We start from the raw sequence: 104,484 nt of genomic DNA on the forward strand, positions 1-104,484 counted from the left end.
ACGATGTGCTTGTTTTCCAACCCTCCCGATTCAAGATTTGTAACCACTTTTTTAAAACATCTACCTCCATTTGTAGACGCCGAATCTCCCGGTCCTGCTCCGTTTCAACCCGATGAGGATTTCCACGCCCGTCCTTGAATGATACCTCTCCACTTTCGCGATACTTCCTCATCCAAGTTCTGACGCGATATTTATCCTGGACCCCTAGGTGTTCGGCAATCTTTCTGTAGCTCCATCCCTCTTCCACGTGCAAGCGAACTGCTTCTACTTTGAGTGATTCTGGATAATGTTTAAATTTCTGTCCTTTCACTGCCATGACGAAAAGCACCCCCTAGAATTACATCGGATTTCCCTATGGGTTTTTCCAATGTCTATTCTAAGGGGTGCACTTCATTTTGCTGACAAAGGCTTTTCTTCCTATGCGCTGAGTCTTCGTGGACACGGTGAAAGTGACGGCTATGAAAATCTTCATTCCTACACACTTCAGGATTACACGGATGATGTTCTTGAAGTGATCGGGCGTCTAAAAAGTAAGCCAGTGCTGGTCGGACACTCCATGGGTGGAGGAATTGTGCAGAAGATCTTGCACAAGCATCCAGATATAATCTCAGGTACCGTTCTGGTTGCCTCGATTTCTCCACATGGCGGAATGGGTGACTTATTCCGATTGATGATCAAAAATTTTAAAGAAGCTATGCAATTATTTACATATAACGAGAAAAGAGATGCATCACTGCTTGCCAATGTCTTTTTTTCCAAGGAGCTGCCGATTGAAAAAAAGGATGAGTGGGTGAAGCTCTTGCAGCCTGAATCACTGAAAGCAAGAACCGAGATGAATGGAAAAATTGTTCCAAAAACCGTCCGTGCGAAAACTCCGATACTGGTTCTCGGCTCCAAGCAGGATCGGATGATTTCTGAGAAAACAACACGCCGAATTGGCAAAACATACGGAATCGAACCCGTTCTGTTCCAAAATATCAGTCATGATATGATGCTTGATCCTGAATGGGAAGCTGTTGCTGGCCACATTTTGACTTTTTTGAGCGAATCTATATCTGAATAGCGGAGGTTGGGAATAACATGGAAGGTTCTTATCAAATCGCAAACATTGCCACGAATGTTGAGGTAGAAATAGAACGTTTGAAATCGCAGGTGGAGTTGTTTTGGGATAAAGAGCTGAAGCATTATATCGAGTTTGGTCTGACAGATGGAATGTCAGTGATAGAGCTAGGCTCGGGACCAGGATTCGTAATGGAAAAGGTCATGCAGGAGTTTACAAATTGCAGAATGACGGGATTAGAGCTTGATCCGCTTCTCGTTGATTATTCAAGAAACTATTTGACACAAAAGCAATCGGATCGATTTGAAATAGTCGCGGGATCGATTATGGAAACTGGCTTACCTAGCGATTCCTATGATTTTGCGATTACCCGACTCGTATTGGAACATTTACCCGACCCAGTCGGTGCGGTTCGTGAAGTGGCGAGGTTATTAAAACCAGGCGGCAAAGCGGTATTTATCGACAATGATTTCGAGATGCACATCATGACCACCCCACATGTACCAGAATTGCGAGAGCTGTATGATGCCTATTGTGCGGCACGCTATGCGGAAGGCGGCAACCCGAAAATCGGTCGAGAACTGCCAACGGTCCTCAAGCAAGGCGGACTTGGAAATTTAGATTTCGAAGTCATATGCGCTCACAGTGAGCTACTCGGGTACGAAATGTTTCTAAAGTCGGAGGGTGTAGGCATTCCTGTGCAGTTGGTGCGTGACGGTTATTTATCTAGCAAGGCGTTGGGTAAGCTATCTGTGGCATGGCGAAACATGCTGAATACGGAAGGTCATTCTATTCTCAGACAGCTATACATGGCTGTTGGTGAGAAATCGGTGTAGAGATCGGGGGGAGTCGAGTATGAAGGTACTTTTTCATTCATTTCATGATGTGGAAACTATAGTGAAAGAAGTAATGACCGACTTATTAAAAGATACGACGAATCCCTTGGATTTCGATAAAAGCTTTGTGGAATTAGGTATCAGCTCGGTGTTGTCTGTAGAAATGGTAGAGATGATGAATAGGAAGCTAGGCATTGACTTAGGGATTGAGGTTGTTTTTGATCATGAGAATATCAAGCAACTAGCCACGCACATTTTCGAAAAATATCAGGAAATCGCTCAAGCAACAGATCGTATCCAGGCTGATCATGGCTCAACAACGATTGCGAGCAAGATAGGTAAAATCATGGCTCAACTATTGGATACACCTGTGGAAACTCTTAATTTCGATAAAAGTTTCATAGAGCTGGGCATTCATTCTGTGTTGGCGGTCGAATTAATAGAAGCAATCAATGCTGACTTGGGGCTTCATCTTGGCGTAGAAGTTATTTTTGATTATACAGAGGTGGGTGAGCTGGCTGAGTATATCTCTCTGCAATTTGCGTCAGAGATGGCAGCAGACGACAGCCAAATCCTGCCTACTGTTTTAGCAAATGAAATTCGCCACTCCGATATCGCGATCATCGGAATAGCAGGCAGATTTGCTGGCTCAGATTCGGTGGAAGAGCTTTGGAAGCATCTTGCGTCTGGCGACAGTTGTATCGAGGAAATATCGCGCAGTGGTTGGGAAGCAGATCAATATTACGGCGGGCTTCTCAAGGACATTGATCAATTTGATGCAACCTTTTTCAATATTTCGTCTGACGAAGCAAAAAGTATGGACCCTCAACAAAGGTTGTTCCTGCAAGAATCCTATAAAGCCTTTGAAGATAGCGGATACTCGGTTGAACAGTTATCCGGGAGAAAAGTAGGTGTGTTTGTCGGGGGACGCCATTCAGACTACAAAGAGAAATCTGTGTTGGCCGAAGGTGTCTCTTCCCAAACGATGCTAGGCAATGAAATGTCGATGTTAGGGGCAAGACTCTCCTACTTTTTAAATCTCAAGGGACCAAGTCTTGCTGTTGATACAGCTTGCTCCTCTGCTTTGGTAGCCATTCATTTAGCCTGCGACAGTCTGCGCAGGGGAGAAACCGAAATGGCTCTTGCAGGCGGAGTGGCGATTCACAGCTCCCCTGACTTTTTTGTGATGTCCTCCAAAATGGGCGTGGTCTCACCTGATGGAACATGCAACACCTTTGACAATCATGCGAATGGAATGGTGTTTGGAGAAGGAGTGGGAGCAGTCGTACTGAAGCCAGTTGCGAAAGCAATGGAAGATGGCGACCATATTTATGCGATCATCAAGGGCTCGACCGTGAATCAGACAGGAAAATCAAACGGTATTACAGCACCGAGCATGCTTGCCCAAAAAGAATTGATTGTGGATGTCTATGAAAATGCAGGGGTTGATCCGGAGACGATCAGTTATATCGAAACGCATGGGACAGGAACGCAACTGGGTGATCCTATTGAAGTGAAAGCATTGATGGAAGCATTTCGTTCGTTTACCGATAAAACACAATTTTGCGCGATTGGCTCACATAAGCCCAACATCGGTCATGCCACGATGACATCGGGACTGGCGAGTCTGTTTAAAGTGGTCATGGCGATGAAATATAAGAAGATCGCTCCGACGATCAGTATCAAGGAAGTCAATAAGCATATCAAATTGACGGGAAGTCCCTTTTTCATCAATACCGAGCTCATCGAATGGAATACCAGTGACGCGACTCCGCGAAGAGCAGGAGTGAGCGCTTTAGGATCGAACGGAACCAATTGTCATCTGATTCTGGAAGAAGCGCCGACGGTACAACTGCAATCAAGCAAGCAGCAAGCAGGGGCTTATTACTTGTTTCCGTTTTCAGCCAAGAGCGAGTCAGCTCTCACGAAAAAAGTGGATGAAATGTCCCATTGGTTAGCAAAAGAAGCGGGACGTTTTCACGAACAAGATATTTCCTATACCTTGTTCACTGGGAGAAGTCATTTTTCGCACCGTTGCATGTTTATTGCCAAGGACGTAGAGGAATTGCGGCAAAAAATCGCGGAAGTAAAAGAAACGGGAACAACTGCTGATTATTTTGTCCATAATGAATCGGATTTCGTGCAGCTAGAAAAGAGCTTGAAAGAGTTCGGAGAAAAATTAATTACAGAAGTAGTAGAGAACAGTTCGCTAACCACCCAAGCAAGGAAAGAGAAGCTGTCCACGCTTGCTGATTTATTTGTAAAAGGGTACAAGCTGGATTGGAGCTCCTTATATAAAAACGGCAAATATACCCGGGTGCCTTTGCCAGCCTATCCATTTAGAGGGGAACGCTATTGGCTGCCCAAAACAAAGAGACAGGATCGCTTGCCCAATACCCACCCCGAATTGTGGAAGGAGATGGACGAGCTTCTCTGCAAACTGTTATGGGGGCAAATGCAGTCCATCGGTTGGTTTACGGACAAGAGTGTGAATGTAGCCGACCTCAAGGCAAAAACAGGCTTCCAGCACCGTTATGAAAAATGGCTGGAAGAAACTATCGCGATGTTAGCTCGTCATGGCTATCTCGATGGCTTTGATGGAGAGCAATGCCTGGTGGTTGATCCGACTTTGATCGAGGTAGATGCTGTATGGGCAGAATGGGATCGACGTAAGGTAGCATGGCGTAAGGATGCCAATTTAGAAGTGCGGATCAGATTGCTGGAAGCAACGATGAAATCTCTGCCGCACATTGTAACAGGCAAGCGACTTGCTACGGATGTCATGTTTCCAGGCTCTTCTATGGAATTGGTACAACATATTTATAAAAATAACCCGGTGGCAGATCACTACAATGAAGTGCTAGCGGAAACAGTTGCCACCTATGTGGAAGAACGGATGAAACAAGATCAGTCTGCAAAAATTCGCATCATAGAGATTGGTGCGGGGACAGGCGGAACGAGCACGTTTGTATTTGAAAAGCTGAAGCCTTATCAGCAGTTTATGGAAGAATATTGCTATACCGACATCTCCAAAGCATTTTTGATGTTCGCACAAAAGGAATATGGACCGCACGTTCCGTATCTGACCTATCAAATTTTTAATGTGGAAGCGCCTTTTGCTGAGCAAGGCGTTCGAGAGGGCTATTACGATCTGGTGATTGCAGCTAATGTGTTGCACGCCACCAAAGATATTCGCAAAACCTTGCGCCATACCAAAGCTGTTTTACGAGAAAACGGTTTGGTTCTTTTAAATGAGATTAGCAGTAATTCCTTGTTCCTTCATCTGACCTTTGGTCTTTTGGAGGGATGGTGGCTGTCTGAAGATACGGATGTACGTATTCCAGGTTCTCCTGCCTTAACTCCGGCAGATTGGGAAACAGTACTGGAAAAGGAAGGATTTCACGCGATCTCTTTTCCAGCTCAGGAAGCTCATGATCTGGGACAACAGATTGTCCTTGGAAAAAGCGATGGCGTCCTCCACCCTGATGTTTGTGTCGGTACGACTGCTTCACCTATCGCGCGAGAGACTGTCCATCAGTCAAAAGCAGAAGGGAGAGTCTCTTCGCAGCCAGCACCTCAAAACATTCCAAGCCAGTCTGGGGTGACCGAGCAGACGGTGACGGATTATGTGAAGGATATGATTATTGAAAAGCTGGTCACCGCATTGGAAGTCGATGTCGATTCGATCGATGTGGATGAACCTTTTAGAGATTATGGATTGGATTCCATTCTCGGGGTTCGTTTGGTTCAAGAGATCAATCAAGCGATGATCATTGAAATAGAGACGACCATTCTTTTTGATTACAGTACAGTCAATCAACTTGCCAGCTATATTTTGTCTGAGTACAAAGAGGTCATTTCTCATGCGTTAGGACAGAAAGTCAGTCTATCCGAGCAGAGGGAAGATTCCGTCTCTGCTATTCAGACTGAGCCATTCATTCAAGCAGCTCCTATGCTTTCAGCGGAAAAAGGGCGCGCATCAGAAAAAGCTGCGTTCCTCGCTGAACCCATTGCGATTATTGGAATGAGCGGTACGTTTGCCTCATCTGATAACGCTGACGACTTATGGGATCACTTGGTGAACGGTTCGGATTTGCTTACGAAAGTGACTCGTTGGGATTTATCAGCGTACGGACTGGACGAGGCAGAAGGCTATCAATACGGCGGGCTTGTAGAAAATATTGACTTGTTTGATCCGCTTTTTTTCAACATCTCCGGTTTGGAAGCTGACTATATGGACCCGCAGCAACGATTCTTTTTAGAGGAATCCTGGAAAGCGTTGGAGGATGCTGGCTATGCGGGTCAAGGCGTGCAAGGAATCCAATGCGGTGTCTACGCAGGATGTGCCAAAGGTGATTACGATCGTCTCGTGGGAGAGAATCCTCCTGCCCAAGCCTTCTGGGGAAATATGGAGTCCATTGTGCCTGCTCGGGTTGCTTATCATCTGGACTTGCAGGGACCTGCCGTCACGATTGATACGGCTTGCTCCAGTTCCTTGGTGGCGATTCATATGGCATGCCAAGCCTTGCGTACAGGTGAGGTCGACATGGCATTGGCAGGTGGTGTCTTCATTCAATCTACGCCAGGATTTTATTTGTCTGCCAAGCGAGCAGGTATGCTGTCACCGACAGGACGCTGCCATACGTTTGATGAGCGGGCCGATGGCTTTGCGACGGGAGAAGGCGCTGGTGTCGTTGTACTGAAACGTCTCTCGGAAGCGATCGCTTGCGGTGACCATATTTACGGTGTCATTCGAGGCTCGGGAATCAATCAGGATGGGACGACGAATGGGATTACTGCGCCGAGTGCGAAATCTCAGGAGCGATTGGAACGCAATGTCTACAATACATTCGACATCAATCCTGAGCAAATTACGATGGTCGAGGCTCATGGAACGGGAACCAAGCTGGGAGATCCGATTGAGTATCAAGCGCTAACTCGCGCTTTTCGGACATATACGGATAAAAAAGAATTTTGTGCGATTGGATCGATCAAGACGAATATTGGTCATACCCAGATCGCAGCAGGCGTTGCAGGGGTCATCAAAATCCTTTTGTCATTGAAGCACAAACAAATAGCGCCATCGCTGCATTTTGAAGCAGGGAACGAAAACATTACGTTTGCAGATAGCCCGTTTTATGTCAATACAAGCCTGAAGGAATGGTCAGTGGAGCCGCAAGCCAAACGTTGTGCGGCGATCAGTTCCTTTGGAGCCAGCGGTACAAATGCGCATATGGTCATCGAAGAGGCGCCTCAGGTAGAGCGGAATCATGCGAAAAAGCCGGGCTATTTGATTGTGTTGTCGGCTCGCACTTTTGAACAGCTACGCCAGCAGGTTGCCCAATTGCTTTCGTTTTGTGAAAAAGCACCGGAGACGGATTGTGGAAATATCAGCTATACGCTGTTAGTAGGCAGAAAGCATTTCCATCACCGCTTCTCTTGCATGGTTCAGCATACAGCTGAGCTTGTCCAGCTTTTGAAAAAGTGGCTGGAAACAGGAAAAGTATCTCAGGCTTTTGTTTCCGAGTTAAATGAAAAAGATCATCGTGAACAAACCGCATTGAAACGTTACGGTAATCAAAGCATCGAGAATTTGCATGGGACGAGTCAGTCGAGCGAATATTTGGAACAGTTGTCTGTGATCGCAGAATTGTTTGTGCAGGGATATGGATTGGACTATGACAAGCTGTTTGCGGACGATTCGTATTCTCGTATTTCTCTTCCCACGTATCCTTTTGCCAAGGAACGCCATTGGGTACTTGAGAGTGAAACAAAAGCAAATGCAAGGGTAGCAGCAAAAAACGCCACAGCCTCCGTGATCCATCCCATGCTGCATCAGAACACTTCTACTTTCTCCGAGCAACGGTTTAGCTCCATCTTCACGGGAGAAGAGTTTTTCTTGGCGGATCACGTAGTCAAAGGGCAGCGGGTGTTACCGGGAGTTGCCTATCTGGAGATGGCAAGAACCGCGATGGAGCACGCTGTAGGAGAGAGAGTCCATGGGGATACGGCGATGAAACTACAAAATGTCGTATGGGCTCGTCCGATCGTTGTAGGCGATCAGCCTGTTAAGGTACATACGGGTCTCGTTCTCGAAGAAGATGGTGAGGTGTCCTACCAAATCTATAGCGAGGCAGAGGGCAGTGATGCTGAGATCGTGGTACACAGTCAAGGAAATGCTGTGCTTAGTCCGCTTTCGGAGTTGCAAATGCTTGATTTGCCAGTTTTGCAAGCGCAGTGCAGCGAGCGTGTGATTTCATCCGAGGAATTCTATAAGTTCTTTAGAGCGATTGAGATTGATTATGGATTCGGACATAAAGGAATAGACAAGGTATATGTCGGGCCAGGACAAGTCTTGGCAAAGCTGGTTTTACCATTATCGGTCACCGGCTCAGAGGATCAGTTTGTCTTGCATCCTAGCTTGATGGATTCAGCTTTGCAGGCCTCTGTGGAGTTAACACTCTCTTCCCGTCACGTGATGTCGTCGGATAGTATGGCAAAACGCAAGCCAGTGATGCCTTTTGCCCTGGAGGAGATTGAAATCATCAGCCCGTGCACCCCTGAGATGTGGGCATACGTGCGATACAGCGACGGAAGCCAAGCGGGGGATAAGGTAGAAAAATACGATATGGATCTATGTGACGACACAGGAACGGTTTGTGTACGAATGAAGGGATTCACATCTCGGATACTGGAAAGAGAGATCCAAACAGATCGGACAGCAACAAAAACGCCAGTTGAGACCTCTAGCGAATCGCTGATTGGAACGATGCTGCTCAGTCCTGTATGGGAAGAGGTTGTGATGGACCGTGGTTCGGAAACGCCACTTGCAAGTGATCGTATTCTGATTGTTTGTGCAGATGATGGGAACCGAAGCCTTGTTCAACAACGCTATCCTCAGGCAGCTGTTATGGAGATTACACCCGCAGAGAGTATAGATGAAATAGCGGTGAAGCTTGCGCAAGTTGGTTCGATTGATCATATCATCTGGATTGCGCCATGGATTGATTTAGAATATCTGGCAGAAGAGGCACTCATCATCGAGCAGGAGCGCGGTGTATTTCATGTGTTTCGCTTGCTAAAAGCGCTGCTCAAGCTGGGCTACGATACAAGGGAGCTAGGATGGAGTCTCGTAACCTTCCAGACCCAACCCATTCATCAAAACGATGTGGTCAACCCTATTCATGCCAGTCTTTACGGATTAGTCGGTTCGATGGCAAAAGAATACACAAACTGGCGTATCCGACTTGTTGATCTGGAAGCTGGTCGTGCTTGGCCAATGGAAGAGGTTTTCACCCTTCCGCCAGATGCCGAGGGAAATGCAACGGTTTATCGCGGAGGGAAATGGTATCGTCAGGAATTGATTCCATTACGTCAACCGCGATGGGAACAGGCTTCCTACAGGCAGGGGGGAGTCTATGTTGTGATTGGAGGTGCTGGCGGTATTGGCGAAGTCTGGAGCGAATACATGATCAGCACGTATCAAGCGCAAATCATCTGGATTGGACGCCGAGAAAAGAATGCAGAAATCCAAGCCAAAGTGGATCGACTTGCGAAGCTCGGACCTGCTCCTGTCTATATGGCGGCGGATGCGACGAATCGCAAGTCCTTGTATTTTGCCTATGAAGAGATCAAAAAGCGATACAAGCAAGTGAACGGAGTCATTCATTCCGCGATTGTCCTGCTAGATAAAAGCCTCGCGAATATGGACGAAGAGCGCTTCCGTGCCGGACTTTCGGCAAAGGTAGATGTAAGCGTGCGGATTGCGCAAGTATTTGATCGGGAGCCGTTGGATTTTGTCATGTTCTTCTCATCGATCAACTCATTTACCAAGTCGCCTGGACAAAGCAATTATGCGTCAGGTTGTACGTTTAAAGATATATTCGCGCACCAGCTTTCGTTGCATAGCCTCAGTGCAGTGAAGGTGATGAATTGGGGATACTGGGCGAACGTAGGCATTGTTGCCACCAAGGATTACCAGGAGAGGATGGCACAGGCAGGATTAGGCTCCATTGAACCTAGCGAAGCGATGATGGCCTTGGAAAACCTGCTTGCTGGACCGATGAATCAAGTCGCGTTGGTGAAAACAACGAAATCACAGGCCATGCTTACGATAAATTCGGATAAATCGATTCACATCTATCCAGAAAAACTGGTATCACACATCGAAAGTGTAAAGAATGATATGCCCAAACTAGAGTTTTCGTCTCAACGCAGACAATCTGAAATGGAGGCTTATAAATGAACACAATGGATAAGCTTCTCAGTGAACTACTCTTTGGTCAATTACAGTCAATCGGGCTGTTCACGGTAAAAAAACAGACAATAGCAGAACTCAAAGCCAAATTGCATGACAGGTACGGCAAATGGCTGGAAGAAAGCATAGCCGTTCTCGTGCAAAACCATTATCTTGCGTACGACGGAGAGTCACTCATCGCAAACGATATCACCCCTATTGATCTTGATACAGCATGGAAAAAATGGGAGGAAGAAAAAACAGCATGGCTCAACGACCCGAATAGTAAAGCTCAGGTGATTCTGGTAGAGGGAACTATGCGAGTATTGCCAGAGATTTTACTAGGAAAGATTCCAGCTACAGAAATCATGTTTCCTAATTCCTCGATGGAATTGGTGGAAGGGATTTATAAACATAACGTGGTTGCAGATTACTTTAACGAAGTGCTAGCCAATACAATTGTTACTTATGTGAAGCAGCGTACGGAGCAAGATGCTTCTGCACGGATTCGAATTTTGGAAATCGGGGCAGGTACAGGTGGAACCAGTGCGATCGTACTGCCAAGGCTAAAACCCTTTCAGAAGCATATCGAGGAATATTGTTATACCGATGTTTCGCAAGCCTTTTTACTTCACGCCGAAAAAGAGTACGGAGCCGAAAATCCATATCTTACGTATCGGATATTTAACGTGGAAAAGCCTGTTGAGGATCAGGGGATCGCTGCGGACACCTATGAACTGGTGATTGCCACAAACGTGCTGCATGCAACGAAAAATATTAGCCAAACCTTGCTCCATGCTAAAACAGCTTTACAGAAAAATGGCTTACTGATTCTGAATGAGTTGACGAGCAATACCTTGTTTGCTCATTTGACTTTTGGCTTGCTGGATGGTTGGTGGGGCTATGATGATCCAGAATGGCGTATTCCTGGATGCCCTTTGTTAACGGTTGAAACATGGCAAAAGATGCTGAAGAAGGCAGGATACCGATCTGTTTTCTTGCCAGCGGAAGAGCATTTGGATTTATGCCAGCAGATTATTGTTGCAGAAAGCGATGGGGTTATACGCCGTAGCAGTCAGCCGAGGCAGTCGGCGGTAACAGTTGCGTATTCGCCTATAAAAAAGCAAGCCACAAAGTTGAAGGCGAAACCACTTAAAAAACAAGTGCCTGTACGCACAACACCAGCGAAAAAATCAGGCAGAGTCACTGAGGAAGTTCTTCGCGAAAAAAGTACGATTTATATGAAAAGACTGATTGGTGAAACGCTTAGAATTCCGACCCATCAGATTCAATCATCAGCCCCATTAGAGCAATATGGGATTGATTCGATTTTGGTTGTGCAATTGACCAATTCTCTTCGCAAAGATTTTGCGAATATGAGCAGTACGATATTTTTTGAGTATCAAACGATTGATGCCTTGATAGAGTATCTCATCGAGACGCAAAAGGAAGTGTTGATCAAGGTAATAGGTTTAGAAGCACAGGAAGCAATTGACGAAACATACCAGAGCGAGATAGAGAATGAAGAGATGAACGTCTCTGCTTCAACGGCGTACACCAAGCTTCCTGTGAGAAAAACGAGACGCTTTTTATCCGTTCGAGAACAAGAAAGCAAGGAATCCATTTCGCCTTCATCTGTGGTGCGGGATGTGGCGATCATCGGTCTTTCCGGGCGTTATCCGCAGGCGAAAAATGTGGATGAATTCTGGAACCGTTTAAAAGAGGGCAAAAACTGCATTTCTGAAATCCCTAAGGATCGCTGGGATTGGAAGAATTATTTTGACGAAGAAAAAGGTAAAAAGGAATCTATGTATTCAAAATGGGGCGGATTTATCGATGATATGGATAAATTCGATCCCTTATTTTTTCAAATCTCTCCAAAAGATGCCGAAGAAATGGACCCGCAGGAACGGTTATTTTTACAAGAAGCCTATGCGAGTATCGAGGATGCTGGATATACGCCTACCACTCTGTGTGAAAGCAGAAAAGTAGGCGTTTTTGTCGGCGTGATGAATGGAAATTATCCGACGGGAGCCACTTATTGGTCGATCGCGAATCGACTCTCCTATCTCTTAAACTTTCAAGGTCCAAGTGTTGCGGTGGATACCGCATGCTCCGCTTCTCTTACAGCGATTCATTTCGCCTTGGAAAGCTTGTACAGCGGTACAAGCGAGTGTGCAATCGCAGGGGGAGTCAATCTCATTGTCGATCCTGTGCACTATATGAAATTGTCAGCTTTGACGATGCTCTCTCCTTCGGATCAATGCAAGTCCTTCGGCGATCAAGCGGACGGTTTTGTGGATGGAGAGGGTGTGGGCGCAATCGTCTTGAAGCCTTTGGATAAGGCGATAGCCGATGGCGACCATATTTACGGAGTCTTCAAAGGAAGTATGATGAATGCCGGTGGGAAAACGAATGGCTATACCGTCCCTAATCCGCAGGCGCAGGCGCAGTTAGTGGCAGATGCCTTACAACGTGCCAAGGTACATGCAAGAACGGTCAGTTATCTGGAAGCACACGGAACAGGGACGGAGCTGGGAGACCCGATCGAGGTTGCTGGACTTACTCGCGCCTTTGAAAAAGACACCCAGGACAAACAGTTTTGTGCATTGGGATCAGCGAAGTCGAATATTGGACATTGTGAAAGTGCGGCAGGGATTGCTGGCGTAACGAAAATATTATTGCAGCTGAAGCACGCGCAATTAGTGCCATCCTTACATTCCAGCACACTCAATCCCAATATTGATTTCACCAAGACTCCGTTTGTGGTTCAGCAAGAGTTGGCGGAATGGAAACGCCCAATCGTTGAAATCAATGGCACAACCAATGAATATCCACGAATTGCAGGGATTTCCTCGTTTGGTGCGGGGGGAAGCAATGCCCATGTGATTATTGAAGAATATATTCCGGAAGAGCAACAGCCATCCAGTATAAAAATCACACCTCAGAACCCGGCTATTCTTGTTTTGTCAGCAAAGAATGCGGAGAGGTTGTATGAGAAAGCTCAGCAGTTGTTAGCCTTTATCCAAGAACACTCCTTATCTGATGCGAACTTAGCCGACATGGCGTACACGCTTCAGGTAGGACGTGTCGCCATGGAAGAGCGTCTTGCTGTCCTTACTGGCTCTGTGAAGGAGTTGCAACAAAAACTAACAGCTTATGTAGAAGGACAAGAGCATATTGCTGATTTGTATCGGGGTCAGGTAAACCGAAATCAGGAAATGCTGGATATTTTGACGTCCGATGATGAATGGGAAGAAACGATTGCGAGATGGATGGAACGAGGCAAATACAGCAAGCTTCTCGACCTGTGGGTGAAGGGCTTACCTATTGATTGGAACAAGCTTTATCAGGAAGAGCAACCGAGTCGTATCAGTTTGCCGACGTATCCTTTTGCCAAGGAAGCATATTGGATCGAAGCCAAGCCTGTTAGCAGTAGCGCAGGGGTAGGTTCGATTCATCCTTTGTTACACAAAAATACATCCGACTTCATGGAGCAGCGGTTTAGCTCCACGTTTACGGGACAGGAGTTTTTCCTGAGTGACCATGTCATCAAGGGTCAACGTGTCTTGCCAAGTGCGGCTTATCTGGAGATGGCACGGGCAGCAATACAATTGGCGACGGGAGGTCTGGGTTCGGAGCAAGAACAGGAAGGACTTCGTTTCAAAAATGTGGTCTGGACTCAACCTTTGGTTGTCGGGTCAGAGCCCGTTCAGGCTCATATCGAACTCTATCCTGAGGCGAATGGTGAGATTGTTTTTGAAATTTACAGCGATAGCAGGCAAGACCAGGAGCAAAGAGCGGAGATTGTACACAGTCAGGGAAGTGCCGTGTTGTGCTCCATTCCAGATATTCTACCTTTCGATCTCACCGCATTGCGGGAACAGTGTAACCTAAGCAAACTCAGCGCGGAACAATGCTATGAAGCTTTCAAAAAGATGGGAGTCGACTATGGGCTTGCACATCGTGGGATAGAGCAAATTTTGATCGGTCAGGGGCAGGTGCTGGCGAAGCTGTCTCTGCCTTCGTCCGTGATGAAGACCCAAGGACAATTTGGTCTGCATCCGAGTTTGCTCGACGCAGCCCTACAGTCGTCGCTTGGCTTGATGATGGCAACCAGTGATTTTTCGCTGATTCTTCCCTTTGCTCTTGAGGAATTGGAGATCGTAGGTACTTGCTCCGCTTCCATGTGGGCACTCATTCGTTATAGTGAGGGCAGTAAAGCTGGAGATATAGTGGAGAAGTTTGATATCGACTTGTGTGACGAGAACGGAAATATCCAGCTGCGGATGAAGGGCTTTTCTACGCGCAAGATCGCAAATGAATCGGTTGGATCAGGAGTAGAAGCGTCAAAAGCTTCAGTTTCTTTCGAAGAGGAGAATGCCTTGGATTCCTCCTCACTAATGGAACAGGCAACCCATTATTTAAAAAAGCTGCTTTCCTCCGTCATCAAATTACCAGCAACGAAAATGGAAGCAGACGCCTCGTTGGAAACATACGGTGTCGATTCCATTGTGGCCATGCAGATGACCAAGGAGTTGGAAAAGCGATTTGGCTCGTTACCAAAAACGCTATTTTTTGAATACCAAACGATTAAAGAATTAACAGGTTATTTCGTTGAAAACTACCGTGAAAATCTGATGCACATCCTGGGGATGGGGGAAAATGCGGAAGCTCCCCTCACGCAAGAGCCAAAAACAACGATTGTGGATGAGAGGACAGCACAGACAGAGCGCAGGAGCAAAAAACGCAAGTCTCAGCGTTTCGCGTCCCTGCGCATGGAAACCCAACGATCAAAAGGAGCGTTGGACATTGCCATTATTGGTATTTCTGGACGCTATCCGCAAGCTTGGAACATACATGACTATTGGAAAAATCTGCGTGACGGCAAAGATTGTATTACCGAAATCCCAAAAGACCGTTGGGATCACAGTCTGTACTTTGATGAAGTAAAGAACAAGGGCGGTAAGTCGTATTCCAAATGGGGCGGCTTTATAGACGGTGTCGATCAATTTGATCCGCTGTTCTTCCATATTTCCCCGCGGGAAGCAGAGCTGATGGACCCACAGGAGCGGTTATTTTTACAGTGTGTCTATGAAACGATAGAGGATGCAGGGTATACGCGCGATGCTCTTGGCAAGCACGATGGCTTGGGAGGCAATGTAGGGGTTTACGTAGGGGTTATGTACGAGGAATATCAGCTCTATGCGTCCGCTGAACAGGCGTTGGGCAGAGCGCTTACGATTGCGGGAAGTCCAGCTTCCATCGCTAACCGCGTCTCCTATTTTTGCAATTTCCACGGTCCGAGCATGGCGGTCGATACGATGTGTTCTTCATCGTTGACGGGAATTCATTTAGCGTGTCACAGCCTACAGCGCGGTGAATGTGAGGTTGCGATCGCAGGTGGTGTGAATGTTTCTATTCATCCAAACAAATATTTGTATTTGTCGCAGGGCAAATTCGCTTCCAGCAAAGGACGATGCGAAAGCTTTGGGGAAGGCGGAGACGGATATGTACCTGGCGAAGGAGTCGGAGCGGTATTGCTCAAACCTCTGGCGAGAGCAATCGCTGATGGAGACCACATCTATGGTGTGATCAAAGGAAGCGCCATTAATCATGGTGGAAAAACGAACGGCTATACGGTTCCCAATCCTCATTCTCAATCAAGAGTGATTCGCCGTGCTTTCGAAGAGGCTGGAATTCACCCGCGAACGGTCAGCTACATAGAGGCACACGGTACAGGGACTTCATTGGGGGACCCGATTGAAATTGCCGGATTGACGAAGACCTTTCAGGAATACACGAAGGAGAATCAGTTCTGCGCGATTGGTTCGGCCAAGTCAAATATCGGGCATGCTGAGAGTGCGGCAGGGATAGCAGGGTTGACCAAGATATTGCTGCAAATGAAATACAAGAGGCTAGTTCCGTCCCTTCACTCCCGCACACTGAATCCGAATATTGATTTCAGCAAGACTCCATTTGTCGTGCAGCAAGAGCTGGCGGAATGGAAGCGACCGGTGATTGAAATCAATGGGGTAACGAGAGAATATGCAAGGATTGCGGGGATATCCTCCTTTGGGGCGGGAGGGGCAAATGCTCATCTCGTCATGGAAGAATACATCGAAGAGGAACACCGCCCACAATTCAGCATCTCGGCAAAAAATCCAGCTGTTATCGTATTGTCAGCCAAGAATAAAGACCGTCTCCTAGAGCAGATGCAGCGGATGTTATCTGCTATTCGGGAGCAAGTGCTGACGGACAACGATCTAGCAGACATTGCTTACACGCTACAGGTAGGACGTGAGGCGATGGAAGAGCGGTTCGCTGTGATCGTCAAGTCGATCTCTGAGCTGGAAGCAAAGCTAACGGGTTATCTGGAAGAGGAGGATGACATACAAGACCTGTTCATGGGTCAGGTAAAGCGGAATAAAGAAACGATGGATGTTTTCGCCGCAGATGAAGATTTACAACAGGCAATCGATACATGGATCGCAAAAGGGAAATACGCAAAGATTTTGCAGATGTGGGTACAGGGACTGATTTTTGACTGGAACAAACTCTACGGGGATACGAAGCCTCGTCGAATCAGCTTACCTGCTTATCCTTTTGCAAGAGAGCACTATTGGCTGCCAAAGGTGGATTCACAAGCAGCTGGTTTTACCGCAGGAGCGCTGGCTACCCTACATCCCATGCTGCATCAAAATACGTCGACACTTTCGGAACAACGGCATAGTTCTACTTTTACAGGGCAGGAGTTTTTCCTTAACGATCATGTCGTGAAGGGGCAAAAGGTCTTACCTGGGGTAGCTTATCTGGAGATGGCACGAGTGGCTGTGGATTTGGCAGCAGGTGTCCGATCTGATAACCAGTCGGCGATTCAATTGAAAAATATCGTGTGGGCGAAACCAGTTATTGTGGAAGATGTACCCATCCAAGTACACACGGGACTATACCCGGAAGAGAATGGTGAAATTACTTTTGAAATCTACAGCCAGCCAAGGGAAGCCGAGGAGAATCTAGTAGTACATAGCCAGGGAAGAGCAGTACTACGATCAGCTATGGAAGCGCCAACGCTCGACCTTTCTGCCATTCAAGCACAGTGCACAAAGAGTAGTTATCGCTTTAGCCAATGCTACGAAACGTTTCATGGGATAGGACTGGCATACGGTCCATCACACCAAGGGATTGAGAAGCTGTTTGTCGGGTCAGACCAAGTGCTGGCGAAGCTGATCTTGCCTTCCTCTGTTACGGATACAGCAGGAAAATTTGTCCTCCATCCGAGTATCATGGACGCCGCATTACAGGCATCGCTTGGTTTCGTAATGGGCACTACCGACCTTCAGCCGTCCTTGCCTTTTGCCTTGGAGCAATTGAATATTTACAGTTCTTCTACAGCTGCGGTATGGGCGTTGGTTCGATACAGTGACGGCAATGCAGCTACCCAAAAAGTGCAAAAGCTCGACATTGATTTGTGTGATGCGCAAGGCAAGGTTTGTGTAAGTATGAAGGGGTTCACAACGAGGAGCCTCGCAGGTGAAAAAGCTGCCGGAGTTGTACAAGGGAGCAAAGGTGCAGGGGAGTCAGATAAAATCACGAGTACGCTGATGCTTCAGCCTGCTTGGATCGAAAAAGCCATTCCTATGGAAGCCAAAGCTCCTGAATATGAACAGCATGTAGTGATGCTCTGCGAACCAGAGAAGATCTCTTGGGAAAGCATGTCCTCTCAGATAAACGGTGTGAGATTCCTTTTGTTGCAATCCAATCAGCAAGGCATGGCGGAACGATTCGAAGCGAATGCTGTTCAGGTTTTCGAAGAAATCAAAGCCCTTCTTCAAGCAAAACCAAAGGGGAAGGTGCTGATTCAGATCGTTGCTCCTCTCCGATCAGAACAACGACTGTTTGCTGGAATTGCTGGCCTATTAAAAACGGCACAGATCGAGAACCCGAAAGTAATCGGACAGTTGATCGAAATCGATTCAACAGAAGATTCAGCGGGATTGGCAGAGAAGCTGAGAGCAAACAGCTTGTGCCCAACAGATAGCCAGATTCGCTATCAATTAGGGAAACGATATATGGCGGGATGGAGTGAAGTGGCAGCTCCACAGCATGAAGCAAGCATGCCGTGGAAAGACAACGGAATTTATCTGATTACGGGCGGAGCAGGTGGTTTGGGACTTATTTTTGCCGAAGAAATGGCGGAGAAAGCCCGTGGCATCACCTTGATTCTGACGGGACGCTCTGCGCTGACTGATGAGAAGCAAGCAAAGCTTCGTATGCTTGCGAACACCGGGACAAAAGTCGAGTATCGCCAAGTGGATGTCACGCAGAAACAGGCAGTAGAGGATTTGGTCCAAAGCATTCGATCAGAGTTTGGCGATCTTCACGGCATCATTCACAGTGCGGGTGTGACTCGCGACAATTTTATCCTGAAGAAAACCAAAGAAGAAGTACAAGCAGTTCTCGCGCCAAAAGTTGCAGGACTCGTTCATTTAGACGAAGCGACTAAGGGGCTGAATCTGGATTTCTTTGTGCTCTTTTCTTCAGCGGCTGGAAGCTTGGGCAATATGGGACAAGCAGATTATGCGACTGCCAACGCCTTTATGGATACCTACTCCGCATACCGTAACGAACAGATCGCGTTAGGTGAACGGCAGGGTCAGACGATCTCCATCAATTGGCCTCTGTGGAAAGAGGGCGGAATGCAGGTAGACGAAGAGACAGAAAAGAGATTGTGGGACGACCTTGGCATGGTTGCTATGCAGACGGCTTCGGGTATCAACTGCTTGTACCGGGGGTTAGCTTCGGGACAAGATCAGTTGATGGTAATGGAAGGCGATCTTGTACGAATGAAGCAAAGGCTGATGGGGGTCTCTGTGACCTCGTCGACACTAACAGCTCATTCGAACAGCTTGCAAAGTGAAGTTCAAGCGTCTTTGCTGAAAATAGTTGCTGATTTGCTCAAGGTTGATAGAGAGGATATTGAAATCCACGCTGAGCTCCATGAGTACGGCTTTGACCAGATGAAGCTGACCGAATTGACAAACAAGCTGAATCAATTCTATGAGCTTGAACTTACGCCAACTGTATTGGTAGAGTACCCGACGCTTTTTGCTGTCTCGCAACACTTGATGGATGCCTACCAGGATCGGTTCATCCAACAGTTCCAACCAATAGAGAGCGCAAATATCTCTGCAAAAACGGATAACGCACATCTTGTTTCTGTTGGGCAACAAGATGTGCTTCGGGCAAAAGTAAGGGAGTATCTGAAAAAGGAAATTTCTGCTGTTATCAAGCTCCCAGCTTATAAAATCGATGAGGATGCTCCGTTGGAGAAATACGGGATCGACTCGGTTATGGCGATGCAATTGACGAATCAATTGGAAAAAGCATTCGGTTCGCTGTCAAAAACGCTGCTCTATGAATACCAAAACATAGAGGATTTGACAGGCTATCTTTTGGCGCATCATGGAGACAAAATCATCGCGATTATGGGAGCCGGGAAAACAGCAGAGACAAGCACAGTAGAGAATATTGCTAACGTGCTTGCCCCTACTGACTCCATAACAGAGCATCGTCGTCGTTTCTCACGGTTTGTTGCGCGTGAGCATGCAAATAATCAAACCACATCTGACCTGGACATTGCCATTATTGGTATTTCGGGTCGCTATCCGCAGGCTGCCAATGTACAAGAGTTCTGGAACAATTTGCGGGATGGCAAGGATTGTATTACAGAGATTCCGCAAGAGCGCTGGGATCACAGCTTGTACTTTGACGAGGCTCGGAACAGACAAGGAAAAGCATACAGCAAATGGGGCGGCTTCATAGACGGTGTCGATCAATTTGATCCGCTGTTCTTCCATATTTCTCCGAGAGAAGCGGAAATGATGGACCCTCAAGAACGCCTTTTCCTGGAAACCGTGTGGAATCTGCTCGAAGACACAGGACACACGCGAGAGGTGTTACAACGTCAATATGATAATAGAGTCGGCGTCTATGTAGGGGCGATGTATCAGCCGTATCACGCATTTGATACGGATATGGAAAAGGGCTCTATCATTTCCCTCTCTTCCTACCATTCGATTGCCAACCGAGTCTCTTACTTCTTTAATCTGCAAGGTCCGAGCATGGCGATTGATACAGCGTGCTCTTCATCTGCCATTGCCATTTATCATGCCTGCGAAAGCTTGATAAAGGGAGAAAGCACGCTTGCTATCGCAGGGGGCGTGAATGTTTCGATCCATCCTAAGAAATACCTAGGATTAAGTCAGGCTCAAATGATTGGAAGCCACGCAGACAGCAGAAGCTTTGGAGATGGAGACGGATATTTACCAGCAGAAGGCGTAGGGGCTGTACTATTGAAGCCTTTAGCCAAAGCGATGGAAGATGGGGATTCCATCTTAGCCGTCATCAAATCAGCTGCGACCAATCATGGCGGACGTACCAATGGATTTTCGGTGCCGAATCCCCATGCACAAGCACAGTTGATGGAAGATAATTTTGCTAGAGCGGGCATAGATCCACGGACGATCAGTTATGTGGAAGCCGCTGCTAATGGTTCGCTGCTGGGAGATCCGATTGAGTTGAAGGCGTTAACAAATGCTTTTTCGAAGCAGACGGATGATGTTCAGTTTTGTGCAATTGGGTCGGTCAAATCGAATATCGGTCACGCCGAAGCAGCTTCAGGTATTTCTCAGCTGACAAAGGTGATCTTGCAGCTACAGCATCAGGAGTTGGTTCCATCTATAAAAGCGGAGCCGTTGAACCCGCATGTCAATTTTGCAGAAACGCCTTTTTATCTGCAAAAAGATCGACAAAAGTGGGAGCGACCACTGGTAAGCATCAATGGAGAAGATCGAGAGGTTCCACGCCGGGCTACGATCAGTTCGTTTGGAGCAGGCGGGTCAAATGCTCATTTGATTCTCGAAGAATATATTGCGCCGCAGACAGAGATGAAATCCATTTCTTCTGCCACTTCACCCCAGATCGTGGTTTTCTCGGCAAAAAATGCAGAGCGATTGCGTGCCGTTGCCCAGCAGATGCTTGCATTTGCCAAGCAGCAAGCGTTTTCCTTGGCGGATTTTGCCTATACGCTTCAAGTGAAACGAGAGGCCATGGAATGCAGGTTGGCTATGCTGGTTCAAAATCGAGAGGAATTGATTCAAGGATTACAGGCGTATTTGGAAGCGGTCGAACAAGGCAGCGAGCCAACGGCATTGATTCCTATCTATACAGGAGATCTCGAAGAAGACCAGGCAGGAGTGCGAAATCTTCTTTCAGGCAAGGTAGGAGATACGGTGTTGCAGGTTCTTTTAGCAGAAAATAATCTGGAAAAGCTTGCCCTTCATTGGACGCAGGGAGGTAAAATTCCTTGGGAATCCTTGTATCCACAAGAGCGGCGCACGCTCTCTCTGCCTACCTATCCTTTTGCCAGAAAACGCTATTGGCTCTCCGCTTCCGAGGGTGAGGGGGAGCAGCTTGGGAATGACACGATTCGTCAACCTATGGAAAAAGCGACGTTCGCGATTGATATCAACCCTGACAGCCCAACAGAGGAAAACATTCAGCGGGATATGGCACAATTTCTCTCTCGGGAGTTACATCTTTCGGAAGGGCAAATTAAGATAAACAAATATTTCTTGGACTATGGCATGGATTCGATCATGGTTACCAAACTGATTCGTCATTTAGAGCAGCGCTGGAATATCAAAATCAAAGGGCGGGAAGTGCTGGAGAACCCGACGATGAAGTCTTTAGCTCATCTACTTGCATTAAAAATAAGAGAGTTGAGTCATAAAGAGATTGCTTCCACTACAGATTTAGAAGCAACGTCTCAGATTCGCAGTGAACGGACAGAGAATCTGTTGCAAAAATTCAAAGAAGGCCTGCTAAGTTTAGAAGAGATCGAACAGGTAATCGACAAAGGAGGGATGATATGATGCGACGGGAAATCCTCATGGCTTACAAAGAAGGTAAGCTGTCTGCTGCGGAAGTACAAGAGAAGCTTCTGGAGCTGGAAAACCCATCGTTTACAAGTCCTCTGTCCGTCGGGCAGCAAGGATTGTGGATGTTGCAAAAAATGTCTCCTACGATGAGTGCTTATAATGTTCCGTTATGCTTTTGCATCCTTCAGAAATGGGACGTTGCCTTATTTAAACAGGCTTGCCACCTTGTTTTCAAACAGCATCCGATTTTACAGAGTTCGATTATGGAAAAGAATGGTGTTCCGTATCTACTTCAACGCCTGGAGCAATCGCTTCCCATTGAGCAGGAGGACATCTCAAGCTTAACGTCTCAGGATGTATTGTCGCATCTCAGGCAAAAAGTAAAAGAGCCCTTTTCATTGGAAAAGGGTTCTTTGCTTCGCATTCATCTATTGTCGCGCTCGGAAGAAGAGCATTTTGTCCTGATTACGATTCATCATATGATATTTGACGGACATTCCTCCTTGTTATTACTACAAGCATTGGTCCATACCTATATCGAGCTGGTTGAAGGAAAGCAGCCAAAAGTAACACCGAATTCAACCAGTTACGCTGACTTCGTAAAGTGGGAACAGGACATGATGGCGAGCGGGGAAGGTAGGGAACATCGTTCTTACTGGCTGGAGCAATTGTCCGGGACGCTTCCACAACTGGAGCTTCCTGCCGATCGCCCGCGTTCTGCTGCACCAAGCTTTGAGGGGCAGGTTTTTACGCACGTATTTTCACGAGAGTTGAGTCAGCAGGTGAAGAAGCTCTCCAAGCATTACCGTATGAACGCATCTGTTCTCTTGTTAGGGATTTTTAAAGCCTTATTATATCGGTATACAGGTCAAACAGATGTGATTGTCGGCATGCCAACGATGGGACGTCCAGAAGAAAGATTCGATTCTCTGATCGGTTATTTTGTCAATATGATCCCCATTCGCAGTCAGGTAACGGGGGAAAAGTCTTTCTCCCAGTTCATTCGGGAATTGCAGCTTACGCTGATTGACGGGATGGATCACGCTGTCTATCCTTTTCCAACGATGGTACGAGAGGCAAATATTCCTCGACTTCACGGGAATTCACCCGTATTCGATATCATCTTTACGTACCAAAATTTTCTACAATCGCAAAACTTGCAGCGATTTTATGATGAATGTCAAAACAAGCTTGCCATCGAATTGATGGAGGGTGTTCATCAAGAGGGTGAGTATGAATTTGAGTTAGAGGTGTTTGAGCAGGAAGCCGAGTTTGTATTGAATCTGAAATACAATCCTCATGTATTTGACCAAGCGACGATACAGCGGATGGCAGAGCATTATCACAATATCGCAAACGAAGTCATCCAAAATCCTGACATCGCTTTGGATGAGATACGCCTTATTTCTGTGGAAGAACGAAACATGCTGCTCGCTGAGTGGAATGCGACTGAAGCGGCATTCCCACAGGCTTTATGCATCCATGATTTGTTCGAGAAGCGAGTCCAACAAACACCAGATGCTGTGGCTGTTGTTTATGACAATCAATCGTTGACCTACCGTGAACTGGATGAACAAATGACCAAGCTGGCTATCTATTTGCAGGCCGAGGGAGCAGGTCCTGAAGCTACAGTGGGGATTTGTGTCGAACGCTCTTTGGAAATGGTCATCGGCATTTTCGGTATTCTGAAAGCTGGCGCAGCTTATGTTCCATTGGACCCAACCTATTCCACAGAGCGGTTGGCATACATGGTGGAAGACAGTAAGAGCCGTTTGGTGCTTACCCAAGCTCGCCTTTTGGACAAAGTATTTTCAGCGGCAGGAGGAAATACGAAATGCATCGTGTTAGACAGGGATTGGGAAGAGGTTGAGCAGACAGCCCAGCGACAAAAAACGCTCAACCGGGTAGTAAACCCAACCAATCTAGCCTATGTGATTTATACATCTGGAAGCACAGGGAAACCCAAAGGGGTCATGGTGAGTCATGAAAGTATCATCAATACCCTCTTTTTCCTTGAATCCCGTTATCCCGTTATGGAGAACGACGTTTATCTGCTCAAAACCAACTATGTGTTTGATGTTTCTTTGTCCGAGCTGTTTGGTTGGTTCATTGGTAGAGGACGTCTGGTCATTCTTCCGCCACATGGGGAGAAGTCTCCAGAAATGTTAGCCGAATCTATCGTGAAGCATCGCGTGACTCATATCAATTTTGTTCCGGCGATGCTGAATGTCTTCGTGAACGGCGTTGGAGAGAATCAGCCATTCCTGCAGCATTGTCCGCTAAAATATGTGATGGTTGCGGGTGAAGCCTTTCCAAAAGAGTTGGTGAAAAAGACGGTTGCCACTTTTCAAAAGGCGAAGATTGAAAACATTTACGGACCAACAGAAGCGTCTATTTATGCGGCATGGTTCTCCTGCTCTGAAAATGAACTGGTTAGCAACAATACACCGATTGGTAGACCTGTCGCAAATACACAACTCTACATCGTTGATCGCCATATGAATCCCGTCCCAGTTGGTGTTCCAGGGGAGCTTTGTATTGCAGGAAAAGGCTTGGCTCGCGGCTATTTGAATCGCCCAGAGCTTACCGCAGAGAAGTTTGTAGATAACCCGTTTACACCGGGAACCAAGTTGTACAAAACAGGGGATTTAACGCGTTGGCTCCCTGATGGAACGATTGAGTATTTAGGCCGAATTGATCATCAAGTAAAAATTCGTGGTTTTCGAATTGAATTGGGTGAGATCGAGAGCCAACTAATGGCTCATCCACAGATTCAAAGCGTTGTGGTGTTGGTGAAAGAAGAGGGAGATCATAAGCGGTTGGTTGCTTATTATGTTCCGAAAGCAGGTGCGAACCATGAACTTCTTGAGCCCTCAAAATTACGGGATTATTTGAGAATGAATTTGCCAGAGTATATGCTTCCGGCATTTTTTGTTTCTATGGATAAAATCCCGTTAACCGCTAATGGAAAAGTGGATCGCACAGAGCTGCTAAATCAAAAGCTTGTGGTAACACAGGCGAAGAAGCAGAGTCTGCCTCAATCTGATATTGAGCAAAGGAATTTGAAAATTTGGCAGGATGTCCTGAATGTAGAGGGGATCAGTACAGAAGATGGCTTTTTCGATGTGGGTGGAGACTCCATTCTCGCTACCATGGTTGTAGCCAAAATGACGGAAGAGTTTCAGTGCGATCTAAATGTGACCACGTTGTTTAAGTACGTCAATATTAGAGAAATTAGCGAATATATCGCAACAAGGAAAGAGAATGAATCAGATGAGCAAGCGGATTTTGTCAATCCGAACCAGGCAATGGCGTATAGCGAAGGACAAGTGGAGGAGACTTATCCTGCATACTATGAGGATAGCATCGCGATTATTGGAATCTCCTGCCACTTCCCGGGAGCGAAAAATCATAGAGAGTTTTGGGAGAATTTACGGAACGGCGTAGAAAGTGTACGTTTCTTCTCTGATGAGGAGATCGATCAATTACACCTGCCTGATGAATACTTACAGAATCCGAACTTTATTCCGGTGCAGTCCACCATCGAAGGAAAAGATCACTTCGATCCAGGATTCTTTCACCTTTCAGCTAGAGACGCAGAATTTATGGACCCGCAGTTTCGTCTGTTATTAACCCATTCATGGAAAGCATTGGAGGATGCAGGGTATACACCTAAACAGGTTCCGCAGACGGGTGTTTTTATGTCGGCGAGCAATAGCTATTATCAAGCACTCTTGCCGCATTTCACCAAGGAATCACCGAATGTCATGAAGGACCCGAATGAATATGTCTCGTGGGTTTTGGCGCAAGGTGGAACCATACCGACGATGATTTCTCATAAAATGGGGCTGAAGGGACCGAGCTTTGCCGTCCATTCCAATTGTTCTTCCTCGCTGGTTGGTTTGCATCTGGCTTATCGCAGCCTGCAAGCGGGAGAATCAAAGGTAGCTTTGGTAGGGGGCGCGACGATTTTCCCTACGACTTATACAGGGTATGTCTATCAAGCGGGATTGAACTTTTCCAGTGATGGTCACTGCAAGACATTCGACGCGTCAGCAGACGGCATGATCGGTGGAGAAGGAGTCGGCTTAGTTGTCCTCAAAAAAGCTTCCGATGCGATCAAGGACGGCGATCATATTTATGCCCTCATGAGAGGAATTCGCATCAACAATGATGGGGCAGATAAAGTCGGATTTTATGCACCAAGTATAAAAGGTCAGGCTGAGGTGATTCAGCAAGTATTAGATGACACCAAGGTTCATCCTGAAACAGTTAGCTATATCGAAGCGCATGGAACGGGCACTTATTTGGGAGATCCGATAGAATTTGCGGCGCTCAATGAAGTGTATACAAAATACACAACCAATAAACAGTACTGCGGACTTGGATCGGTGAAGACCAATATTGGACATCTCGATACAGCCGCAGGGTTAGCGGGTTGCATTAAAGTAGCATTAAGCTTATACCATAATGAAATTCCTCCATCACTAAACTATGAAAAGCCGAATCCGAATATCAATTTGGATCAATCACCTTTTTATGTAGTTGATACGCTCAAAAAATGGGAGGATGCGCCTGTTCCCCATAGAGCGGCGTTAAGTTCATTTGGACTTGGCGGGACGAATGCTCATGCGATTTTTGAACAATGGAAGAATGGGACAGAAACTAAGCGTGTCAGCGTAAGCGATGATAACAACCAGCACGTTTATTTCGTGCCGTTATCCGCCAAAAACGATGATCGTGTTCTCGCGTATGCCCAGCAACTCGTTGATTTCCTTAGCGGGAATCATGAACAAGTCCATATTGCAGATTTGGCCTATACACTCCAAGTGGGAAGAGAAGCGATGGAGAGCAGGGCTATTTTTATTGTCAAAGATACAGCGGAACTCATTCAAAAGCTGAGTGACTTTTTGAGTGGAGAGGAACAAGCAGCAGGTAGCTTTAGCGGAAACGTAAAACAAGCAAACCATGAAGTCTCCCTATTGAAAAAGAATGAGACGAATCGTGAGTTGATTTCCAAGCTGTTTGCAGAAGGCAAAGGAGAAAAAGCAGCCGAATTGTGGAGCAAGGGTCTGGATATCGAGTGGGAAGTCCTGTATAAAGACGCAAAACCTCGTCGCATCAGTCTTCCTACCTATCCTTTTGCGGAGGAGTCCTATGGGGTTCCCGAGATGGATACGAAAACGAACATGAATGTGCGCACGGAGGCGGGACCGGCTTCTGTACAGATTTCGCCAATCTCTTCAGCAACTCCAACGACAGAAACGCTGCTTGTCCAACCGTGCTGGAACGAACAGGAGATCAGCCAAAAAGCTGGTTCGCCTGCTTTTGCAGAGCATCTCGTGATCCTTTGTGAATGGGCAGAGGAATTCAGAGAGCGTATCGAATCCGAAATGAACGGAGTGCGCTGCCTGGTCTTACAACCACAATCACAGCAGGAAAGTATCGCAGAACGGTTCCATGCCTACACCGTCCAGGTATTCACGGAAATCCAGCGAATCCTTGCCAATAAACCAAAGGGAAAAGTTCTAGTTCAGCTTGTTGTACCTGACAAAGAGGAACAGCAATGCTTCTCCGCTCTCTCTGGTTTACTGAAAACGGCTCAATTGGAGAATCCAAAGCTGATTGGACAGCTTATTGAAGTGATGGTAGAGGTGAATCCAGCAGATTTGGTCCAGAAGCTGAAACAAAACAGCAATGATGAGAAAAGTAAGCACATTCGTTATCAGGATGGTAAGCGCTGGGTGAGCGGCTGGACAGAAATGAATTCTTCTGGCCAAGCGGAGCATGTATGGAAAGAAGATGGGGTTTATCTGATTACGGGTGGTGCAGGCGGATTAGGCTTGATTTTTGCCAAGGAAATCGCCGAGCGAACGAAGGGAGCGACTGTGATTATCACGGGTCGTTCTTCCTTGGATGAAGATAAGAAAGCCAAATGCAAGGAATGGAAAGCACTAGGAGCCAATATTCAATATCGTCAGGCTGATATCACACAAAAGCAGGCGGTAGAAGACTTGTTCCAATCTATCAAGCAAGAGTTTGGTAGCCTCACTGGCATCATTCATGGTGCGGGAGTCATTCGTGACAGTTTCATCATTAGAAAAACAACGGATGAACTGGAACAAGTGTTGGCGCCAAAAGTTTCTGGACTTGTGCATCTCGATGAGGCAAGCAAGGATATGGCGCTCGATTTCTTTATTCTCTTCTCCTCTGGGGTGGGGTGCTTCGGGAATGCGGGGCAAGCCGATTATGCAGCTGCCAATGCCTTTATGGATCAATACGCCAAGTATCGTCGTGGATTGATGAAAGCAGGCGAACGACAGGGCCAAACACTCTCTATCAATTGGCCGTTGTGGAAAGATGGCGGTATGCGTGTTGATGAAGCGACAGAGAAGATCATGGAGGCAAGAGGCATGGTAGCGATGCCGACTGCAAGTGGCATTCAGGCACTGTATCAAGGGGTGGCTTCTGGCTCTGTGCAAATGTTGGTTATCGAAGGCAATTTGCCAACACTAAAGGAACACTTGCTAGGTAATCCTGTCGTGTCACAACTCGATTCGACACCGATGCAGGATGCGAAGCTATCGGTCGATGCAGGTGTGTTAAAAGATAAAACGCTCTATCAGCTAAAAGTGATGTTCGGTCAAGAGACGAGGCATGGGGCAGGTAAAATCGCTGTCGACGAACCGTTCGAAACATACGGAATCGATTCGATTATGGTGATCCAGCTGAATAAAAAGCTAGGTGATATCTTTAGCGAATTGTCCAAGACCATCCTGTATGAATATCAGACTCTTAACACCCTTGCAGATTATCTCGTCGCTGATCATCATCAGGAATGCATGAAGTGGACGGGGCTTGATCGTCAGGGTGCGGTCAATCATGGAACTCCAGCACCACGGGCGCATAACGAACGTGATACAGCCAACCATGAACTGACTGGCAGTGTAGCCGTGCAATCAGGAAATCAGATAGCGCGGGAGCCGATTGCCATTATCGGCATGAGCGGACGTTATCCAAAAGCGCGATCGTTGAACGAGTATTGGGAGAATCTGAAATCTGGCAAGGATTGCATTACAGAAATTCCAGAGGAACGCTGGTCATTGGATGGCTTTTTCGAACCTGACCCAGACAAAGCTGTGGCAGAAGGAAAAAGCTATGGCAAATGGGGCGGCTTTGTAGACGGATTCGCTGACTTTGACCCTCTCTTTTTCAATATGTCCCCGTGGGAAGCGATGCATTTCGATCCGCAGGAACGGTTGTTTATGGAGTCGTGCTGGGAAGTGCTGGAGGACGCAGGTTATACGAGACAACTGCTTGCAGAAAAGCACAATCGACGAGTCGGAGTGTTTGGAGGGATCACAAAAACAGGGTACAGCTTGTACGGACCTGATTTATGGAAGCAGGGTGAATTGATTTACCCGCACACTTCGTTTAGCTCACTGACGAATCGTGTTTCTTATTTCCTCAATCTCCAAGGTCCGAGTATGCCGATTGATACGATGTGCTCCGCTTCGCTCACAGCGATTCATGAGGCGTGCGAGCATCTGTATAACGGGGATTGTGAACTGGCGATTGCCGGCGGAGTCAACCTGTATCTGCATCCTTCTAGCTATGTCTTTTTGTCAGCGTTGCATATGCTTTCCGTAGATGGACAATGCAAAAGCTTTGGGCAAGGCGGAAACGGTTTTGTACCGGGAGAAGGCGTAGGTACAGTACTGCTCAAACCACTGTCGAAAGCAATGGCAGATGGCGACCATATTTATGGATTGATTCGTGGAACCAGTGTGAATCACGGTGGAAAAACCAATGGCTATACCGTACCGAATCCAACTGCTCAGGGAGAGCTGATTCGCCAAGCATTGGATAAGGCAGGCGTTCATGCCAAAACCGTAAGCTATATAGAAGCGCACGGAACAGGCACGGAGCTAGGTGATCCAATTGAAATTACGGGTCTCATTCAGGCCTTCCGCAAGGATACGCAGGATACGAGATATTGTGCGATTGGTTCCGTTAAATCCAATATTGGTCACTTGGAAGCGGCGGCTGGAATAGCAGGAGTGGCAAAAATTTTGCTGCAAATGAAGCATCAACAGCTGGTCCCAAGCCTGCATGCGCAAGAGTTGAATCCGAATATTCCTTTTTCGAAAACGCCTTTTGTCGTTCAGCAGGACTTGGCTGAATGGAAACGACCGATCATGGAAGTGGATGGAGAAAGGAGAGAATTCCCGAGAATTGCCGGGATTTCTTCTTTTGGTGCAGGAGGGTCCAATGCACATGTCGTGATTGAGGAATATATTCCTCAGGTCAAGGAACGGCCTTCGATTACGATCAGTCCGCAAAATCCGGCGATCATCGTCCTGTCGGCAAAGAATAAGGAGCGTCTCGTCGAACAGGCTCAAAGACTGTTAGCGTCGATTGAGGAGCAATCCTTTACAGATGTGGATCTAGCAGATATTGCGTATACGCTTCAAGTGGGACGCGAGGCAATGGAAGAACGCCTGGCCCTGATGACTAGCTCGCTTACAGAGTTGGTAGAGAAGTTGCGTAGCTTTCTTGCAGGTAATGAAAGCATTGTCGACCTCTATCGGGGTCAGGTAAAACGCGGTAAAGAAACAGCAGACATCTTCGCAGGCGATGAGGAATTGCAAGAAGCGATTGAAAAATGGATGCAACGCAAAAAATTCTCGAAGCTTCTCGATTTCTGGGTGAAGGGTTTGCATTTCGATTGGAATAAACTTTATGACGATGAAAAGCCTCGTCGGATTAGCTTGCCAGCGTATCCTTTTGCCAGAGAGCATTACTGGCTGCCAGAACCAAAGACACAACCGTCAACTAATACAAAAGGTACGCGTGGTCTGACTGCTTCCCTACATCCTTTGCTGCACCAAAATACTTCGGATCTTAGTGAGCAAAGATTCAGCTCTACTTTTGATGGTCAGGAATTCTTTTTATCGGATCATGTTGTAAAAGGAAAGAGAATCCTGCCAGGGGTCGCTTATCTTGAGATGGCTCGTGCTGCTACGGAGCTGGCAGCGGGAGTGCTGGAAGAAGAGCAATTCACGATAGAGCTTAAAAATGTAGGGTGGGCGCAACCAATTGTGGTGGAAGACAAGCCTGTTCAGGTGCACATCGGCATTTATCCTGGGGATAACGGAGACCTTCGTTATGAAATATACAGCGAACCGAAGAACGAACAGGCTGAATCGGTAGTACACAGTCAAGGAAGTATGGTGTTTGCAGCGATTACTGCTGCTCCGACGCATAATCTCGATGGGATCAAAGCCCAATGCAGCTATCGCACGCTTCATGCAAGTGAGTGTTATGAAGCCTTTCAAACAATGGGACTTGTCTATGGGCAAGCCCAGCAAGGAATCGAGCAAGTGTACGTGGGAGAAGGACAAGTATTGGCCAAGTTAGCCATGCCTACCAAGGTTGCCGAGACGCAAGGAGAATACGTCTTGCATCCGAGCATGCTGGATTCGGCCTTACAATCCTCTATCGGATTATTACTTGGCACAGGCGATACAGCGATTCTGAAGCCACTCCTGCCTTTTGCACTGGAGAAGCTGAGCATTTTTAGCCAGACTACCTCCCAGATGTGGGTATGGATTCGACAGGCTGATGGCAGTAGGACGGGAGACAAGGTACAGAAAGTAGACATTGATTTGTGTGACGACCAAGGAACGGTTTGCGTGCGTATGCAGGGATTCTCCGCACGAGTGCTGGAAGGCGAAGTAGAGACGGTGGATTCCAAAGGGAAACTCGGAACACTGCTGGTTCATCCTGAGTGGAAGGAACAAGCGGTTGTGAGCAACGCCGAAGCCGCTGACTATACACAGCGAGTCGTGATGATGGTTGAACCTGATCGCGTTTCTTGGAACAATCTACAAGCCTACTTGAATGGAGTCCGTTGCATTCCTTTGCGTTCCTCACAAGAAGGCATTTCCGAGCGTTTTATTGATTATACGACGCAGGTATTTGAGGAAATTCAAGAGATTTTCAAGCAAAAAGTACGCGGCAAGGTATTGGTTCAGCTTGTCGTTCCCTTGCGAGCAGAACAGCCGTTTTTCACTGCGTTCTCTGGGTTGCTGAAAACGGCAAAATTGGAGAATCCCAACTTGATTGGACAGGTAATAGAGGTAGAATCGGGCGACAGCGAATTCGAGATTGTTGAAAAAATAAAGGAGAATGTACGCCGCCCATTGGATGTTCAGATTCGATATCAATCTGGAAAGAGATATGTATCTGAGTGGGTAGAACTGGATGCTCCACAAGAGGCGAGTATTCCGTGGAAAGACGGTGGGGTTTATCTCATCACTGGCGGGGCAGGCGGACTGGGTTATCTTTTTGCCAACGAAATTGTACAAAAGGTTCAACATGCGAACCTGATTCTGACTGGACGTTCCCCATTGGATGAAGAGAAGCAAGGGAAACTCCAGACATGGAGAAGATCGGGAGCAAGAGTTGAATACCGCCAAGTTGATGTGACGCACAAACAGGAAATGGCAGAATTGATCCGCACGATTCAACAGGACTATGGGCGTCTTCATGGCATTATTCATAGTGCTGGCGTGCTTCGTGACAGCTATATCCTCAAGAAAAACAGGAAGGAAGTCCAATCGGTTCTGGGTCCGAAGGTTACGGGTCTCATCAATCTGGATGAAGCCACCAAAGAGGTAGAACTGGATTTCCTGGTGCTGTTTTCCTCGGTGGCAGGCAGCTTGGGGAATATCGGACAAGCTGACTATGCTTGCGCCAACGCCTTTATGGACAGATTCGCTCACTATCGCAATGGATTGGTTGTATTACAGCAACGTCATGGACAGACATTGTCCATGAATTGGCCATTGTGGAAAGAGGGCGGAATGCAGGCAGACGTAGAGGCTGGTGACATGTTGAAGCAAAGCATGGGAGTAGTTGCTATGCAGACTTCGACGGGTATTGAAGCGATGTACCAAGGCTTAGCCTCCGGAAAAGCTCAGGTCATGGTGATGGAAGGTGATCTGGCAAAGCTCAAGCAAACACTACTTTTGCAAACACCAGTCAGCAGTTCTCAATCGAAGCATGCTCTTGCCCGATCCGAAGCTTCGGTCACGGTGGATACCAGCAGTCTGTTGCAAAAAGTGGAACTTGCTTTGATGCACATCGTGTCGGAGCTGCTTCAGGTTCAACCCATAGATATCGATGTCAAAGTGGAGCTGTCTGAACTCGGATTTAATCAGGTACTACTGACTGAATTCGCCAACAAGCTAAATCAGCACTATCACATTGGGCTGATTCCGACTGTATTCGTAGAGTGTCCGACGCTACAGCAGCTTGCCTCCTATTTACTTGAAGAATTTGAAGAGATGCTGGTCAAACAGATGCAGCCAGTGGTATCGATCAAACCAACGAAGGTAGAGCCAAATGAAAAACAAACGATCACCACTGTGGAACCAAATGTCCTTCAAGAGAAAGCAACTCATTTTGTTAAAAAGGAATTTGCCGAGGTTCTGCAACTGCCTGTGAATCGAATCGAAGAAGATGTCGCGATGGAGACATACGGAATTGATTCGATTCTATCCATGAAATTAACCAACCAATTAGAGAAAAGCTTTGGCTCGCTGCCGAAAACGTTATTTTTTGAATATCAAACGATTCAAGAATTGATTGGATATTTCTTGGACACCTATCGAGACAAATTCATGGAAATCTTGGGTCTTACGGAACAGCAGGAAACCGTTGTTATCCAAGAAACAGCATCCGTGACAAAAGAAGAAAACACGTCGAAAAGGCAAAGGAACAGCCATCGCGGGAGAAGTCGCAAAGGCTCGCGGTTCATTACGACACAGAAGGAAACCCAACCAGCCAAAGGAGCTTTGGACATTGCGATCATTGGGGTTTCTGGACGTTATCCGAAAGCTCGGAATACACAAGAGTTCTGGAACAATCTGCGCGATGGCAAGGATTGCATTACGGAGATCCCCAAAGAGCGCTGGAACCACAGCCTGTATTTTGATGAGGATAAGAACAAACGAGGGAAAACCTACAGCAAATGGGGCGGATTCATAGACGGTGTTGACCAATTCGATCCGCTTTTCTTCAACATCTCGCCTCTGGAAGCAGAAATCATGGACCCGCAGGAACGTTTATTCCTGGAGTGTGTGTATGAAACCTTAGAGGATGCAGGTTATACTCGCGAATCTCTTGGCTCGTCTCAAGGCTTCGGACTTGGCGGTAATGTCGGTGTTTATGTAGGCATTATGTATGAAGAGTATCAACTGTATGGTGCACAAGAAACCATGATGGGTAGACCGATGGCCCTTGGCGGAAGCTTCTCATCGGTAGCGAACCGTGTTTCTTATTTCTTTCATTTCCATGGTCCTAGCGTTGCTGTAGACACCATGTGTTCCTCGTCTCTAACCGGCATCCATTTTGCTTGCCAAAGCTTGCAGCGTGGTGAATGCGAGGTTGCGATTGCGGGTGGTGTCAATGTTTCCATTCACCCGAATAAATATTTGATGCTCGGACAGGGGAAATTTGCTTCCAGTAAGGGACGATGCGAAAGCTTTGGGCTTGGCGGTGACGGCTATGTACCTGGTGAGGGTGTCGGAGCGGTACTACTTAAACCTCTGGCGAAAGCAATCGCCGATGGAGATCAAATTTACGGTGTGATAAAAGGAAGTGCCATTAACCATGGCGGCAAAACAAATGGTTATACCGTACCTAATCCGAATGCACAAGCGAGTGTAATTGGACGTGCCTTGAAGGAGGCAGGAATTGATCCACGGACGATTAGTTATTTGGAAGCTCACGGCACAGGTACTTCTTTAGGGGATCCAATTGAGATCGCAGGATTGACAAAAGCCTTCCAAGCGTACACTACAGACAAGCAATTCTGCTCAATCGGATCAGCGAAGTCCAATATCGGGCATTGTGAGAGTGCAGCGGGAATTGCCGGGATAACGAAAATCCTTCTACAGCTCAAACATGGACAACTAGCACCATCCTTGCATGCGGAGGTGCTAAATCCGAATATTGATTTCAGCACGACTCCGTTTGTCGTACAGCAAGAGCTGGCAGAGTGGAAACGTCCTGTTATTGACGGTCAGGAAGTTCCAAGGCGCTCGGGGGTGAGCAGCTTTGGTGCGGGTGGCTCGAATGCTCATATCGTCATCGAAGAATTCATTCCAGAATATGAGCAACGTCCAGCTAGCCAAGTAAGTCACACGAATCCAGCGATCGTTCTCCTGTCAGCGAAGAATGAAAGACAGCTCCACGAACAGGCACAGCGTTTGTTAACTGTGATCCAGGATCAGTCCATTTCTGACCTGGATGTAGCGGATATTGCCTACACGCTTCAAATTGGACGAGAAGCCATGGAAGAGCGCCTGGCTGTGATGGCCAGCTCCATTCAAGAGCTTCAGGAAAAGCTGACCCAATTTGTAGATGGGCAGGAAGGCATCACAGATGTATTCCGGGGACAGGTGAAAGGCAACAAAAAGACGATTGCGGTGTTCGAAGCGGATGAAGATTTGAAACATGCAATCGATGCTTGGATAAGCAAAAGAAAATACGCCAAGCTGCTTGATCTGTGGGTAAGTGGAGGCGTGGTTGATTGGCACAAGCTCTACGGTGAGAAGAAACCTCGTCGCATTAGCATGCCTACGTATCCGTTTGCAAGAGAACGTTATTGGATTCCTCAGATGGATACGCCATTTGTGAGCGAAGTTGCAGCAGTATCAGAAGGGACGCTCTTCCTTCACCCATTGCTCCAGAAAAACACGTCTGAATTGTTGGAACAACGGTATAGTTCTACGTTCCGTGGACAGGAATTTTTCTTGGCCGATCATGTTGTGAATGGTCAGCAGCTCTTACCAGGTGTTGCTTATCTCGAAATGGCACGAGAGGCAATGGATCAATCAGCGGGAGCCTTGAGGGCGGGACAGAATGGCTTGACGCTCAAAAATATGGTGTGGGCCAAGCCGATTGCTGTCGATGATCAGCCTGTCGATGTTCACATTGGTCTTCAGCTGGAAGACAGTGGAGAGATTGGCTATCGAATCTACAGTGAGCATACAGGAAAGGAAGCAGAAGAGATTGTGCACAGTCAGGGAAGTGCCGTATTCCATACGGTTGCCGAGACGCCAACGCTTGATCTCGCTATGTTACAAGCCGCGTGCAGCCATGGCATCTTGAGTGGCAGCCAATGCTATGACGGTTATAAAGCAATGGGAATCCATTATGGTCCGGCGCTGCAAGGAATTGAACAAGTGTATAAGGGCACGGAGCAGGTGTTGGCAAAGCTGTCTTTACCTTTCGCTGTTTTGGGGACAGAAGAACAGTTTGTGCTGCATCCAAGTATGATGGATTCTGCTTTGCAGGCGGCGATTGGTTTATTTATGGAGGCAGATGACAGGGGCTTCTCTCACCAGCCTAATTCGCTAAAGCCAATCTTGCCTTTTGCGCTGGATGAGCTGGAAATCTTCAGTCCATGCACGACGAAGATGTGGGTGTATATTCGCTACAGTGATGGCAGCAACGCTTCTGATCCTGTGCAGAAGCTGGATATTGATTTATGTGACGAGCAAGGAAATGTTTGCGCCAGAATGAAGCGATTTTCATCTCGTAAGCTGGACGGCAAAGTGGAAGACTTCGAAACTACAGGGGCACAAGAGATGCTGATGGTTCATCCTTGCTGGAAGGAACAGGCAGGTGTTCAGGAAACGGAGACTCCTACCTATGCACAGCATATCGTGATGATGGCGGAAGGCTTTGAATCGTCGCTCGCAAGTATAGCAGCACAGATGGACGAAGTGCGCTTGATACCTTTGCAATCCCAACAGGATGGCATTGCGGACAAGTTCGAGACCTATGCTTCCCAAGTATTTTTGGAAATCCAAAGCATCTTTCAACAAAAGATACTTGGCAAAGTGTTATTGCAGGTCGTCGTTCCCGACGAAGCGGAGCAATCGTACGTAAGCGGACTTTCTGGCTTGCTGAAAACAGCTCAGCAGGAGAATCCAAATGTAGTCGGTCAATTCATGGAAATAAACCCAGGTGAACATGCGGCAGTAATCGTAAACAAGCTGCAAGAGAATGCCTGCCACCCTATGGACGACCGAATTCGCTATCAAGCGGGTAACCGCTATGTACTGGGCTGGTGCGAAACCAAGCTATTGCATGATGAAGTCACTATTCCATGGAGAGATCAAGGAACCTATCTGATTACGGGTGGTGCAGGTGGTTTAGGGTTGATTTTCGCAAGGGAAATCGCAAATCAAGCGAAACAGGCAACCTTAATACTCACAGGACGTTCTCCTCTTCTCGAAGATAAACAAGCGATGCTCCATGATTTGCAAAGGTCAGGGGCAAGTGTTATCTATCGTCAAGTTGATGTGACGGACAAGCAGGAAGTCGTCCAGCTCATCCAAAGTATTCAACAGGAATTCGGAGGTCTTCACGGCATTATCCATAGCGCGGGTGTCGTTCGAGATAACTTCATCCTCAAGAAAACGACAGAAGAATGGAACCAAGTAGTAGCCCCAAAAGTTGCCGGCCTTACGAATTTGGATGAGGCAAGTAAAGAGCAGCCTCTCGATTTCTTCGTCCTCTTTTCTTCGATAGCAGGAAGTATAGGAAATGTTGGTCAGGCAGACTATGCTTGCGCGAATGCCTTTATGGATGGCTATGCGAAATATCGGAATGAACGAGTGCAGGCAAAGCAACGTCAAGGTCAAACAGTCTCCATCAACTGGCCGCTCTGGAAAGAGGGCGGGATGCAAGTAGACGAAGCTGTTGAGGAGATGGTGAAACAAAGGGTTGGAATGATCGCTTTGCAGACCGCGACGGGTATTCGTGCATTTTATGAAGCCGTAGCTTCTCGAAAAGATCAGGTGATGGTAATGGAAGGAGACCTGCAACGCCTCCACGCAGCAGTGGTGGGAAGACCGAAGACAACAGAACAAGACGTCAAAGCTTCTACCGTCATACAACCAACAAGTCATCATTTGCCAAAGGAAAAAGCGATTTATTATTTCAAAAAGCTGGTCTCTTCCGTCATCAAGCTGCCAATAGACCGCATCGAAGCAGACGCCTTGTTGGAAAAGTACGGAATTGACTCGATTATGGTCATGCAATTAACCAATGAACTAGAAAAAACGTTTGGTTCGCTGTCGAAAACATTATTTTTCGAATATCAAACCATCGAAGAAATTGCGAAATACTTCCTAGCATCGCATCGAGAGCAAATGATGAGTATCTTTGGTATGGACGAGAAAGAAGCACCAACGGCATCCCCTGTTAAAAAGTCGAGCGTTGCACCAGCGATGGTTGCTGCAACGGCAAAACCGATCATCAACAACCGCAGGAGCAGAGGTAACGCATTGATAGAAATGGCGAGAGAAACCAAACCAGCAAACGACGCCTTAGACATTGCGATTATTGGGGTCTCCGGTCGTTATCCGAAAGCTGGAAACATGAATGAGTTCTGGCGTAACCTGCGTGACGGAAAAGATTGTGTCACAGAAATTCCTGAAGAGCGTTGGGATCACAGCTTGTTTTTTGATGCAGATAAGAAAAAGCAAGGAAAAACCTACAGCAAGTGGGGAGGCTTCCTGGACGGTGTAGATCAATTTGACCCGTTATTTTTCAATATCACACCAAGAGAGGCTGAGATCATGGACCCGCAAGAGCGCTTGTTCTTGGAATGCGTCTATGAAACGTTAGAGGATGCCGGGTATACTCGTGAATCTCTCGGCTCAACACCTGGCATGGGTCTAGGCGGTAATGTCGGGGTTTATGTCGGAGTCATGTACGAAGAATACCAGCTCTACGGAGCCCAGGAAATGATGCTCGGCAGACCGATGGCACTGGCAGGAAGTCCAGCCTCCATTGCGAATCGGGTTTCTTATTTCTGCAACTTCCATGGACCTAGCATGGCGGTAGATACGATGTGTTCCTCTTCCCTGACAACCATTCACTTGGCTTGCCAAAGTCTACAGCAAGGGGAATGTGAGGCTGCTATTGCAGGTGGTGTCAACGTTTCCATTCACCCGAATAAATACTTGATGCTTGGACAAGGAAAATTTGCATCGAGCAAGGGACGATGCGAAAGCTTTGGTATCGGCGGTGACGGGTATGTACCTGGCGAGGGTGTGGGAGCAGTCCTGCTCAAACCTCTGGCGAAAGCGATTGCCGATGGAGATCAAATTTATGGTGTGATAAAAGGAACAGCGGTTAACCATGGAGGAAAAACGAATGGATACAATGTACCTAGCCCGAATGCCCAAGCTCGGGTTATTGGACGTGCTTTCCAAAAAGCCGGAATCGATCCAAGGACGATCAGCTATCTGGAAGCACATGGTACGGGAACCTCTTTAGGCGATCCCATTGAAATTACGGGCTTAACGAAGGCTTTCGAAACGCATACAAATGACAAACAGTTTTGTGCCATTGGATCAGCGAAGTCCAACATCGGGCATTGTGAGAGTGCAGCGGGTATTGCTGGGGTGACAAAGGTCTTATTGCAGCTCAGGAATGGACAATTAGCACCATCTCTGCATGCTGAAGTACTCAATCCGAATATAGATTTCAGCTTGACGCCGTTTGTTGTTCAGCAAGAGCTGGCGGAGTGGAAACGCCCTGTCATTGACGGACGGGAAGTTCCACGACGTGCTGGTGTGAGCAGTTTTGGTGCGGGAGGATCGAATGCTCATGTGGTGATTGAAGAATATCTTCCCAAAATGCAAGAGCAGCCTACTGTACGAGTAAGTCCGCAAAATCCTGCTTTGATTGTCTTATCGGCCAAAAATGAAGAACAGCTTCATCAACGGGTACAACGACTGCTCGGAGCCATTGCGGAACAGGGATTGTCTGATGTGGATTTAGCTGAAATGGCATATACCCTTCAAGTGGGACGAGAAGCGATGGAAGAACGTTTGGCTGTGATCGCGGGCTCGATGATGGAACTTGAAGAGAAATTAAAGCAATTCATAGGAAGACAGAAGGACATTGAAGACCTGTACCACGGACAGGTAAAACGTCATAAAGAGACCTTGGCAATCTTTGCAGCAGATGATGATATGCCGCAAATGATTGATTCATGGATGAACAAAGGCAAATACGGAAAATTGCTGGACGTTTGGGTGAAAGGGCTGAACTTGGACTGGAGCAGCTTGTATGGGGAGAGGAAGCCTCGCCGGATCAGTCTTCCCACCTATCCCTTTAGCAGAGAAGCTTACTGGGTGCCTGGTGGATATTCGTCATTTACAGGTGCAACATCCCTATCCACATATGAGCAACATCCCGTTCACCCAGACATGCGCATTGTGAAAAAGCAATGGAAGGCTTGCCCAGTGATGCCAACCAAGGTAGCTCATCGGACGATATGTATTTTCACAACGGATGAAACGAAGCATTTGGCGATTCAACTGTCCAACCATTTCGCTAAGAGTGAAATCATGGAGCTGAACGAGCTCGAATCACGATTCCATCAGGATGGGATGGAGTGGAAAAACTATGATGGCATCGTAGATTTGATCGGTTGTGGACATCAGCAGCAGACCGATACGCTGGCTTGGATTCCATGGCTGCAACAACTCATTGAGAATGGTCATAAGGAAGGCTTGAAGCTATTGGGTGTGACAAAAGGCTTGGAGTCTTTCCAGAATGACTCGGTCAATTTGGCGGGTGCCTCACGTGTTGGTTTGTACCGCATGCTGCAAAGTGAATATAAGCATCTGCAATCACGCCATGTGGATTTAGATCCATTGGCTGATGGAGAAGAACTGGCGCAACAGATTGTAGCAGAGTTTCTCATCGATGATCAGGAAACAGAGGTTTGCTATCGATCAGGTGAGCGTTATAGCGCTTATCTGCAGGAAGAGATGGTATCAGAAAGTCAGGAGCCAGCGCTTGTTTTCCCTGAGAACCATGTTTTATTGATCACAGGAGGTACACGAGGGCTTGGATATTTATGTGCCAAGCATTTTGTAGAGGGTTATGGTGTCAAAAAACTGGTGCTCACAGGGCGAGAAAGTCTGCCGCCACGCGAGCAATGGGGAGCCTATCAGCAGCAAAGCAATTCTGTAGCAAAGAAAATTCAGGCGATACAAGCTTTGGAAGCACAAGGCGTGCAGGTTCGAGTCTTATCTGTATCTTTAACCGATGAAGAGGCTTGGCAACAGCATTTGCAGGATTTGAAACAGACGATGGGTCCGATTGGCGGGGTGATTCATTGCGCTGGTTTTAGCGATGATCAAAATCCTGCGTTTATTCGGAAATCGACGGAGGGAATTCAGCAGGTATTACAACCGAAAGTGGCTGGGCTGCATACGGTTTTCCATAACTGCAAGGACGAGCCTTTACAGTTCTTCGTTCTCTTTTCATCTGTTTCGGCAATCATTCCGTCCTTGGCTTCGGGCCAGAGTGATTATGCGTTAGCCAATGCCTATATGGATTATTTTGCAGAGGTACATGCAGATTCTTGCCCGATCATGAGCATTCAGTGGCCAAGTTGGAAGGAAACAGGAATCGGTGCAGTCACGACCAAAGCCTATCAACAAACAGGGCTGGAACACATCACTGACGAGCAAGGACTGCGATTGTTGGATCATATTCTATTGAAAAAGATGGGTCCCGTTGTTTTCCCGGCAGTCATTAACCAAGAGCTGTGGGAACCTCATCAGTTGATGCGACACAAAAAGCAAGAAGCTTCTGCTGTGAGCCTGTCTTCTCGTCGTCCAACAGCAGGCAAGCCGACGCAAAGCGTAGTGGATCTTGTGAAGACAGCACAAACAAGACTGATTGACCTGTTTGCGAAGGAACTGAAAATAGAGCCTGCCAGATTGGAGATAGATAAAGAGTTTCCAAACTATGGGATCGATTCAGTGTTACTGGCTCAAGTCATGAATGAGATCAGTAAATGGTTAGGCAAGGAATTGGACCCGACGATTTTATATGAATATCCCACTATAGAAACGCTTGCAGAATGGCTGTCTAGCAATCACGGCGCTTCCATCACTGACGATCAGACGCTGACTTCTCCTGAATGGAACGACGATCCGAAGAGTCAGCCCGTCCAGAGTGAGACTGTGAAAAGCCAGAGGGTGGGTAGTCAGGCTACTCCATATAGGGAGGCAAATCCATCTGACATTGCAGTAGTGGGGCTTTCGTGCCGTTTTCCGGGTGCTCGTAATGTGGAAGAATACTGGAATTTGTTAGCGGAGGGCCGTTCAGCCATTGGTGTTGTACCCAAGGAACGCTGGGGCTATGAAAATTCCTATCATGCAGGACTTCTGGACAACATTACTGCTTTTGATCCTTCTTTCTTCTTGATAGCAAAAGAAGATGCGAAGGCCATGGACCCGCAAGCCTTATTGGTATTGGAGGAAAGTCTTCATCTATGGCATCAGGCTGGATACACAACGAAGGACATCAAGGGAAAATCGGTAGGCGTCTACATCGGGGCAAGAAGTAATCATCGCCCAAGTGAAGATCGTCTTCATCAAACACAAAACCCGATTATGACCGTGGGACAAAACTATTTGGCTACAAATATTTCCCAGTACTTCGATCTTAGAGGTCCGAGTATGGTCATCGATACCGCATGCTCATCGGCGCTGGTCGGGATGAATATGGCGATTCATTCCCTTCGGAGTGGAGAGATTGAGGCTGCTATCGTCGGTGGGGTTAACGTGTTAAGCGGTGATGAAGCACATCGGATGTTCCACCAAAGAGGAATTTTAAGCCAAGAGCCAGCCTTCCATATTTTTGACAAACGTGCGGGCGGACTCGTATTGGGAGAAGGCGTAGGAATGGTTTTATTGAAGACCGTGGAGCAAGCACTGGCAGATGGTGATGAAATACATGCCGTCATCAAGGGAGTAGCGGTCAACAATGATGGACGAACGGCAGGTCCTGCCACCCCGAATTTGCAAGCCCAAAAAGAGGTTATGCAGTTGGCACTGACTAAAGCTGGTGTGGGGCCGGAACAAATCAGCTATATAGAAGCGAATGGCTCGGGTTCAGAGGTGACAGATTTACTTGAACTCAAAGCGATTCAGTCTGTGTACCGCTCATCTCATACGGCTGCTTGCGGATTAGGATCGATCAAGCCCAATATCGGTCATCCATTATGTGCAGAAGGGATTGCCAGTTTGATTAAAGTCGTGCTGATGCTCAAAAACCAACAATTGGTTCCGTTCCTGTCGGGGCAAGAGCCGATGACCCATTTCCATATGGAGTCAACGCCTTTTTATTTTCAGCGACAGCTTTCTGAATGGAACGATTCGCACAGAATAGCAGCGATGAATTGTTTTGCAGATGGGGGAACCAACGCCAACGTCGTTTTACAATCCTGGGAGGAGGCAGTCTCACGTCCGAACAAACGACAGTCGATTGCACCTCCGACGTTAAACCGATTTGACGTCTACCGTGAAGAGGCAGGTCGTTCAACAAAAACACTGACATATCTGAGCCAGAAACCAAACCATACGACCAGTATCTGGAAGCGACAAATAGTGGAGGGATAAAAGTGCATGATCAGTTTCTCATAACGATCAACCATCCAATCCTCAAAAATCATAAAGCGCACGGTCAGGAACTGTTGCCCGGATTAGCCCATATTGATCTGTTGTATCAAATGTTTCGAGAAAATGGTCATGATTACAGCGAGCTTGAGCTTCGTAATCTAACGATCTATCATCCGATCATGGTGGGACAAGATTATGATGTCATGCTGAGCATTTGGTGCACGCAAGGCAAAGCAGGACAGTGGCAGATTCGGATGGAGGGTCAGACACAGCGCAACGGCATGTTAGACTCGGAGAAAAAGCTATATGTCACTGCTGACATGCATCAAAGTGCTCCTGCGCAGTTCGATGAAACACTGGATCTTCCCATCCTAGAGCAAGCTGCAAACAAAAAAGTCAATCTGCATGACGTATATGAACAATGCTGTCGTCAGGAATTAGTGCATACAGGTTTTATGAAGGCAGAAGGAACGATATATGAAACAGATTCAGCGGCGGTAATGGATATATCTCTCGGTAAACATGCCCTTCCCAGTGCGGAAGGGTTCATGTTTCACCCGACGTTGATCGATGGGTCCGCTATCGGCTCGATGGTATTGTTCACCTCGGTAATCCAAGAAGAACAACGGCTATTTTTGCCGCTTTTTTATGAATCTTTTCGGGCCACAGCTCTTTTACAGCAACATTGCTTTGCCAGAGTACAAACTTCATCCATCCAGCGAAAACATGAACTGATGTATATGACGATGGAGTTCTTTGATCGATCAGGCAAAAAAATTGCGCATTTGCAAAATTTTGCGGGCAAGTTAGTTCGTGATCCTGGTCTGATCAATCCCAATAAAAACGAAGTACCTCAGCTTCGAGGGGATATCAAAGAACCCCTTCATGAATCGAATGAGCCACAGTCTGCCTTCGTGAGGAAAGCACAAACTTTTTTACAACAACTGCTGGCAGATCGATTACAAGTTCCAGCCGCGTCGATTGATACGCAGATTGGTTACTATGAAATGGGGCTTAATTCGCCGGGCTTGTTGGAAGTTGTGAAGGCTGTCGAAGCGAAAGTAGGAATGCCGCTGGCTCCTACTTTATTGTTTGAATATACGAATATCGCTGAGTTGGCCGCCTATCTTGCCGAGAATCATGCTTCCGTATTCAGTGGGCTTGATTTGATGAAACAGGAAGGTAGCCAAGAGTTGCCGCAACCTGCAACGGTCGTACATTCAACAGCACCCTCTGAGAATCATGCAGCGAATGCCAATGAAGAAATTGCGATCATCGGGATGGCAGGTCGTTATCCAGAGGCCAAAAATCTCCATGAATTCTGGATAAATTTAAAAGAGGGCAAAGACTGCATCAAAGAAGTCCCGAAATCTCGCTGGGATTGGCAGCAGTTTGGAGAACTCAAATCCCCTTCTGGAAAGCAGATGTCCAAATGGGGAGGGTTTATTGAAGACCATGATTGCTTTGATTCTCCATTTTTCAGAATATCCCCGCGGGAAGCAGAAACGATGGACCCCCAAGAGCGGTTGTTTTTGGAAACATGCTGGGAAGCAATGGAAGACGCGGGTTATACGCCGAAGACGATTGTTCCGCCTCGGGGGAGCAGTAACAGGCGGCAGGTTGGTGTCTTTGTTGGCGTGATGCACAAGGATTATTCCCTAATCGGAGCGGAAGCGATGTCTCGGGGAGAAATGTTCCCGTTATCGTTGAACTATGCACCGATTGCCAATCGCGTTTCCTATTTCTGCAATTTTCATGGTCCGAGCATGGCGATTGACACCGTATGCTCCTCCTCGCTGACGGCTGTTCATTTGGCGCTGGAGAGCATCAAGCGCGGAGAATGTGAGGTAGCATTGGCGGGTGGCGTCAATTTATCCTTGCATCCTGGAAAATACTTGTCCTATGGCATGATGGATATGCACGCTAGTGATGGCTATTGTCATACCTTTGGCAAGGATGGCGATGGATATGTTTCTGGAGAAGGCGTCGGTACCGTCGTGTTAAAGCCATTGCGCCAAGCGATTGAGGATGGAGATCATATTTATGCCGTGGTAAAAGGAAGTAGTGTGAATCACGTCGGATCGGTGAGCGGGCCTTCCGTACCAAGCCCTGTTGCTCAAGCAGAAGTGATTACAGCATGCCTGGAAAAGAGCGGTGTGGACGCGCGAACGATTCGGTATGTGGAAGCGCACGGGACCGGAACTTCTTTAGGTGATCCCATTGAAATTCAAGGATTGGTGAAAGCGTTCCGTCAATATACAGAGGATCAGCAGTTTTGCGCTATTGGCTCTGTGAAATCGAATATCGGACATGCAGAATCTGCTGCGGGTATCAGCGGTCTGCAAAAAGCTGTTCTTCAGCTCCACCATAAAACGCTCGTTGCTTCCTTACATGCCAAGGAAGTGAATCCGTTTATTGATTTTGCGCAATCTCCTTTTTATGTACAGCAACGGACAGAAGAATGGAAATCGGAGAGCATGAAAAACGGTCAAGAAGTCACCGTTCCGAGGCGATCAGGGGTAAGTTCGTTTGGAGCTTCGGGGTCCAATGCCCATATTATTTTGGAAGAATACATTCCAGCGGAAACAAAGCCGAAAGCGCGATCCATTGGCCATAAAAATCACTCAGTGATGATTCCGCTATCTGCCAAGAATAAGGAACGATTGCAAGCCTATGCGCAAAAAGTAGCGGAGTTTCTAAAAGGGGCATCATCAGACAATCACCCTCAACTACGCACGGAAGAGAAGCGAAATCAGCTTCAAGAAATGCTGGAGAAGAAGCTTCGGGGGATTTTATCCAGTATTATTCACGTGGGAGAAAACAGCATTGAGATGGAACAAGAGTGGCATGAATACGGAGTAGACCTCGTTCAAATCACACAGCTAACGCAAAAACTGCAAGAGGAGCTGCATATTCAGCTAGATATCAAGGAGTTCGATCAAAGCAGCTCCATTGCTTCCGTCATCGCTTCTCTCCTAGATAACCATCGAGACGATATAGAGGGAGAAGGTCAGTCTTTTGCTGATCCAGCAGCGCAAATCGATCTGGAAAATGTGGCGTATACTTTGCAAGTTGGACGAGAAGGGATGAGGGAACGAGTAGCCTTTGTTGTCGAGGATATACCTGAGTTGATCGGAAAATTGGAAGCTTATTCGAGAGGCGAGAATACGATCGATACTTGTTGGGAAGGGAGTTTGAAGCCTAACAACGAGTCATCCGGATTCCAAAGCTGGATTGCAGAAGGCAACATCAGAAAAATGGCTGAATGTTGGGTGACAGGCTATGAAGTGGATTGGGAACAGCTTTATCTGAATAACAAACCTAGACGTGTTCCCTTGCCGACGTACCCATTTGCGAAGAATCGTTATTGGATTCCAGAGAGCAAAATGAAATCTGTAAGCGGCAAGACAGCAGCTCCATTCACGAGTGAAACTGTGATTCATCCACTGCTGCAACGGAATACTTCTGATTTTTCTGAACAGAGGTTTAGCTCCACTTTTACAGGTCAGGAGTTTTTCCTATCGGATCATGTCGTGAAGAATCAGAGAATCGTGCCGGGAGTTGCCTATCTGGAGATGGCGAGAGCAGCAGCAGAGCAAGCAACGGCTGCCTTGACCGAAGAACCAGCCAAGATTCAACTCAAAAACGTGGTTTGGACACGACCAATTGTTGTGGGGGACCAACCTGTACAGATCCATATCGGTCTTGTTCCCGAAGAGAATGGTGAAATTAGTTTTGAAATCTATAGCGAGTCGGAGGCTATGGATGCAGAACCAGTCGTACACAGTCAGGGCAGCGTCATACTTCATTCCGTTGTTGAGAAACATGCCTTGAATCTGTCGTCCTTACAAGCGGAGTGCGGTCATCGTGAGTTTTCATCCGATCAATGCTACAGCATTTTTCATTCAATAGGAATGGATTATGGTTCGGCACATCAAGGAATTGACACCTTGTATGTAGGGGAGGGCAAAGTATTAGCCAAGCTAACCTTGCCTGCCTCCGTCTCCGAAATGGAGAACCCTTTTGTCCTGCATCCAAGCTTAATGGATTCTGCCTTGCAGGCATCTATAGGGCTTATGATGGGTGAGGAAGATATCCCATCAGCGGATGGCGATTCCAGTCGCAAGCCCTCCTTGCCTTTTGCCATGGAGGAAGTTGAAATTCACAACAAGTGCACATCCTCAATGTGGGCGTACGTTCGTTACAGTGCTAACAGCAGCGCAGATGACAAGGTACAGAAGCTAGATATTGATTTGTGCGATGACCAAGGAACCGTTTGTGTACGAATAAAGGGATATTCCATGCGAGTGCTGGAGGACGGGAAGCCAGCGAATCACGTTTCTTCGAGCAGCGCTTCTTCTGTACCCTCACTGGAGCCTCCGGTGGGGAATCTCATGCTGTCCGCTGTGTGGGATGTGACTCCCGTTGAGAAGGGGCAGCTTTTCCCTACTGCTGATGAACAGGTTGTCATTGTGGGGGGAAATGAAGAGAATGGGAGCGCGATTCAACCATACTATCCACGAGCAAAAGTGTTGTCCATTAAGGCTGAGAATACGATTGAGGAAATCGTACACCGACTAGAAGAGCTTGGTTCCATTGATCATATGGTGTGGATCGCTCCTTTTGATGCGATAGATTCCTTGGCGGATCATCGATTAATCGCGGGGCAGGATCAGGGAGTGATTCTATGCTTCCGAACGATTAAAGCCTTGCTTCGCTTGGGATACGGAAGTAAGGAGTTAGGGTGGAGTGTCATCACGGTTCAATCCCAGCCCATTCGGAATACAGATGTTGTGAATCCTTGTCACGCCAGTATTCACGGGTTAATTGGTTCGATGGCGAAGGAATATCCAAACTGGAAGATTCGACTCATGGATGTAGAGGCCGAATCTGAATGGCCGTTGGATGATATGTTGAGGCTGCCAAGAGATCGTCAGGGTCGTCCGTGGGTGTATCGTCAGGGAGAATGGTATCGCCAACAGTTGCTTACCATCGACCATCCTCCGATCGATCAGACACGGTTGAGGCAGGGTGGCATTTATTTGGTGATTGGCGGTGCTGGTGGCATCGGCGAAGCATGGACCGAATATATGATTCGTACCTATCAAGCCCAGATCATATGGATGGGTCGTCGTCAAAAAAATGAAGAGATTCAAGCGAAGATGGATAGACTTGCCGCTTTTGGACCAGCACCAGACTATATAACAGCGGATGCAACGCAGCAGAACGCTTTGCAACAAGCTTATGAACAAATAAAGCAAACGTATAGACGGATTGACGGAGTTGTTCATTCTGCCATGGTCTTGGTTGAGGAGAGCTTGGAGACTATGCAAGAGGAAGGTTTCCGAGCAGTGCTTTCATCTAAGGTTGATGTGAGTGTGAACATCGCGTTGGTGTTTGAGAAGGAACCTTTGGATTTCGTATTATTCTTCTCTTCGCTCATGGCAGTTACGAAAGCTCCGAAGCAAAGCAACTACGCTGCCGGATGTACCTTTAAGGATGCATATGCTCATCAATTGACCCAAGCATGGCCATGTGCGGTGAAACTGATCAATTGGGGATATTGGAGCAGTGGGCAAGTGGAAGAGTCTCATCAAGAGATGGTAGAAACCTATCGTCGTTTGGAGCAAATCGGCATTGGTCTTATTCAGCCTCCAGAAGCTATGCAAGCTGTAGAGACACTTCTCGCAGGAGCCATGAATCAAATTGCTTTCATGAAGATAACGAAGCCTATTGTCATTGAAGGGATGAAGGTAGAAGAGTGGGTGGATGTTCACCCTGAACTTTATCCATCCATGCTACAGTTGTCTGCCCATGAAAATGAAGGGCTTGCTGATGTAGCGGCTGCCTTTATCGAGGAGCGGTTGAAGCAGGAGCAATCTGCAAGAATTCGGATTCTCGAGATCGGAGCAGGTGCAGAATCTACCCGTTCCTTGATTTCACAGAAATTACATGCCTATCAAGAGCTTATGAGCTTCCAAGTTTTTGATCCAGAAGCAGCGTTAAGTGAACTAGGAATGCATGCTGGTGAATACGACCTGATTATCACAGCTGATAAACTGCACGCAGCTCAGCATATTCGCCAAGCCATGCGTAACTGCAAGTATCTCTTAAAAAGGAATGGTCTGCTTCTACTAGAACTTTCATTGCCTCTGGAAGCTTGGCAGAAAGTGTTGAAAGATGAGGGCTACCGAGTTGTCTCCTATCCACAGCTGATAATTGCTGAAAGTGACGGCGTTGTCCGCAAGTCCAAACAACAGCAGAAATCAATGGGGACCTCAGCTTCTACTCAGCCAAGTCCTCTAGCTACAGACAGAGGAACAAGCACGGAGGATATGCTTCATGAGAAAAGCATCGCTTATTTCAAGCAATTGGTCGGAGAAACACTGAAAATTCCATTTGACCAGATCGACTCTTCTGCCGCCCTGGAGGAGTATGGCATTGATTCGATTATGATTGTGCAAATGACGAATGTCTTACGGAAAAAATTGCATCAGATCAGCACGACCCTCTTTTTTGAATATCAAACGATTGATGCGCTGGTCGAGCATTTCATGACAACACAAACGGATGAATTACTAGCTTTAGTAGGAATAGATGAACAGCAGCCTGTTCAAAAGCAAGTAACCAACTCAGCAGCTACTGCAAAGCCAACCAGAGAGCAAGCTGGCTCGGTATTTCGAAAGGCAAAGTCTCGCCGTTTCCTGCAAGCTCTTGATACGGAAGCGGAAAAACCAGCAGCGCCATCCAGACAGGATGTGGCGATCATTGGTCTTTCAGGTCGTTATCCGCAAGCGGAAGATGTCTGGGAGTTTTGGTCTCGCCTGAAAGAAGGGAAGAATTGTATCACAGAAGTACCGGAGGATCGTTGGAGCTGGCAAGAATATTTCAGCGAAGAAAAAGGAAAAAGAGGATACATGTACACCAAATGGGGCGGTTTCATCGAGGATATGGATAAATTCGACCCGCTATTTTTCCAAATTTCTCCTAACGAAGCGGAGCAAATGGACCCTCAGGAGCGCTTATTTTTAGAAACGGCATACGCAAGTATGGAGGATGCGGGTTATACTCCTGCGACATTAGGAGAAAGCAGAAAAATTGGTGTGTTTGTTGGTGTCATGAATGGAAATTACCCAGCAGGAACGAGCTATTGGTCGATTGCCAATCGCCTTTCCTACTTGTTCAATTTCCAAGGACCAAGTCTAGCAGTGGATACGGCATGCTCCTCTTCTTTGACGGCGATCCATTTAGCCTTGGAAAGCCTGTACAGTGGTACAAGTGAATGTGCCATCGCAGGCGGGGTCAATTTAATTGTCGATCCGTTCCACTATATTCGACTGTCTGGAGCGACTATGCTTTCTGCTGGTGACTGCTGCAAGTCGTTTGGCGACCAAGCGGATGGCTTCGTAGATGGAGAAGGTGTGGGAGCTATCGTATTGAAGCCTCTGCAAAAGGCGATTGCCGACGGTGACCACATATACGGCGTAATCAAGGGAAGCATGCTCAATGCAGGCGGCAAAACAAATGGATATACGGTTCCCAACCCAATCGCGCAGTCGCAGGTAATCCACGAGGCATTGCAGCGGGCAGGAGTGGACGCTCGTGCCGTCAGCTATATCGAAGCACACGGTACAGGGACCGCTTTGGGAGATCCAATCGAGATTGCGGGACTGACTCGCGCATTTGGACAAGATACGAAAGACAAGCAATTCTGCGCCATCGGCTCGGCCAAGTCGAACATTGGGCATACGGAGAGCGCGGCAGGAATTGCGGGATTGACCAAAATATTGCTTCAGATGAAGTACGGTCAAATAGCACCATCCCTGCACGCTGAGGTAATGAATCCAAACATTGATTTCAGTCAAACGCCATTTATGGTTCAGCAACAGCTGACTGAATGGAAGCGACCCATCATGGAGATCAACGGAGTAACCAAGGAGTATCCGAGAATCGCTGGGCTATCGTCTTTTGGGGCGGGAGGAGCTAATGTCCATATTGTCATCGAAGAGTACCTCGAAAAAGATAGACAGCCCGAGAGTAGCATTCAGCCACAGCAACCAAACATGATCGTTCTCTCAGCGAAGAACGAAGAGAGACTGTTCGCTCAAGTGAATCGATTATTGAAGGCGATCAAAGAAGAAGCATTCACCAATGCCCAATTGACTGACGTCGCTTTTACGCTTCAAGTAGGGCGGGAAGCGCTGGAAGAACGCTTGGCTGTTATCGTCCGATCAGTGGGTGAGCTTGCGGAAAAACTAACGCAGTTTGCAGAAGGAGCAGAGAACATTGCCGAGCTGTATCGTGGGCGAGTGAAGCGCAATCATGACACGGTAGCTCTTTTTGCTGATGAGGATATGAAGCAAACAGTGGAGACATGGATTGCCAAGGGGAAATATGCTAAACTGCTGAATCTTTGGGTCAAGGGCGTCTCTTTTGACTGGAATAAGCTATATAGCGAAGATAAGCCGCGCCGCGTCAGTTTGCCTACCTATCCTTTTGCCAGGGAGCGTTATTGGATAGACGTTCAAAAACCAATGGCAACAAGTAGGACTAAAGCTTCTTCCGTTAACGGGGATATCCTCCATCCATTGCTTCATAAGAACACTTCTGACCTCTATGAGCTGAGATACAGTTCCAGCTTTACAGGGCAGGAGTCGTTCTTGGCAGATCATCTTGGAAACGGGCAGCGCCTCTTTCCACTCACTGCTTATCTGGAAATGGCACGGGCGGCAGTGAAACAGGCAGCAGGAGATCGAGAGGGGACTTTATCTGGAATCCGAATGACTCATGTTGCTACAGATGTTCCGCTATTGGTGGGCGATGATCTGGTTCAGGTACACCTGGTTATCTACCCAGAGGACACTGGAGTGCTTGCTTATGCAATCTACAGCGAATCGAAAGAAGAGGAGACCAGGTCTGTGGTACACAGCCAAGGTATGGTCGAATTCACTTCGCTCGTTGAAGCACCCATGTTGGATATACCTGCCTTGCAAGCCGAGAGCAGTGAGGTGCTTACTGCCCAAAAATGCTACGAGCTGTTTCAAGGGATTGACCAAGTATACAGGACACGAGGACAAGTATTGGTAAAACTCTCCTTGCCTTCGATTGCCATGGAGCCAGCAGGACAATTCGTTCTCCATCCTAGCCAGCTGGAGTCTCTGTTGCAGTCATCTCGTTATCTCATCACGGAGTCTACATCATCTGACAACATCAGCTCCATCCAACCAAATGGTACGTTTACCCTTGAAGAGATGGAGATCTTCGAAAATCATCCTGCTGTCATGTATGCTCTCATTCGATCCAGTGATGAATCGGAGAACAAGAAAATAGATATCGATATATGTGATGAGTCAGGCAGAATTGGCGTGAGGATAAAAGGTTTTGCAGTTGGAAGTGAAAAACGGGATGCGACGGAGAGAGAGACTCAAGAAACAGTGACTTCCGCTCCAGCGCTGATGGGAACCACGATGCTCACGCCAGTATGGAACGCCGTGTCTGTAGAAAAAGGGGAAGTCATTCCAGCAACAAGTGATCAAGTAGTCATCGTTTGCGCCGAAGAAAAGGACAGAAGTCTCCTTCAACGTCATTACCCTCAAGCTACTGTTTTACCGCTTCAGTCAGATGACTCTATTGAGGCTATCGCAAGTAAGCTGCAAGAGCGGGGTGTGATCGATCATATCATGTGGGTGGCTCCTAACAGCCCAGTGGAATCTGTAAAAGAGGAGTCCTTGATGATTGGGCAGGAGCGGGGCGTTATTCAAGTTTTCCGCTTGATCAAGGCTTTGCTTGCGTTGGAGTATCAGACGAGAGACTTGGGCTGGACGATCATTACTGTTCAGGCGCAGGCTATCTACAAAAAAGATACGGTTCATCCAACGCATGCCAGCATCCACGGGTTGATCGGATCGATGGCGAAGGAATATCCGAACTGGAAGGTAAGACTCGTCGATTTGGACGCGCATGCCGATTGGCCGCTACGCGATATTTTTGCTTTACCTGCCGACGCTCATGGAAACGCTTGGGCATATCGTGGACATGCGTGGTTTCGCCAGCAGCTAATGCCCGTGCAGAGTCCTTCCATTAACCAAACCGTCTACAAACAGCATGGAGTCTATGTTGTGATTGGAGGCGCGGGTGGTATTGGAAAAGCGTGGAGCGAATACATGATCCGCACCTATCAAGCACAAATCATTTGGATCGGTCGCCGCAAGAAAGATGAGCCGATTCAGAACAAAATAAATCAACTTGCTGCCCTAGGACCTGCACCGCTCTACATCGAAGCCGATGCTACGAATCGCGAGTCGCTGCAAGCTGCTTACGAAGAGAGCAAGAAACGATTTGGCAAGATTAACGGAGTGATTCATTCCGCTATTGTTCTCCTTGATAGAAGTCTGGCGAATATGGACGAGACAGCCTTCCGAGCCGGACTGGTACCAAAAGTAGAGGTAAGTGTGCGGATGAGTCAAGTATTTGGCGAGGAGCCATTGGATTTTGTCCTGTTTTTCTCCTCGATTAACTCGTTTACCAAATCGCCAGGACAAAGCAATTATGCTTCAGGCTGCGCCTTTAAAGATGCTTTCGCCCATCAGCTTGCCGAGGAATGGACGTGTGCGGTGAAAGTAATGAACTGGGGATACTGGGGCAGTGTTGGAATCGTTGCGTCCAAGGGCTATCAGGAACGAATGGAACAGATCGGCATTGGCTCGATTGAACCTTCAGAGGGGATGGAGGCATTGGAAGCTTTGCTATCAGGTCCGATGAATCAATTGGCGCTGATGAAAACAACCAAGCCACTCGATATGGAAGGAATCCATACAAGCGAATCTGTTACAGTCGTTTCAAACAAAATTTCCTCCAGCATGGCAAGCATTAAAAACAAGTTAAAAGTAAAAGAGATGCCCACAGCTGCCTATTTTGCGTCAGAAACAAATACGGACAGGAACAGCTTGTTTGATAACGTACTAGCAACGCTCATTCAACTCGCCTCTCTAATCCTGAAGGTAGAGAGCGAAGAAATAGATACGGATATTGAACTAAAGGAGTACGGTTTCGATCCAGTCAAGCTCACCGAATTTTCTACCAAAATCAATCAGACGTACATGCTTGAACTGACACCTGCTGTGATGATGGACTACCCAACGCTTAAGCACATCACTGAATTTCTAGTCAATACCACCCTGAAATCTCAATCAGAAAGAGAACAGGACAAACCGGTTCTATACGTGTAAGCCGAAGGAGTGCCTAGAATGAACAAAATGGACGAGCTTCTCTTAAAGTTACTGTGGGGTCAAATGCAGTCGCTTGGCTGCTTTACGGAAAAGAATCAAGCGCTCAGCGATCTCAAAAGAAAAAGCGGTCTGCTTGACTTATATGACCTGTGGCTCGAAGAAACGGCTTCTGTTTTGGCCCGGAATGATTATCTCGTTTACGATCGCGCGACATCTACCGTGATCGATACGGCTCCCATTTCTAGTGCCGCTGTCTGGCAAGAATGGGAGCAAGAAAAAGAAGTCTGGCTAAAAAATTCGGATACGAATGCGCAAGTCAAGCTAGTCGAGGCAACCCTGCGTGCTTTACCGCAAATTCTCACTGGAAAAGTGCGGGCCACAGAAGTCATCTTTCCCAATTCGACGATGGAATTAGTCGAGAAGGTATACAAAAATAACACGGTTTCTGACTACTTCAATGAAGTGCTCGCTGATACAGTGGTTGCTTTTGTTGAGGAACGGCTGAACCAAGATTCTACGGCCCGAATTCGCATTCTCGAGATTGGTGCAGGTACGGGAGGAACAAGTGCTGTTGTTTTCCAAAAACTAAAGGCGTATGAAAAGCATATCCAGGAATATTGCTACACAGACCTGTCCAAAGCCTTTTTCATGCATGCAGAAAAAGAGTATGGCCCAAGCAATCCTTATTTGACCTATCAGATTTTTAACGTAGAAGAGTCGGTGACGGGACAAGGAATGGATCTAGGCGGGTATGATATTGTCATTGCAGCCAATGTCCTGCACGCCACTAAAAATATTCGCCAAACGCTGCGTAATGCGAAAGCTGTTTTAAAAAAGAACGGCTTGCTACTGCTGAATGAAATGAGTAAAAACACCATCTTCCTCCATCTTACCTTTGGTTTGCTGGAGGGATGGTGGCTGTACGAAGACCCAGAGCTGCGCCTTTCAGGCTGCCCTGGGCTATCTTCGTCAAAGTGGCAGAGAGTATTGGAGGAAGAAGGATTTCAGTCGGTCTTTTTCCCAACAGAAGAGGCGCACGTGATGGGGCAGCAGATTATAGTTACCGAAAGCGACGGCGTGATTCGCCAACAGCAAAAACAACAGCCGAAACCTGCAACGAGCATAAATGCGGAACAACCAAAACCAAAGAGAGTGAACATACCTTCCGCTCCTGAAGGAAAGGCAATCGAGGAAGTCCTGCGCGAAAAAAGTACGGAATACATCAAACAGTTGATTGCTGAAACGCTGAAAATGCCGAGTAACCGAATGGATACTTCAGAGTCTTTAGAGGCATATGGGATGGATTCCATTTTATCTGTACAACTGATCAATCCATTTCGGAAAATTTTCGGAGAAACGATCAGCGGTACGTTGTTTTTTGAATATCAGACAGTAGATGACTTAGTCGAGCATTTACTAGAGACACAAAGGGAAGCGCTGATTTCACTCACAGGATTGGATGATCACAAGCAGGAGCCAAATCGAACGGAAGATCATGTTGAGTTTTCTCCATTGCCGAAAATCGAAGGGAAACGAAACCCAAGAAAAGCGAGAGCATTTGCGTCATCTGCTCATTCGCAAATGACGGCGTCCAAGCCTGCGTCCTCCGGTAAAATAGCGATTATTGGCATGAGTGGGCGCTTTGCTCAAGCTAACACCTTGGATGAGTTTTGGGAGAATTTAGTACAGGGTAAAAAGTCTATTTCAGAAATTCCAGCCGAGCGTTGGGATTGGACAGAGTATTATCATCCAAATCGAGAGGAAGCCACTTCCCACGGAAAAAGCTATAGCAAATGGGGGGCCTTCTTAGAAGAATTTGATCAGTTTGATCCGTTATTTTTCAATATGACTCCGCGAGAAGCAGAAAATATAGACCCTCAAGAGCGCCTCTATTTAGAAGAGTGTTGGAAGGCGTTAGAAGATGCAGGCTATGCCTCATCGAAGATGTCTACGGAGCTGCGAAAGCGAACAGGGGTATTTGGTGGCATTACGAAACAAGGATTTCATCTGTATAGCACGGAAACCACTCATCACTTTCCGACAACCTCATATTCATCGATGGTAAATCGGGCATCCTACTATCTAAACTTACAGGGTCCGAGTATGCCGATCGATACGATGTGTTCCTCAGCATTAGTAGCGATTCATGAAGCATGTGAATACATCCGAAATGGGAAGGGAAGCATGGCGATTGCTGGCGGGGTGAATCTGTACACCCATCCGCATACCTACTTTGGTCTGACAGTGGGACAGCTCATCTCCCATACATCTGACAGTGCTGCCTTTGGGAACGGCGGAATAGGTTTTGTGCCTGGTGAGGGAGTGGGTGCTGTTGTTCTCAAGGATTACGATCAGGCTGTACAGGATAGAGACCATATCTATGCCGTGATACGAGGAACCGCCGTCAACCATAAGGGCAAAGCCAATAGCTACATGACACCAAGCCCCAACCCAATTGCAGATGTGATGAAAGAAGCATTGGAAGAAGGCGGACTGGACCCTCGATCCATTAGTTATCTAGAAGCGTCTGCCTATGGATCAGACATCGTCGATGCCGTAGAAATGACAGCGGTGACGAAAGCTTTTCACAACCGTCAAGGAACAGAAGGGGACTATCGACTCGGTTCGGTCAAACCGAATATCGGGCATTGTGAATCAGCTTCCGGTATGTCGCAGCTGATGAAAGTGATTTTGTCGTTACAGCATCAGACGCTAGTTCCAACCCTGGTTCCTGCCGAATTGAATCCAAATATTCCTTTTGATCAACTCCCCTTTCAATTGCAGCGAGAGGTATCGGAATGGAAGCAGGTCACTGTAGATGGGCAGACAGTCCCCCGACGAGCAGGCATTACCAGCTTTGGCGGCGGTGGAGTGAATGCCCATCTTATCGTTGAGGAATACAACCAAAATTCACCAAGCAGAGTAAATGATTCAGAACCTCAACTGTTTGTTTTTTCGGCTAAGACGAAAGAGAGATTGCAAGCGTACATTCATCGCTGGATTGGTTATTTGCAAAAGCACCAACCTATCGATCTAGCGAATACAGCTTATACCCTTCAAATCGGAAGAGAAGAAATGCCTTGCCGTTTAGCTGTCATCACCAATAGTCAAACAGAACTTTACCAGAAATTAGAACGTTGGTTGGAACATCAAGCAGAGACGGATCATTGCTTTTTTGGGGATCTCAAGGAAAACAAAGAATGGATGCCAGACCGAGTTGCTCAGGCAATCGAACTAAGAGATGTAGGGGAACTGGCAAAATGGTGGGTTCTAGGCAATCCCATCCCTTGGCAGAAGCTGCATGAAGGGAAGGAGTTATCCCGAGTAGCTAAGCTCCCAACCTATCCATTTAAGAGGAGAACGTGCTGGATAGAACGCAATCAAACGAATCACTCTAGGAGGGAGACGAGCATGACATCCGCTCATCCAGAATTCGAAAACAAGGCCGTTGAGATTTACACCTATAGCGCCAACAGCAGCGAAGCGGAGTTTTCGGAGGATTACTTGACCGTATGTCCATTTGAAAGGAAGATTCCAGGCTTTTCAATGAGTCGCGTCATTTTGAATCCGGAAAAATATCCGTTGGAAAGAGAAATGGTAAGAGAGAAGCAAGTAGAGATGCGACAAGTACTTTTTTGCAAAGAAAATTTTTCGCGCTTGCAAAAAGTGTTGGACTTTGGATGCGGTCATGGGACAGATGTGATTCAAATAGCAGAGCTCTATCCGCATATGGAAACCCACGGATTTACGATTACCAAGGCGCAAGCAGAGCTTGGCAATCAACGAATCGCGCAGAAAAATCTGGGGGCTCGTGCGAAAATTTTCAACAAAGACAGCTCCAAGGATGCCTTTCCTGATCTCTACGACATGATTGTCGGGATTGAAGTGAGCTTCCATATTCGAAATAAACATGGATTATTTCAAAATATCTCTTCTTCTCTGAACGAAGAGGGAACCGTTCTGTTGATCGATTACATAGCGAATACGCGAGGACCAATCGTAGACCAGAACGTAGAAGTCAGCATTCCCACCGTGCAAGAATGGATTGAGCTTTTAGCGGAGCATCAGTTGGTGATTGATGAAATCATTGACGTATCGCCGCAGATTGCTAACGCCTTGCATGATCCTGATGTGGAACAATACATCAAGCATCTGCCTAAAGCTGTTCAAGATTTGTATATTAATACAGTCAATCAATCCATCTCTCTCGAACGAGGGTGGATCAGCTATTGCTTGTTTAAGCTGAAGAAGGCTCCGTATCTTGCGTACACGAAGCGTTGTGAATGGAATGCCAGCAAAATATCGAAGAAGAGACCTTACCCAGAAGCATTAGCGGAAATGGTAAACAGCGGTTCTATTCCTTATCCGAAAAAGCAAACGCGAACGCTCCCGAATCCAAATCAGCATGGTCACAGCTTTCATTGGAATAGGGAAACCATCAAAGAATCTTTGGTAGAGGCTTTTGCTGCCGTTTTAGGTCATCTACCAGGAGAGCTGGAAGAAGTAGAGACCTTGAAGGATATAGGAATTGGCTCTCTTAACGCCGTTGCCTTATCCGAAATGATTAATAGCAAATTCAATCTGAAACTACCGACCAGCGTTGTGTTCGAACATAATACGCTAGATGCATTGGCAAGCTATATAGCCAGCCATTTGCAGCAAGACGAGCCTAGCCAGCTTCATGCGAGTAAACCATTCGTGTCGGATGCTCAAAATCAATCATTTACATCTGAATATTCTGAACAAAAACGTGATTTTGCGGCAGATCAGTCCATTCCGGATCGGACAAAAATCAAAGCGAGCCTGATCCAGGTCTTTTCGACCGTTTTAGGCTTAAGACAAGAAGAGCTGGAAGAAGTGGAATCCCTAAAGGATTTGGGAATTGGCTCACTCAATGCCGTTCCATTATCCGAAGCCATCAATAGCAAGTTTCATCTGAAACTACCAACGAGTGTTGTGTTTGAGCATAATACGCTAGATGCATTGGCGAGCTACATCGCGACTCATCTACCAGAGCGCCTATCAGCGCAGGCAGAATCGTTTAACCAAAGTCATGGAAATCTTGACGAGAAGCCTGCTTATACAGAGAGAGTCTCGACGCGGAATATTGCCTACGAGCCGCCTAAAGCTGCTTCCGATGATATTGCGATCATCGGGATTTCCTGCCGCACAGCAGGTGCCCGGGGGCAAGATGAATTCTGGGAGCTCGTCAGTCAGGGCAAAGATTGCATCAGAGAAGTGACCAATCCAGACTGGCGTGCCTTTTTCAAAGAAAATGCATTCGTAGATATTCCGATGAAATACGGGGTGATGGAGGACATTGAATATTTTGATCCAGCGTTTTTCAAAATTTCTCCTACCGAAGCCCAATCAATGGATGTCACGCAGCGCATCCTTTTACAAGAGAGCTATAAAGCATTAGAGGACGCAGGTTATACCCCGTCCATGCTGAGAGGACAACCCGTTGGTACCGTCATTGGCGCAATGGCAGGAATGACAGTAGAACAAGATTTCTCTCATTTTGGCATGCTCGGATCGGATACGAGTATACTCGCCTCGCGCATCGCTTATTTCCTTGACCTGAAAGGACCCGCTCTGGCTGTGAACACAGCTTGCTCATCCTCTTTGGTTGCGATCGATATTGCTTGCCAAAAGCTGAAGACGGAAGAGGTCAATCTGGCCATCGCAGGAGGAATTACGATTTATTCCCATCCTGCCCCGTTTATTTCGATGAGTAACGCAAGGATGCTATCTCCTACAGGGGAGTGTCGTCCGTTTGACAATGGAGCCAATGGCATTGTCGTTGGGGATGGCGTTGGCGTTGTGATTTTAAAAAGATTGCAAGATGCATTACGAGATAACGATAGCATCTATGGTGTCATCCGTGGCAGTGGAACGAATCAGGATGGACGGACATTGGGCATTACTGTGCCTAGCTTCCAAGCGCAAAGCGACCTGCAAAAATCCATTTACGCGAAAAAACAGATGGATGTGGAAGACATTCAATATATCGAGGCACACGGAACCGCAACCAAATTAGGGGACCCTGTAGAGATTCATGCGCTGAGTGAATCCTTCCGCCAATTCACACCGAAGAAACGATTCTGCGCCATTGGTTCTTTGAAAGCCAACATCGGCCATACCACAGCGGCGGCTGGGGTGTTGAGTGTCATCAAGGTTTTACTCAGCATGAAAAACAAGAAGATGGCCCCTTCGATCCATTTTGTCAAAGAGAATGAACACATTGATTTTGAAAACAGCCCTGTTTATGTGAATACGAAGCTGCAAGATTGGCAGACCAATTCCAAAGGCTCTCGCTTGGCTGCGGTCAGCTCTTTTGGCTTCAGCGGCACCAATGCTCATCTGGTGATCGAAGAGTTTGATAGAAGCAAGGTAAGAGCCTCTGCTCCTGTTGTGGGTCAAGAGATAGCGACGGGAGTCTTCGTGCTGTCAGCAGAATCACGTGAACAATTGGTGGCTTATGCCATGAAAACAAAGGCATTTGTAGAGAATCATCATGATGTGAAACTGGCAGATTTCCTTTATACCTATCAGACTGCTAGGGAATCGATGTCTCATCGAGTAGCAATCGTGGTAGACAGTAAGGAACAGCTGATTGCGCAGTTAGAGCAATTCATACAAAGTAATGGGGCGAAAACGGCTGATCTGTTTATCGGAGAAATAAACAAAACGGGCGGAATCAAGATCGGCGATACGGAAGAGGGACGGGATTTTATCCGCAATCTCGCTCTGAACAAGAAGATCAAAAAACTGGCTGAGCTATGGGTTCATGGTAACGAAATAGAGTGGGGAGCTCTCTATCCAAAAGGAATGGTAAGCCGTCTATCAGGCCTGCCAAGCTATCCTTTTGCCAAGGAACGATACCGTTTACCCAAAGTTGTCGTAGGCAACCGAACCCATCCAGAAGCAGCCGCCACCTCCGAACGGACAGCAGAAAAACACGAACACAGACCAGCAGACATAGCCAACTCAACTGAGCTACCTCGTGTTCAGGTGGAAGAAGCAGATGTGAGCGAGACAGAAATCCAAAACTCGGTGATCCATCATGATGTCATACATGCTAACGATGATGATACACCACGTAACGAACTCGTGAGAAAAATTGCTGCTGCGTGGGAAGAGGTACTTGGCGTGAAAAAGGTTGACATCCACAAAAACTTCCAAGACCTTGGCGGCGATTCAATCATGGCCACTCAGATTATTTCCAGATTGAAGAATAGCTTCCCGGTTGATTTGGATTTAGACAATCTCTTTTCCGCGCCAACTGTTGCAGGAATGGCGGAGCTGATTGAAGAGGAACTGATTGCTGCTATTGATGAGCTTCCAGAAGAGGCAATTTTGGAGCTATTAAGCTGATGAATTCATCTATAAAAAAGGCAGCAGAATCACCATGTGGGAAGGAGCAATCCGATGATCAATGAGAAGGAATCAGCTAAATCAAGAGATGAGATACTTGCCGAGAGCAGATCGAAGCTTTCCGAGAAGAAACTGGCCTTGCTGGAGAAGCTGAAAGGCTCAAAACTGGAGACGAAAAAGACTGGGATTCCGCGGCGTTCAAGAGAGGGCTTCGTGCCCCTCTCTTTTGCCCAGCAGAGACTATGGTTTTTAGACCAGTTGGTACCTAACAGTCCTGCTTATAATGTGGTTGCCGCCTTCCATCTATCGGGTGAGCTTCACACAAACATCATGGAGCAGTGCGTTAATGAGATAGTGGAACGCCATGAAGCCCTGCGAACTACCTTTCAAGTCGCAAACGGAGAGCCGTATCAGCTAATTGCTCCTGCCTTGCAAATTCCATTTCCCATTGTCGACCTGACAGGACATCCCGAGGCGCAGAGGGAGGATGAGTTTCGCCGACTCGCGAAAGAGGAAAGCATGTATGTTTTCGATCTAACCAAAGGACCCTTGTTGCGTGTTACTTTATTCAAACTCGGCGAAGACTTGAATATTCTACTTTTGAACGTTCACCATATCATCATAGACGGATGGTCAGTCGGAGTTTTCTTCAGAGAAATGGTTCTACTTTATCAGGCATATCTTGCGGACAAGCCTTCACCATTGCCTGAGCTTCCGATCCAGTATGCTGATTTTTCAAGCTGGCAGCGGGAGTGGCTTCAAGGAGAAGTTCTGGAGAAACAGCTTTCTTACTGGAGAGAAACCCTTGGAAAAGAAAGCAGCGCGTTAGAGCTACCAGTAGACCGTACAAGACCTCCTATCCAAACGTTTCAAGGAGGGAGCCTAAAACTACAAATTCCCTCTTCCCTTTCACATGCCATGAAAGCGCTGAGCGAGCAAGAAAATGCCACGCTGTATATGGTTTTGATCACCGCGTTAAAGATATTGTTGCACCGTTACAGCGGGCAAAATGATATCCGGGTGGGAGTGCCCGTAGCGAATCGTAACCGAGTGGAAATGGAGAATCTGGTCGGCTTTTTTGTGAATACGTTGGTTCTCAAAACAGATGTTTCCGGCAATCAAAGCTTTAGAGAACTGTTGTCACGTGTGAGAGAAACAGCGAACAGCGCATACAGACATCAAGACGTACCATTTGAACGATTAGTGGACGAATTGCAGCCTGAGCGTAATATGAGTCAAAATCCACTGTTTGAAGTTTGCTTTGTGTTGCAGAACTTTCCTATGCCGAAAAAATCGGACATGTCTGCATTAGGCTTTTCCTTGGTCAAATTTGAAGAATTCCGTAACAACACATCCAAGTTTGACCTCTGGATTCAGGTTGTAGAAAAAGGCGATATCCTTGACCTGGACGTCGAGTTCAATTCCGATATTTTTAATGAATCGACAATTAGTCGCTTGTTAGAAAGCTTTACAATCGTGCTGGCAGGCATTGTCGCGAATCCGAACCAGCCGATTTCAGATTTGCCGATTTTGACCGCTGCGGAAGAGCAAAAGCTGTTGATTGAATGGAACGATACGAAGACGTACTACCCACAGCAAGATAGGTGCCTTCATGAAATGATCGAAGCGCAGGCTGCCAAAACACCAGATGCCCCAGCCGTTATTTTTGAAGAGGAGCAACTCACTTACCGTGAATTGGATCAACGGGCGAATCAGCTGGCTAACCATCTCGTAAAACAGGGTGTAAGCGCGGAAACGCTTGTGGGCATTTATATGGAGCGCTCATTTGAGATGGTCATTGGGCTGTTAGGTATCCTCAAAGCAGGTGGAGCCTACGTGCCCCTAGATCCAAGCTATCCGCAAGATCGGGTTGCCTTCATGATCACGGATGCGAATCCTTCTTTCCTCTTGACTGCGGAGGAGCTGAAGAACACGCTCCCTGAATACGGTGGACAACTCATTTGCCTCGATTCAGATTGGGAGACAATTAGCATGGAGAGCCATATGGCACCTGCAAGCGGAGTCAACAGCGACAATTTGGCGTACATGATTTACACCTCAGGTTCCACTGGTAAGCCAAAAGGTGCGATGAATGCTCATCGCGGTATCGTCAACCGGCTTTTATGGATGCAGGAACAATATCAACTGAATGAAACCGATCGGGTCATGCAAAAGACGCCTTTCAGCTTTGATGTGTCGGTTTGGGAATTTTTCTGGCCGTTAATGACGGGCGCTTGCATGGTAGTAGCTCGTCCAGAAGGTCATAAAGATACGACTTATTTGGCACGTTTGATCAAAAAAGAGAAAATCACTACCATGCACTTCGTTCCTTCCATGCTTCAGGTGTTCCTGGAGGAGAAAGAAATCAGCGGCTGCGATACGCTACGACAAGTCATTTGCAGTGGCGAAGCCTTATCTTATGCAACGCAGGAGCGCTTTTTCGAGTGTCTCGATGCGGAATTGCACAACCTCTATGGTCCTACAGAAGCGGCGATTGATGTCACGTACTGGGCATGTCAAAAAGGAAGCAAGCTTAGATCCGTGCCGATTGGACGTCCTGTGGCAAACACCCAAATCTACCTGTTAGACGAGCACCTGAATCCTGTTCCCGTGGGTGTTGCCGGCGAGCTGCACATCGGTGGTGTACAGCTGGCTCGCGGATACTATAACCGACCTGAGCTGACAGAAGAGAAATTCATCCCTGATCCATTCAGCAAGAAAGAGGGAGCACGCCTTTATAAAACAGGTGACTTGGCACGTTACATGCCGGATGGAACGATCGAGTATCTGGGCCGAATTGATTTTATGGTCAAATTAAGAGGGTTCCGTATCGAGCTGGGTGAGATTGAAGCTGTATTGGATGAACATCCACATGTACAAAAAGCGGCTGTGATCGTTCATGAATCCGAGCAGAGACCAGGGCAAAAGCAGTTGATATCTTATATCGTGCCAGATTCACAGACCAAGGAAAAACTGAAAAAGGCAACAGAAGAAGCACTTCCTGTGGAACAGGTATCAGAATGGCAGGATGTCTTTGATAAAGCCTATGATGATGTAAATAAATATGAGGCGGATTTCAACATTACCAGCTGGAACAGCAGCTATACGGGTCAACCCCTTTTAGCGGAAGAAATGCGTGAATGGGTCAATTCGACGGTTGATCGTATCCTTGCCTTGCAACCGAAAAGGGTACTCGAAATCGGGTGCGGTACAGGGCTGTTATTATCCCGGATAGCGCCTCATTGTGAGCAGTATTGGGGAACAGATTTTTCGTCAATGGCGTTGGATTATATTACGGCGAATCTGATCAACCAAAGAGAGGATTTATCCAATGTCACACTGCGTAAGAGCTATGCGGATGATTTTCATGGACTAAAGGGACAGAAGTTCGATGTGATCGTGCTCAACTCTGTGGTGCAGTATTTCCCGGATGCGAGCTACCTGTTGGATGTGCTGAAAAAGGCCATACACGCCATGAATGACAAAGGAGCAATCTTTGTCGGTGATGTTCGTAATCTTTCTTTACTGCAAACCTTCCTCACTGAGGTTGAGATGGAAAAGTCACCGGCGACGTTGACCATCGATCAATTGCAGCGCCGCGTGCAGAAGCGAATGAGACAAGAGCAGGAGCTGGTTATCGATCCTGCATTTTTCTATGCGCTTCAAGCGCAGCTGCATCAGATCAGCCATGTAGAAATCAAGTTGAAGCGAGGCAGTCATCATAACGAATTAACTCGCTATCGCTATGATGTGGTTCTTCATCTCGGCAAAAAAGTGCAGCCGATTGAGGACTTTTCCTGGCTGGATTGGCATGAGGAGGGATTCCAAAATATTGATGGACTTCGTCAAATCATGACCAAGTATAAACCGCAAATCTTAGGGCTTACGAATATCCCAAATTTGCGGTTGGACAGGGCGAATCGATACCAGTCATTGCTTGGTGACGGAGATGTTCTCAAAACGGTAGAAGAACTGAGAACAGATCAAAACGATCCTTACAGTGGAATTGACCCAGAGGAGCTTTGGCAGTTGGGCGCTGAGCTTCGATACAGCGTGGATATTGCTTGGATGGGTGATAGAGAGGATGGCAGCTATGAAGCTGTGCTCCGACCTGAGCATTTACTAGAAAAAAGACAGCGTAACACAGTGGTCACCGCTTGGCACCGTCCAGCGAAACACTACCAGCCGATCGAAACGTATGCGAATGATCCTTTGACAGACAGAGTTGCTCGCCAGTTCATTCCAGAGCTGCGCAGTTATTTACGGGATAAGCTGCCAGATTACATGGTTCCGTCTATCTTCGAGTTTATCAAGGAAATGCCAGTGAACATGAATGGAAAATTGGATCGCAAAGCGCTTCCTGCGCCGCTTATGGAAGTGCCAGAGATGGAGGGAGATTTTGTACCACCGACGACCGAGACGGAAAACATTCTTGCCAATGTCTGGGCTGAAATATTGGGCTTGGATAAGGTTGGCATACATAATAACTTCTTCGGATTGGGTGGCGACTCCATTCATACCATTCGAGTGGTTGCGAGAGCAAAACAATTCGGTTTGGAACTGACTCCACAGCAAATTTTCCAATTCCAGACGATAGCTGAACTAGCAGAGGTTGTAGGTGGGGCTTCCACCCAAAGCGCGAAGCGAACTCCAAACGCAGTAGAGCTACCAACACTGGATAAGCATCAGCTGGATCGGATAAAAGTAGATAACCCATACATGGAGGATGTTTATCCGCTGACGATCATGCAAGAAAATATGCTGCATCGATACAAACATCATCCAGAGCCTGGTTTGAATGTGGTTCATCATGCTTTTCGCATAGAGGGTGGCCCTTTCCATGTATCTGCTTTCGAGCAGGCATGGAAGCATCTCATCCAACAATTCCCTGCATTGCGAACCTCCTTCATCTGGGAAGAGCTGGATGAACCGATGCAGATCGTGCATGAGAAAGTGGATATCCACATCAAACAGGAAGATTGGCGTGGCGTTCCGGAAGATAATCAACATGAACAATTGCAATCCTACATTCAGCAGCTTAGACAACAAGGATTTGAGATGGGCCATGCACCACATGCACATCTTGCTCTGCTTCAAGTAGGAGAGGATGTCTACTACTTTATTTATGTCTTCAACCTGATGTTGCAGGATGGCTGGAGCTATACATTGATCGTTAAGAGACTATTCGAATATTATCAAGCGTTTTCCCAAGGGAAGCCGATTGATATTGTGCCTGTCTATCCTTATCGGGATTATGTTGCCCTACAAAAAGGGCAGGACTTAACGGATGCCGAGTTGTTTTGGAAGAAAAATCTGAAAGGAATGACCAGCTCCACTCTTGAATGGGCGCAGGCGAGCAGGAAGAATATCTCTGCCGATGAACCTCCCTATTCTCAAGAAAGGTTCATCGTATCGCCAGAAGTCTCCTCGGCGCTATTATCCGTGTCTAAGAAGTATCATCTGACGCCATATACATTGGTACAGGGGGCTTGGGCATTGCTGCTCCATCATTACAGCGGTAAGGAAGACGTTGTTTTTGGTACGATCTTCTCCGGCCGCAGCATAGCGATGATGGAGGTCGAGCATTCTGTCGGGCTTTTCTTCAATATTCTGCCCATTCGCGTAAGTATTGAGCAAAACATGAGGTTCTTGTCTTGGCTCCAAAACATGCAGTCCAAGGTAGTAGAGACGAGTCAGTACGAATACACGCCGCTGAAAAAAATATACGAGTGGTGCGATATCCCACGAGATCGGCTTTTGTTTGACAGTTATCTGGTAAGCGAACAGCTCCCCGATTTCTCTTCTGTGTTTAGAGGATTTAATGATGTCCTCGGCGCTACCATCTATGATTCTATCGCTCAGACGGAGCATCCGTTACGAGTGGAAATCCTTTTCTATGAACAAGTGCTAGTCCTGCATATCAACTACTATCGACGTTTCTTCAACGATAAGGAGATTAGCAGTATGCTGCAGCATTTGAATACTCTTTTAGAAGGATTGGTAGCGAACCCAGAGCAAAAGGTAAGCGAGTTAGTCCATGCGATAACGTATCATCCCCAACACTAAATTGGCGAACAAGAGGAGAGGTTACTATGTGTGGAATTGTGGGATGGCTTGATTGGGATGACAATTTGTCATCCCAGCATGCTATTTTGCACAAAATGGCTCAAGCGATCCAGCATCGCGGGCCAGACGAAGAGGGATATTGGTTGTCTCCTCGGGCAGCGATTGCGCATCGGCGCCTGATCGTGATCGACCCAGAAGGCGGCAAGCAGCCAATGATCTACCGAGAAGGAGATCAGACGTGTGTCCTATCGTTTAATGGCGAAATCTATAATTATTTGGAACTGCGCCGCCAGTTAGAGCTGCTCGGACACTCCTTTCAAACCAATTCTGACACGGAAGTATTACTGCACGCTTTTTTGGAGTGGAGAGAGGAATGTGTCCGTCATCTCAATGGAATTTTTGCATTCGCCATTTGGGACGAAAAAAATCATCGATTGTTTTTAGCGCGTGACCACTTAGGTGTGAAACCATTGTTTTATTGCCAACGAGGGAGCTCGTTCTTGTTCGGCTCCGAACTGAAAGCTTTGCTTGCCCATCCAAAAGTGAAGCCTGAAGTAGAAGCGGATGGGTTAGCAGATATTATCGGACTCGGTCCGGCGAGAACACCTGGATTTGGAATTTTCCGCAATGTCAATGAGGTTCGAGCTGGACATTGTGTAACAGTCACGAAGGATCAAATCAGAACAAGGGCCTATTGGAAACTGGAAAGTAACGTGCATACTGACGATATGGATACAACGACAGAAAGGATACGCGCTCTGTTACAAGACACGGTTCAACGTCAGTTAATCTCTGACCTGCCATTGGTTAGTATGCTGTCTGGCGGTTTGGACTCGAGTGGCTTAGTAGCTTTAGCCGCTGAAGAGCTTCGTAAAAAAGGGAAGACGTTGCACACCTATTCGGTTGATTTTGTTGACAATGATCAGCATTTTGAAGAAGGTTTGTTGCACATTAGCTTGGATGCACCATGGGCGAAATCAGTTTCAGAGCATGTACAAACGAAGCATCAAGAGATTACCTTCAACGCTCAAGATCTGATTACTCATTTTCATATGCCGTTAAGAGCGCGTGATCTCCCGGGATTAGGGGAGACGGATACGTCGCTCTATTTGTTTTGTCGTGAAATGAAGAAAAACGCGACCGTCTCGCTATCAGGTGAATCGGCAGACGAAGTGTTTAACGGGTATCCTTGGTTTCAGAAGGAGAAATTCTTGAATTCAGGCAAATTCCCTTGGATGGAGCATGACGGGTGGAGTTCATTTTTAAATGAAGAAGCCATCGAAAAAATCCGCCCACAAGAATATCTTCGCAGGCGGTATGAAGAAGGGATTGCAGAGGTACATCCTTTGGAAGGGGAGACAGCATTGGAAGCGCAACAGCGCAAAATGTCGTACCTCTTTATCACACGCTTTCTTCCGCTGCTATTGGATCGCAAGGATCGAATGAGCATGTATACGGGGTTTGAAGTACGTGTTCCTTATTGTGATTACCGTCTGGTTGAATATTTATGGAATGTCCCATGGAAAGTAAAAAATATTGATCAAATCGAAAAAGGCTTGCTTCGCAGAGCGTACAAAGGATATTTGCCGCAAGAAGTATTGTACCGCAACAAAAGCGCATATCCGATGACCTATCATCCAGAGTATTACCATGCGATTTTGGACCATATGAAACAAATTTTAGCGAACCCTAATTCACCTCTATTACCATTGATTAATAAATCTGTGATCCAATTTGTACTGGATGGAAAAGCACCTATGAATCTAGCTCAATCAACGAAGCTGATCGAATACCTCGTTCAAATAAATATGTGGTTAGAGGAATACAAGATTTCCATTCGATAGAAGCCCTTAGATTTGAAGATAAAAAGGACAGTCAGGATTTTTCCTGACTGTTTTTCTTTCCAAAATTTTAGTTTGAAGGGGTGTGTAGGAAATGAATGTCAGCGAGGTAAATCAGAATATGGCAATCCCACAGCGACTGCCTGCAAACGGAAGTGACAGATTTAATTACATGGTCAGCTATCTTTCCGATTGCCAACTTCAAATGGTGCTGGAAATGGACGGACATGTGAATCAGCAGCGATTGCTTCATGCGATGGAGGCAAGCACCATTGCTGAACCTATCATGGGTTGCCGCTTTATAAAAGATTCAGTCCGCCCCTATTGGGAGCGACGCAGCGATTTGGCGTCAAGCGGTTGGTGTTCCTTGCAACTTCTCAGTGAGTCCGATTCCGAAGAGAAAGCCGTACAGGAGTGGCTGTCGAGCCCAATAGACATCGATGCTGATGCGATGGTAAAAGTTCGCATTCTACGGACCTCGACCAAAGAAATCGTGTGCATCAAATTAAATCATCTATGCAGCGATGGTGCAGGGTTGATAGAGTATGTTCACCTGCTAGCTTCGTTATATAGTGAGCTCGCCCAAAAACCTCGCTACGTCCCCAAGTCAAACCCTGAGGGCAGGGATCAGAGCCGTTTGTTCAAGGAGATGGGTATCCCAAATGGCGGGATGCCGCAAGCTCCAGAACCGCAGGGACCAACACTTCCTTTTACGCCTGGAGAACCAGCGAAAAGGAGACAAGCCATTCGCAGAATACCGCGCGAAGAGTGGCTGGAGCTGGCGCAAGGATTTAAACAAAAAGGGTTCACGGTAAATGATGTGTTATTGGCTGCCTACATGCGCGCTTTATCTCAACAGATGGAGAACATTCCGGAAGAGCAAATCAAGGTCATGGTCACTGTTAATGTAAGAAAATTTTTACCCACAGGCAAGGCAGACGCCATTTACAACCTGTCTGGCGTTGTTCACGCCTCCATGAATCAAGCAACAGGGTCATTTGCAGATCAGGTGAAAGAAGTGGCCGAATTCATGAAAAATCAACGCGATAATAAAGAGATTCTGCATGATGCGGTAAACACTTTTGCCTTTGTGGAAAATTTAGAGTTCCATCACACATTGAAGATCATACAGGATGTAAGAAAACAAATTGTAGCAGATGGAAACAGCACACCAATATTATCAAATTTTGGTATGATTAGTACAAGTCAGATATCATTCGATGATGTGAAAGTCGCAGGTGCGTATATCGTCTCGCCAGCCTATTACGCACCAGGGCTGATGCTTGGAGTCAGTACGTATCAAGATTGCATAACCCTCAATATTTCCTTCTTTGAATCGAATACAGACATTGGGGTAATAGAGAAACTCCTGGATACCATGTTAGAGGAAATCAAGTCATATAAAGAGTAGCCGCTTGCAGCAATACCCTACCCATTTAGATAAGGAGTGAATGAAATGAATAAAATAGTATTCCCTAATGAAATATCAGGTGCCGAGAACCTGCAACAACAGTTTGAACCCTACGGCTGGTATGCAGAAATGAGAAAAAATAGCCCGGTACATTACGATGAAAAGCAACAGGTTTGGAACGTATTTCTGTATGCGGATGTAGAGCGTGTGCTGACCGATTATCACCTCTTTTCAAGCGATACAGGCAAACGAATCGCTGGTTCCCTCGCATTGAAAGAAAAGGGGATCACAGAGATGGACCCGCCTGATCATGGAAAAAGGAGAGCTCTCTATACAAAGGCATTTTCAACCAGAACACTCCAGGAGTGGGAACCGCGTATTCAAGAAATTTCACGTCATTTGCTAGAGGAAGTAAAAGAAAAGCAAAGCATCAGAATTTTAGGTGATCTGGCAACTCCGATGCCAGTGATTGTCATTGCCGATTTGCTCGGTGTACCGTCCAGTGATTGGATGCTGTTCAAACAATGGTCCGATGTGCTCATCTCTTCCGGAACCCGCGAAACGTATGAGGATATTAACCTCAAAAAGGAAGAAATCATGAAGGAAATGGCCGTTTATCTCTCTCCGATCATTCAAGAAAAAAGAGAGAATCCGGCAAAAGATTTTCTTTCCGATTTAACGCAAACAGAATACAAAGGACAAAAACTATCTGACCGCGAGATTATTGATATTGCAATCAGCTTGCTGCTTGCCGGAAATGTCACGACAAGTACGCTCTTGTTCAGTGTTTTCTACTGCTTTTTACTAGATCGACCAGGCGTCTATCGTGAATTAAGAGAGAATCCGCAGCTGGTAGATCAAGCGATCGAGGAAGTATTGCGCTTCCGTCCGCCAGCACAGGTATTGATGCGCAAGGTTCAAGAAGATACGGATATGTTCGGAAGTATGATGAAAAAAGGTGAAATCGTCATGGCATGGCTCGGTTCTGCCAATCGTGATGAAAATACCTTTGCGCAGGGAGACCAATTCGATATCCATCGACCTAATAGCAATAAGCATCTATCCTTTGGAAAAGGCTGCCACTTATGCTTGGGCGCACCACTATCCAGACTGGAAGCAAAGGTGATGCTAACAGAAATGATCAAGTGCTATTCTGACATCTCAATCGGTGGATTTGAAAACGATCTGATCCTCAATGTAACGAGAGGCTAATCCTATCGTTTGCCCGTTTTCGTTTCTAAAAAAGCAGTTGAGCAGGAAGGTTATCCCTGTTCAACTGCTTTTTTTATTTGGAGAGAAGGAAAAGAGAATTCCTTATTTTTCAATACTTATCTTTCCGAATCACCAAATAAACAATCAACCCAATAACCGGAAAAAACAAGGATGCAACAAGCCCGATGATAGCGAATTCCTTGCTATTCCCTCGTCTCCTTGCATCGCGGTATACCCAGATACTGATGACAATGTTAAGGATGTTTAAAAATAAGATTATTAGTAACGGGAGGAACACAATAAAGTTAGAGGGAGCATCGCTTACTTGAACCAAAGGATCACCTGCTTTAGAATTTTTTCAAGACTTTCCCAATTATATAAAAGGATATGGGAATTGTGAAATTTATTTATTCTATGAGTAGACTGGGTTATCTCGTAGAAGAATAGCCCAGTCTCTACAGCACCTACCAATCAACCAGTGGAAGAACAACAAAAAGAATCCCTGTCACCCTATCAAGTACTCAATAAAATCCGTGAAATAGAAAAAGTGAAAGGGGGAACATATCAGGGGGAGTGGAAAGAGGATGAATACACATTTCACCTACCCGACAAGGACGGGGATCGCCGAAACGCCCGCTACTTATCCACGGCCAACCTTGGAGACCGAAAGTATACAGGTGAATCCGGAAACATGGCAGCAAATGAACAAGATCGAGCAGAAGCTGTATACAAGCGAGGATACATTTCACGCCGAATGGTCGCCGAACTTTCAAGCAGTTGCCTATTATAAGGGGACTACCGAAGATGGTCAGGCATACATGTGGAAGGTTGGCAACGATTTACCCTCCCCAATAAAAGAGGCTGTCATCGACCGCTATTTCTTTACATGGTCTCCCGATTCTGAGTATCTCTTATTGGATACGGGAACGAGCAGACATCGCGGCGGACAAATCTATCAGGTAGCAAACGATAGAATGAGTGAGCCTTTCTCGTATATTTCCCAATTCCGATTCTCACCAGATTCGAAAAGGGCAGCATTTTCTCAATTAAGTGGGATAATCTCGAAAGAAAAATACGGGATGGAAGATGAAGAGACCGAAGACATTTGGTTGTATGAATGATCTACAGGGAAGCAGAAGAAGCTTCTTCAAGCCGATGATCATACAGACTACTTCCTACTCGAATGGAAGAGTGAAACAGAGCTCCTCTACTGGAAGCAAGATTATCAGAAGAATACGGAAGAAGAGTTAACGGTGACGATTCCTTAGAGGTAGTAACCCAATACCCTCTATGTGATGTAGAGGGTATTGGCTATGTTTTGGAAGGAAACTTCCCCCGAACCTCCTCTAAAAAAGCCTGCACCGCCGGGGCCAAATAACGATTTTTCAAATACGCTAAATAAACCGTCCGCTCCAACGCAGGCGAATCAAGCGTTTTCCGAACAAGCGAAGCATCTGTTGATCCAGACAAATAGTTCTCAGGAATGATCGTAACCCCCAAATTCTCCCTCACTAACGTTAACGCGGTTTCAAATCGCTCAATCTCAAATTTGATTTGCGGGTTGACTTGTTCAAACAAAAAGGCCGTTAAAATATCCTCCCGCGTCTGAAATCCCTCTGTACTAATGATGAATGGCTCATTAGCCAAGTCTTTCAATCGAATCAATTCCTTTTCCGCCAGAGGATGATCCTTGTGCAACACCAGCATTAAGCGCTCATCATACAAGGGAAAGGATTCGATATCTTCTTCATCGATGAATTGGTTGGTTATGAGTAAATGCGTATGATACTTCCGCAGTGATTCCTTGACAGCTTTCCCGCTCAGCACCTCGATTAGCTTGATGTTAATAGAGGGAAAACGCCTCTGATATTCGCGAATGACTTTTGGAATCCAATGCTTCACGGACTCAATGCTGCCGATGATGAGATCGCCGCTTCCGGTTAGCTTTACTTCTTCCATCTCTTTTTTCAGCATGTTCATTTGGGAAAGAAGCAGCAACGATTTCTGATACAAAATTTTACCAGCGTCCGTCATTTCCATTTTTCTCGTGTTTCTCTCGAGCAGTGGAGAGCCGACTTCTTGCTCCAGATTTTTGATCGCGTTACTTAAGGAAGGCTGTGAAATATGCAGTTTTTGTGCGGCTTTGGAGTAGCTCAACTGATCGCAAACTGTCACAAAATAGTGCAAATGTTTGATGTCCAACTGGATCGCCTACCCTCATTTATAGCTTTAAGCTATCAATTTATTTAAATTATATATTAGAAATAATAAGTTTGTCATTATATAATCAATAAACAAAAGGTTCAGAAAGGATGAATAGCTTGCCAAAGAATGTATCAGCAGATTTGTGGACCGGCCGGACTGACCATACGGAGAGAAGAAGCAGTTTTCGCTACCATCAGATTGTAGAAATAACGGACTTGGATACATTACAAGCGGCCAAGGATCGCACAGTCGCTATCATTGGGTTTGAATGTGAAGAGGGAGTGAGGCGCAATCAAGGACGATTAGGTGCCGCCAAAGCTCCAAACGCAATTCGGCAAGCGCTTGCAAGTCTTCCTTGGAAAGTGGAGGAAGGGAAACGGATTGTTGATGTGGGGAATGTTGCTTGTCCAAACGAAGAGCTAGAAGCTGCCCAGGAAGAATTGGGGAACGCCGTCTCAGTAATCTTTTCCAAAGCCATGACGCCCATTATTTTAGGTGGAGGCCATGAGACATTATATGGACATTACGTAGGTGTCCGAAAGCATATTGGTAAAGAGGCTTCTCTGGGCATTATCAATATTGACGCTCATTTCGATTTGCGTTCCTATGAAGTTCAGCCTTCATCTGGGACGATGTTTCGGCAAATACTAGAGCATGACAAAAATAGCAGCTATTTTGTGTTAGGGATTCAGCGTTTCGGAAATACGCAGGAGCTATTTGATAAAGCAGATGAGCTCGGTGTTCGTTATGTGTATGAAGAAGAGATGACAGACGCACGAATGGATGAAATTACTTTATCTGTAAGCGAATTCATCGGAAAACACGATCATGTCATGCTGACGCTATGTACAGATGTTTTAAACGCAGCTTTTGCACCGGGGGTAAGTGCTCCATCTCCTTTTGGCTTAACACCAATGGTTGTCCGCACTTTGATCCGTACCGTTGCCACTCATAAGAAAACGCTTTCTTTTGATGTTTGTGAAGTGAATCCGATATTAGATGAAAACGGAAGAACAGTAAAGTTAGGTGCTTACTTGACGAATGAAGCCATCATGGGATTACTAGAGAACAACTAAGGGGAGACAACTATGACGTTAGCACTTAATCAAGTAACGACGATTTTTCTCGCAGTAGCACTTCTTGTATTAGGTACATTCCTCGTAAAAAAGGCTAGTTTCTTGCAAAAGTTTTGTATCCCGGCACCAGTGGTTGGGGGCTTGTTGTTCGCTGTCGTTGCAACTGTTTTGAAAGCGACCGGAATTTTACAAATTACATTGGATACTTCCTTGCAAAGCTTGTTCATGCTCACGTTCTTTACTACCGTTGGATTGGGAGCGAGCTTTAAGCTGATCAAGCTTGGCGGTAAGTTGCTCGTTATTTACTGGATCGCCTGTGGATTTCTGGCTTTGGCACAAAACGTAATTGGCGTGTCTTTGGCTTCCGTGTTCGGCATTCATCCACTGATCGGGATGATGGCCGGAGCTGTTTCCATGGAAGGTGGACATGGAGCGGCTGGAGCTTTTGGACAAACACTTGAGGACATGGGCATTCAATCTGCTTTGGCGGTTGGCATCGCAGCAGCTACCTTTGGTCTCGTAGCAGGGGGCTTGGTTGGTGGACCGACTGTGAAATATTTGATTACGAAACACGATCTGAAGCCGACAGAAACGGAAGAAGTAGTAGAGACAGTAGAAGAAAAAGGACAAGCGATTACGTCGAATACCTTCTTCATCCAAGTGCTATTAATTACATTCTGTATGGCATTGGGAACGTATTTGGGAGAGCTGTTCTCGACTGCAACCGGATTTGTTCTGCCGGGTTATGTGGGAGCGATGTTTGTAGCGGTAATTGTCCGTAACATTGTAGACAAGCTTAATCCAAAGGCAATCGACATGAAGAGCATCAACCTGATCAGTGATGTGACGCTTGGAATCTTCCTGTCCATGGCACTGATGAGCATCAAGCTGTGGGAAGTTGCAGACCTTGCGCTTCCAATGCTCGTGATCGTATTTGTTCAAGTAGTATTCATCGTTTTGTTTGGGATTTTCGTCTTGTTCCGTTTGCTTGGCAAAAACTACGACGCCGCAGTCATGGTCGCAGGCTTTACAGGACATGGTCTGGGCGCTACACCAAACGCAATGGCGAATATGGCGGCAGTAACGGGAAGATTTGGTCCTTCGCGAAAAGCATACCTGGTCGTTCCAATCGTAGGTGCCTTCCTGATTGATGTGTTCGCGATGCCGATCATTATTACCACGATTAATTTGTTTAAATAAAGACGATTCAAAAATCCCTTCATGCTGGAGATAGTCTAGCTGGAGGGATTTTTTGTGCTTATATTCACTTTAGCCAACTCTCTATCGTTTGATTGATTACAAATAATAGAAAGAAAAGGAAATAATTTCTTGACTGTTCGCATCTTGTTTGTGTATATTTAATTAAGAACATATGTTCTTGTTTTTAGAGCCTTTGCAAAGACAATCTCTCCTAAAAACACAAGTTTTAGGGTGGAAAAGTGGAATTCTGGTTTGGTAAAAGACAGCAGGAAGGGGCTGGAAAGGGGCATCAACTCTTAGGCAAATTTGAGGCACTGATGCTGAGTCAAAGTTTGCACAAGCAGAAGCTAAAGGAAAAAATATTTAGTTTTTTCTGCGAAATTTGTAACCTATTGTCATTTTTTGCGTATTAATTGGCAGAAACAACCAAAAAGTAGAAAATGTGGAGGGGAAAAGAATGAGAGAACTTCATGCTGATGTGGTAATCATTGGGGGAGGTACTGGTGGCTGCGCAGCAGCACTGGCAGCAGCGAAATCAGGAAAATCAGTCATTATGACGGAAGAGACCGATTGGATTGGCGGTCAATTTACGAGCCAAGCGGTACCGCCAGACGAGCATCCATGGATTGAACAGTTTGGTTGCACGCGGAGCTATCGCACATTCCGTGACAGCGTGCGTGACTATTACCGCAACCATTATCCAATGACGGCAGAAGCACGCGTCATCCCGAATCTTGACCCTGGTAACGGTTCGGTAAGCCGCCTTTGCCACGAACCGAAAGTAGCACTAGCTGTGTTTTATCAGATGCTTGCTCCTTATATTAATAGTGGTAGACTTACTATTCTGACGAATCATAAGCTGCATGCCGTTCGCATGGCTGGCGATAACGTACTGTCGATCACAGTAGAAGATCAGAAGCATCATGATTTTCATGAACTGGTAGCACCGTATTTCTTGGACGCGACAGAATGTGGAGATGTACTCCCACAGGCTGGCGTAGAATACGTACTTGGCGCTGAATCAGTCGATCAAACGGGAGAGCCAAATGCTGTTGTCGGGCCGCCGCAGCCAAATGATATTCAGGCATTTACGTATTGCTTCGCGATGGATTATTTGGAGGGAGAAAATTATACGATTGCCAAGCCGGAAATGTATGACTTCTGGCGCAACTACAAAGCAGATTTCTGGCCGGACAAGCTGCTTAGCTGGACAGGCTCCAATCCGCGAAATACTGCTGAATCTGTACGATATGAGCTGTTCCCGGGAACTAAATATTTTCCGCTCTTCACGTATCGCCAGATTGCTGACCCGAAAAACTTCCAATCTGGATTGTACAAGAGTGGCGTAACAACCGTTAACTGGCCGCAAAATGATTACTGGCTCGGTTCGATCATTGATGTGCCAGAGGAAGAGCGTCAGCGTCACCTCTACGGCGGTAAACAACTGAGTCTCTCCCTTCTGTATTGGATGCAAACAGAGGCTCCTCGCCCAGATGGTGGACAAGGGTATCCAGGACTGCGATTGCGCAAGGATGTAATGGGAACAGAGGATGGACTAGCGATGTATCCTTATATTCGTGAATCCCGCCGGATCAAAGCCGAATTCACCGTTTTGGAGCAACATGTGAGTGCATTTGTCCGCAATACAGGCAAAGCAGAAGCCTTCCATGATTCCGTTGGGGTCGGCAGCTATCGAATTGACCTGCATCCGAGCACTGCGAACCGCAATTACGTAGATGTGTCTACCTATCCGTTCCAAATTCCGTTGGGCAGCTTAATCCCTGTGCGTGTAAATAACCTGCTGCCAGCGGGCAAAAACCTCGGGGTTACGCATATTACAAATGGTTGCTTCCGTCTCCACCCAGTAGAGTGGAACGTCGGTGAAGTTGCTGGCTATTTGACAGCTTATTGCTTGCAATATGGCCTGACTCCTCGCGCTGTCCGAAATACTCCTGATGAACTGAAAAAGTTCCAAGCGTTCTTGTACGCGGAAGGCGTAGAGTACTTCTGGCCAACGATGTACGCAGTGTGAGCAGTTAGACGATCTGGTTGCCTGAGTTCGGTATTTCATCGGACTTAGGTTTTTTCATGGAGAGCGGGAGATCAACCAACCGCAAGATTTCCTGGACAGTTTCCTGTGGTGTCTGCTCGGAAGAATCGATCCACATGCCGAGCTTTGGTGTTTCGGTCTGCAAGATTTGATTGAGGTGGGGAATCGTCCAAGCACCATACCCTGTTTTGGAACGGGATGCCTCTCTCTCTTCAATCACTTTTTCATTTGGCGTGAGTACGACAACATACAACGGACGGTTCCGAATCATTTCAACAAATTCGCTCAAAAGGGGGCCGATCACAACATCCTGTACAACGACATTAAATCCTTCTTCAAAAAAAGTGTCTGCCGTAGAGGCTGCTATTTTGTAGCGCAACTGCAACTGACGAATGGCTTCTTCTGACGGTTCAGGCATAAATTCCTCTCTGCCATTTACAATCATTCGTCGGAACGAATCACCTCGCAGATGAACGCCTCGATTTAGCTTTTCAGCAAGTAACTGAGCGACTGTTGATTTTCCAGAAGCCATAATCCCTGTGACGAGAAAAATACATCTGTCTGGAGTGTGAAGATTCGCATTCTCGTGCAGCATCATCATCCCACCTTACTCATACGATGTTATGTACGTCTATATATGGTAATCATTGGATAATCCTTATCTTTTAGAATCATAACATGGCGGTCATGAAAACGCGATTGAGGAAATGAGGCACAAATAGGATAATATTTCTACAGGTCCCATTTTTTTGCGTGGGGAATTGATAGAGAGATTTCGGGAGCATCTATTGAACATGCCTTATTATCAGATGATTCATCAAGGAATTAGCTGCGTTGACAACGAAAGGAAGAAGGTAAGCACGGATGATGTAAGTGAGATCATCAAGCATTTTGTACATGCTCGTTTCCCTATTGTTTGTTCTGCTGGGAGTAAAAGCACCATACCATTTTGGGACTATCATCTCGCCTTGCAATATGACGAGGATAAGAGAACAGCTATCATCTGCGAGCTACTCGTGCGTGAACCAAACCAGGATCATTGTAGAAAAGCGTTGCTTATGGCGTATTATTTATTAGTGAATCCGAAGATGGGCGTAGAAAGGATACAAGCCCCTATGAATCTGTCCCATTTGGCTGATTGCAAAGAATTTGAAGCGATCTTCATGGAGTGCGTTCCTCACCAAAACATCACATATTTGTCTTAGAAGAACAATAACAGATGGAGGTGCCAATGTATGGTGAACCTGATTAAAATCAGAGCGAGTGTATTTATCCCCCAGTCATGGACGGAGCCCAGAACGGATCCGCAAACAGGAAAAGTCATTCAATTTGAAGGCGATTCGCGCGAATTTACCCCCTATGCCGTAAATGCCATGCGTTCCAGAGTGGAGCAAGAGGTCGTCGTAGACTTCATGAAAAAAGAAATTTTTTCTTATCAGAACACGGGAATCACAACAGAGAAGATCACGAATCCTGATGGCTCGATTCAGCTGCGAAAAGGAAAAGCGAGTACAGAGGGCATTTTGTGCAGGAATATAGTATGGAAGTCGGATGAAGAAGTGAGCTTTGAAATGAGCGCAAGTGCGAGTAATCCCCTGAATGAGCATGCGCCTCCGGTGGACTACTTATTATTGGTGACTGCGAAAAGGGATGGTCTTGTACAGATCGAAGGAGCACATGATGGCTTCCCTTGCTTTGAATTTTATAAGCAAGCGGATTTTGGGCCGTTTGAAACGATTTATACCCATGATTTCCGCGAAACAGGTGATACTCCGGCAGCATTGGCTGGTGAGATGGACTATCAATTTCGTAAGACTCTGTAGTACGAACGCATGATGTACGTTAAAAAACCTTGGTAAATCAAGGTTTTTTCTTTTTGGTAGGCGTTGATCGAGGATACGGATCAAAAGTGGGAAATTCCTATTCAGATAGAAAAAGAGTAGGCCGCGTCGGTTTGCCTCATTTCCACAGGCAGCAAGAGGGAATGAGGCTTTTCATTGTTCATTTCACTCTGCTTTCCTTCCATCAGTAGAACAATGTTGTCACGACAGGCCAGAATTGACCAGGTATGCTGATGGGACGGAAAGGTTACAAAGAGTACAAACGAATCTATACATTGCTTCTGCTTCTTGTCCTTCCTATAATAAACCATATCATTCACTAGATGATGGAAGGGAGTAGGCATCAAAAATCTTCCATCCTACGTTTACAAGGAGGTTCTTATCATGAGTAACCCGACTATGTCCGATCAATTCCCTGTCATCGAAACAGACAGATTGATCCTTCGACAACCTAATCAACAAGACATTGAAGATATTTTTGAAGTGTTGTCACATGAAGATGTGGCGAGATATGTAGGGATAGCGAGGTTTCAATCAATAGCAGAGGCTGAAAATGAACTTCGATGGTACCGAGACTTATTTGAACAAAAACAGGGACTCAGGTGGGCGGTTACGGATCGTTCCACTGGAAAATTTCTTGGCAGCTGTGGCTACAAACATTATCATGCTGTACATAACAAAGCGGAGATTGGGTATGATCTGAATTTTTCGTGGTGGAATAAGGGGATCATGTCGGAAGCATTGCGGCCCATTATCGCGTACGGGTTTACGCATATGCATCTAAACAGAATAGAAGCAGAAGCAGATACGCGAAATGCGGCATCCGTCCATTTGCTCCAAAAATTTGGCTTTCAAGTAGAAGGAATCCATCGAGAAACGGAATTTGAAAATGGGATGTACATTGATCTTGTGAAACTGGCGTTGCTTCGAAAAGATTATGAATTGAATTCGTAAAAGAATCGATAAGCGGCGGGGGAATGTACGGAATTTTTCATCGTACAGACCCCCGCTCATTTTCTCCCCACTTCTACAGCCACGCGCAAAGCAGACTCAATCGCCCCTTGAATCCAACCGTGATGTTCATTCGAGGTGTGCTCCCCTGCAAAATAAATTCTTCCTTCAGGCGCACCAATGTAAGGAGTTAATTCCGTCTCCTGCAACGGTTTGAACAAGGCAAAGGCACCAGCAGCATGAGGCTGCAACGCCCAATTATGTGTGACCCCCGTAACGAAGGTATTGTACACCTGCTCCCCATGAATGTCAGCCAGATGCTGTACCGCTTGCATCACTTGTTTTTCTTTTGACATGCTGAGCCACGGAAGGTCGTCATCCTCCCATGTGTAACTGGCTAATACGACACCCCCAGGCTGATCAAAACCGTGGTTGGGAAAGTAGGAGAGGCGAATAGGCGAATCTGTTACGGTTTGTCCGCTCCTTATTCCCTGTGCTTCCCAGAATCGCTGCGAAAACTGGATGCCTATTTTTGATGAGGAAACGTAGTGGAGTTGACGAATAGCTTTCCATTTTTGATAGGAAAACAGATCGTACGGTTCAACCCGAACAAACTGCAAAACGGTAAAAGGGATGGTAATAATCGCGATATCACCGGTCATCTGAAACAGTTCGCCTGTGTCGGTACGCACGCCAGAAATCGTAATTTGATTCCCCGTTTCGACGATTCGCGTCATTTTATGCTGGAAGTAGATATTCTCCTGTAATTGGGGGAGAAATGCCTGTGGTAGCTGGTCAAATCCTCCTGCTATTTCGTAAAAGCGTGTAGAGGGATCGAACAGGATAAAGTCTCGTAAAATTTCGGGAAAGGCGAGCTCAGGGAATCCTTCGAAGCCAGTCATGACCTTGATCATATCGATAGCGGGGGCGGATAAGGAAGGGCCAACAGGATTGAAGCGCAAGAACTGATCCATGGAAAAGCGATCGTACTTTTGGACGACGATGGGCCAATTCTTCGCTGGATCGAGGTTGATGAAGTCGATGATAGGCTTAATGGCTTGCCCGGCCAATTCGTCGAACGTACGGCCTTTTTCATGTGGAGATACAGGGAAACGGAGGATGTCCGGATCGCGTTGATAGATCCAACGCCTTGTTTTGATACCATTTACGGAGATGATGTCGTTTGGAGAGCTGTTGATAAACGGATGAAGCGGAAGAGCGAATCTCGTCACGTATGCCAGGGTAAGTTCGTGCGTGTGAGGAATACGCATGGCTCCAGCTTCTAGATAATGACCATGGGTAAAAGGAGAGCGCAATGTAAAAACTCGGCCGCCTATCCGGTCCGCTGCTTCCAAAATCGTTACGTTGTGTCCCGCTGTTTTTAGCAACGAGGCAGAAACAAGACCAGCCATTCCAGCCCCGACGATGATGATATTGCGTGGGGAGTGCGTTCGTGGGAGTCCATTGCGAATAATGGACAGCATGTCAGGTTGTGTTAAGGAGAAGGAGGGATTATCCATCGATTGTCTCCTTTCCATTCTTTTCCGGTACTATGATCCTATTCCATGGATGACTTAGGTATGCGTTGTGTAAGCCGATGCTACAGGACTCTACCATTTTCATCCAAGAAATGATAGGATGGAGAAAAGGGGAACAAATGATCGGAGGAGCTTGAATGTTACCAACGAATGTTATCTGGAAACCAACGACAGGTGTCGGATATGAGCACTTGAGAATACGGGAGGGCTCGAACAGAATCCACGTCAATAGCATAGTGATTGGGAGGCTGGATGACGCCACCCTAACAAGAATCCAGTACGAAATTGTTCTTGATTCAAATTGGGTCACGCGAGAGGTTTCACTAGCAAGCATGGGCGAAGAAGGCGCTTTGCATCTCTCATCGGATGGCGAGGGAAATTGGACAAACGAGGTGGGTGAGCCCATTCCTGAGCTCTTTGGCTGTATCGATATTGATATTTCTTGTACACCTTTCACGAATACACTGCCGATCCGCCGGTTGTCGTATACTCAATTAGAACCTCAGTATATACAAGTAGCCTATTTCTCAGCCCATGAGCTGACGTACAGACAAGTGCAGCAGCAATATACGTTGCTAGAAAGCAAAGGGGACTCTTCTGTCTATCAATACCGGGCAGGAACATTCATGGAGAACATTACAGTAGATTCGAACGGACTTGTTCTGATCTATCCCGAACTGTTTTTGCGTGAGCAGTTGTAACGAGACAAGAAGTGATCGTTATAACTGAATGGGTTCAAGTCGTCTCAGGCAACATTTTGGAAGCAAAGGAAAGGGGTAAGGGTTTTATACCTTTTCCCTCAAAATCAGCGTTCTACTGCGTGACACACCCATAGTAAAAACGGGGTGCGGTTGGTCTATGAATGACCGCCGCGCCCCGTTCTTTTTATTATTACAATTTTATCTTTTTCTGACTAATTGCATGTATATATTTCATTGTAAGTTTCCATAACACTTTCCCCAACAAAAACATCAACACACCACTCACAATAGAAATTGGCAAGTACTGCATTGGGCGGGTTGCTGTAAATGCTCCAAATTCGAATGTTATTCCGGCAATATCATGTCCCATAAGATACCCGATAAATTTAATAATTCCGCCTATTGGTGTAATAACTCCACTACTCATTAAAGCAATGGAAAGAGTACTGATAATCGGCAAAACAAAAATACCACTTACGCCTGCAAAGCTGCTACAAAATGCAAATACAGCGCCGAATTTACGCCAACTAAATGTACTGTTCTTTGAAATGGCTTCACCTAAGTATGCTTTCGCTAATTCTTTTGGGTTTCCTAACCGTTCGATGATTTGCTCAGAAGATACACCATTATGTTGCAATTCAAGCATTACACTTTTGATTTCTTTTACAATGTCAATACGCTCGGGAGTGGACATAGGCTTCAAATGTTTTCCTATTTTTTCAAGATAGTCATTCATAATTTTATCCATAATTTAACTCCCCTTAATTTCTGATATAGCTGTTAATAAATTATCCCATTCTAAGGACATAGCGTTTAAGTATTCGTTTCCTTTTTCTGTAATGGTATAATATTTTCTCGGTGGCAAGCCCTCTGTACTATCTTGCCAAGATGAAGAAATATATTCTTCTTTCAATAATCTTCTAAGTAAGGGATAAATTGTATTTTCTTTTGCAGCAATAATAGGATACTGCTCTAACTTACTTATGATTTCATACCCATAATATGGTCGTTGCTTTATTAGCAATAGAATACAAAAATCGAGTGTTCCTCGCTTAATTTGTGATTTCCAATCTTCTACATTCATGTATTGTACCTCCTGCATGTACATCGTACAACACAGTACTTCGTTAATCAATAGTATATCAGAATTTTTTTATTCAACGTAATAGAGATATTTTGAAAGAAATACAGTACCAACAACCGCCGAACGCAAGCAGAAACAGCGGGCAATGTTACGCATTAGTGGCGCATAAGCCCTTGTATAGCGCGGGTTTTCCGGGCGCGTTTTGAGAGGGGCAAGGTTTAAAAAGTTGCCGACGAAATCCCAAAAATCCCCAAATCCTTTTTTAAAAGTAAGTTGGGGATTTTGAACCAGAAAGGTATATTTTTAACTATAAAAACAATGACAAAATTTCCCTTTTTCCTACTTGCTAAATTCAGCAAGTAAAATATTTGTAAAAGGATTAGGACTGTTATCTCTACCTAAACTGTTCAAACTGACGACCAACGTATGCTTGCCTCCAAGTGTACCTCCAGCAAAAGTAGAAAACCCTAGAATGCCACCTGTGTGTCCCCATATCGAGACACCGTTTGGAAGCTTAAATTCAATGATTCCAAGACCATATCCATCCATTCCTGCTTTTCCTGTAGGAACTGTAGTAAGCATTTCTTTTAGTTGCTGTTCCTTTAGTAATTTGCCACCGAGCAAGGAAGAGAAGAATTTATTTATGTCGTCAGCAGTAGAAATCATATCTCCAGCCGAGCTACCTGCACTTGGGTTATAAAAAGTAACGTCTTTTATCTCACTTGCTTCGTCTGGTTGAGAATATCCCCGAGCATGCTTGGTGCCTGGAATAACGCTTGAATTGCCAGGTAGGAATGTATCCGACAATTCAAGCGGTTCAATAATCCGATTTTCAATCTCTTCCGCGTAGCTGTTTCCGGTTACTTTTTCAATAAGAATCCCCAGTAATACGTATCCTGTGTTTGAATAAGACCATCTCTTTCCTGGGGCAAAGTCTGGGGACAGAGAAATCCCCATCTTCACTATTTCTTCAGCCGTATACGATTTTTTTGTATCCATAAAATCAGCGTCTTTTGACCTTGAGTATTCAGCGATCCCACTTGTATGATTCAATATTTGCCGGATGGTAATCTGTTTACCATTATATCCGTTTCCTTGAATGACACCAGGCAACCATTTTTCGATGGAGTCGTCTAGATTCAAGCGGTTCTCTCCAGCTAATTGAAGTACAACCGTTGCGGTGAACGTCTTCGTCACGCTACCAATGCGAAAGCGAAAATCTGTTTCCATTGGTTTCTTTGTGCTCAGATCCGCTACCCCAGCCGCATAACCCCACGTTTTTCCACCCTCAGAAGTTTTAGCAAGTATCCCCGGGAATCCCAGTAGCAATGTTTCCCGCATTGCTTGCTCGACGGAATTATGATCTCGTTGAGTGCTTGTTTGTAACGAACTAGATACATTTTGGGTGGGCTCTGCTTTTACAATTGAGGTTGGCGATGTGTATAGTAGGGAACTTCCAGTTATTACAAGGGCCATACTTGCAAATATAATTTGACTATGTATTTTCATAAGACATTCCTCTTCTCTATTCATATTGTATAAGTGGTTGCTTGTTGTTCCCTATTAATCACACAGCTATCATCTCCACTAATGCCATTCTGTCCTAACAATCGGTAAATTCCTCTTTTTTCACATGTATGTTCCCCCCTAAATGCCTTCTTTTCCTTGAAACACTCTTGTAAACGGGTTTGTTTTTCATATATACGTCATATCTGTTCCGCCTTTCACGCCTACCTCCTGTATATACATCGTACAACACAGTACATCAATCATCAACAGTATATCAACTTTTATTCAACGTAATAGAGATATTTTGAAAGAAATTCAGTATCAACAACCACCGGGGGACTGGGAGGTGGTAAGCGAACAGCTTGTCAAAATTTTTGAAGGCTATGGTGTAAAGGTGTACAAATTCGAAGCGGATTGACGGCAGGAGATCACATGAGCTATAGTGAAGAGAACCTTATCTAGGGAGAGATGTTGATGTCGGCGGTCGTTCTTAACTAAAGCAATTCCATACAAAAGGTCTTGATTCATCATTCGAAATTTTGCCATGTAGCAAAGTTTCTTTGTGCTGGATGATTATCGGCCTTGGAATTAGTTAAGAACAACGGATATCATACAATGCCTTAGGTGAAAACCCTATCATTGCGCCCAAAATCCGTGCTGTGTTCAGCGCGGTTTTTTATTTGGTTGCGTTTTGTTTAGGTATCCCAAAAAAAGGGCGGAGAATGACATTTGTTCATTCTTCGCCCTTTTTTATTTTTCATAAAAAAGGAGAAATCAGTCATGAATGAAAAAGCATTGCAGCGTCTCGAATACGACAAAATTAAAGAAAAGGTAATGGATTACGCTTTATCGTACGTAGGGAAAAAGCATGTAGAACAAATGATGCCGATGGACTCTGTCAAAGTAGTGCGAAGTAGGTTGGACGAAACAGCAGAAGCAAAGAACATCCTGCAAAATGGAGCAAGTGTACCGATTCCTGCGCTGGAGGGGATGGAGAAGATCCTTTCCCTTCTGGGGACAGGATATGTATTTGGCGTAAATGATTTTACCAATCTGTACCTGTTCCTAACGAGTTGCTCACAACTAATAAAATACATGGCGACAAAAGCACAATTGGCGCCACGCGTAAGTTCTTATGCAGCATCGATGTACGACGCCACCAAATTGAAAAATGAAATCGAACAATGCATCCGACATGGGCAAGTTGTCGATTCCGCCAGCAAAGACTTGTTGAAAGTGCGTAAACGTATCGTCGTATTTGAAGAGCGCTTGAAAAGACAACTGGATTCCATCATGAACAAATATCGTTCGATCATGCAAGAAAATGTCATTAGTACACGCAATGGACGTTATGTCATTCCCATCAAAAAAGAACATCGCAAGCAAGTGGCTGGCAGTGTTTTAGATGAATCGGCGAGCGGTCAAACCGTCTATATGGAACCGACGGAGATCAGCACCGTACAGTTCGAGCTCACCGCACTCAAGGCAGAGGAAGAACGCGAAGTAACAAAAGTACTGATGCAATTGTCCGCAATCGCAGAAGAATATACGTATGAACTCACCGTGAATGTCGAGACTGTTGGCATGTATGACTTTCTTTTCGCAAAAGCGAAGTACGCATTGGCAATCGGAGGCGCGAATGTCGAACTAAATGAAAAAGGGATCATCGATGTCAAGGAAGCACGGCATCCGCTACTCGGTCCGAAAATGGTGCCGCTGCATATGAGGATTGGTCGAGAATACAAATCGCTTATTATTACAGGTCCCAATACAGGTGGGAAAACATTGACGTTAAAAACCATCGGGCTCTTAACCATGATGGTGCAGTCGGGTTTGCTCGTACCTGTACAGGAAGGCAGTCGCTTCGCCATTTTCCGCAACATCGCAGTAGATATTGGGGATGGGCAAAGCATTGAGCAAGCGTTAAGTACGTTTTCCGCGCATATTCATAATGTGCTGGAAATCTTGCAGATTACGGACGCTTCGACCCTCGTTCTGATTGATGAGATGGCTACCGGTACAGATCCAGGAGAAGGTGTCGCCTTGTCGATTGCGATTTTGGAGGAGCTGCACCGAAGAGGTGCGACGGTGATTGTGAATACACATTTTAACGAAATCAAAAATTTTGCCTCCGCAACTGCCGGGTTCCAAAATGCACGAATGGAATTTGACGAGGAGACCTTGCAGCCACTGTATCGCTTGCGAATCGGAGAAGCAGGCCAGAGCTACGCATTTCTGATCGCACTGAAGCTGGGTATCCCGTCTGAGATGATTCAGCGTTCTCGGGAAATTACTCGGAATGGATTCACGACTACGACTACGACTACCACTACAGAAAGGCTGGAACAATACCAAGACATTGAGCAGGAAGAGTATGAGGCTCCCCATTATGTGGAGACACGAATAATAGAAAAGCCAGAAGAAGTGGAAGTAGAGGTGGAAGAGGAAAGACGAGAGCATCTTCCACAGGAGATTTCCGAAAAAGTAGCAGATACACCAGCCAAACCTGAGCGTGACAAGCCATTTGCTGTTGGTGATTGTGTATTCATTTCCTATCTGGGGAGAACTGGCATCGTATTTGCTGCGGAGGACTCCAAAGGCATCGTTGGCGTCATGATTCAAAATCAGAAATATAAAATCAACAAAAAGCGCCTCGTCTTGCATATTGAGGGCAAAGAACTGTATCCGGCCGATTATGACATGGACATCGTGTTCGAGACAAAAGAGAACCGGAAGAAGCGCAAAATGATGAGTCGCAAGCATGTCGAAGGATTATCGATCGAGACGAAACGGGAGGGGTGACGAGTACGGGCAAAAAGCCGATTTTCTCTAAGAGAATCGGCTTTTTGATGTTGACAGGATGAATAGGCTACTTGGATGTATGGCTAACCGTCATTAGTTTACTAACAAGCACCATGATGATCGCCAATAGCAAGAAGTAGATTGGCATGGTGACGAGCGAGCCATTATGAAAATAACTCATGCCGCTGGTGATAAGACTGACGACGATGTAGTAACCCAAACCAAAAATAGCGCCAGCAGTTCCGAGTACATCGCTGTAGTGGACAAGAGCTAAACTCAGGCAGTTTGGAATCATGATCCCAATCCCTAGCAGAAGAGTAAAGATAGAGGCTACCATGATCGCCATCGAGACAACGGACGGACTCACTCCATACAAAGTGAAACTTGTGAGGCATACAGTCCCTAACGTCGTTACCAGTGAGCCGATTTGGATAATATTCTCAGCCGGGTATTTGGTTAGCATTTTTTTCGAGAGCATGGCTCCGATCACAGAAGCCAACGCTACGAAAATACCCAAAAACCCAAACACACCAGGTGTCATATCGAAAAACGCAATGAAAATAAAGGGAGCTTCGGCATAGTAACTGAACAACATGCCATTTGTCGCCCCAATTAAGAAACCAAAAGCCCATATCCTTTTGTCCGAAACAAGTCGTTTGGCTACAGTAAGCGTATTTATGCTTAAAGCTGTAGACGTTTTGGTCTCAGGTAACGAGACAAACGTGTAAGCAAAGATCGCTACGCTCATCGCAATCAGTGTGAAGAAAACCGCCTGATATCCAAACGATTGATCCACCCAACCACCGATTAAGGGGCCAATTGCAGGCGTAAAAGCGAGAGCAGCTGAAATCTGAGCAAAAACAGCATGGCGCTTGGTCGTGTCAGTACTCTCTCGTAAGATGGTTTGGGTTACCACCGATCCTGCACTCGCACCGAAGGCTTGAATGAAGCGGCTCCATAACAACCAATCAGCCGAATCGGAGAGATAGCAACCAAAGCTGCCCAAACCATAAACAAATATTCCCCAGAGCATGGCAGGGCGTCTACCGATAGAGTCAGAGAGTCTTCCCCAGCAAAATACACCAAAGGCAAAACCGAGGAAGTAAATACTGAGTGTCAGTTGGATCGTATTGTTACTGGCATGGAGACTATTGGCGATATCAGGTAACGAAGGTGTATAGATCGTTTCACTAATTTGCGGAAAACCAACCAGGATGATCAACAGTAACAAAGATGGTGTTGAGATTTTTCTATTCACTTGTACATTCCCCCTATATTCCGAAAATCTCAAACAGCGTAGGAGGAGATTACGGAATTGGGGGTTTACATTTAATCAGTCTTGAAAATGATAGCATAATGTCACCTTACTAAAAGGATAGGGGGATAGTTTTCACTATAGTAGCAATCTTTTAGAATCGGTGACAAGTCATTTTCGTCTGGCGGATTACTCACACTTTTCTCTTTTCCCTCGATGTAGGGCTGTACGGAAGCTGCTGCCACAGCCGCAGGTTGCGACTGCATTCGGGTTTTGGATCGTAAATCCACCCATCATCCCTGTTTCTTTGTAATCGATTTCGACGCCATCGACATACGGATAGCTTTCCGGATTGACGACCAGCTTCACGCCATCAATATCGATTGTGGTGTCGCCTTCTTGATAGGTATCATCAAAACCGAGTCCATAGGTCATCCCAGAGCACCCTCCGTCCTTTACGCCAAAACGAATGAAGAGAGTAGAGCTTTCTTGTTCGAGCATATTTTGAAGGCGAGCTACAGCAGTTTCGCTCATTTGAATCATCGTGAGACCTCCTTTTTTATGCTTACTGTTCACCTACGATCACAACTTCAGGAACAAGGTGAATACCTGATTGGCTGTGAACTTTTTCCTGAATCTGCCTCATGAGTGTCCATACATCAAGTGCGGTGGCATTGCCGGTATTCATAATAAAATTGGCATGCTTGCTCGATACTTCCGCGCCTCCGTACCGCATGCCCTTTAGGCCAGCATCTTCAATGAGCTTTGCAGCAAAATGGCCTGGGGGATTTCTGAATACACTACCTGCACAGTCAAAAGGCAGAGGCTGTGTTTTTAAACGTTTTTCTTTATAGTGGTTCCACTGGAGCTTGATGCTTTCGCTGTCGCGCGGGGTCAGCTCAAAAATAGCTTCCGTGATCATGACATCAGTATCTTGCAAGGAAGAGTGGCGATAAGAAAAATCCAAATCTACAGCATGCAAGGAGCGAATGGTTCCCGTTTGTGCGATCACTTCAGCTGAATGGAAAATGTCCGATATATCCGATCCGTTCGCGCCTGCATTCATATACACAGCGCCGCCGACAGACCCGGGTATTCCGCCAGCGAACTCCAATCCACTGAGCCTGTGCTTGTTTGCCAATGCTGCAAGCTTGATCAAGGAGTAGGCAGCCCCTGCGTAAATCCGATTGTCCACGATTCGGGCATAGTCCAAAGCCTTGTTTAATTTTATGACTGCGCCACGATACCCCTTGTCTGTGACTAAAAGGTTGGAGCCCTTTCCCATCACCATCCATGGGACATGATGTTCATTCAGTATTTGCAGGACCATGATCAGTTGGGATTTACTGCTCGGTGTAATCAGTAAATCCGCAGGTCCGCCAATTTTCCAGGTAGTATGTGCCGCCAAAGGCTCTTGATAAGTCACTTCGACCTGTCGTTCACGGAGAAGCGAGAATACAGGTTTCATACGTTTCACCTATCCTTCTTGGAAAAAAACACCTTGCACTGCAATTACAGTATATGCACTATTTTATATATATTCAACTAAAATGTTTAATAAATTGTGGTTGCGTAGATCTCACGATGAGCAAAGAATGTCACTTTATAAACATGTTTGTTGAATTAGTTATACAAAGGACATATACTGTGAGCGTATCGTTCTTTTCCAATAAAGGGGCGAAGAGAAAATGGAGAGATATAGACATCTATCAACACGTGAATACATTTTATTGTTGCTGAAAAGGGAAGGGGAGCTCAGCACAAAGGATTTGCAAAACAGGCTGGAGCTCACAAAGGTAGCTGTCAGCAGGCAAATGATCTACTTGGAAAAAGACGGTTTTGTTGTGTGCAGAGTAGGTCGTCAAAAAGCAGGCAGACCGATGCACTACTATTCGTTAACACAGCAAGGTAACGAACAATTTCCGAATGATTACGGGCAATTAGCCGTGGATTTGATGGAGCATATCGTGCTGGCAGACGGGGAAGACCGAGTGGATCAATTTTTCGCAAGGCAGCAAGAGAAGATTATCCAGAAATACGAGGGACAAATGGAAGGAAAAGAGCTATCTGAAAAGGTGGCAGAGATGGCACGAATCCAAGATGACAACGGATTTATGGCGAGATGGGAGCAGCTAAGTGATGAGGAATTTGTGATCACGCAGTACAATTGTCCATATTTTAAAGTAGCAGATCGATATCAAATGATCTGTGCAAGAGAGCTTAATTGTTACCGAGCGTTACTCCAGACGAGCGTAGAACGGACGGAATGCGTGGCAATCGGCGGAAAGAAATGTGTCTATCAGATCCGTTCTACGTAATCGTAGCTGCAAAGCATCATCACGGCAGATGAAATGACAAATGGGAGGGAACGAAAGCAATGACCAACTCGAATCCATGGGATGCTGACTGGGAAGTATCTGAACCATTGGCACGCGCACTCATCTTCCGTCAGTTTCCGCAGCTATCTTCTATGCCCATCAATCTTATCGGCTGTGGTTGGGATAACGTGGTCTTTCGAGTGGGGGACGAATATGTTTTCCGTTTTCCCAGGCGGAATGTCGCTGTTGAACTGATCAAAAAGGAAGGGGTGCTGCTGCCAATGCTTGCGGCATTCCTGACGATACCATATCCGAAGCCAGTTTTTTATGGGGAACCAAATGACGACTATCCATACCCTTTTTTGGGGTACACGTATGTACAGGGTACGTTTCCAAAAGGCTTGACCGACGAGCAGCGTGCTTCATCAGCAGTGGCACTTGCGACGTTTTTAAAAGAATTGCACGCGTTTCCGCCCCAGCGTGCCCGTGAAAACGGGATCGAACATGATCACAGGAACCTCTTGGACATTGCACAGAGAAAAGAAAAGATGCAGACGTTCTTGTCTACCTTAGCTGTACATATTTCTGCAGAGGATCGGGATGCGATCGCGAATTATTTAGGGCAAGTCGTGATAGACCGAATCAGTCCGCGTGACGTGCTCCTGCATGGAGACTTGCATATGAAAAATATGCTGGTAGATGAAGCTGGGCATATATCAGGCATCATTGACTGGGGAGATCTCAATGTGGGTCACCCGGGAGCGGATTTAAATGTGGCCTACAGCTTTTTACCGCCACAAGCCCGCCAGCCATTTTTTCATGCGTATGGAGAAGTGGATGAAGAGACAAACATATTGGCCAGGATGATGGCGGTGTACATTCCGATGCTGCTCTGGATGCAAGCCATTGATAACCATGACGAAGAAGTGGCAGAGGAAGCAAGAATGACGATAAGGCGAGCACTCGCTGACGAATAGGGCATCGGTAAAATGTTTCGGGGGACAAGCTGCTTACGCTCATCCCCCGAATTTTCTTATCCGATTCCTAACTCTTCCATTTTCCGATACAGGGTGCTTCGCGCAATTCCTAGCTTTTTGGCAGCGGCGCTGATGGACGGAGCTTGTGTGATGGCTTGCTGGATCGTCTGTCGCTCTAATTCGCGCAATAATGGCAAAGGTTCACCGGATGCTTCTTGCCATCCATACTGCTGCTGCCATTCGCTCGGAAGATGGTGAGAGGTGACCCACGAATCACCGTACGCATGTAAAAAGGCTCTCTCCACGATATTGCGCAGCTCACGAATATTTCCGGGCCATGAATGCTGCTGTAAGATCGCCAGGGCAGATTCACAGATACTTGTCGGACCGCCAGCGTATTGGGTATGGAGCTGCTGGAGGAACTCGTCAGCCAAGGTTGCAATGTCTTCCTTGCGTTCGCGCAGGGAAGGGATGCGTATTTGTAAGACATTGAGCCTGTAGTAAAGGTCTGTACGAAACTGTCCATTCCGTACATCTTCTTCAATGGAACGATTGGTGGCAGCGATAATCCGAATGTCCAATGGCTTTTCTTCGTGAGAGCCCAATCTCGTCACTTTGCGTTCTTCGAGGACGCGAAGCAATAGCACTTGAAGCTCCATGCTCATTTCCCCGATTTCATCGAGAAAGAGCGTTCCTCCATTTGCTGCTTCAAATTTTCCCGATTGCCCTCCTTTTTTTGCTCCAGTAAAAGCTCCGTCAGTATATCCAAATAGCTCACTTGCGATCAGTTCACGCGGAAGTGCTGCGATATTGACTGCAAGAAAAGGGCCGTCTTTTCGCGAACTGGAGGAGTGGATGGCACGTGCCAGGACCTCTTTGCCACAGCCTGTTTCTCCGAGCAATAACGTATTGGATAGAGATTGTGCAGCGATACGTGCTGTATGTAGTTGGGCTTGATAGAGGGGACTATTTGTATGAATCTCTGAAAACGAGTAACTGCTAGCAGTCTTTGACAAGGCTGACGTGCATGGGCGAATAAGAAAGAGACGATACCACGTCTTTTCCCCCAGATCGAGTTCCTCTAAGGACCAATTGGTTAAGCGTTCTTGTTCCCAATCCACCTCGAGAACAAGGCCTTCAAATAATGAAAATCGTTCTTGTGCCCGCTTGTTAGCAAAAAGTACGATGCGCTCGTCACTGAGTACGATTAGGCATTCTTGGCTGTTTTCGGCCCATGCGAAAAGCAGACTCTTCCAATTGGGAACAGAATGAGAGGCGTGCCTGAGAGCTGGAATCATAGGATCAGTCTGAAGAGCGGAAGAACGTTGCGTAGTGGCAAGGGATAGCGGGAAAAGTGGCAAAGAGCCATTTTGTAGCAAATGGATAAGCGCAGCCCTAATCAGAGAAAATTCGTAGGATGAAAGATTCGCAGAGGCCTGTAATTGCTGATAGAGAGAATGAAAGAGAGCATGAGAGATCGCACGATGATGGGAACGCTCGATAACGGAGGAAGAATCGAAAGACGAGAGCAGCATGCCGGCTTCAAAAATCGTTCTCGCATCCTTTCTTGGCTATAGTTTGTTTGTTCGATCGTGGGACAGGTGTCCGACAAGGAAGCAGGGAAACAAACGACACACAATGACGAAAGCGATACAAGAGATGAGGGACTTTTCCGGTCAAAGACAGATCAACTGCTTGACCTGTTTTGCGACAAGCTCTTTGTAATAAGTATACAGGAGAAAATAGCTAAAAGAATCGGTATCATCAAATTTTTATCGGGACTTGCAAGCATTGGCATGTCATTTGCTTCTTTTTGTGTATGTACGGCATACGCAATTTTGAACAAGTGAGGGGGAAGCAGCATGCCAGAAGTTTTATTTCGAGTTGACTTGAACAAACCGATGGAGGAGCAGGATACACCTGGTCACAACAGATGGCACCCAGACATTCCAGCTACAGTTTCCGTGAATCCAGGAGCTGTTTTCCGCATGGAATGTAAGGACTGGACGGATGGGCAGGTCGCTAACAACGATGACCCTTCCGACATTCGGGATGTCAATCTCAATCGCGTCCATGTGCTGAGTGGACCTGTCTGGGTGAATGGAGTAGAACCAGGCGACCTCTTGGTTGTCGATATTCTCGATATCGGGGCACTCCCCCAATCGGAATGGGGCTTTAATGGGATTTTTGCCAAAGAAAACGGCGGGAGCTTTCTCGTCGATCATTACTCGCAAGCGGCCAAGTCGATCTGGGACTTCCACGGCATTTACACGACCTCTCGCCATTTGCCAGGAGTCAAATTTGCTGGCATTCTTCATCCAGGCTTGATCGGTACGGCACCTTCCCACCAGCTATTGGATCGCTGGAACCGAAGAGAGAGCGACCTCGTAGCGACAAATCCTGAACGAATGCCGCCACTCGCGAATTTGCCGACCCCGCACAGTGCCGTGTTAGGCAGTCTAAAAGGCGCAGAGTTTGATCGGATTGCCAGAGAAGCGGCTCGAACGGTCCCCCCTCGCGAGCATGGCGGAAACTGCGATATTAAAAACTTGTCCAAAGGCACTCGCATCTACTTCCCGGTTTATGTAAATGGAGCGAAGCTGTCCATGGGCGATTTACATTTTTCGCAAGGAGATGGAGAAGTGACCTTCTGCGGCGGAATTGAAATGGCTGGTTGGCTAGATCTTCATGTGGACGTAATCAAGGGCGGGATGGCGAAGTATAACATCGTGAACAACCCTGTATTCAAGCCCGGTCCAGTAGAGCCTCGCTATACGGAATACCTCGTTTTCGAAGGGATTTCCGTCCATGAGACGACAGGGCAGCAGCTGTACATGGATGCGCATGTCGCTTATCGCAATGCCTGCCTGAATGCCATCGAGTATTTGAAAACAGCGATGGGTTTCACGGGGGAGCAGGCGTACATGCTGCTGGGAACGGCACCGGTGGAGGGAAGAATTGCGGGGATCGTCGATATTCCGAACGCGTGCTGCACCTTGTCTATCCCGACAAGTATTTTTGATCGAGATATTATGCCGAAGTAGCCAAGAAAAAGACCGCGAAGAAGGAGCCAAATACGATGCCGAGATACGATTTCATGTGCGAGGAATGTGGTCCATTTGTTCAGTGGTTGAAGATGAGCGAGTTGACAGAGAGCGTTGCTTGCCCCGATTGCCAGCAACCGTCCAAGCGTTTGTATGCTGCACCAGGATTGATCATGACACCGCAAGCGCTGCGCCAACGGATCGAGCGTGGTGTGGAACCGAAAATGGTACGGAAACAATCGCATTCCCATGAAGGAGCAGGGTGTAGCCACAGCCACGGTAGTCAGGCACATCGGGGACATACCCACAGCCGTGGAGGTAAACGCCCTTGGATGGTAGGGCATTAAACGCCCCTTTGCTATTACCGCAGATTAGTGCTTGCGTCATGTGAATCGCTTTAGTGGAAAGAGAAAACGTCGAGTGGTCATCTTGATGATCGTTAGGCGTTTTTTGCTTTTTCTCACTCAAGTGCAATTGCAGTTTTGTCAGGTCTCTCGTACAATTGGTGAGAATTGTTATCAATAGATTGCTACATCATGATGTAAGAGGAGTTAGTTATGGGAAAAACAGACACCTATCGTGATCCGAATGTCATCACTGTAAACGATGTGCAAGTTTTGTCCATTTCAAAAGAATGGAAGCTTGTAGAAGCGAGAGATAGAAGCGAACAATTCATCATTTTGGTAATAGAGGGCAGGGCGTCGTTTCGGTTGGATCAGACAGGAGGGATGCTTAACCAGGGAGATTTCATGGTCATATCTCCAGAGGATATGCAGGAAGGGCTCGCCCTTTTGCCCATTACGGAGAACATCTATGTTTGTTACGTGGCGCTTTTTGCTGCTCATGCCAGAAAAGAAAGGGATGGCTGGCTCATAAACGAAGTGATGCTTCCGATTCAGGGAAAGCACCATATCGAAACAATCTCCTTGATTCACCATCATATCGAACAATTGCATCTGGCATGGCGAAAAGATCACTTCGATCAGCCAACCATGCAAATTCTTTTTTTGAAGCTATGGCAAGCTATTATGGCTGGAGTCACGCTGCAAGAGAAAAAAACAGATCGTCAGCAACTTCTTCAAGGGATCGCTGAACATATGGAGCAACATTGTGAGGAGACTTTTCAGATCGAGGAGATGGCTCGCTACTCAGGAATGACGCCGACCCTTTTCTATCAGCAGTTTAAGGAGTACACCTCGCTCACTCCCTTGCAATTCATCAATCGGAAACGAATGGAGAAGGCCTGTCAGCTTCTGGTGGCGGAGGACGTGATGATTCCTGAGGTAGCTAATGAAGTGGGCTATCGGGATGTGTACTATTTCAGTCGGATGTTTAAAAAGATAGTTGGCGTTCCTCCTTATCGCTTTAAGAAATCGTTACAAAAGAAAATCGCCGTACTCCATCCAGCAATCATCGGTGATCTGCTCGCATTGGGGGTCTCGATCCAACAACTAATCCCTGTTTGGGAAAAGCATCGGCAAAAGAGGCCATACTCCCAGATGGAAGCAGCCACGCTGGAATTTGACTTGTACCGTCTACACCAGATGGAGCCGGATTTGATTGTGGGTACAGATCAGGTTGCACCTTGGTTTGAACAATTGGAAGCCATTGCACCGACCTTGCTCATTCCTTTCAAAACAACGACCTGGCGGGATCATTTGCAGCAGGTAGCTGCCATGCTGGGAATTGCAGAAGTGGCGACGAGTTGGCTCTATTATTATGATCAAAAAGCAGTTGCAGCCCGCGAGCGTATCCGCAAAAAAATTGGGAATGAAACCGTTATGGCAGTGAGGGCTTGGGATGGTGGAGCCCGTATCTTTGGTGCCAGAAGGCGGAAAATTTCCGATATTTTGTACGGAGACCTCCAGGTAAGACCCCCAGTAGGAACCGATCATTTTGCCTTTCTGGATATCGTGAGCCTAGATGAGCTTCATGATTTTCAGGCTGATCATATTCTGCTTTTTGATGAAAGGAAAATTCGAACAGATGTACGCAAGCATCGTTTGAAAGGGAATGTACATCGAGCTGGGGTATATCCTTGGCTGCATTATTCGGCACTGGGCCATGAGCAAGCCATATCAGAGGCGCTCACGCATCTTGCAGAGTCACAGGAATGTACAAAAAAGGAATCAGGTTCTTCAATTTTCTTGCGGCCACAAGTTTGTGATAATAATTGAGAATGAGTATCACTATTGTTGGAGGGAACGAGATGAAGTCACCATTGTATCCGATTGCACAAGCGATCCGTGACCGCAGAACCATAAAGAAATTCAAGCCAGACCCGATTCCACTGGAACTGATTCGTGAGTTGCTGGATGTAGCTATCTGGGCACCTAACCACGGACTGCGCGAGCCTTGGCGATTCGTTCTGTATATGGAGGAAGGCAAGCGGATTGTCGTCGATGCCATTCTTCAAAACGCCATGAAAAAAAGAGATCCGGAATTACTCTTACGCGTCCCGGCTTATCTATTCGTTATCGTAAATGAAGACTCTCGGCAAAGAGAACGGGAAGAGGACTATGCGGCAGCCTGCACCTTGATTCAAAACTTTCAACTGGCGGCGTGGGAGCGGGGACTGGGCGTCGTTTGGAAAACGGAACCGTTCACGTATCAAGCAGGATTTTTGCAAGCGGTAGGGGTACGTGCGGAGGAAAAACTCGTAGGAATGCTTCAGCTTGGCTTTCCGGAGGTCATCCCGGAAGCACGAGCGAGAACGGCTGCAAACGACAAGCTGACCGTGATTCATTCGAACGTTGCTCTGGAGGATAAGAAGGGAAATGTCACTGTCACAGCCGATCACTAAAAATGCTTCGCTTCGAACTAGGCCGTGGATGGCGACCGTGTTGATTGTTGCGGGGATTTGCGCCATCTTGTTCGGACTAGGTTCATCCATTATCACGGGAGTGGCTAACATCTCGTTTTCCACCGTTTGGAACTCGATTTTTCACTATGATTCTAGCAACGAGCATCACGTCATTATTCAAACACTGCGAATGCCCCGTGCCTTGGCAGGAGCGCTGGTAGGAGCAGCTTTTGCCGTAGCGGGAGCCATTATGCAAGGAGTCACGAGAAATCCGATTGCCGATACGGGCTTGATGGGCATTAATGCAGGGGCTGGATTCGTGCTCGTACTCGTTTTTGCTTTTGCACCAGGACTCCCTTTTGAGTCTATTATTCTCTTTTCTTTTATGGGAGCGGGTCTTGGGGTAGGGCTTGTTTATGGATTGGCCTATTTTTCCAAAAACGGTTTGACACCTTTACGACTCGCGTTGGCGGGAGCAGTCGTTAGCTCACTCCTATCAGGTATTAGTCAGGCGATTTCCCTCCTCTTTCAGATCAACTACGATCTGGCATTCTGGTCAGCAGGGGGGATCTCAACAGCGGAGTGGTTTCAAGTATCCGTCATGATGCCATGGATTGTGGGAGGAATCATTATTGCAATGATCCTTTCTCGCTCCATTACGATTTTGAGTCTGGGAGAAGAGATCGCAGCGGGTCTCGGACAAAAGACTAAGCTGGTGAAGGGTTTGGCGGCGGTTGTCGTCATGGTGCTGGCAGGTGCTTCGGTCTCAACGGTCGGCGGTGTTGGGTTTGTCGGTCTCGTTGTCCCACATATCGTCCGTTTTTTGGTGGGAGTTGATTACCGTTGGATTATTCCTTGCTCGGCAGTCATGGGAGGCGTTTTGGTTGTTTTTGCAGACATTGGAGCCAAAATGATAGCGATGCCCTACGAGACACCGCTTGGCGCCATTATCGCTGTTATCGGAGTCCCTTTCTTCCTGTACATGGCCCGTAAGGAAAGGAGGGAGTGGTAGTGGACATCGATCTATTTTCCCAAAAAAGAAAAAGCCGTAGTGTCCGACTGATCCTCCTTTTCGCGGTACTTTTGATTGTCGGGTTTGTCTTGAGTTTGAACACGGGACCGTACAGTATTGGGCCGATCGAGGTGTTGCAGACGTTGCTGGGGGAGGGTTCGAAAAAGCAGAATCTCGTGTTGTTTGAGCTGCGGCTTCCTCGCATGGTGATTGCAGTCATGATTGGGGCTGGGCTGGCTGTATCGGGAGCGATTTTGCAAGGAATCTCTCGCAATGGTCTGTCTGACCCCGGCATTCTTGGAATCAGTTCAGGTGCTGGACTGGCCGTCTTGTTGTTCGTCTCTCTTTATCCTGCGACGAACATGGCTCCGCCTTTTTTGATTCCGTTTCTCGCACTCATCGGTGCCACTGCCACAGCAGCCATTATCTATATGCTTGCATACAAGAAGGGGTACGGCATATCTCCTACTCGTCTCTTGCTTACAGGGATTGCAGTAGGGGCGGGACTTAGTGCCATCAGCATAATTTTGACACTTCAGTTGAATCCGCGAAACCTCGAGTTTGTCGTCACTTGGCAAATGGGATCATTGTGGGGTTCCAATTGGAAGTTCGTGCTGGCACTTATGCCATGGATGGTGATCCTGCTGCCGTACGTGTATCGGAAGGCAAAGGTGCTGAACCTGCTCAGTATGAACGAACAAATTGCAGCAAGTCTGGGTGTATCTCTTCAACGGGAGCGACTGGCCTTGATGGCGGGAGCGGTTGGTCTGGCTGCGTCGAGTGTAGCGACAGGCGGAGGCATAGGGTTTATCGGCTTGCTTGGTCCGCATATCGCGCGCAGATTGGTAGGACCCCAGCATCAATACATGCTGCCCATAACGGCGCTCGTCGGTTCATTGCTCGTATTGGCCGGGGATACGATAGGGCGAAGCATCATACCGGCTACGGAAGTACCAGCGGGTATTGTCATTTCCCTCATTGGGGGGCCTTATTTTCTGTATTTGTTGATCCGGACAAAAGGGTAAGACACGTTTGAAATCAGGAGATGAAAAAAGGAGTTCAATCGATATGAAAAAGAAATTATCAGGTATTCTGTCTGTAATCATAGCCACAGCCGTCGTGGCGGGGTGCGGAGCAGGACAGGTGACTACAGACACAAACGCTAATATTAAAGCGCAAACGGCTAAGGCGGGAGCAGCACAGCCCGATACAAAAGGGACAGGGGAGCCTGTATATCCGAGAACCATCAAGCATGCGATGGGGGAAGTCACACTGGAGAAGAAGCCGGAGCGTGTCGCTTCTGTCGATATCATGGGAACAGATTACTTCCTCGTGCTAGATTTTGCTCCGATTGTATCGGAAGGCTTTGAGTCGACGAAAAGTAAGTCACCCATTTTTGCGAAGTATGCAGAAGGGAAAACGGTGAAGGATTTGGGTGGAAAAACGAATTTGGAGACCTTGTTGGAGATGGACCCAGAGGTTATTGTCATGACAAGCACCGGAAAAGGCTCCAGATATGAGGAATTCAACAAAATGGCTGATTCCATCGTCATTGATTTCTCAGTGGATGCACCCACCCGGCTCATGAAAATAGCTAAAGTGATTGGCAAAGAAGAAAAGGCGAAGCAAGTTTTGGCCGATTTTGATAAGCTGAAAAACGAAGCAAAAGCAGCAGCAGACAAGCATAGAGGAGAAACGGCGCTATTCCTCGTTTCCAATGGTAAGGATTTTACAGTGATGCATCCCAAAAACTTTCCGATTTACTATGAGGAAGTGGGACTAACACCGATAACAGGATTGCCCGAGGATGGCAAGATTGGGGGGCGTATTGGAATTGAGGCGTTGAGTGAGCTCGCTCCTGATCATATCTTTATTGCTGAGAACCGTCGTTCGGCGAAAGCAGAGGAGCCGGAAGGGTTGATTCATATCTGGAAGGATCATCCTGTCTGGAAAAACCTCAAAGCAGTGAAAAACAACCATGTTTACACGATGGATACACTCGCGGGCGATACGTTCTTCCTGGGAGAAATCGCTGGATTGGAAGCCATTAAGAACAATCTCGGAAAATAGAAATTTACTACTGCTCATTCTGAGAATCATTCCATACAAGCGCCTTTTGCTCCAGTGCTTTTGCAAGTGAATCTTTCCCTTTTACTCCTTTTTCAATGAATGGTTTATCGTAAACATATATGTTCCGTAAAAATGAAGCAGGAGAACATGCTGATGAGGGTGCAAAATTTTATCAAAACTCTTTTTCTTTAAAGTACACATAAGGCTTACCACCTTCGATAGTAGTAACACCCGCGAACGATCGGCAGCCTTTGCTCACGAGCAGGATAGCTCAATAATTTTGCGAATACTCTACGTATGGAATTATTTTCGAAGTTCGTGAATAAGACGTTATCAGAAATTTCCTGAATGCATGTTCTTGAAGTAATACTCAGAGATAGTCGGACAACCACTACGCCAGTTTGAAAAGTGAAAAAAGGCACGAAACCCCACATAACACTAAGTTCACAATGCAGGCTTGCAGACCTTGGGACTGGCAGAGTTTTTGGCAAAGGTGCGGATCAAGTTGGATATATCTTTTGTACGTCGGACGTCCTGAATAAAAGAACGTTCTACGAAATTGCAAGGAAGCATATTTGCAGGGTGAGTAGTTAAGAAACGCTTTAAGAAAACTTTAACTGAAAAATATAAATAGCATAGAAGGCGGTAATTTATGAACTCGCTAACTAAAGAAACGGTGGATGAATTATTGGTAGCAATGGACGCTTATAAAGTAATTGCGCAAGAACTCATTGACAAATTAATATTGGAAACGAACCAGCCTGAAAAATCAGAGATAATAAAAGGAAGTTACTACTTACTTTCAAATGCGGAATTACTAAACGTTGAAGAACATTTAACCGGTAATTGGTACTTTGATGTTCATGGAGAGCATTGCATGTTTGAAAACTTAGATACTGGACAAAAACTGGAGGTTTCCCTCGGGAATACAGACGATATTGGAAATGTGGATCCCTACTTTTTTTATGACTTCTTGAAAACAACTGAGAATTTTAAACACTTAATTCAATATTTTGAAAATCCATTTGGTGATATGTTGAATTTTTTTGAAGTATTAGAAAAGCGAAAAATACTTATACATATTCACGGTGTTGAATACAGAAAGATTCTTCAGAATGAATAATAATTTTGGTTCGTGAATAAGAGGCCTGAAATGATGTATCAGTCATCAATAAACGATTTATTGTATTTTGGTGGTATTAAAGGTTTGTGATAACGCTTTAAACTAATGGATACGATAGCTCTCTAACACTTTATTTTCTCTGAACAATATAAGAAGCACTCTACAAGATTAGTAGAGTGCTTTTTTTCAGTGCGCCCAGCA

At 46.4% G+C, this 104,484-nt stretch carries 42 protein-coding genes; 30 read left to right on the forward strand and 12 right to left on the reverse strand.

What is annotated here, in order from left to right; genetic code table 11:
* The coding region (locus C7R92_RS06660; RefSeq protein ID WP_106833638.1) for a helix-turn-helix domain-containing protein at positions 1 to 316 on the reverse strand (316 nt) is incomplete at its 3' end.
* Between the two features lie 51 nt (positions 317 to 367).
* On the opposite strand from C7R92_RS06660, the gene C7R92_RS06665 reads away from it, so the two are divergent.
* The 11 genes from C7R92_RS06665 (at position 368) to C7R92_RS06715 (ending at position 72,724) form a co-directional block, all read left to right on the forward strand.
* Positions 368 to 1,063, forward strand: coding sequence for an alpha/beta hydrolase (locus C7R92_RS06665; RefSeq protein WP_244195670.1), 696 nt, complete (start codon positions 368 to 370; stop codon positions 1,061 to 1,063).
* A gap of 17 nt (positions 1,064 to 1,080) precedes the next feature.
* Positions 1,081 to 1,896, forward strand: a complete 816-nt coding sequence (locus C7R92_RS06670; protein ID WP_106833639.1) for a class I SAM-dependent methyltransferase — start codon at positions 1,081 to 1,083, stop codon at positions 1,894 to 1,896.
* Between the two features lie 19 nt (positions 1,897 to 1,915).
* The gene (locus C7R92_RS06675) at positions 1,916 to 10,141 is read left to right on the forward strand and encodes an SDR family NAD(P)-dependent oxidoreductase (RefSeq protein WP_106833640.1); all 8,226 of its coding nucleotides are present in this window, start codon (positions 1,916 to 1,918) and stop codon (positions 10,139 to 10,141) included.
* Positions 10,138 to 22,068 carry an SDR family NAD(P)-dependent oxidoreductase gene (locus C7R92_RS06680; RefSeq protein WP_106833641.1) on the forward strand — a complete coding sequence of 3,977 codons (11,931 nt, stop codon included), beginning with the start codon at positions 10,138 to 10,140 and terminating at the stop codon, positions 22,066 to 22,068. Before C7R92_RS06675 ends, C7R92_RS06680 begins: the two co-directional genes overlap by 4 nt.
* Positions 22,065 to 43,589, forward strand: coding sequence for a non-ribosomal peptide synthetase (locus C7R92_RS06685; RefSeq protein WP_106833642.1), 21,525 nt, complete (start codon positions 22,065 to 22,067; stop codon positions 43,587 to 43,589). Before C7R92_RS06680 ends, C7R92_RS06685 begins: the two co-directional genes overlap by 4 nt.
* Before the next feature lie 2 nt (positions 43,590 to 43,591).
* A complete protein-coding gene (locus C7R92_RS06690) occupies positions 43,592 to 54,817 on the forward strand; it encodes an SDR family NAD(P)-dependent oxidoreductase (protein WP_106833643.1) in 11,226 nt (3,741 codons plus the stop codon).
* An 18-nt stretch (positions 54,818 to 54,835) separates the two neighbouring features.
* Positions 54,836 to 62,194 carry a beta-ketoacyl synthase N-terminal-like domain-containing protein gene (locus C7R92_RS06695; protein ID WP_106833644.1) on the forward strand — a complete coding sequence of 2,453 codons (7,359 nt, stop codon included), beginning with the start codon at positions 54,836 to 54,838 and terminating at the stop codon, positions 62,192 to 62,194.
* A gap of 54 nt (positions 62,195 to 62,248) precedes the next feature.
* Positions 62,249 to 68,260 (forward strand): non-ribosomal peptide synthetase, encoded by a 6,012-nt coding sequence (locus C7R92_RS06700; protein ID WP_106833645.1) that lies wholly within the window; start codon positions 62,249 to 62,251, stop codon positions 68,258 to 68,260.
* Positions 68,261 to 68,286: 26 nt separating this feature from the next.
* Positions 68,287 to 70,104 carry an asparagine synthase (glutamine-hydrolyzing) gene (gene asnB / locus C7R92_RS06705; protein ID WP_106833646.1) on the forward strand — a complete coding sequence of 606 codons (1,818 nt, stop codon included), beginning with the start codon at positions 68,287 to 68,289 and terminating at the stop codon, positions 70,102 to 70,104.
* Positions 70,105 to 70,195: 91 nt separating this feature from the next.
* Positions 70,196 to 71,512, forward strand: coding sequence for a condensation domain-containing protein (locus C7R92_RS06710; protein ID WP_106833647.1), 1,317 nt, complete (start codon positions 70,196 to 70,198; stop codon positions 71,510 to 71,512).
* Positions 71,513 to 71,557: 45 nt separating this feature from the next.
* Complete coding sequence (locus tag C7R92_RS06715) at positions 71,558 to 72,724, forward strand: cytochrome P450 (RefSeq protein ID WP_069851325.1); 1,167 nt, start codon at positions 71,558 to 71,560, stop codon at positions 72,722 to 72,724.
* 109 nt (positions 72,725 to 72,833) lie between these two features.
* On the opposite strand, the gene C7R92_RS32750 is transcribed toward C7R92_RS06715, so the two are convergent.
* Positions 72,834 to 73,058 carry a hypothetical protein gene (locus C7R92_RS32750; protein WP_106833648.1) on the reverse strand — a complete coding sequence of 75 codons (225 nt, stop codon included), beginning with the start codon at positions 73,056 to 73,058 and terminating at the stop codon, positions 72,834 to 72,836.
* A gap of 250 nt (positions 73,059 to 73,308) precedes the next feature.
* Between C7R92_RS32750 and C7R92_RS06725 the strand changes: the two genes are divergently transcribed.
* Positions 73,309 to 73,845 carry a hypothetical protein gene (locus C7R92_RS06725; RefSeq protein WP_244195671.1) on the forward strand — a complete coding sequence of 179 codons (537 nt, stop codon included), beginning with the start codon at positions 73,309 to 73,311 and terminating at the stop codon, positions 73,843 to 73,845.
* A 190-nt stretch (positions 73,846 to 74,035) separates the two neighbouring features.
* Here C7R92_RS06725 and C7R92_RS06730 read toward each other — a convergent pair whose 3' ends face one another.
* Positions 74,036 to 74,926, reverse strand: a complete 891-nt coding sequence (locus tag C7R92_RS06730; RefSeq protein ID WP_106833649.1) for a LysR family transcriptional regulator — start codon at positions 74,924 to 74,926, stop codon at positions 74,036 to 74,038.
* Between the two features lie 110 nt (positions 74,927 to 75,036).
* Between C7R92_RS06730 and hutG the strand changes: the two genes are divergently transcribed.
* The 3 genes from hutG to C7R92_RS06745 all read left to right on the forward strand — a co-directional run bounded on the left by hutG (position 75,037) and on the right by C7R92_RS06745 (position 79,237).
* Positions 75,037 to 76,005, forward strand: a complete 969-nt coding sequence (gene hutG / locus C7R92_RS06735) for a formimidoylglutamase (protein WP_106833650.1) — start codon at positions 75,037 to 75,039, stop codon at positions 76,003 to 76,005.
* A gap of 12 nt (positions 76,006 to 76,017) precedes the next feature.
* Positions 76,018 to 77,205 (forward strand): sodium/glutamate symporter, encoded by a 1,188-nt coding sequence (gene gltS, locus C7R92_RS06740; RefSeq protein WP_106833651.1) that lies wholly within the window; start codon positions 76,018 to 76,020, stop codon positions 77,203 to 77,205.
* A gap of 457 nt (positions 77,206 to 77,662) precedes the next feature.
* On the forward strand, positions 77,663 to 79,237 hold the full coding sequence (locus C7R92_RS06745; RefSeq protein WP_106833652.1) for an FAD-dependent oxidoreductase: 1,575 nt from the start codon (positions 77,663 to 77,665) through the stop codon (positions 79,235 to 79,237).
* 4 nt (positions 79,238 to 79,241) lie between these two features.
* Here C7R92_RS06745 and C7R92_RS06750 read toward each other — a convergent pair whose 3' ends face one another.
* The gene (locus C7R92_RS06750; RefSeq protein WP_106833653.1) at positions 79,242 to 79,853 is read right to left on the reverse strand and encodes an AAA family ATPase; all 612 of its coding nucleotides are present in this window, start codon (positions 79,851 to 79,853) and stop codon (positions 79,242 to 79,244) included.
* Positions 79,854 to 80,049: 196 nt separating this feature from the next.
* Here C7R92_RS06750 and C7R92_RS06755 point away from each other — a divergent pair, with 196 nt between their 5' ends.
* The 3 genes from C7R92_RS06755 (at position 80,050) to C7R92_RS06770 (ending at position 82,050) form a co-directional block, all read left to right on the forward strand.
* A complete protein-coding gene (locus C7R92_RS06755) occupies positions 80,050 to 80,460 on the forward strand; it encodes a hypothetical protein (protein ID WP_244195672.1) in 411 nt (136 codons plus the stop codon).
* A 30-nt stretch (positions 80,461 to 80,490) separates the two neighbouring features.
* Positions 80,491 to 81,078 carry a DUF3238 domain-containing protein gene (locus C7R92_RS06760; protein ID WP_106833655.1) on the forward strand — a complete coding sequence of 196 codons (588 nt, stop codon included), beginning with the start codon at positions 80,491 to 80,493 and terminating at the stop codon, positions 81,076 to 81,078.
* A gap of 402 nt (positions 81,079 to 81,480) precedes the next feature.
* Positions 81,481 to 82,050, forward strand: coding sequence for a GNAT family N-acetyltransferase (locus C7R92_RS06770; protein WP_106833657.1), 570 nt, complete (start codon positions 81,481 to 81,483; stop codon positions 82,048 to 82,050).
* 56 nt (positions 82,051 to 82,106) lie between these two features.
* Here C7R92_RS06770 and C7R92_RS06775 read toward each other — a convergent pair whose 3' ends face one another.
* On the reverse strand, positions 82,107 to 83,567 hold the full coding sequence (locus C7R92_RS06775) for a flavin monoamine oxidase family protein (RefSeq protein ID WP_106833658.1): 1,461 nt from the start codon (positions 83,565 to 83,567) through the stop codon (positions 82,107 to 82,109).
* Between the two features lie 155 nt (positions 83,568 to 83,722).
* Between C7R92_RS06775 and C7R92_RS06780 the strand changes: the two genes are divergently transcribed.
* Positions 83,723 to 84,286: a putative glycolipid-binding domain-containing protein gene (locus C7R92_RS06780; RefSeq protein ID WP_106833659.1), complete on the forward strand. Its 564-nt coding sequence runs from the start codon at positions 83,723 to 83,725 to the stop codon at positions 84,284 to 84,286.
* 190 nt (positions 84,287 to 84,476) lie between these two features.
* Here the strand turns inward: C7R92_RS06780 and C7R92_RS06785 are convergent, their stop codons facing one another.
* The 3 genes from C7R92_RS06785 to C7R92_RS06795 all read right to left on the reverse strand — a co-directional run bounded on the left by C7R92_RS06785 (position 84,477) and on the right by C7R92_RS06795 (position 86,879).
* Positions 84,477 to 85,034 carry a DUF1700 domain-containing protein gene (locus C7R92_RS06785; protein WP_106833660.1) on the reverse strand — a complete coding sequence of 186 codons (558 nt, stop codon included), beginning with the start codon at positions 85,032 to 85,034 and terminating at the stop codon, positions 84,477 to 84,479.
* Positions 85,035 to 85,037: 3 nt separating this feature from the next.
* Positions 85,038 to 85,370, reverse strand: coding sequence for a PadR family transcriptional regulator (locus tag C7R92_RS06790; RefSeq protein ID WP_007716392.1), 333 nt, complete (start codon positions 85,368 to 85,370; stop codon positions 85,038 to 85,040).
* Between the two features lie 339 nt (positions 85,371 to 85,709).
* Entirely contained in the window at positions 85,710 to 86,879 is a 1,170-nt protein-coding gene (locus C7R92_RS06795) for a serine hydrolase domain-containing protein (protein WP_106833661.1), read from the reverse strand.
* Positions 86,880 to 87,659: 780 nt separating this feature from the next.
* Between C7R92_RS06795 and C7R92_RS06805 the strand changes: the two genes are divergently transcribed.
* On the forward strand, positions 87,660 to 89,681 hold the full coding sequence (locus tag C7R92_RS06805; RefSeq protein WP_106833662.1) for an endonuclease MutS2: 2,022 nt from the start codon (positions 87,660 to 87,662) through the stop codon (positions 89,679 to 89,681).
* 67 nt (positions 89,682 to 89,748) lie between these two features.
* Here the strand turns inward: C7R92_RS06805 and C7R92_RS06810 are convergent, their stop codons facing one another.
* The 3 genes from C7R92_RS06810 to murB form a co-directional block, all read right to left on the reverse strand.
* Complete coding sequence (locus C7R92_RS06810) at positions 89,749 to 90,939, reverse strand: multidrug effflux MFS transporter (RefSeq protein ID WP_106833663.1); 1,191 nt, start codon at positions 90,937 to 90,939, stop codon at positions 89,749 to 89,751.
* A 186-nt stretch (positions 90,940 to 91,125) separates the two neighbouring features.
* Positions 91,126 to 91,479, reverse strand: a complete 354-nt coding sequence (locus C7R92_RS06815) for a HesB/IscA family protein (RefSeq protein ID WP_106833664.1) — start codon at positions 91,477 to 91,479, stop codon at positions 91,126 to 91,128.
* A 22-nt stretch (positions 91,480 to 91,501) separates the two neighbouring features.
* A complete protein-coding gene (murB, locus tag C7R92_RS06820) occupies positions 91,502 to 92,404 on the reverse strand; it encodes a UDP-N-acetylmuramate dehydrogenase (protein ID WP_106833665.1) in 903 nt (300 codons plus the stop codon).
* Positions 92,405 to 92,624: 220 nt separating this feature from the next.
* Between murB and C7R92_RS06825 the strand changes: the two genes are divergently transcribed.
* Together C7R92_RS06825 and C7R92_RS06830 are read left to right on the forward strand one after the other, a co-directional pair.
* On the forward strand, positions 92,625 to 93,254 hold the full coding sequence (locus tag C7R92_RS06825) for a helix-turn-helix transcriptional regulator (RefSeq protein ID WP_106833666.1): 630 nt from the start codon (positions 92,625 to 92,627) through the stop codon (positions 93,252 to 93,254).
* Between the two features lie 59 nt (positions 93,255 to 93,313).
* Positions 93,314 to 94,231 carry a phosphotransferase gene (locus tag C7R92_RS06830; protein WP_106833667.1) on the forward strand — a complete coding sequence of 306 codons (918 nt, stop codon included), beginning with the start codon at positions 93,314 to 93,316 and terminating at the stop codon, positions 94,229 to 94,231.
* A 56-nt stretch (positions 94,232 to 94,287) separates the two neighbouring features.
* Here C7R92_RS06830 and C7R92_RS06835 read toward each other — a convergent pair whose 3' ends face one another.
* The gene (locus C7R92_RS06835; RefSeq protein ID WP_244195673.1) at positions 94,288 to 95,766 is read right to left on the reverse strand and encodes a sigma-54 interaction domain-containing protein; all 1,479 of its coding nucleotides are present in this window, start codon (positions 95,764 to 95,766) and stop codon (positions 94,288 to 94,290) included.
* A gap of 327 nt (positions 95,767 to 96,093) precedes the next feature.
* On the opposite strand from C7R92_RS06835, the gene fmdA reads away from it, so the two are divergent.
* The 8 genes from fmdA to C7R92_RS06880 all read left to right on the forward strand — a co-directional run bounded on the left by fmdA (position 96,094) and on the right by C7R92_RS06880 (position 104,283).
* Positions 96,094 to 97,275, forward strand: coding sequence for a formamidase (gene fmdA, locus C7R92_RS06845; RefSeq protein WP_106833669.1), 1,182 nt, complete (start codon positions 96,094 to 96,096; stop codon positions 97,273 to 97,275).
* A 35-nt stretch (positions 97,276 to 97,310) separates the two neighbouring features.
* Positions 97,311 to 97,622, forward strand: a complete 312-nt coding sequence (locus C7R92_RS06850; RefSeq protein ID WP_069851285.1) for an FmdB family zinc ribbon protein — start codon at positions 97,311 to 97,313, stop codon at positions 97,620 to 97,622.
* Positions 97,623 to 97,832: 210 nt separating this feature from the next.
* On the forward strand, positions 97,833 to 99,452 hold the full coding sequence (locus C7R92_RS06855) for an AraC family transcriptional regulator (protein ID WP_106833670.1): 1,620 nt from the start codon (positions 97,833 to 97,835) through the stop codon (positions 99,450 to 99,452).
* Positions 99,453 to 99,484: 32 nt separating this feature from the next.
* Positions 99,485 to 100,078 (forward strand): nitroreductase family protein, encoded by a 594-nt coding sequence (locus tag C7R92_RS06860; protein WP_069851280.1) that lies wholly within the window; start codon positions 99,485 to 99,487, stop codon positions 100,076 to 100,078.
* Entirely contained in the window at positions 100,053 to 101,090 is a 1,038-nt protein-coding gene (locus C7R92_RS06865) for a FecCD family ABC transporter permease (RefSeq protein ID WP_106833671.1), read from the forward strand. The genes C7R92_RS06860 and C7R92_RS06865 overlap by 26 nt, the downstream gene beginning before the upstream one ends.
* On the forward strand, positions 101,090 to 102,115 hold the full coding sequence (locus tag C7R92_RS06870; RefSeq protein ID WP_106833672.1) for a FecCD family ABC transporter permease: 1,026 nt from the start codon (positions 101,090 to 101,092) through the stop codon (positions 102,113 to 102,115). Before C7R92_RS06865 ends, C7R92_RS06870 begins: the two co-directional genes overlap by 1 nt.
* A 43-nt stretch (positions 102,116 to 102,158) precedes the next feature.
* Positions 102,159 to 103,160 (forward strand): ABC transporter substrate-binding protein, encoded by a 1,002-nt coding sequence (locus tag C7R92_RS06875; RefSeq protein ID WP_106833673.1) that lies wholly within the window; start codon positions 102,159 to 102,161, stop codon positions 103,158 to 103,160.
* 652 nt (positions 103,161 to 103,812) lie between these two features.
* Positions 103,813 to 104,283: a DUF6896 domain-containing protein gene (locus tag C7R92_RS06880; protein WP_106833674.1), complete on the forward strand. Its 471-nt coding sequence runs from the start codon at positions 103,813 to 103,815 to the stop codon at positions 104,281 to 104,283.
* Positions 104,284 to 104,484 lie beyond the last annotated feature (201 nt).

It is taken from the genome of Brevibacillus porteri (assembly GCF_003013475.1).
Lineage (GTDB): Bacteria > Bacillota > Bacilli > Brevibacillales > Brevibacillaceae > Brevibacillus > Brevibacillus porteri.

What these genes read in the sequence shown, in the direction of transcription:
- C7R92_RS06750 (WP_106833653.1), bottom strand. Translation starts at nt 79,853, where the DNA reads ATGATGCTGCACGAGAATGCGAATCTTCACACTCCAGACAGATGTATT.
- C7R92_RS06695 (WP_106833644.1), top strand. Translation starts at nt 54,836, where the DNA reads ATGAACAAAATGGACGAGCTTCTCTTAAAGTTACTGTGGGGTCAAATG.
- C7R92_RS06665 (WP_244195670.1), top strand. Translation starts at nt 368, where the DNA reads ATGTCTATTCTAAGGGGTGCACTTCATTTTGCTGACAAAGGCTTTTCT.
- C7R92_RS06795 (WP_106833661.1), bottom strand. Translation starts at nt 86,879, where the DNA reads ATGAAAATACATAGTCAAATTATATTTGCAAGTATGGCCCTTGTAATA.
- fmdA (WP_106833669.1), top strand. Translation starts at nt 96,094, where the DNA reads ATGCCAGAAGTTTTATTTCGAGTTGACTTGAACAAACCGATGGAGGAG.
- C7R92_RS06825 (WP_106833666.1), top strand. Translation starts at nt 92,625, where the DNA reads ATGGAGAGATATAGACATCTATCAACACGTGAATACATTTTATTGTTG.
- C7R92_RS06815 (WP_106833664.1), bottom strand. Translation starts at nt 91,479, where the DNA reads ATGATTCAAATGAGCGAAACTGCTGTAGCTCGCCTTCAAAATATGCTC.
- C7R92_RS06790 (WP_007716392.1), bottom strand. Translation starts at nt 85,370, where the DNA reads ATGAATGTAGAAGATTGGAAATCACAAATTAAGCGAGGAACACTCGAT.
- C7R92_RS06685 (WP_106833642.1), top strand. Translation starts at nt 22,065, where the DNA reads ATGATGCGACGGGAAATCCTCATGGCTTACAAAGAAGGTAAGCTGTCT.
- C7R92_RS06860 (WP_069851280.1), top strand. Translation starts at nt 99,485, where the DNA reads ATGAAGTCACCATTGTATCCGATTGCACAAGCGATCCGTGACCGCAGA.
- gltS (WP_106833651.1), top strand. Translation starts at nt 76,018, where the DNA reads ATGACGTTAGCACTTAATCAAGTAACGACGATTTTTCTCGCAGTAGCA.
- C7R92_RS06770 (WP_106833657.1), top strand. Translation starts at nt 81,481, where the DNA reads ATGAGTAACCCGACTATGTCCGATCAATTCCCTGTCATCGAAACAGAC.
- murB (WP_106833665.1), bottom strand. Translation starts at nt 92,404, where the DNA reads ATGAAACCTGTATTCTCGCTTCTCCGTGAACGACAGGTCGAAGTGACT.
- C7R92_RS06855 (WP_106833670.1), top strand. Translation starts at nt 97,833, where the DNA reads ATGGGAAAAACAGACACCTATCGTGATCCGAATGTCATCACTGTAAAC.
- C7R92_RS06755 (WP_244195672.1), top strand. Translation starts at nt 80,050, where the DNA reads ATGCCTTATTATCAGATGATTCATCAAGGAATTAGCTGCGTTGACAAC.
- C7R92_RS06680 (WP_106833641.1), top strand. Translation starts at nt 10,138, where the DNA reads ATGAACACAATGGATAAGCTTCTCAGTGAACTACTCTTTGGTCAATTA.
- hutG (WP_106833650.1), top strand. Translation starts at nt 75,037, where the DNA reads ATGAATAGCTTGCCAAAGAATGTATCAGCAGATTTGTGGACCGGCCGG.
- C7R92_RS06710 (WP_106833647.1), top strand. Translation starts at nt 70,196, where the DNA reads ATGAATGTCAGCGAGGTAAATCAGAATATGGCAATCCCACAGCGACTG.
- C7R92_RS06850 (WP_069851285.1), top strand. Translation starts at nt 97,311, where the DNA reads ATGCCGAGATACGATTTCATGTGCGAGGAATGTGGTCCATTTGTTCAG.
- C7R92_RS06785 (WP_106833660.1), bottom strand. Translation starts at nt 85,034, where the DNA reads ATGGATAAAATTATGAATGACTATCTTGAAAAAATAGGAAAACATTTG.
- C7R92_RS06865 (WP_106833671.1), top strand. Translation starts at nt 100,053, where the DNA reads ATGTCACTGTCACAGCCGATCACTAAAAATGCTTCGCTTCGAACTAGG.
- C7R92_RS06675 (WP_106833640.1), top strand. Translation starts at nt 1,916, where the DNA reads ATGAAGGTACTTTTTCATTCATTTCATGATGTGGAAACTATAGTGAAA.
- C7R92_RS06880 (WP_106833674.1), top strand. Translation starts at nt 103,813, where the DNA reads ATGAACTCGCTAACTAAAGAAACGGTGGATGAATTATTGGTAGCAATG.
- C7R92_RS06715 (WP_069851325.1), top strand. Translation starts at nt 71,558, where the DNA reads ATGAATAAAATAGTATTCCCTAATGAAATATCAGGTGCCGAGAACCTG.
- C7R92_RS06835 (WP_244195673.1), bottom strand. Translation starts at nt 95,766, where the DNA reads ATGCTGCTCTCGTCTTTCGATTCTTCCTCCGTTATCGAGCGTTCCCAT.
- C7R92_RS06700 (WP_106833645.1), top strand. Translation starts at nt 62,249, where the DNA reads ATGATCAATGAGAAGGAATCAGCTAAATCAAGAGATGAGATACTTGCC.
- C7R92_RS06775 (WP_106833658.1), bottom strand. Translation starts at nt 83,567, where the DNA reads ATGGATAATCCCTCCTTCTCCTTAACACAACCTGACATGCTGTCCATT.
- C7R92_RS06830 (WP_106833667.1), top strand. Translation starts at nt 93,314, where the DNA reads ATGACCAACTCGAATCCATGGGATGCTGACTGGGAAGTATCTGAACCA.
- C7R92_RS06780 (WP_106833659.1), top strand. Translation starts at nt 83,723, where the DNA reads ATGTTACCAACGAATGTTATCTGGAAACCAACGACAGGTGTCGGATAT.
- asnB (WP_106833646.1), top strand. Translation starts at nt 68,287, where the DNA reads ATGTGTGGAATTGTGGGATGGCTTGATTGGGATGACAATTTGTCATCC.
- C7R92_RS06745 (WP_106833652.1), top strand. Translation starts at nt 77,663, where the DNA reads ATGAGAGAACTTCATGCTGATGTGGTAATCATTGGGGGAGGTACTGGT.
- C7R92_RS06760 (WP_106833655.1), top strand. Translation starts at nt 80,491, where the DNA reads ATGGTGAACCTGATTAAAATCAGAGCGAGTGTATTTATCCCCCAGTCA.
- C7R92_RS06875 (WP_106833673.1), top strand. Translation starts at nt 102,159, where the DNA reads ATGAAAAAGAAATTATCAGGTATTCTGTCTGTAATCATAGCCACAGCC.
- C7R92_RS06670 (WP_106833639.1), top strand. Translation starts at nt 1,081, where the DNA reads ATGGAAGGTTCTTATCAAATCGCAAACATTGCCACGAATGTTGAGGTA.
- C7R92_RS06725 (WP_244195671.1), top strand. Translation starts at nt 73,309, where the DNA reads ATGAATACACATTTCACCTACCCGACAAGGACGGGGATCGCCGAAACG.
- C7R92_RS06805 (WP_106833662.1), top strand. Translation starts at nt 87,660, where the DNA reads ATGAATGAAAAAGCATTGCAGCGTCTCGAATACGACAAAATTAAAGAA.